Genomic DNA, 115,343 nt, shown 5'->3' with positions numbered 1-115,343 from the left:
CAGCCGCGGCGCCGCCGCATCCGGAAGCTGTGCGAGCACCTGGCGGACGGCGCGGCGGATTGAGAGGTAGCCGGTGCAGCGGCAGATGTTGCCAGCGATGCTGAGGAGGGCCTCCTCTTCATCCCACTGCGCGGCCGTGAGCAGCCAGCCGGTAAGGGCGACGACCAGCCCGGGCGTGCAAAAACCGCACTGGATGGCGCCCTGGTCGAGAAAAGCCTGCTGCAAGGGATTAAGGGGGTGACGCTCAAGAACGGGACCGGCATCGACCGGCGCGGGGGAGAGGCCTTCAATAGTGACAAGGTGGGTGCCGGCGCAATCGCCGAGCGGGAGCAGACAGGAGACGACGGCGTGGTAAAGGACGCGCCCCTCCTGCAGACGGCCGTGGAGGATGGTACAGGCGCCGCAATCGCCCTCGCGGCATGCATCCTTGACGCCGGTGAGGCCGAGACGACCGCGCAGGAGGTCAAGGGCGATGCCGCCGGGATTCGCTTCCACTTCAACGGGATTTTGATTGATCACCAGTTGCATGGACAGCCCAACCTCCGCATCCCGACACCGGCCGGAAGCCGCCGGCCGGTTCATCGCAGGGAACAGGATAAAAACAGGCGCCATCACCAGAAGGGTGAAGGCGCCCGATAACAGAATGGTCTTACTTCATCAGCACCATACGTTTCGTAGCGGAGAACCCGGCGCTGCGGATGGCGTAGAGATAAATCCCGCTCGCCAGGCCATTGGCGTTGAAGGTGAGCTGATGCATGCCCGCAGCCATGCGGCCGTTGGCAAGTTCCGCCACCCTCTGTCCGGCGAGGTTATAGACGGCCACCTGCACCTCGGCCGCTTGCGGCAGAGTGAACTCGATGGTGGTGGAGGGATTGAACGGATTCGGGTAATTCTGGCTCAGGCTGTAGCCTTCGACCACCTTGGGATCGACCGCCACGCCGGAGCCGCCGCCGTTAGTCGCGCCCCTGGTGATGACCGGAGAAAGCTGCCAGACGCCGGCATCGGGGATGCGGCTGTAGGATTCGGTCGTTTGCATCGCCAGGAAGGCCACCGAATCAACCACCACACCGCTGCTGTCCTCGAGCCACACCTTTTCGCCGCCGCTCGAGAGGCCGAAGGCCGCGGGAGAGCCATCATCGGTGACGATAACGAACCAGCTTTTGGGGGCCATTTTGGTAGCAGGCGCGACGACCATCTTCGGCTTGGAACCGCTCTGACCGCCGGTGTCATAGATCTTGTAGCCGCTGATGTCGATGGTATCGGCCGAGCTGTTGTAGAGCTCGATCCAGTCCGGGTCCGCGGTGGTGCCGCGCGAATAGATTTCGTTCATTTTGACGGGAGCATTGGTCTTGCCCTTGCTCAGCGGTGACCAGAGTTTCCAGGCGCCGCCGTCCGGGATGCGCTGGTAGGACTGACCCACCTTCATGGCCGGGAAGACGCAGCTGTCGATGACCGCGCCGGCAGGATTGGCGAACCAGACGGTTTCACCGCCGCTGCTGAGTCCGAAATCGCTCGCCGTATCGGTGGTGTAATCGGTGTTGAACGCCAGAACGCCCCAGGCAGGAATGGTGGTGCCGGCGGGAATGGCCTTCTTTGGCTTGCTGCCGGCTTGGCCGCCGTTGTCATAGAGCAGATACCCGCTGAGGTCGACCTGAAAATCGGAGCCGTTGTAGATTTCGATGAAATCCGGGGCGGTGGCATCCTTGGTGCCCTGACTGTAGATCTCGTTCATCATCAGCACCACGGGTCCAGCGGCGCCGACGGTGACCTTGTGATTCATCGAGGTGTCGGCCCAGGCATTGTCGTTATCGGTATCGCTCGGATTGATGCTGTTGAGCATGTCAACGGTGTTCTTGGTCACCAGATAGCCGATCTGGAAATCGCCGGTCTTGGTCCCGGCTTTCAGCTTTACGCTCGCCTCATGGACAACATCGGCGCCGTTGGCATAGGCGGCGTCGGAGAGCAGTTTGATCCATTTCATGCCTGCCGGCGGGGGAAGTTTGGCATCGATATCGCCATAGGTTGGCGGGGTGGTGGGATCGAGCGCGAAAGCGCCGCTGCCAACCTGGGAGTTATAGGTGCCGGAGATGAATTCCCAGTCATCCGGCACCAGGATGGCCAGGGCGCCCTTGTAGGCATTGACATCCGCGGTCTTGTCGGTGATCGTGATCTTGGCTTCAAAGGTGCCACCGGGGGCCACGGTCAAGGACTGAATCACTTCGGTAATCAGGCAGCCGCTGATAAGGAAAGCGGTCAGCGCAACGGTCAATAAAAGGACTGCAACGCGTGTAGCATTTTTCATAGAGTCCTCCTTCATGGTATTTTTTTAATTTACAAAACCCGGGAGTGAAGCACAAGCATAATCGGTATCAGATGGGTTTGGAAAAGATGTAGAGTTTTGCATCCTGGTCGTTGACGATATACATTTTGGCCCCGGCCAAGGCGATTCCTTCGCCCTTGTCAAAGGGGAGGTTCCACTCCCCGAGCAGTTCGCCGGTCCGGGAGATCCGGATGACCTTGCGTGATTCATCGCTGATGATCCAGAAGCCCTGGCCTCCCGGGTCGCAGCAAATGTCCGAGAGGTCATCGACGAAGGCGATTTCCCTGCGGCTGATTTCCTGCGTCCCGGCGAATTCGAGCAGCAGGCGCGGCATTTTTTCATTGATAATCCAGAGATGTCCCTGGGCATCGACCGTGACTCCTTCCAGGGCATTATTGGCCAGAGTAGCCACTTTCACAGGGAGGACGGACAGCAGTCTACCTGCGCGGGTATAAGTATCGATGGCCTGGTTTCGTTCTTCGGCCAGAAAGAGAGAGTCCCCGCCTGCCGAGAGCGCGATGCCCTCGAGATCGGAGCCGTTGGTGGGAAGCGTCCGCTGAACGACGCCGGCCGCCGAGATCTCGAAGACCTCGGGACGTGAATCGGAGACGACGAAAAAGGTGTTGCTCCCCGGGCTATAGACTATGCCCGAGGGTTCCGTTATGGCCGGTGCGAGACTGATGACCTCGACGGGTTTCAATGCGTTGTTGACGGGTTCTACGGGCGAAGAGGCGGGGCCGCTGCGGGAGCAGCCGGCCAGGCCGAGCGCCATCAGGAGGATCAGGAGAGTCGAGTTCTTCATAGTGCCTGCGTAGTGAAGTGGGTCCGCTGGCGTCAGCGGACCCGGTCAGGATGCAAAAATCGTCACGGCTGGTTCGGCTTGCCGCGTGTGATGGTATTGGAGATCTGCCAGTTGTCCGCGCCATCCGGGATACGGCAGTAGGAGGTGGTCGTCGAGACCAAAGCCGGGATTTTGACGTAATCGATCTGGGTGCCGCTGGCGTCTTCCAACCAGATCTCATCGCCGCCGCTGGAAAGGCCGAAACCGGCTGCGGAGGTGTCATCGACCACGATCACGAAGAAGCCCTTGGCGGGCACAGAAGAGCCGGCCGGGAACTCCATCTTGGGTTTGACGTTCTGATGCCCACCCGGGTCGTAGATCTTGTAGCCGTTCAGCGATACCGCGACATTCGAGGGATTATAGATCTCCACCCAATCCGGATCGGTTCCCGGAATGCCGCGCGACTCGGCTTCATTCAACTTGAGCGGCAGGATGACGACATCGCTGCCATTGTTGAAGAGGCCGCGTGTCACCTGGTCCCAGATCTTCCACTCCTTGCTGCCCTCGACTGTTTTGCCATAGGACTGGGTCTCACTCAGCGCTGGGAAGGTTACTGTATCGATAACCTTGCCCTTGCTATCCTCAAGCCAGATCTGCTCGCCGCTGCTGGAGAGGCCGAAGCCGCTCGCGGTCGTGTCATCGGTCACGATGATCAGCAAACCCAGAGCGGGGATGGTGCTCCCCGCCGGCAGCACTTTCTTCGGTTTGGCGCCAGACTGGCCAGCGCTGTCATAGATCTTGTAGCCGCTGATATCCAGGGTATCGGTCGAGCTGTTGTAGAGTTCGATCCAGTCCGGATCGGCGGCAGTCCCTTGCGAGAACACCTCGTTGAGCGAAATGTAAATAACCGGCTCCGGTGCGATGATCGGCGGAGCGTCGCGGTCGCAGGCGACCAGAAGCGCCGCACCGGCAAGCAGGACCGAAAAAAGGATACGTCTGTCCATGATTGATTTCTCCTCTGCTTACAATGAAGCCTGGATTCTTCCCTGGATGAACGAGTGGTCATCATTCCCGAACATATTGCCATTACGGGTGGCATATTGGTCCAGGTTGACACGGGAGTAATTGAACTGCAGCTTGATCGCGGGATTGGGATAGTAGTTGATTCCCAGCATGAGCTGCCGCGATTCGCCGCCGTGGATGCCGGCTTCCAGATCGTTGAGATCGGTATAGCTGAAGCGGGCGCACAGCTCGACGGCGCCCCAACTGCGCTTCGCTTTTTCGACCGGACCGACCTCGCCCTCATCGACGTAGTAGAAGCGGGTCTCGCCAGTTGGCGTCCAGGTAAAGGTCGCATAGGCGCCCCAGAGGTTGACGTCCGATTTTCCGTACCAGCGTTTCATGGTTTGCGAAAAGACCTCGGATTGGAAGTAGAAGGGTCCCTTGATGCCCATCAATTCGCCGCCGAGGCGATCGTAATAGTTGACATCGGTGATGGTGCCGGTGTGCAGCGGTTTGGGATCGGAGACATAGTTTTCCGTGCGCGCCTTGACCTCCACGCCGTTGGGTGCCACATCGCCTAGGGTTTCGGGATTTTTCCGCGAAAAGGCGAAGCCGATGTGCAGGTTTTTGCCGTGAAGGTTGATGGGCGCGGCGGAGATGCGCAGGTTGCCTGAGAAGGCCTCATCGCGCTGTCCCTTGTCGATGCGGGTGCCGGTTTCATGGCCGAAGGCGCCGAGGCAGACCTGGCCGTATTTATTGTAATAGCGGCCGGCGATGCCGACACGGCGGCCCATGGCGAAGGCATTGGTGGGTGCCGATCGTTCCAGGAAGGTGAGCAGACGCGAGCTGTTGAGGCGCTCCATACCGAAGGGTTCCTTGAAATTGCCGGCCTGGATGGCAAAATTGGTATTGGGGACGTCGAAACGCACCCAGACGTCGCGCATGTCGAGGACACCATCGCCGAAATCAAGATCGATCTCGGCTTGCCAGTCCTTGTAGAGCACCGATTTCATGGCGAAGGTGCTGCGGCGTAGCACCGTGCCGCTGCTCAGCTCGTTTTTGTTTTCAAAAAAGTAGGCGCCGTCATACTGGATGCGGGCATCAAACCACCAGCGGAATGAGCCGTCTTCGGCTTCGAAGACCAGCTTGCCGTTGCGGACCTCGGATGCGAGTGGGGCAACATAGTTGCCGCCGGGGACTTTGGAATCCTGGGCCGGCAGGATCGCCGCCGTGCCCAGCAGCAGGGCGGCGGCGAAGAAGAGGACCAGGGTGGAATGCAGATGCAGTTTTTTGGTTTTCATTGCAGCTCCTCCGGTTAATGGATTACTGGAATGGTGGTTAAGGTATCAGGAATCGAAAGAGTATCCGGCCGGGTCGGCACCGCAACGGGGGGTGCGACCGCTTGCGGGACCGCGGTACGGTGGATGACCTCCTGCTCGAAGACGTTCTGGACAAAGAAAAGAGCGCTGAATGAGATGAGTGCGGCAAATACCGGGGTGATGATCCAGCCGGCGGCAATTCTTCCCAGCAACCTGAAATTGAGCCCCTTCATCCCCTTGACCATGCCGATGCCGAAGATGGCGCCGACGATGGCCTGCGAGCTTGAAACTGGCACCAGGGGGATCGTCGGGAGACCGAGAGCGAGCAGCGCGCGTTTCAAGCCGGTGGAGGCGAAGATGAAGAGTACGATGGTATGGGCCAGAACCACGATCAGGGCGAGTATCGGTGTGAGTTTAAAGATTTCATTGCCCACAGCCTGCATCATGCGCTGGGAATAGGTATAGATCCCTGTCGCGATCGCCAGGGCCCCAAGGAGAAAAAGCTGCTGGGTGCCGTGCAGGCTGGCACCGACGAACAGGGGGATGTCGTGAAAGGGTGAGGCGGGTACGAAGACACCCATGACATTGGCAATATTATTAGCGCCCAGGGTATAGGATCCGAGTGCGCCGACGATGATCAATCCCGCTCGGGTATAAGCATCCAGCCGCAGTATGTGAATACGCGCCCGGCCGAGGATACGTTTGAACAAGAGATAGATCAGGACAGCGAAAAGCGACGCCAGCAAGGGGGAGAGAAACCAGGTCGCGACGATTTTGGAGAGGACCGCCACATCGGTCGGTGACTTGGTGAACCAGTTCCAGCCAAGGATGGCGCCGACGATCGCCTGGGAGGTCGCGACAGGCAGCTTGGCGCGCGTCATCCAGGACAGAGTCAGGCCGGCGGCCAGGGCGACTGTAAAAGAGCCCGCCATGGCGTTGACTGCACCAAGGTGCCCAAGCGTCTCCGTGGTGCCGGAGCCTTCCACCATAGCCCCGAGAATCACGAACAGGCTCGCAATGCTGGCGGCCACCTTGAACCGCACCATCCCCGATCCCACCGCGGTGCCGAAGACATTGGCGGCGTCCTTGGCACCAAGAGACCATCCCAGGAAGAGACCGCTTGTCAGGAAGAACCAGATCATCTAGCCCGTCTCTCAAATAGAACGCTTGATGGTGGCAATGGACAGGCGGTCGCAGACATCTTCCGCCTCCTCTGCAATCAACTCGATATGATAGGCAAAATAGCGCAAATGGATTTTATGACTCAGGCGCAGTTCGCGGCTGAAGACAGCGCGTTTGAATTTTTCCGCGCTCTTATTGGTCTCCTTTCGATAGAACAAGACCTGATTGACATGGTCGCGGACCGACGCCAGGTCGCGAAAATAAGCGCGAATCGCCTTGCCCATCCCTTCACAGGCATGGACCGCATAATCCGCAATATCAAGAACGATCGGGTGAAGATCCTCCGGAATGACCGGGGATTCGACCGAAAACTGCAGCAGAGTCTCGGTGGTCTGGTTGAGCACCTTGTCGGAACTCTCCATCAGTCCGAGCACATCGCCGCGGGACTCGGGAATCAGGGTGCGCAGGTAAAGTTTGCTTTCGATCTCGCGGCGAAGGTCATCCCCCTTTTCCTCGGTATCATTGAGTTCCTTCAGATGGTTCTCGAATTCCTCGAGCCGGCCCTGGAGATAATAGCGGACGGCCTGTTTGAAAATGAGACCGCCCTTGATGACCAGGTCGAGAAACTCGTCAATCTGAACCTCGATCTGTTTGCTTTTTTTGAACAGCAACGCCATAGCTCTGCCTCGTGATCTGTTTAGAATAGGCCGAAGACGCCTTTGGGAGTGATGCCCAGGAAACGGAACCAGGTCTCCCCGGCGACAATGAACACCAGCCAGGTAATCAGCATCATGACCAGTCCGAACTTGATGGCATCGCCCAGGGAATAGCGGTCCGTTTCGTAGAGCAGGGCCGCCGGTTTGCTGTTGAACGGCAGCACATCGACGTGCTCGATCAAAAAGACCACCGGCAGCGCCAGGCTGGCAATGTTGAGGCCGAAACGGTTGGCCGTCCCGATGGCAATCGGTACAAAGATCATACAGCGCATGGTCTTGGACTCGAACGCAATCGCACTGAAGATCATGACCCCGGTCAACAGCAGATAAAGCACCCAGAAGGGCGTCTGATCCCCGATACCGACATGATTAAAAAAGGCATTGACGCTGAGAAAGGAGAGATCGGTCACATCGAGACCGGCGCCGAGTGCGTAGGCCCCGGCTGAGAAAAGCATGAGATGCCAGGGGATGTCGACGTCATTCCACTTGATGATGCCGATACCCGGCAGTAGCGCGATGATCGCCCCGACAAAAGCCACAGCGGTCGCGCTGACATGATGCATGCGCTCGGTCGCCCAAAAGCCGAGAATCAGGAGAAACAACACGACGGCCTTGATCTCCTGGCGGCTCAGGGGCCCCAGACTGCGGTACTCCTGCCTGAGCCGCTCCATGCCCCCCTGGATCTGCGGCATCCGCTCCTCCGGTTTGAGCGGAAAGAAGAGACGCGCCGCCACCAGATAGGAGAGCAGCATCATGGTTATCGAGACCGGCATCATCGCCACAATCCAGTCCGAATAATAGACCCGGGTGCCGATGGCGCCGCCGATCAAAGCCGCCCCAAGCAGATTAGCCCCCGAACCGGTCATGAAGGCGCTGGCACCGATGTTGATGCACAGAAGGTTCTGCAGAACAATGCTGCGGCCGAAATTGGTTTTCTCCTCGCCGCCGCGAGCCCCATAAATGGCCGCAATCACCATAAAGATCGGCAGCAGAATGGCGGCCTTGGCGATCGTGGAGGAGATGACAGCAGAAAGGACCAGATTGATAAAAATGAAGCTGAGAAAAACCCGGTTCGCATTTTTGCCGAAACGCAACAGAAAGCCCAGCGCGAGGCGCTTGGCGACACCGGTGGTCACCAGCATACTCGCCAGGACGAAGGACATGATATTGAGCCACATCACCGGGTGGCCCAGTTGAGCATAGGCCTCTTTCTCCGGCAGCACGCCGGTGAGCACGAGCGCGATGAGCACGATCAGCCCGGTCAGATAATTGGGCAGGGCTTCGGTTCCCCAGAGAATAAAACTCACGACGAAGATCGCCAGCATCATTTCGTTGCTGCGCGTGAACGCCGCCGCACCCAGCTTGGCATACGCCGCTTTGGCGGAGGAGGAGGAAAGCGTCGCCGCATCGATGTTCTGAAGAAAAGGGATTTCGAATCCAAAAGCGAAAAGCAGAAACGCCGCCACCGCAAGAAAAGGGCCCGCCGCTGCAACCCTGCTGGCGAATTTGCCCTTCTCCCGTTTGGGCAGCTGCTCCATGCGGTAATTCCGCATATCCAGGGGATCAAAAGGCGTCATGGCATCCCGTCTGCAGAAGTCCGGTCCGAGAGAAAATCGAATGGAAGTTTTACTTCTCCACTCACCATTTGGTATAGGGCGTTTTCATCAGCATCGAATTGTAATAACGGACATCGCCGGTGACCTCTTCGCCGAGCCATTCAGGCTTTTCGAAGGCGTCCTCCTCCGCCCCCAGCTCGACCTCAGCCAGGACCAGACCCTGATTCTCGCCATAGAACTCGTCCACCTCGAAGGTGTGGGCGCCGGCTGTGACCTGATAACGGCATTTGTCGATGACCCCGGGCTCGCAGATCTTGAGCAACTCTTCGGCCTCATTGAGCGGGATCTCCTTCTCCCATTCATAGCGGCTGGCGCCGGAGGCGTTGCCGATCCCCTTGATGGTCAGATAACCCTGGTCGCCCTTGACGCGGACGCGCACCGTACGCTCGGGCACAGAACAGAGGTACCCCTGAATGATGCGGGTCTTTTTATGGGCAAAACGGGCGAATTCGCCCTTTACCAGAAACTTGCGTTCAATCTCTTTAGCCATGGAAACTCCGGAGTAAGGTAATTGCCGGGCAACGGGAGACGGTCTCCTCGCTTTCTGCCGGGATGATGGTTTCAGTACTTTGTTTTGAACATGGAAGAGTCGGGAAGCGGCTCCATGCCGATGATGCGCTTGATCGCCAGCAAATAGTTGACATTCTCATAATCCGTGAGGCCGATCATATCCTTCGCCTTGAGGATGTCCGCCACCTCGGTCGATTCGAGGCTGGCGGTCATAATCCGGGCCCCATTGACCCAGACCTCAGCCAGCTCGGAAATGCAGTTGTTGATGGTAAACCCCATGCGGCGTTTGAAAACATTGACGGCAACGAGGCCGGGATGCGGCTTGATGATCTCATCGAGATACTGCGCCAGGGTGTAGGCCTCACGCTTGAATGCCGGCATGGGCACACCGAAGGCGGGAAAAACCTCGTTCTTTATCTGCTCGGCAGCCATGGGGAACTGCCCCTTCATGCGGGGATTCCACTGCTCCAGCCCCTGCTGCACCTGCACCAGGACCTTGATGTCCATCAGATCGTTGCGGATCTTGGTGTTGTTCTCGTTGTTGCCCGCCGACACGATATAGATCTCGGCGCTCTCGCGGATCTGATCGACAGGACTCAATGCGCGCATTTTCTCTTCGACGATGCCAAAAGTCTGGGAAAACGTGCGGAATTCAAAACGGGGTTTGATCTCAGGCATAATGGCTCCTCATGTTCGTCCTGTAAAAAAAGCTTGCAGCTCTTGCTGCTTCTTTCTATCTTTCACAGAGACCAGGCAAGAGATTCATCTGGCACAGGCATCCGGTGTAAAGGAGAATATATGAAAGAATTTGCAAAAATCACCGAACTTTTTAATGAAACAGAAGCAAATTATCTCAGTGCGTTGCTTACCGAGAAAGGCATCCCCCATCTGGTGCGCTCCTACCACGACTCGGCCTATGACGGGCTTTTCCAGCTGCAGAAGGGCTGGGGTTCCCTGCTGGCGCCGGAATCATTCCGGGAGGCCATCCTCGAGCTGAAGCAAGCGATCAACGCGCCCAAGCCGGAGAGCAGGAAGCGCCGGGATTAGGCTGCCATCACGACCTTCCTCATTTTTTGATTTGAGAGATGAACTCTTCCACCTCGGGAATCCCCCCCTGGAAGATCAGATAGCCGTTGGAGGGCTCCCGTTCGGTGATCTCGCCGTTGACGGGGGCATACATGATCTCGCGCACCCGCATGAGATCGCTGCTCTGCCCCAGCGCCCACCCCAGCTTGACATAAGCCACCTCCGGCAGCATATTGGCCATGGGAGTCACCCCGAGTTCCATCATATCCCGCCCGGTGTCGTAGACGTACATCTGCACATAGCCCCAGAGGGTTTGCACGGTCATGTAGACGGCGATGTTCTTCTCGCGGGCCCGCTGCAAGGCCGGATAGAGCGGCTTGTTGACATGGCCGAGGCCGGTGCCGGCGATGACGATGCCGCGGTAACCGTTATCAATGAGGGCGTCGATGATGTCGGGCTTCATGTTGGGATAATAATAGACGATGCTTACCTTCTCCTCAAAGGCGGTGTTGATAGTGACCTCGCGGTCGTGGCGGCGGCGCCGGTAGTCCTGGCGCAGCGGGGTGATCTTGTCGCGGCTAACCATGGCCAGTGGGATGTCGCCAATGGTGCGGAAGGTCGAGCGATAGCTGGAGTGCATCTTGCGCACCCGCGTGCCGCGATGCAGCAGGCCGTAGACGTCGGAGGTCGGGCCGAACATGCAGACCATCACCTCAGCAATGTCCGATTCAGCAGCGGTCTTGACGCTGTGCATCAGGTTGAGGGCGGCGTCCGAGGAGGGGCGGTCGGAGGAACGCTGCGATCCGACCATGACGATCGGCACCGGCGAATTCTGGACCATGAAGGAGAGGATGGCGGCGGTGTGGTGCATGGTGTCGGTGCCGTGTCCGATGACGATCCCCTGCACGCCCTTTTCGATCTCGCGCCCGATCGCCTGCGCCGTGCCGATCCATTGCTCGGGGCCCATGTTTTCAGAAAAGACCCCGTAGAGTTTCTCGGTCTCGAGGTTGCAGATATCGGCGAGCTCGGGTACCGAGCCGTAGAGCTCGCCGGGCGAGAAGGCAGGGATGACGGCGCCGGTACGATAGTCGAGGCGGCTGGCGATGGTGCCCCCCGTGCCCAGTAGTTTGACGCGCGGCTTTTTGGGGTCGTAGGGGAACTCTTTTTCGGGGATCTTGTAGTGGGCCTCCTTGCGGCCGAGGATCTCGATGGCCTGAATGCGAGCGGCGGCGATGCCGATATTGTAGCCCGAACGCAGCTTGAGCACGATATGTTTGGGATCGGCGGTTTCCGAGCGCGGCAGGACGATGCCGCTGTAGCTGCCCTGGCTGGTGAGGACCTTGACGTCGCTCCAGACCGGGGCTGAGAAATTCTCCAGTGCGGCCAGGGCCTCGCCGCGATAGCCTTTGTATTCGCTCGACATGGTTCTGCTCCGCTAGGATTGGATTGGTCTCTCGTGGCCGGCGCCGGGGGCGCGGCCGGTCACGGGGGCCTCTGCCGGCAGGAGGCCTGCCTCCTGAATAATACGCGGCGTTATGCTCTCCCACAACACCGGCATCAGGTGGATGCCGGACACCCCCGCCATGCGCCGCAGGGCCTGGATCAACTCGAGGGCGATCTTCACCCCTTCCTCCTGCGGCTCGGCGGCGGCGCGCATCCGTTCGAGATAGGAAGGATCGATGCGCATCCCGGGCACTTCGCGGGCCATGTATTCGAGGGCGCGGGCCGATTTGACCGGCAGCACGCCGGCCAGCAAAGCCGTCTGCTCGTGCAGGCCGCGCCGTCGCGCCAACTCGAGCCAGCGGCCGAACCGCTCGAGATCAAAGACCGGCTGTGTCTGAATGAAATCGGCCCCGCTGCGGATCTTTTTCTCGAGGCGAATCAGGCGAATCTCGAGGGGCTCGGCGAAGGGATTGGCCGCCGCACCGATGCAAAAACGGGGAGCCTTTTTGAGTGTCTGGCCGGAGAGCAAACTCCCCGCGTTCATCTGCCGCACTGTCGCAATGAGCTGGATTGAGTCCAGATCGAAGACCCCCTTCGCCTCGGGATGGTCGCCGAAACGCTGGTGATCGCCGGTGAGGCAGAGCAGGTTCTCGATGCCCATCGCCGCGGCGCCGAGCAGGTCGCTTTGAATGGCGATGCGGTTGCGGTCGCGGCAGGTCATCTGGACGATCGGCTCGACCCCCTCCTCGAGCAGGATCTTGCCCGCGGCGATACTCGAGAGGCGGACGATCGCGGTCTGATTGTCAGTTATGTTGACGGCATCGACGATGCCGCGGAAGCAGCCTGCCTTTTTCCGGATCACCGCATCATCGCAGCTCTGCGGCGGGCCGAGTTCGGCGCAGACAATGAATTCCTTCCGGGCGATTTTTTCGCACAGCCGCATCGCTATCTAACCTCTTCCTCTCCCCGGCCGGCTTCCGGCTTCTCCGCGATCACGGATCCGCTTTTTGCAGCAGGCGCGGACAGCGCCTCCCCCTTCGGCACCCGCCAGGACGGCGGCTCGATGCGCCGGGTGAAAACGTTCAACCAGGCCGAGGTTTTCTCCAGGTTCCAGTCGTGAATCTTTTCGACGCGGTAAAGCAATTTGACCCGGCCCAGCAGCGAAGCGCGGCGCCAGGCGAGCACCCAAACGCACATACGCTCGGGATAGACTTCGCAGCGGCCGCCCTCGCCGGTCCCGCCGCAGGGGCCGTTGCGGAGGCGCTTGGGGCAGCGCTGGGAACAGACAAATCCGGTATGGCTGAGAATGCATTCGCCACACCGCTGGCAGTGAAAGAGCGGCACCTTGAAGCAATCCTCGAAGAAGAGCATCACTTTGGACAGCCAGCGTTCGCGCCGCGAAAAGGGGCCGGCAGACCGGGTGGCCAGCAGTGCCGGTTTGCCCGCTGCCGGATCGGGGATCAGGCTCGAACTCATCGCCCATCCTCCTGGCGGCGCAGCCGTTCGGCCAATTCCGCACCCTTGACCCGTCCGGCGGCCTGCGCCATGACGCGTCCCATCAGCAGACGAAGCCGCGCCGCCGGGTCGGTCGAGCGGCAGGTGCCGATCCGTGCTTCCGCGATCCAGCTGATCAGCTCGGTCTCGGTGGCCGGGCCTTCCCAACGTTCCCACAGCTTTTCACCGGTAGCGAGCACATGCCGCATCGCCGGCAGGATGCCCTCCCGCTGCAGGCGGCCGGCGCCGAGTGCCTTGAGCAGGTCCGCCATAAAGTCGTCAGAAAGCGCGCCCGCCGAGCGCTTACGCAGGCGTTTGGGATACTGGATCAGGAGGACGGCGGCCAGCTTCGGAGGAACGCCCCAGTTCCCGATGGCCTGCTCAAAGAGCGGTGCCCAGCGTGAAGCGGAGAGCGGGGCGATGGTATCGGCAGGGAGGCCGAGCTTGCGATAGCGCGCCTCGCGCTCCCAGACCGGGGCGGGCAGGCCAGCCCGGATGCGTTCAAGCCGCGCCGGCGGGATGGCCTTGGGCGGCAAGTCGGTGTCGGGATACATACGGTCGGGTCCGGGAAGAATACGCTCAAATCCGTTGGTGCCATCTTCAAGGGCTTGACGGGTCTCGGAGGGGACGCCCACGGTCGCCTCGCGGGCACGGATGAGGATTTCGCAGGCGCCGGTCTCAGCATCGGCCGGCGGCCCCCACACCAGGACAAGGGTGTCCTCCTCGGTGGCGCCCAGCAGCTTGCGCAGATTGAGCCACTCGGAGCTGGCCAGGGTTTCGCCGGGAGAATCGGAGTGGATGATGTTGGGCAGCGTGGTCAGGCAAGCGACGACGCGAACGCGATCGGAGATTTCGCGGGCGAAAAAGGTATCGGTCTGGGTCGGCCAGCGCAGGAGATCGCGGAATCCCTGCAGCACCACGCCGTTGACCGTCATGCCGGCCGCGATGGCTTGGGCGATGGGCTGAAAACGGGTTTTACGCAGCAGCTTGTTGACGTTCTCAAAGCGGCCCTTGAAGCGCTCCGGGGTGATGCCGCGGCGGCCGAGTTCGTCGCGCAGGCGCAGCAGGTTCCACTGGCGCATCGCCTCGTTGTAGGTCAGAAGCGGTATCTGGGGAATGCGCGCGACCCCCTTGATCTCGATGCGGGTGCCGCCGGTGACGCTGACATTGACATCCTCGCGCGCGGCGCCGATGCCGGTGCGGACACGGCCGGTCGAGCGGACCATGCGGCGCAGCAGCTGTGCCACCTCCGCCACCTCCTGCGGCGTGCGCAGGTCCGGCCCGGTGACGGTCTCGATCAGGGGCATGCCGAGGCGGTCGGTGAGGTAGACGCGGCGGTGGCCGATATCGCTCACCTCGCGGCAGGCGTCCTCCTCGAGGCCGAGCTGGATGATGCGGATGGAACGATCCTTGTAGGGAATCGCCCCGTCGACGCCGACAATGGTGGTGCGCTGGAAACCGGTGGGAATGGAGCCATCGAGGTACTGCTTGCGAGCGATGTGCAGCTCGTCGACCATGACGCAGTTGTAGAGCATGGCGATGCCGAGGGCGATGTCAAGGGCCTCTTCATTGAGCTCGAAGGGCGGGGTATCGTCCATCTCATAAGTGCAGACGGTCTCGCGGTTGATCTGGTAGATGATCTCTTTTTTCGTCTTGAATTCCATCAGCGCGGTCCCGTCGTACTCGCCCAGCTCCGAAAGCGTCGGCCGCATGTGGCGGAGAATCTCCGCGTCATAATCCGGGCTATAGCGGCCTGCGGGACAGCGGCAGAAGAGCTTCTTGGTGGTCAGGAGCTGTTGATGGATTTCGAGACCGGATTTGAAGCCGATAGCGGCGTAATCGTCGGGCTGCATCTCTTCAAAGGATTTGAAGGAAGGCATAGAGCAAGGCTCGGGAATTAGGGGTTAGCACATCGTTGGCGGCATGGACCGTAAAACATATTAAATTCCGGACTCATTCGCAAGATAAAAGCGCGCCACCAGCAGGCCGGCCTGCCGCGGGAATCCCCCCTCTCTCGCACCCACCCCACACTTTTTGCTTTGGTCCACCCCATGTAATCCGTATATTTACGTACAACCAGTACCTTGAATCCAATGAGAGAATGCCATGCGCAAAATCCTCTTGCTTTTTTTGCTGATCTCCGGGATTGCAGGCGCGTCCGAACTGACCGTCAAATGTGTCGATCTGCTGCGGCCTCTCAATCTCCAGGTCAATGCCGCCGGGCCGGTTCTGATTCAGGTCGATACCCTGCGTCACTGCCTGATCGCTGCCAACACCCTCACCTCATCCCTCACCGTCAACGATCTGCACACCTGGCAGGTCGTCAACATCCCGCTGGCAGGGCGTGCACTGCAGCACCTCAAGTCGGAGGCGATGACTTTGAATGGGCGCACCGGGGCTGTCGCCCTTATCGGCGACCACGCTTTTCATCTGGTCAATCCCGCCACCCGCAGTGCGAAAAGCTATACGACGGATGTTCAGTTCGAAAGCATCGCCTGGGACGAGGCCACGGGGAATTGCTTCCTTGCCGGGCGAGAGAGCCCGGTTCTCTTGCTACAGGAGGGCAAATCCGGTCTGCAAAAGCGCATCCTCTGGCAGGAACACGCGGAGAAGCTGATCAATCTCAATCAGACCCCGCCGCCGCCGATCCGCAAGGTCATCGCCGATCCGGACGCCGGCCGGATCATCGCCGTGGACGGCTATTCCGCGAGCATCACCCTGGTGCGCGGCCGGGATGGCAAAATACTGAATCATTTTGAAGTGCCGCTGCAGCACGGCGGCCGCTGGCATCTGGCGGGATTCGATCGCGCGCGCCATATTCTCTACCTGGTCATCGAGACCGCAGCGCGCCAGGTCGTGCAGGCCGCCCGGATCGAGGTGCAGACAGGCGCCTGCCAGGTGATCACCCTGCCGCAGTATACCGAGGGCGCTGGAATCACCAGCCTGCCCATCCGGGAGCAAATCTATATCCCTTACGACAACCATCCCAGTGTGCATATCGCCGATTTTTCCGATGGAACCGTGAAAGAGATCAAGGTTCCCAACTTCGGCAATGATGCAACCGCGCTCGACCCGGGGCGAGGCCTCCTCTATGTGGCCAGCTGGGCCAAGGGCGAGGTGGATGTCATCGACCTGCAGCAGCCGGCGATGATCAAGCGGATCACCGATCTCGGCATCCTGCCGCACATGTTCTCCATGGCCTTCGATCCCCACGAACGCATCCTCTATTACAGCAAGGGCGCCACGGCGGTCAACGGGACCTATGGCGCAGCGATCACCCTGCTCGATCCGGTGGGTGGTCATACCGCCCGGCTGACTACGGGATGGGCTCCGATCGCCATGACCGAGTGGCCCGGTGGCGAGGGCTTTGCTCTTTTCAACAATGAGGCGGGCTATGTCCATCTCCGCCCGGATGGCTCCTTTACCACCCATTCTCTGGCTTATGACTATCCCATCAGCGCGGTGACGTCGCCCGAAGGCAAAATCTACCTCTCCTACGGCCCGCATCAATCCTATTGGCCGACGGTCTATATCTGGGGGGCGAAGAACGGCCTGCTCACCATCGATCCGCGCACGGCGGAGCTCAATGACCGCCGCATTCCGCGCCAGGCGCATCGGCTAGCCATGGACCGGGCGGGCGCGCTCTACCTGACCCAGAACGCCTGGGGAAAGGAGGAAGAATTCATCGGGGTCCTGAACGATCCGGTGCGCGACTGGGAGATCGGCACCCGTTTGCTCACCGGCGATTCCATCGAACGCGAGAACACCCCTCGGCTGCTGGTCTACGATCCGGACAGGAACTGGCTCTACAGCGTCAAGGTGGGAGAGAAGGACACGGATCCGGGGCTGCTGCGAATCTTCGATCTGGAAACCCGTCAGCGCATCGGCTGCATCGAGGTGGGTTCTTCGCCGGTCGACCTGGCCTTTGATGATTCCCTCATTTATGTCGCCAATTTCGGCAGCACCAGCATCAGCATCGTCAACAAGAACAGCCTGACGAGCCGCACGCTCACTACGGCGGCACAACCGCTGCGGTTCGGCCGCCTCGCAGGCCGCCTCTATCTGCTTTGCCAAAGCGGCCGGCGCCTGCAGGAGATCACGCCGCACGGGATCAAGGATCTTTTACGGCTGGAAGAGTTGCCCAGCCAGCTGATGGTGTGGAAGGAAAAGCTGGTGATCGCCACCTGCGACGCTTCCACACTCTATCTCTATCAGTATCAACCGGATTCCCTGCGCTTCGGACTGCTGCATATGGTGAAATACCCCTACGGTGAAACCCGATTCGATAGCGGCAACACCGCGTTCTACCTCCAGGGGCAGTATGGCGACGCGGTGTTTGACCTTTTCTGCGGAAAAACCGACCGCGACGGCCGCCTCTGGATCAGCGATTTTCTCGCCGGCCGGGTCTATATTCTGGAGGAGCGATGATCCGCTTCCCGGAGGGATTTACCTGGGGCGCTGCGACCTCGAGCTATCAAATCGAAGGGGGCTGGCTGGAGGGCGGCCGCGGGCTTTCGATCTGGGATGCCTTCACCCATACCCCGGGCCGCATTGACGGCGGGGCAACCGGGGATATCGCCTGCGACCACTTTCACCGCTGGCGCGAGGATGTCGGCCTGATGGCACAGTTGGGGATCAAGGCTTACCGCTTTTCAATCGCCTGGCCACGGATTCAGCCCGCCGGCCGCGGACCGGCCAACGAAGCTGGGATCCGTTTTTATTCGGAACTCATCGACGCCCTCCTCGACCACGGCATCGAACCCTGGGTGACACTCTACCACTGGGATCTGCCCCTGGCGCTGCAGCTCGAACTCGACGGGTGGCTCAATCCTGTTCTGGCTGACCTTTTCCGCGAGTATGCCGGCCTCTGCTTCGATCGATTCGGTGATCGTGTCAAGCACTGGATCACCCTTAACGAGCCCTGGGTGGCCGCCGTCCTCGGCTACGGGCAGGGGCTGTTCGCTCCAGGGCGCCGATCGGACGCCGAACCCTATCTGGCGGCCCATCATATGCTGCGGGCGCACGGGCTGGCCGCGGAACTGTACCACAGCCGGTACGCGCATCAGCAGGGGCGCATCGGCCTGGCCCCCAACTGCGACTGGCGCGAACCGCTCACGCCGAGTCCGGAAGACCGGGAGGCCGCCCAGCGGGCGATCGAATTCATCCTCGGCTGGTTCGGCGATCCCTTGTACTTCGGCGCCTATCCGGAGAGCATGCAGGCACGCCTGCAGGACCGGCTGCCGAACTTGAGCGCCGGCGACCGGGCTCTCCTCAAGGGGAGCAGCGATTTCTTCGGGATCAACCATTACACGACCCACCAGACGGCGGCTGCGGCCGGAGCGCCCGGCGCCAGCGCCGCCTGGTCCCCCGAGCAGGATATGGAGGCGGCGTTCACCTTCGATCCGGATTGGGAGCGGACCGGCATGGGCTGGGCGATTGTCCCGGTGGGCCTCAACCGGTTGCTGCACTGGATCGACCAGCGGTACGGCCGGCCGGAAATCGTCATTACAGAAAACGGCTGCGCTATCGAGGAACAACTCATCGATGGCGCAGTGAAGGATTCCGCGAGGATCGCCTATTTCCAGAGCTATCTCGCCGAGTGCCACCGGGCGATTGCCGCGGGGGTCCGCCTGACCGGCTACTTCGCATGGTCCCTGATGGACAACCTGGAGTGGACCTCAGGGTACGGCAAACGGTTCGGGCTCCATTATGTGGATTTCGCCAGCCGCGAACGCATTCCCAAAGCGTCAGCGGCATGGTTCCGGCGCGTTGTGCAGCAGAACGGATTCTGACTCGACGGCAAGGCCCACTCTTCGCGCAGCACCTCCCCCCCGCACACTCACCATGATCCGCTTGAGGGGTGCCTCGCAGCTGGACTGCGCCGTAGCGGCCTGGACCAGCCGCGGCAGGCCGGCGAAGTGGCGGCGACGGGCGAAATGAGGTGGAGCTGTAAGGGCCCGTGGCAGCTCAGCCACGGGCGGCGGCTGAATGCCACGCACCCGCCCCATAAGGGTTGAGAGCGGAAGGGCGAAAGTTAAGGGGCGAAAACGAGATCGTAGGACTGAAGGGGTGAGAGTGAGAGGCTGGATACCGGGCGGGTGACCGCGTGACGAGCACGCTGCCACCCGCATCAGAGTCACGCCTACCGGCCGCTGCCCCGGCCGGAGCCGGAATCACCCTGGCGATCACGATCGCGGTTCCGATCCTTGTCACGGCTGCCATCGCGATTCCGGTCGCGATCATAGTCCTGGTCGCGCTGGCCATCCCTGCCGGCACGGGCGTAGCCGTCCCGGTCGCGAAACCGCTCAGGCATCCGCACCTTATGCCAGTGGCCGGGGATCCAGTCCCATCCCTGACGGGTGCGGACCCAGCGGCCCGCCACCCACTCATGTCCGGATCTCGGCTCGATCCAGCGCCCATCGATCCAGACATAATGCCCGTGGTTCCAGTCCCAGTACCCCTCCACCCAAATACCGAAGCGGAAGGGGCTGGCAGGGCGGACGGCAATCACCCGGGGTGCAGGCGGTGCGATCCGGATATGGCGATGATAACGGCCATGGGCTTGCGCGCTGTCGACGGCGCCGGCCAGCAGAAAAATCGTCAGAGCCGAAATGATCATGAAAGTGAAGCGTTTCATACGAACCTCCTGTTCGGTTAAGCAGGGCCGGCCTTGAGGGCTGGTCCATCACCTTCTCTGACCCGGTTTTTGCAAGCGGGATGCCAAATTTCAGAAACAGCAGGCCGTTTATTTTAATCTATTTATTAATAATATATTATGTATTTTTTGTCATGAAGGAGCAGCTGCAAGAGTGTACCCTGAGGTACATCCGTTGTACCTCCGGGTGCACCGGCGAGGGCCCTGTTGACGATTTCGCAGGAAGGGAGAGACGATGACCATACCGGCCCTAGACGATCGGGAAGCGTTGCAGGAGCATTTTCCCTACTGGGAACTGCTGCGGGAGATGGTGGATCAGTGCATCGATTTCAGTCTCAACCTGCGCCAGAGCGGCCACCCGGGAGGCTCCCGCTCCAAGGCCCACATCCTGCTCGCCCTGATGCTTGGCGGGATAATGCGCTGGGATATCCGCAGGCCGCTGCAACCGCTGGCGGACCGCTTCATCCTCGCGGCCGGACACGCCAATCCCCTGGTCTACTCCGCCCTGGCCGTGTTGAATGAAGCGCTGCGCCGGCGTGAGCGCCGCGGCGGCGGGGGAAAATACTGGCGGCCGGAGGATACGGCACGGCAGTTGATCTTGGAAGACCTGCTCCTGCTGCGACGGCGCAGCGGACTGCCCGGCCATGCCGAGATGGCGGGCAAGACTTTGTTTTTAAAGCACAATACTGGACCCTCCGGCCATGGCGCTGCTGCCGCAGCGGGCCAGGCCCTCGCCCTGAAACTGGCCGGCTGCAGCGGCGTGAAGGTTTTCGTCCTCGACGGCGAGGGCGGACTCACCCCTGGTATAGTCCATGAAACGATGAATTCGGCTTACGGACTGGGTCTGGACAATCTGTACTTTCTCATCGACTGGAACGATTTCGGCATCGATGCTTTTCCGGTCAGCCGGGTCGTGCACGGCGGGCCGGCGGAGTGGTTCGCCGCCCATGGCTGGCGGGTTCTCGGTACCGGGGAGGGGATGAACTGGGAGACGGTCAGCAGCACCCTGCAGGATCTGGCCGCGGACCGGTCGCCCTTGCGCCCCAAGGCAGCCTGGTTCAGGACTCGCAAGGGGCGCGGGTACGGGATTTACGATGCGGCCTCGCACGGCACGCCGCATCCGATGAACAGCCCGGCCTTCTGGGAGGGCAGGCGGGCCTTCATGGAAAAGTACGGGATCTCTTTCATCGGATTCGAAGCGCCCGCGCCCACCGATGCCGTCGAGCAGCGCGAGCAGACGCGGCAGAACCTGGAGAAGGTGCTGTCGCTCTTCGATTTGCAGCCGGAATTGGTTGACTATACGGCGGAGCGGCTGTGTGAGATAGCCGCGAGGGTGCCGGAACGCGCCGCTGGGGTGGGCGGGGGCGAGAGGGGGGGAGTCCGGTCGAAGCGCGCGGTCGGGGCGGACGGGAGCGAGAGGGGGGGTGGCAGGGATCCCGGCAGCGATCCCGATCTGATCGACTTTACCCGTTATCCCGCCGCGCTTTTTCTGCCGCCCGGCACCCGCGCCGCCAACCGTCAGGGGCTGGCGGCTTTTGGCGCCTATGTCAACGCGCTGTGCCAATCCCGTTATGGCCGTCCACTCTTCATCGCCCTTTCAGCCGACCTGGCCGAGTCGACCAACATCGCCGGCTTCGCCCGGGACTGGCAGGATTTGCCGGGCTGCGGGCTCTATGACCGCGAAACCAATCCCCGAGGCGCCCTCCTGCCCCAGGAGATCACCGAACTGGCCAACGCCGGCATCTGCACCGGCCTCGCGGCGGTCAACCTGTCAAGCGATCCCACCGCCCGTTTTGAGGGCTTTTACGCGGCCTGCTCCACATACGGCGCCTTCAGCTATCTCAAATATGGCCCCCTCCGCCTTTTCAGCCAGATGGTCCAGGACGCCCCGGTGCGGATGGGCAAAATCCTCTGGATCGCCGGCCATTCCGGCCCGGAGACGGCCGACGATTCGCGCACCCATTTCGGCATCTTTGCACCGGGGGTCACGCAGCTCTTCCCGTCCGGTCAGATCATCAACCTGCACCCCTGGGAGCACAATGAAGTCCCGGTCCTGCTTTCGGCCGCCCTGATGAGCGATGTCCCGATTATCGCCCTGCACCTGACGCGCCCGGCCATCGACATTCCGGATCGCGAGGCCCTGGGGTTGCCCGTAGCCGCCGCAGCAGCCCGCGGCGCCTATCTGCTGCGGCCTTACGATCCCGGTCTGCCGAAGATGGGAACGATTTTTGTTCAAGGCACGATGACCACGGTGAACCTGCTCGAACTCCTGCCCGATCTGCAGAGGCGCCGGCTCAACATCCAGCTGGTGGCAGCGGTCAGCCATGAGCTGTTCATGCGTCAGGATGAGGCCTTCCGGAGAGAGATGGTGAGCGAAGAGGAGTGGGAACGATCGACGGTGATCAGCGACGGGGCGCGCGTTACCATGCAGCCGTGGCTGGCGAACCGGCGCGCAGCGCGCTTGGCGATGACCCCGGATTGGGATGACCGCTGGCGAACCGGCGGCACCATCGCGGAAATCATGGAGGAGGCCCATTTGTCGCCGGAGTGGCTGCTGCACGGGATCGAGCGATTCATCGAGGCCGTGCGGGGGTGATATGGAGCCTCTCCCCATAGGAGCGCACCGGCACATCGGCCTCCGGCGGTGAGAGCCGCCTGCACTTCGGCCGGCTATTTCCTGGACTGCCCGTAATAGGCTTGCGGCCCGTGCTTGCGCTGATAATGTTTGTCGATCAAGGCTTGCGGTAGACGCGGGGTTTGTGGATTGATCTGCAGGGTGAGATAGGCCATTCGGGCCAACTCCTCGAGGATGACGCTGTTCTGCACCGCCTTTTCCGGTGTCGCCCCCCAGGTAAAGGGGCCATGGCCAGCCACCAGCACCATCTCGATTTCCTGAGGTGAAAGGGCTGCAAAGGCAGCGGTGATCTGATGCCCGGTCGCGGTTTCATAATCGCCGGCGATCGCCGCGGCACTCATGAATTCCGTGCATGGAATGTCGAGGTGGAGCGAGTCGGCATGGGTGGTGCCGAGCAGGGGAATCGGCTGCGCCGCCTGCGCCCAAGCGACAGCGAAGGTGGAATGGGTATGGGCGATACCGCCGATCCCGGGAAAAGCCTCGTAGAGGACGAGATGAGTTCTGGTATCTGAGGATGGGCGCAGCCGCCCGTCAACCACTTTACCCTGCAGATCGACCACCACGATATCCGTCGGCTTCAAAGCCTCGTACGGGACGCCGCTCGGCTTGATCGCCACGACACCCGCCTCACGGTCGATGGCGCTGACGTTGCCAAAGGTAAAAATGACGATGCCGTGACGGGGCAGCTCCATATTGGCCGCAAAGACCCGCTCCTTAAGCTGTTCATAGTCGCTCATACGCCACTCCCATTCACAGATCCGTTCACGTCATGCCTGAATCGCCGACATCCAGCCGGCACTTTTTTTCTGCAATACCAGATACAGTCCGATATCGACCAAGGTGAGCAGCGCCGCGAGACCCGCAACCAGGCTCCAGCCGAGCCCACCGTGCTTCAGAGCCATCCAGATGCAGGCGGCACCGAGCAAGCCGCTGAAGAGCATGAGCAGCATGATGTTCATATTCTGTTTGACCGCGCGATATTCATTGTCCCAGACCAGTTTGGGAAAATGAATATCCAGGATCAGCCCTGCAAGCACGGGCAGGGCGAGGGCCGGCAGCGCAATCAACAGCCCGGCGCCAAGGAGCGGCAGTGAAAGATGGTAACGGATGGCCAGCACCCCCAGCAGCACCGTCAGGCCGGCGAAGGGGAGCACGAAGGCGATCGCCAGCTTGGCCTGGACCTGGACTCTGAAGGGAACCGGCAGGTATTTGCTGACGAAGAACTGGCTGCCCTCCCGCGAGATGCCGGAAGCGCTGGCACCGCTCGAGCCAGCAATGAACAGGCTCGCGCCGAGCAGGAGCAGGAGCAGCGTGCTGGCCGGCAAGCCGCCGCCGAGCATCTGGCCCATCTTTTCGATTTCCTGTGAATCGCCGCTGCCTCCGATGAAGAGCAGCATCACCGGCCAAAGGAAATTGATGAGCACGCAGTTCATGAAGAAAGCCGGCGTGCGCACCAGCAGCCGCAACTCCTTGAGGATCAGGGCTTTGACCGGCTGGCTGGACCGGGTGGCCTTGGCCAGTTCCCCTCCGGTCAAAGCACGGCGTGCGGCAAAGCTCTCTGAGCCGCCGACCGCGCCGCGGAAGTACAGCACACCGCCCGCAGCCAGCATCAGCAAAGCAAAGAGAGCCGAGAGCAGCAGAAAAGCGAGCAAATAGAGCCATCCCGCGGCCGGCCCGCTTTGCATCAAGCCGTAGACAGCGAATTTAACCCCGGGGAAAAGCCACAAGCCCAGATCGATCAGGCTATTCCGGCCCTCCTGAAGCATCCGGACGATATCTTCCGGTTTGGTATGGATCATTGCTTTTTGCATGAGAAACTGCAGACCGAGAGCGGCTATCAAGCCCAATCCGCCGGCCCAGATGCGGAAGCGGTCCTTGTGCCGGGCAACCGAAGAGTAGCTCATCAGCAGCATGGCTAGAAGGGAAGCCAACACCAGCGGGATGACCGGCAGGGTCAAGAAAACGACCAGGGCGATCAGATAATAGCCGGCTCCGGCGCCGCTCTTGATCCCGAACACCACCAGCAGCGGGGCGAGGATGAGCAGCTGCGTCAGATATTCATAAAGGAGCGTGACGGTGAATTTGGCTCCGAGGATTTGTCCGGGTTTGAGGGGCAGCGGCAGGAGGAACTCGACATCCTGCGCAAAGTAATAGGTCGTGATGACATAAAAAATGCCGAAAAAAAAGATCAGCAGGCCGGTCAGGGCGCAGCCGAATGCGAGGATCATGCCCTGCTGGCCGATCCCGGCCAATGGCGCATAAAGCTGACCAACGAGCATGACGATCGCGGCGATCAGCGGCATCAGCCCGGCCGCAATCAGCACCACCAGCGCCGCTGTCTTGCTGCGGGAAAACCGGCCGCTGGCCAATGGCGCATAGCTGCTTTTCAGCAGGATCCGCGTCAGCGAGAGGAATCTATTCATCGTCGGTCATCTCCAGAAACATCTTTTCGAGCGATTCGTTCGCCTTGAAGTGGTCGCGCATCCCGGCAATCGTCCCGTCGAAAAGCAATTTGCCCTTGTGGATGATGGCCACCCGATCGCAGAGCCGCTCGGCGACATCCAGCACATGGGTGGAGAAAAAAACCGTCTTGCCCTGGCCCGCTTCCTGGCGCAGGATCTCTTTGAGGAGAAAGGAAGATTTGGGATCGAGACCGGTGAGCGGCTCATCGAGCACCCAGACCGCCGGATCGTGCAACAGCGCCCCGATGAGGACGATTTTTTGGCGCATGCCGTGGGAATAGCTCTGGATCTTGTTGCCGAGTACCTCCCCCATCTCGAATTGGCCGACATAGGTCGCAATACGCTGCTTGCGCTCTGCGGCAGCGACATGATAGAGATCGGCCATGAAGCGGAGATACTCGAGGCCGGTGAGGCGGAGAAACATATCCGGGCTGTCGGGGATGAAGCCGATCTGCTCCTTGACCCGGATGGTCTCACGGCGCAGGTCGAGGTCATTGACCCGGATCTCCCCGCTGTCGGGATTGAGGATGCCGGTGAGCATTTTAAGCGTGGTGGTCTTGCCGGCGCCGTTGGGGCCGAGAAAACCGACGATCTGGCCGGGCGGAATGGTGAGGGTGAGGTCATCGACCGCCTTGACCCGGCCGTTGTAGGATTTGTGGAGATGGACCAGTTCGATCATGGGAGTGCTCCTTGGGATAGCATGCGGACACAATATATTAAAAATCCGGATCAAACGCACGAAGAATCCGCTCCCGGCTGCATCGCACTTTCCATCTGCCGCAGCCCGATCGCGGGACTTGATTCCGTCCGCAGGTTTGGTTATATTGGGCAGAACCAGGCCAGGGGCATAAAAGATGAAAACACGAACCCTCTTAGAACTGACCCGCTATTTACAGCAGCTGCTCGGCGACGATTATGCCGCCTTTGCCGAGGCGCCGATGGAGCCCCCCGCCCTGCGCATCAACACCCTTAAAAGCGAGCGGACGACACTGCTCCGCCACTTCGAGCGCTGGGGGGTGAGCGCCCGGCCGCATCCGGTCAATCCCGACGGCCTGGTTCTCGAGGAGGATCGGCTGCCGCTCAGCCACACCCTTGCCTTTTTCGCGGGGGCCTTTGCCTATCAGGGGCTCTCCTCGCAACTGCCGGTCCTGGCCCTCGATCCCCGGCCAGGGGAGCGTGTTCTGGATCTCTGCGCAGCGCCGGGCTCGAAATCGACCCAGATCGCCGCCCTGATGCAAAACCGCGGCCAACTCCTCCTCAACGACAGCTCCGGTCGCCGCCTGCAACCGCTCATGGCCAACCTCTTCAGCGCGGGTGTCCTCAATAGCTGCCTGCTCAATCTGCCGGGGCAGAGCCTGGGCCGCCATTTTCCCGAACAATTCGACCGCGTCCTCGTCGACGCCCCCTGCTCCGCCCTCTCCAACCTGCCTACTCGGGCTTTCCAGTCACAGTGGTCTCCGACCTTTCTCGAAAAGATCTCGGGGATTCAGGAACAGCTGCTGATTTCCGGGATCAAAACGGCCCGAATCGGCGGCGTCATCGTCTACTCCACCTGTTCGATCTGCCCCGAGGAGGATGAGCGGGTCCTGGAGCGTATTCTCTCCCGCTATCCGGTCGAGCTCGAAACCATCCCTTTCTCCAGCGCTCCCTGCTGCCGGCCGCCACTCACGGCCTATCAGGGTCACACCTTCCCTGCCGCGCTGCAGCGTGCCGTGCGCATCCATCCCTGGCCTCTCCCCTTCGAGGGCTTCTTCATCGCCCGGCTGCGCAAAACCGGCCCCCTCCCTATCCGACCGGTGACCGAAACCATGCCCTGGGTGGATTCACTCACGGCGGGCGATCCCGCGATCGCGCCGCTGCTCGATCATCTCGAAACCCTGTGGGGCCTGCCTGTGGAGGCCCTGCACGCCGGCCGCTTCCTGCGCACGCAGCACCGACTCTGGATCCTGGCGCCGGAATGGGAGCGCTTGCCGCAGCGCACCCTGATGATGGCCGGTTTGCCGCTCGCTCATCAGAAGACCAACTTCTGGCGGCTGACCACGCCGGCCATCCAGCGGTTCAGCGACCAGGCACTGCAGCCCGTCATCGAATTCAGCGATACGGAGCTCAAAGAACTCTTCCGCGAAGGGCGCCTACCGGCGCCAGCCGGTCCGCTGCGGTACCACATTTTGCAGGTGGGGGGGCGCAACCTGGCGGCTGTCGCCCAATCGGAGGGATTTTACCGGATCCATCTGCCGCACCGCTTCACCCTGGTGCTGTAGACTCGGGCCGAGGATGGATGGTTTATTGGAGACGCAGCAGGAGATCGTCCCAGCTGCTGCGCCCCTGCAGTTTTCCGCCGGCGCTGCTGAGGACAACCGCCAGCGTTTCGGCGGCAACCGGAGCCTGAGCAACGGTCCGGACCAGCTGCCAGCCGTTTTTCTTTCCCGGCCCGAGGCTCTCCTTTTCGAGCAAAAGTTTGCCAGCGCCGTCATAAAACTGCAACCTCAACCGCTGCGGATTGCCGGATTCGAAACGGCACCACGCCTGCAACTCGTAGGTCTCACCGCCAGCGCAGGGGATGCTCTGACGGAGTGCCGCGGTCTGGTCTCTGCCCGCAGCGTGATCCTCCAACTGGAGGCAATAGTCTCCGAGCTTCGCCCCGGTCGAAGAGCGGATCACAGAGGTTCCTTCGGGGAGCACCGCTGTCCATTGCGACGGCAACTGCGCCGCCGCCGATCCCTGCCAGACCTCGAACGAGAGGTTAGCGAGCGGGGCGAGCTGCCGTATCGCGGCGCCGGTGTTCAACCAGACGCCGCATTCGTTTTCCCCAAGACCGAGCTGCGCTCCGTTGGGCAACTGCAGACTCTGGTCATCGGTGGAGGTATTGACCACGAAGTAATAGAGGGATCCGCCATGCTTCGGGTTGCGGCTGAAGCAACGCCACTGGACGGCGCCCGCATACCGGCTGCTCACGGCGGTAAAATTCTCGAGAACATCGCGATAGAGGACCACCTCCTTGACCAGATCAAACATCCGGTCCCAATAGATCTGCGCCTGGCTGCTCCGGGCCACGACACTCTGATCGTTGTAAAAAAGGATGCCGGTGGCGCCATGGACAAGGGCTGAAAAGATTTGGGCCCGGACGGTGGTGTACATGCTCGCCGGGCTGCTGTAGCGATACGGCTCGGCGGAAACCCAGGGCCAGACGGGCTTGTAACCTGCAGCCTCCTGAATGGCCGTAACCGCCTCCCCGAGCAGAGAGGGCCTGCGGTTGGTGGCATCGTAGGAATTGATGCCAAGGATATCTGCGACCGGTGCATAGGTGCGCGCCGTGACGCGAACATTTTCGTCCACGCTGGCATAGCTGTACTTGAGGCTGGCAAAGTAGGCCGCCGATCCCTTATCGGGTGCGCGCAGGGGATATTTTTTTTCATAAAGCAATTTGCTGCCGGTGACCGGTCCGAGATCGATATAGGCCAGGGTACCCTTGCGGCGCTGATCGTAAAACCGCTTGAGCAGCGAATCGGTGAAGGCCCAGTGATGGTCGGTGGCATAGCCGGCATCGGGTTCATCCATCAGATAATAGATCATGCTGCGTTTGGGTCCGCCGGGCGGATTGACCTCACGGTAGATGGTCTCCATCGCCCGCCGGGCTGCAGCGGGGGCAACCCGTTTGTGCGCGACGCGCTGTTCGCTGGGCTGAAAGATCCCGTCCCGGTTGACGTCGATGATGCATCCGGGTTCGGTCTGCAAGCGCCAGGGCAGATCGCCGGCGAGGAAGAGGCCGTTGTCATGCCGCACGTAATCGAGCCGCGTAAAGATGCCGTCGGGATAGAGGTGTTTCGGATCGTCGATATCGCGGATCGTGATCCAGAGGGTGTTAAAGATCTCGCGCAGACTGGAGAAGGTCGATTCATCGACGGGCTTGACCTTGATCCCGTCCACCCGGGTGCCGATGGCGAAGAATCGCCGGCCGTCGCGCAGGAGATAGCCGGCAGGGGCTCCGGAGTGGACGGTGAGGGTCTGCGCCCCGCCGGCAGTGGTCAGGCTCCAGACCAGACCGGAGAGCGCAAGGCTGAAACATCTCTTCTTGATGAAGTGCATCGCGATGCTCCATTTCACGCTGGGACGCGTAGCGGCGTCGCAGCAGCCCTTGTTTTTATCCCAAGAAATGGTTAAGTTTCACCCAGTAAAACACGCCCCTGTCAGGCGATGTTCCTGTAAATCCGGTCTTCCTGGTTGGAGAGGTCTGATGATGAATGCTTCACCTGAATTCGAACACCTGTATGCCAAACTGAAAAATGTCATCCCCGTTGCCGAGATCCGCTACAAGGCGGAGCTGGCGGAGGAGATCAACCGGCTCAAGAGGGAGCGCCATGCGGTTATCCTCGGGCATAACTATATGGAACCCGCCCTTTATCATTCCGTGCCGGATTTTCGCGGGGACTCCCTGGAACTGAGCCGCCGGGCTGCCGAAGTCGAGGCCGACATCATCATTTTTTGCGGCGTCCGTTTCATGGCGGAGACGGCCAAGATCCTCAATCCCGGAAAGACGGTGCTCATCCCTTCACCCAAAGCGGGCTGCTCCCTGGCCGAAAGCATTACAGCCGAGGATGTCCGCCAACTGCGGCAACTCTACCCTGGGGTGCCGGTGGTCACCTATATCAACACCTATGCCGACGTCAAGGCTGAAACCGATATCTGCTGCACCTCGGGCAATGCGGTCAAGGTGGTGGAGTCGCTCAAGTCGGATAAGGTGATCTTTCTGCCCGATCAGTATCTGGCCGGCAATGTCGCTCGCGAGACCGGCAAGACGATCGTCTTCCCGGTCAAGAGTCCAGCCGGCCTGGTCCGGCCCGAGCCCGGTCTTGAATATGCAATGATCGGCTGGGAGGGCCGCTGTGAGGTTCACGACAAATTCACCGTCGAGGATATCGAAAACATTCGCGCCCAGTTCCCCGACGTGGTCATCCTGGCTCATCCGGAATGCCGGCCCGAGGTGACCGCGGCTGCCGACTTTTCCGGCAGCACCTCTGCGATGATCCGCTATGTGCGCGAGACCAAGGCGCCGCGCTATCTGCTGTTGACCGAGTGCAGCATGGGCGACAACATTGCGGCCGAAAATCCCGACCGTGAGCTGCTAAGGCTCTGCAGCGTGCGCTGTCCGCACATGGCCGAAATCACTCTTGAGGATACCCTGGAATCCCTGCGGCAGACGCGCTATGTGGTCGAAGTGCCCGAGGAGATCCGTATGCGCGCCTTGCAGGCGGTGACCCGCATGCTGGAAATCGGCTGAGGCCGATGGCAACGCAAAGCCATATCCTGATCCTCGGCGCCGGCGGCTTTATCGGCAGCGCCTGCGCCCGTGCGGTTCTGGAATCGGGTGATCGCCTCACGTGCCTGGCACATCGCACACCCCTCGCCAGCGAGCTCTCCGGCGCCCGCACAGTTCCCGGCAGCTTGCCGACCTTTCCCTGGCGCAGCCTCGAAGCGGATCCTCCGACCATCATCCTTCATCTGGCCCGTCTCTCCGCGCCGGGGAGGTCCGGCCGCCGCATCGCGGCATGGCGCAGCGCACGGGCCAACCGGCGGCTTCTCAGCTGGCTGGAAGGTCAGGCGCATCCCCCGCTGCTGGTGCTGGTGGCCGGTACCCTCGCCTATGGGCCCTCCGCCGATGCCGAGGTATATGAAGAGCACCCGCTGAATCCCGTGGGATTTGCCCGCCAGTATGCGCGGGGCGAGGCGCCGGTGCTCGCAGCACTGCAGGCGGGTCGGCTTCCGGTTCAGATCATGCGGCCGGCCTGGGTTTACGGCCCGCGCTCCTGGCTGAAAAGCTTTTATCTAGATCCCATGCGGCGGGAGGGTTTCGTCCCGCTCTACGGCTCCGGCGAGAACTGGATGTCGCTGATCCATGTGGAGGATGCCGCAAGATGGATCCTGCGGCTGGCACAAACGGCGCCAACCGGGACGACCTTCAACCTGGTCAGCGGTGCGCCGATGCGCCAGACGGAACTGGCGGAACGGCTCAGCCGGATCAGCGGTCTGCCGGTGCGGCGGCGTACCCCCGCTGATCTTGCCATTCGGGATTCAGCCCTCTGGGAATCACTCACCTTCTCACAACGCACCGCCACCCGTCACGCCGCGCGCTACCACGAGATCGGTTGCGATCACCCGGACCCCGGCCTCGCTCTGGAATCACTCTGGCGCGCCCTGCGCACGGCCTGACTTGCGCAGGGTGCAGATGCTGTCCGGCAGCCCCGTATGGTAAATATAGGTCGGAAAATCGACCCGCTCGATGGTATACCGCTCGCTAAGACGCGCGATCAGCTCCGATTCAGCCGAATAGTCCTGAAGTCGGAAACCGCCGCTCTCGAGAAAAAGGCGCTTGCGCCCGAAAAGCGTCGACCCGATGATGCATTGGGAGAGATGGATCAATGCACCGGGATGGAAGGCATCCTCCACCCAATGGCTCTCTTCGGGGCCGCACAACTCCACCCCGCCGTGCACCAGATCCACTTCAGGGCGGGCGCGCACATACTCGATACGCAGCCGGAGATGATCCGGCCGATATTCATCATCGGCGTCCAGAAAGGTCACCCACTCGCTGAGGGCGGCATGGATGCCGATATTGCGCGTGGCGGAAAGCCTGCGGTTGCGGTGTCTGAGGTAGCGCCAATTCGGGTGCATCTCCTGGAGGGCCGGCATCCACGCCTCGAGCCCGTCGCTGCTGCCGTCATCGACGATCAGCAGCTCATAATCCGTAAAGGTCTGCGCCTCGACCGAGGCGAGCGCGCGTTCCAGAAGATGCCGGCGATTATTAACGGGCAGGATGATAGAAACCGCTGGGTGCATCAGGATTTCAAGATCGGGCTGTATGGCGCCGCCCGGGTCATGGTTTTCGCCAGCCATGAGGGACTCCGTTTGGGTTCCCTCCAATTTAGGCAATTTGCGCACAATTGCAAGCGGAAAGCGCCAGGCCGGGCGGGAGCCGCCTTGCCCGTCAAATGGCGTGAGGCATCAGGTGAGAGCCGGATCTTGCGGCGTATCCTGGCCCTTTCGCACCTTGACTGGAATCATGAAATTGCGTACATTGAACGAACTTCATCGGGATCCAGCAGCAGGAGAAGAGATGAAACCTAAAATACTCATCGGCGTTAGCGTGATTATCGCGGCGTTGATCTATCTCATGGTCACCAGCTTCAAGGAGAGTTCGGTCTACTACCTGACCGTCTCCGAAATCCGGGAAAAAGCCGCAACCATCAAGGGCGAGGGTTTACGGGTGAGCGGCTATGTGGATCCCGCCTCCATCCGTTGGGATGCTCAAAAAATCGAGGTCCGCTTTACGATGATCGAGGGGCCGGACAGCCTGCACGTCTATTACAAGGGGGTGATGCCGGACCAGCTGGCGGATGCGCAGGGGGTGCTGGCCGAGGGCAAGATGCTCGCGGACGGCACGTTCGCCGCGACCCGGCTCATGCTCAAATGCCCCTCCAAATATGAAGCCCGCCTCGAGGAAGATAAAACGGCGCGCACCCGGTAGCGCGTCCTCGATAAACTGAAAAAGCCGGTGCAGGATACCTGCACCGGCTTTTTTAAAACCGGAATCGGGCGGCCTTGCGGCGCCGGCGCATTATTTCTTGAGGCCGCTGAAATCAACGGTCGGCGCTGTCTTGGCCTCGACCGGAGCCTCGAAGTAAGGTTTTTGTGGGAAGCCGAGGAGATTTGCGATGAGAACCGTCGGGAATTTGCGCACAGACTGATTGTAAACGCGCACTTCATCGTTGTAGCGCTTGCGCTCGACCGCGATGCGGTTTTCGGTTCCCGCCAGTTCATCCTGGAGGCGGATGAAATTCTCATTGGCCTTCAGTTCGGGGTATCTTTCGACGACGACCATAAGGCGGCCAAGGGCGCTGGTCAGGCCGTTCTGGGCTTCCATGTACTGCTGGAGCTGCGCCGGATTCATGTCCCCGGCATTGATCTGGGTGCTGGTCGCCTTGGCGCGGGCATTGATCACCGCCTCGAGGGTCGAACGTTCAAAATTGGCATAACCCTCGACGGTCTTGACGAGATTGGGGATCAGGTCCATTCGACGCTGCAGCTGGTTCTGGACCTGCGCCCAGGCGTTTTTAACCCCCTCGTCGAGGCCGACAAGCCGGTTATACGGGGTGAAGATCAGGAAGCCGATGACGGCCAGGATCGCGACGACGATCAGGATGGTTTTTAATGCTTTCGACATGTGCTCCTCCCTTTACTATTCCATTTGGTCTATAATCCGTGCCAACTTGTTGATTTCTTCAACATAAGCTGCTGCAATATGGTTCAATTCGACATGGGATAACTTGCTCTTCCTGTCGCCGGCCTGAAGCAACTGCTGAAAGAGGTCCACATCCAGTCCGTAGACTTCGGCGGTTCGCAGGATGGTCGCACCCGCCTCCGCTGGAATTTCAGCCCCCTTGAGGACGAGCAACGCCTTGAAGAGAACGGCAAAGGCAGCCAGGGTCAAGTTGAAGAACTGCTGGATCCGGTGCCTTTTGCCCAGCGTGGCGAGATACTCTGCGCGGAGGTGCAGCAGTTTGCCCTTGATCTGCTCTTCGCATTGCAGCCGCAAATGGGCGTGTGCAATCTGCAGGGGTTCGAGCACATCTTCACCATAGAGGGTGGTGTGGCGGCGCTGCATGTGGAGAAATTCGATGGGAAAGCTGTCCAGTGAAGCCTCGATGTACTGCCGCGTCATGAAAACCGGCAGGGTACGGAGGCGCTTGTGCCATTTTTCGACCAAGGGAAAGGCCGCATTCAGTCCGGTGATAGCCACCTCGGAGAGGACAATGAGGAAATTGATGTCCGATTTTTTCGGCTGCCATGCGCCGCCGGCCGCGCTGCCATAGAGGATTACGGCGACGAGTTCCTCGCCAAAGATCGTTTTAACCTCTTCAGTGAATTCTCCGGCGATCACCATGGGTGATTCGGGATGCTTCGCCATCTTCTTCTCCTATGCTCCTGGATAACGGGCAGGTTCGTGTGCCTGCCGGAATAGCCCCAGCTAATAGCCGCCACCGGCGCCACCACCGCCGCTCGAGCCGCCGCCAAAGCCCCCGAAACCGCCGCCGCCACCACCGCCAAAACCGCCGCCCCAGCCTCCTCCGCCCCAGCCACCGCTGCCCCAATCGCTGCCCCAGCCGCCGCGCCGGCTCGAACCCCAGCCGCCGCCTGATCCCCAGCCCGTGCCGCGGGAAGTCCCCATCAGGATCATGGCAATGATGAAAAGGACAAAAAGGGCGACAATCCAGTCCTCCCCGTCCAGGGATGATCCGGACACACGCTGCGGCATGATGGTCTGATTATCGAAGGTCAGGCCATACTCCTCACCGACCATGCCGGCGAAAGCTTGGGTTGCTTCGAGGAACCCCTCGCCAAAATTCCCTTGCTGGAAATTGGGCACCATATAGCGGCGGTAGACATCGCCGGCGCGGGCGTCGTTGATGAACCCCTCCACCCCATAGCCGGTTTCGATCCAGATCTTGCGAATATCCGTGACATTGAAAATCAGAAGTCCCTTGTCTTCGCCCTTTTTACCGATGCCCCACGCCGAGTAGAGTTCGTTGGCATAGGTCTGATAATCGGCTTCCCCGATGGTGGGCATGGTGCAGATCACGATAGCCACCCCGGCTTTATTCCAGACCTCTATAGCCAGCGCTTCGATCTGCGCTTCCACCGCGTCGGGGATGACCTCGGCGAAATCATTGACCGCACCCCGCCGCGGAGGAAAAGTGTCCGTTGCAGGCAGCAAGGCCGGTAACAGCGTCATCAGTATAAGTAGAGCAATCTTGCGCATGGGGGACGATTCCGGGACGATTCGATTTTGATTAAAGTACATCATTTCTAAGGGAAATGCAAGGAAATTGCGAGGTGGCGGCGGGGATCTCCATCTGCCGAAACGGAAGGAATTGGACGAAACTTTTCGCAAAAAATCCCGATTGCGCGTACATAACAGCAGATCAGATACCGTACGGTTTTCACAGGCAGCACCCGGATCGACTTCGTAGAGAGGCCGTTCACGATCAGCAGAGGAGGTAGAAGGGAGATGAGATATCCGGCCTTTGATTTCGCAGCAGTTGTGCTATGGATCGCCACAGGTTTGGGGGCAGCAGGCGGCTCTGCTTGGGCGCAACCGGCCGTTCTCCAGCCCCTCTCCAAGGTCTTGCGCGCAGATGGGACGATCGATCTCAGCAGCACTCCTTCAGGCGTCCTGGATCCCTCCGGCTTTACCATGTCGGTCGATAGCCAGGGGCGGCCCCGCTTCACCCCGGCACGCACCGTGCAACCCTCCACCCCCGAAGCGATCGAGAAATGGAGCTCCGAGTACGCCTTCTCCGGCGCCGACAACATCGTCACCGCGCTGGCCGTTCGCGACGGCGTGCTCTATGTCGGCGGCTATTTCAGCGCCATTGGCCCCATCATGGCCAACCGCATTGCCAAATGGGACGGCGCCTCCTGGTCCGCGCTCGGATCGGGTGTTGATGGCAACGTGCACGCCATCCTGGTAACGGAGACCGGGGTTTTCATCGGCGGCGATTTTATCTACGCCGGCAATATCTTTTGCCAGCGTATCGCCCAATGGGACGGAGCGCGCTGGAACCCCCTCGGGGAAGGCTTTAACGGCAAGGTGCGCGCCCTGAGCTATTTCAACGGCGCCCTCTACGCCGGCGGCGAATTCACCGCAAGCGGTCCTATCGCCCTCAACCGCATCGCCCAGTGGAACGGCAGCAGCTGGAGCGCCGTCGGCGCCGGCTGCAACGGTCCGGTCCTCGCCTTCGCCGCCAGCAGCACCGATCTCTATGTCGGTGGTGATTTCACCTTCATCGGCAGCACCCCGGTCAACCGCGTCGGCCGCTGGACCGGCGCCGCCTGGTTCACCCTGGCTGCCGGGACCGATGCCACCGTCCGCGCCCTCGCCTGGCATAACGGCGCTCTCTACGCCGGCGGCGACTTTACGACCGCCGGGACCGTCTCCGCCAATTATATTGCGCGCTGGAACGGCGCTGCCTGGATCGCCCTCGGCAGCGGAGCTGACCAGCGCGTCACCGCCCTCGCCACCGACGGCCTCTCCCTCTACGCCGGCGGCCACTTTTACACGATAGGCGGCATCGCCGCCCTGCGTCTGGCCAAATGGGACGGCAGCACCTGGCGCGCTCTTGGCAACGGCGTCAACAGCTTTGTCTACGCCCTCGCCTGCAGCGGCAGCCGTCTGCACGTGGGCGGAGACTTTAGCACAGCAGGGATGGTCACCGCCAACCACATCGCCACCTGGGATGGCGAATTTTTCAGGTCGCTCTACTCCGGAAAGGGTTTTAACGGCCCGGTCTACGCCATCCTGAGAGATGGAGCAATGACCTATATCGCCGGCTCGTTCACACAAGGCGGCGGCATCAGCGCCAGCAGTATTATTTGTTACAACGGCACCACCTGGAGCCCGCTCGGGAAAGGCATCAACGGCACCGTCTATGCCCTGGCCAAGCAGGGGAGCGATCTTTTCGCCGGCGGCCGTTTCAACAGCGCCAGCGGAATCGCTGCCAGCAATATCGCCCGCTGGAGCGGGACGGCCTGGTCCGCTGTCGGCACAGGTCTTTCGAACGGCTCACCCGGGACCGGCACCGTCTATGCACTTGCAAGCAACGGCATCGACTCGTTAGTGGCCGGCGGCGAATTCAACACCGCGGGTGGCGTGCCCGCCTATCGCGTTGCTCTTTGGAACGGCGGATCCTGGAAGCCGATCGGACTCGGCATGGACAACACGGTCTATGCCCTGACCTATGAGAGTTTCATGTTCTACGCCGGCGGGAAATTCCGCAACACCCAGGGCGGCGGCTACTATCTCAACTACGCGGCCATGTGGTCCGGCGACCGCCAGGCCTGGTTCCCCATGGTCACCGGCCTCGACAGCACCGTCTACGTCATGCGGCCGGGCCTGGCCGGAGTGGTCTACGTCGGCGGCAATTTCACTAAGGCGGGTACCCTGCCCGCGCGGCGCCTCGCCCGCTGGGCGGGTTCGATCTGGGACCCCGTCAGCAGCGGTGCCAATGGCCCGGTCCGGGCCATCGATGTGATCGGCGATAACATCTACATCGGCGGCGATTTCATGGAGGCGGGGGGGCTACCGGCACGACGGTTTGCCATCTTTCACGCTGGCACCAACAGCTGGAGCGCTCCCGGCAACGGCCTCGACAGCACCGTTTACGCTCTCGGCGGCGGTGACCTCTTCCTCGGCGGGGCGTTCACCAAGGCGGGCAGCAAACCCTCCTTCCGCTTCGCCCAGTGGCTCGAGAACAGCTACGTCTATCTCCAGGCGAAGATCTTCCTCCAGGGCCCCTATGATCCCGTCAGCGGCCTGATGTCGACAGCCCTGAACACCGCGAATCAGATTCCGCTGGTCTCCCCCTATCCCGACCATCGCATGCTCACCTCCATACCGGCCAATATCACCGACTGGGTGCAGGTCGAGCTACGCGATGCCGGTTTCGGATTCGTAACCGCCAAAAGCGTGCTGCTGAACAAGAATGGTGCCCTGGTCGATGACGACGGCATCAACACCCAAATCATCATGGAGGGGGTACCGGACGGCAATTATCATATCGTCATCCGCCATCGTAATCATATCGCCGTCATGAGTGCCACCCCGATAGCCCTGAGCTCCGGCCCGGCGGCCATGTACGATTTCACGACCGCCGAGAGCCAATCCTGGACCTTAGGACCGGGCGGCCGCGCCTGCGTAGAGCTCAAGCCCAACATCTGGGGCCTCTGGGCCGGCGACATCAACCAGGACGGCATCATCACCACGCGCGATTATGTGATCTGGCACAGCGCCAACCTGAACAGCGAATCGGGATACCGCGTCAGCGACATCGATCTCAACGGTTCGGTGGCCGCCAGCGATTATACCCTATGGGACAACAACGCCCGGCTCGATCCGCACCGCCAGACGCCGTGATCGGCCCCTCGGCCGAGCACCAGGAATTCCCCTTGCGGCGTCCCTCCGGCAGCACCGTTGGGACGCCGCTTATTCTTTCTACTCGACCCCGCAATGCACATGATCCATCGCAGCCAAGTATCTCGCCTAAGGGAATCCGCCGAGAGCGGCAGCCCGATACGCCGCAGCGGCCTCGATTATGGTGAACGCATGCGAACCCCATCTGCAACCCGACCGCTTATGACCGTACCCCCTTCCCCTGTCTAAAATCCGCTACCGTCTCTTTTCCTGCAAATAGTTCTTGCATTTTGCTCTACAAGTGAGTAAATTATGACTTATTATTCACCAAATGACCAAGCAGTCATATAACTAACCAACGGGTTCTGTATAATGTCCCATCCCCCCCTTTGCCGCAAGGCACGGGAAAAACTGGCGCGGCAGCAGGATATTTTCGCCGCCGCCCGTGAGCTTTTCCTCCGTCAGGGCTATCACGAGACCACCCTGGAGGAGATTGCACGCCACGCCGAGTTCGGCAAGGGCACGATCTACAATTACTTTTCCTCCAAGGAGGATCTCTTCCTCGCCATCTGTGATCAGCTGGTCGGCGAGCTGGAAGCCATCGCCCGCAGAACCCTCATCGAGAGCGAGGGTGAGGGCCGCCGGCGCCTGACGACCTATGCCGGCGCGATGATCCGCTATTCGCGCGACAACGCCGAGCTGATCGCCCTGGTCATGCACCGGATCCATCAGATCAGCCAGGAAAAGAGAAAACCCTATCTGGCCCGTTACACTTCGGTCATGAAGAGAATCTGGCAAGCCATCAGCCACAGTTTCCAGGAGGAGCAGCAACAATGCGGTGCCTGCCGCTATGATCCGCTGGCGCTGGCCATCCTGTTTGAGGGGATGGTGCGCACCTATACCATGACTCGCTTCGGCCCGCTGCATTCCATGCCCAGGGATGAGGTTGAGGAGGCGGCCGATATGATTACCACGATTTTTTTTGACGGAATCGGAAAACCCAACCAAGGATAAATCGAGCAATGTCCAGATTTCGCGTAACATCCCTTCTCGTTCTCGCTGTTTTCTTGTGGCGCGGTCAATCCGTTCAGGCCGAGTCCCTGTCGGCCACCCGGGACACGCTAGCGCTGAGCATGGAGCAAGCGATTGCCATGGCCCTGCATCAGAACCGCGATCTGATGATCGCCGGCGAGGAGCGCGTCAAGGCCAACGCCCAAGTGGGCGAGGCCAGGTCGGGGGCCTTTCCCCAGCTCACTGCGTCCGGGCAGTATATGCGGTATATCAAAAAGCAGGTGATGTTTCTGCCGCCCGGCAACGCCATCAATCCGACCAACAAGACCCTGCTCTTCGAAATCGGCTCCAACAACGCCTACTCCGGCGCGGTGCAGCTCTCCCAGGCCCTCTTCAGCCGCAAGGTGGGGGTTGCCCTGCAGATCGCTAAAACCTACCGCGAACTGGCGAAGGAATCATACAGTGCCGCCCAGCAGGCGGTCATCCGCGACACCCGCAAAGCCTGGTATCAGATCCTGCTGGCCAAAAAGCTGGTGGAGGCCAATCGTCAAGGACTGGAGGTCATCCAGGCCAACTACAATAATGTGCAGGCGCAGTATCGCGTCGGCGCCGCGGCCGAGTACGACCTGTTGCGTGCCGAGGTACAGCTGGCCAACACCGAGCCGTTGGTGATTTCCGCGGAAAATAGCTATCAGCTGGCGGTCAATGCGCTTAAGAATCTCCTGGCAATCCCCCTCGACCAGCCTGTGGCCATCGAAGGCGATCTGACCTATGAAGAGCTGCCCGAGGATGTTGCACAACAGGCCGAAGCGCAGGCCCTGGCGGTCAATCCGGCCATCAAGCAACTGGCCTTGCAGGAGCAGATGCTTGATAAAAACATCTCCATAGAGAAGGCGGGCAATTTCCCCACCCTCTATGCCGTCGGCAGCTATGTCTGGCAGTCGCAGGATAATACCTTCAAGTTTGGCAATTACAACTGGGCCAACACGGTTAATGCCGGGGTTTCGCTCTCCTATCCCCTCTTCGACGGTTTCCGCACACGGAATCGGGTGCAACAGGCCAAAGTGGACCGCAACAAGGTGCGCTACACCCGCCTCAAGATGGAGGAGGGGCTCAAGGTACAGATCCAGGCCAGCGCGTTGCGCATGACCGAAGCCCGCAAGCGTATGAGCGGTCAGGAGAAGAACATCGAGCAGGCGCAGAAAGCGGTGCGCATCGCCCAGACCCGCTTCAAGAGCGGTGTCGGCACACAGCTGGAGCTGCTCGACGCCCAGGTGGCGATGACCCGTAGTCAAACCAATTACGCCCAGGCGCTTTATGATTATCTGGTCAGCAAGACCGAGTGGGAGTTTGCAACCGGGACCAGCCGTTGATCCCTTCATTCACAGGATATCAAGTGGAGTATAAACGATGAAAAGCACATTTGTTTTAAAACGTGGATGGATCCTTGTTTCGGCCTTTTCGGCTCTGGCGCTCCTGGGGGGGTGCAGCAAGACGGAACAGCAGGCTACAGCGAAGCCCGCGAACAGCAGCGCCGAGATCGTTCCGGTGGAGACCGTCCGGGTCAAACGCGAGGCGTTGGCAGTGAACAAGAGCTATACGGGCACGCTCGAAGGCGAGGCCCAGGCCAATATCGTCGCCAAGATTTCGGAGCGAGTCACGGCCGTCTACAGCAGCGTCGGGCAGTCGGTGCAAAAGGGCCAGACCGTCATCGTGCTCGATAAAAGCGGCACCACATCCCAGTATTTTCAGGCCGAGGCGAACTATAAAAATGCCGAGAAGAACCTGGAGCGGATGAAGGTGCTGCTGGCGGAGGGGGCGATTTCGCAGCAGCTGCTCGACGGCACCCAGACCGCCTTTGATGTCGCCAAAGCCAATTTCGAGGCGGCGCGCAGCGCGGTCGAGTTGGTCTCCCCCATCTCCGGGGTGATCACCGCCCTCAATGTCAACCTCGGCGATCTCTCGCAGCCGGGTGCGGTGCTGGCGACCGTCGCCGATATCCGCCGCATGAAGGTCATCTTCAACATCAATGAGGCGGATGTCATGCAGATCGCTCCGGGCCAGAGCGTCGAAATCTGGTCCGAGGGTGGGTTGGAGGGACGAGTCCAGGGCAAGATCGTGCAGATTTCGCGCTCGGCCGATGTGCGCTCGCGCTCCTTCGAGGTCAAGGCGCTATTCCCCAACACCGCGAATCAGTGGTACCGCCCCGGGATGTTTTGCAAGGTGGCGGTGACGATCTCGCCGCGCAGCAACGCCCTGGTCGTCCCTGCCACCGCGATTCTCAGCGATGGTCTGACCAGCAAGGTATACAAGGTGGTCGGCGGCCGCGCCATTCCGCAGCCCGTCCTCACCGGCATTTCGGATGGATTTTGGGTGGAGATCCTTCAAGGCTTGCAGGATCAGGAAATGGTAGTGACCACCGGAGCCACCAATCTGCGTGACAGCAGCCTGGTGAGCATCGCCCCTGCAGCCAACTGACATCATCGCCGCTGCTGAATAATAGGAGTATACCTTTTCATGAAATTAGCCGATGTTTCGATAGATCGCCCGGTTTTTGCAACGATGATGATCCTTGCGCTACTGGTGCTGGGCCTCTTTTCGTATATGAAATTGAATATCGATCAGTTCCCGGATGTCGATTTTCCCTATGTTACCGCCACCACCGTCCTGGCGGGAGCGGGGCCGGAACAGATTGAAACCGATGTCACAAAAAAAATCGAGGACGCCGTCAACACCATCGGCGGGCTCGAGCATATCCAGTCGATCTCCCAGGAGAATGTCTCGATCGTCATCATCCAGTTCAAGCTGGAAGTAGATGGCAAGCAGGCAGCCCAGGAGGTGCGGGAAAAGATCGCGGCCATCCGCGCCGATCTGCCCGACGATATTGAAGATCCGGTGATCCAGCGCCTCGATCCGGCGAGCACGCCGATCTACACCCTGGCCCTGTCGGGGAGCATGGGCGATAAGGAGCTCACCACCTTTGCCAAGGATGTCGTCAAGAAACGTCTCGAAAACGTGCCCGGAGTCGGCCGCGTCGATTTGGTCGGCGGGGCTGAGCGTGAGATCGAAATCCAGGTGGATGCCGCCCGGCTGCAGGCTTATAACCTCTCGATTCAGGAGGTGGTGCAGGCCATCGCCGCGGCCAATGTCGAGGTGCCCGCAGGCAATCTGATCCAGGGCGAACGTCAGATCCTGCTGCGTACGATGGGCAAGTACACCGCGGTCGCCGATTTTGACAAGGTCATCGTCGCCTCGCCCAACGGCAAGCCGGTGTACCTCTCTGAGATTGCCACGGTAGTCGATGGCGTCAAGGAGCGCACCAGCCTCTCGCGCGTCGACGGCAAGCCCGCAGTGGTCCTCAGCATCCTCAAGCAGTCGGGGAGCAATACTGTACGGGTAGCGGACAGCATCACCCGCCAAGTTACGGAGATCAGGAAAGAGCTGCCGCCCCAGGTGCAGCTCGTCACCGTGCGCGACAACAGCACCTTCATCCGCGATTCGGTGCGTGATGTGCTCTTTGACATCCTCTATGGCGGTCTATTGGCCGTGATCGTGGTTTATCTCTTTCTGGCCAATCATCGGCCGACCCTGATCAGCGCCATCGCGCTGCCGACCTCGATCGTCGCCAGCTTTATCATCATGTACGCGCTTGATTTCACCCTCAATACGCTGACTCTGCTCGCCCTGTCTTTGGCGGTAGGTTTGCTAATCGATGATGCCATCGTCGTCATCGAGAATATCTACCGTCACCTGATGAAAGGCGAGAAGCCCATGGAGGCGGCGCGCAAGGCCACCGGCGAAATCGGCCTAGCGGTCATGGCCACCACCTTCACCATCGTGGCGGTCTTTATCCCGGTGGCCTTTATGCCCGGTATCGCCGGCCGCTTCTTCTACCAGTTCGGAATCACGGTCTCGGCGGCCGTGCTGGTCTCGCTCTTTGTCGCTTTCACGCTGACACCGATGCTCTCCTCGCGCTGGCTGCGGGAGGAGGATGAGGAGCTGACCAACGAGGGCTCGCTGCTGCGCCGGGGCCTCTACTGGTTCAACCACTTCTTCGAGATCCTGAGCATACAATACAAAAAGGCGATCGAATGGTCCCTGCATCACCGCAAGACCCTGGTCTTCGGCGCCATGGCGACCTTTTTCGTCAGCCTCTTTCTCATCCGCTTCCTCGCCACGGCCTTCATGCCCAGCTTCGACATGAGTCAGCTGACCGTCACTGTCGATGCGGCGCCTGGCAGTTCGCTGGAGCAGACCGGCCGGATTTGCACCAGGATCGAGGAGACCCTACACCAGCGTCCCGAGGTGACGATGGTGCTGACCACCATCGGCTCGGGCAACGATCCAGTGACCAAGGGGACAGTATTTGCCAAGCTGGTCAGCAAGAAGGAACGTGAAAAGGGCGTTGAAGCCATCCTCGGCGAACTGCGCAGTGAGCTTCAGTCCATCCCCGGCGCCAACATCGGTTTTACCATCCAGCAGGGCATGGGCGGCTCGCAAAAACCGATGATCATGAGCGTGCGCGGAGATGATCTGAATGTCCTGAAAAAACTGGCCGACCGAGTCGAGGGGATCGTACGCGCGACGCCCGGCGCGGTTGACGTGCAAAACAGCCTCGAGACCTTCAAGCCGGAAGTGCGCATCCGTATTGACCGCGAGCGGGCCTCGGATCTCGGGGCCAATGCCGCCCTGATCGCCACCACGGCACGCGCCATGGTCGACGGCTATGTCGCCAGCACCTTCCAGGAGGGGGACGAGCAGTTCGATGTGCGTGTCCGTCTCAAAAAGGAGGACCGTTCTTCACTGGAGGACGTAGGAGATCTATTGGTCAAGAGCGGCAAGGATATAGGCAACGGCCAGCGGCTGATGGTGCCGATCCGCGATGTCGCCAGGATCCAGCAGGGCTCGGGTCCCTCCAAGATCAACCGCTTCGACCGGCAGCGTGAGATCCGCGTTGAGGCGAATACCTATGACAAAACCCTAGGGCAGGTCATGGGGGGCATCCTGCAGCAAACCCGCAAGATGGAGGTGCCGCCCGGGTATGCCATCGGCGTGGTCGGCATGGGGCAGATGCAGACCGAGACCTTTGCTAACATGCTCATGGCTCTGGCCCTGGCGATCATCTTTGTCTACATCGTTCTGGCGGCACAGTTCGAGAGCTTTATTCATCCCTTCTCGATCATGCTAGCGTTGCCGATGTCGTTGATCGGTGCGGTCTTGGCCCTGCTGGCCTGGGGCAGTTCGATGTCGATGATGTCGATGATCGGTATCATCATGCTCATGGGGCTGGTGACCAAAAACGGCATTTTGCTGGTGGACTATGCCAATCAGCTGCGCCGTCAGGGCGTGGCGCGCACTCAGGCACTCATTCAGGCGGGCGCCATCCGGCTGCGACCGATCCTAATGACCACCTTCGCCATGATCTTCGGCATGATCCCAGTGGCCTTCGCCCTCGGCGAGGGCAGCGAGTTCCGCGCGCCCATGGGACAGGCGGTGATCGGCGGCTTGATCACCTCCACTCTACTCACTCTTTTCATCGTGCCGGTGGTTTATTCGATTCTGGACGACCTCGGCACCCGGAAGCAGCGCAAAGAAAAGTAGCCCGCCCATTTCCTGTAAAAAAAGGCAGCCCGCCCGGAGCGCGGCTGCCTTTTTTTATTCCTGCCGCGATCCGCGCAGGTTTTTGGCGTGTTCGACGAGGAGGGCGTGATACTCCTGGAAAAGGGCCAGATCACGCGGCAGCTGGTTTTCGAACATGCTTTTTATTGCATCATAGGATTCAGTTCCGCCGATCCATCCGGCAGCGATCAGCACCCGCCGGGTATAGGCATCGACGACAAAGGTGGGCACCTTGAAGGCGTAGAGCAGCATCGAGTCGGCGGTCTCGGGGCCGATGCCCCAGAGGGCGAGAAGTTCCTCCCGGGAGGGGGTGCGCTCCTCCAGGGCGAGGAAAAACCTGGCAAACGTCCGGATCTTTTTCGCCTTCTGATTGAAATACCCGGAAGGCCGGATGGCCTCCTTAAGCAGCGATTCGTCAATGGCCTCCAGCCCTTCCGGGCGGAGGGCCTTCATCTGCTGCAGGTTGATCAATGCTTTTTCGACGGAGCGCCAAGCGGTATTCTGAGTCAGGATGGCACCAAGGCAGATCTCGAACCGTTGTCCAGGGGTGGCAGGCAGGTCATAGTTGCCGGGGTGGTAGACGCCCCGGCTGCCGCTTTGGCTGGGGGATTCGCCTGGAGGGTCGAGCAGCGGCCACCAGCCCTGGGGGCCATAGCAGGCGAGAAGCTGATGATAAAAAGCGAGCAGGGTATTCATCTCCTGGCACCGGGAAAAGGATGCTGCATGGCCGCGGGCGGGGCGCCGTGGACCATGCAGCGGTTGATTATTATGCCATCCCCCGGCTCATTTGAACCGGAGGGCCTTTTCCGGGCACGCCTCGATGCAGGCGCCGCAGGCGTGGCAGTCGGGCCGGCTGCGTTTTTCCGCAAGGATCGCCGGCACCGCCGGGCAGGGACTCTTTTTAACGCAGATCATGCAATCGGTGCAGGCCTTTTTGTCGAGGCGCACGCGCAGGATAGAGAAATGCTCGACCAGCCAGGTCAACAGTCCGACCGGGCAGACCAGATAGCAGAAGGGGCGGTAGAAAAAGAGCGCCCCGATGAAGGTGACGGCGAAGGCCGGGACAATCGCCCATTCAAGGCGCCAGTGGAGAAACTCGAAGGGATTGAGCCAGCCGTAAAGGCTGAAGCCCAGGCCGAAGAGAAGTCCGGCGAAGAGAATAAAGAGGGCGATGCGGATCGCGTTGGTGATACGGAAGGGCAGTTTGCCTTTCCAGCCGCGCGGCAGCGGGATCCGGTGCAAGAGTTCCTGCAGGGCGCCGATGGGGCAGTTCCAGCCGCAGAAGAGTTTATTGGCGGCGAGCGTCATCAGCAGGATAAAGCCGAGTATGGAGAAAAAGACGATGGGGACGGTCCGCCCCATTTGTACGAACATCAGCGACTTTTCAATGGTACACATCGGGCTCGGATGGAGCCCCATGCCCTCGGCGAAGCGTCCCCAGGGCAGGATGGAAACGATGCTGAAGGCGAAAAAGATCACCAGGAGAGCGGCGAAGCGTATCCAGGTTGTGGCCTGACGGGTCATCAGCAGGACGACACCGAGAAAGCCAAGGATCGCCCCCACCCAGACACGCGGCAGCGCCCAGACCGAGAAGAAGGTCACCTGTCGGCGGGCCTCGCCGGCCGTTTCGGCGCCGAAGAGCAGAGCAAAGGCGCCCGAGGAGAGCAGGAGGAGCGTAAAAAGAAGCAGGGTATGGAGGGAAAGCAGCAGCGCTGGACGTTTCATGTTGGTTCCTTTCGATTGCGCAGAGTCAGGGTTTACTGGAGGAGGCGACGCGAAAGCCGATCCAAGGGAAAGAGAAAGCCGGGTCCTGGCCAGCACGTTCGCTGCAGCGGCTGTAGTTGGGGTCATCCGCCCAGGAGCCGCCGCGCAGCACCCGCGAGCGTTCCATCGGCATAGCGTTGAACTCGCGGTTCGGCGGCATCGGACCGATATACTCTTCATAGGCGTCGAAACACCACTCGAGGACATTCCCGGTCATATCCACCAGTCCGAGCCCATTGGGAGCGAATTGACCCACCGGCGCGGTGAAAACAAAGCCGTCTGAATAGCCCTTGAACCAGCTTTTCAGAGGATAGCCGGCGGCCCCGGTTTCATCGGCGACATTGCCGCCCCGGAGGCCCTGGGGCGTCTCATTGCCCCAGCTGAAGCGGATCTTTTCCCCGCGGTTGCGCGCAGCATACTCCCACTCCACCTCGGTGGGCAGGCGGCAGCCGGCCCATTCGCAAAAGGCCTGGGCATCGCTCCAGCTGACATTGACCACCGGATGGGTGTCGTTCTGTTCAAAGCCGGGATGGCGCCAGCTGGCCCCGGCGATCCGGTCGATCTTGCGACCATCCCAGGCCCAGCCGCTTCCCTCCTTTTCCGCAACCGTCTGATAGCCGGTGGCTTCGACAAAGCGGCGGAACTGGGCTACGGTCACCTCGCTTTTGCCGAGGTAAAAGGTTTTCACCTTGGCGAGATAAACCGGCTGCTCATCGCTGTCGCCGTCGCCAAAGGTATCGCCCATGGAGTATGCACCGCCGGGGATTCTAACGAACTCGATGCCGGTGTCTATGGACTTGCGGACCCGGCAGGCGATGAGCAATCCAATCACCAGGAGTGCAATCAGGGAAAAGCGTCGCAGGAACATGAGACTACCTCATATTGAGAGAAGGACACGTTCGGACATGGTTAATCATCGGTTTAATGTAAAGCTTTCAGAACTTATTTTCAACCCTTTTGCATCCGAATGGAATAAGATAAGGGCCTCTCCTGTTTGTTAGATTGCGAAATTCTCCGCCCTTCCTTCGAGGTTGACATGAAACGCTCTCTTGTTCTCTGGCTGCTGGCCATCGTCATAACGCTTTTCTCTGCCATCTATCAGCGGCTGACCGGTCCGACTCATCCGTTTCGCGGGTCCTTTCTTCTCGATGGCCGGACCATCTCCTACAAATTGCCATGCGCCCATATCATCGGCGAAAATCACCAGGTGACCCTTCCTGCGGGGAGCGATTCCGGGGAGGCGACGATCTTTTTTCGGCGGCTCAATTCCAATGACGAATGGAGCGCACAGCCGATGGTGAGCAAGCAAGGCCGATTCGTGGCCGAATTGCCGGAGCAGCCCACCGGCGGCAAAGTGCAGTATTATATCGAGTATACCCAGAATGGACAGACCCAGCGCCTCCCGGCGCAGGGCGTGGTCGTCAGCCGGTTCCGCTATCCGGTTCCGGCTGCGGTGCTCATTCCGCACATTCTGGTCATGTTCATGGCGATGCTGCTCTCGACCAGGACCGGGCTGGAAGCGCTGAAAAGGGGAGCCCGCTTGGACAGGCTGGTTCTATGGACGCTCGGGCTCCTTTTTGTTGGTGGCATGGTGCTTGGCCCGCTGGTACAGCACGCTGCTTTTGGCGCCTACTGGACCGGCCTGCCCTTTGGCACCGATCTTACGGACAACAAGACCCTGATTGCCCTGGTGGTCTGGCTGATCGCCGCGCTGCATTTACGCCGTCCGGAGCGGGTGCGCGCTTGGGTGCTGGGCGCAGCCATCATCACCCTGATCGCCTTCGCCATCCCGCACAGTGTGATGGGTACGGAGGTCAACCATCTCAAGGAGGCTGCACCGTTTCAGAAGTAGCCGGAGCCGGTCACGGAATGCGATGTTAAAGGGGGGAGGGCGGCACGCGTCACGCAAAAGGGACACCTGTCATGCACCTAGTACAGCGGCTCCCGAATGCAGCGGAAGGATGGTGGGATAAAAATTTAACCTATTGTTTTTGCTGAGTCATTTTTTCGGCAAACTACGCATTCCTGGCTTGTCTCTTGCAGTGCAATACCGCCAGGATCCAACAAGGAAAACGTATGTTTGCCGAATTTGCCGCCATCGATCTCGATATGCTGCTCGCCAGCGCGGGCCCCGCAGCGGTTCGGGGCCCGCGTATTTTTGCCCTCGGCTCTGGACATCGCGGCAGCGGCGTGACTACCCTGAGTTGGCTGCTCGCCATGGCTTTGGCGGATCTGGGCCGCAGCACCATTCTTCTCGACAGCGATCTGGCCGCATCCGGCCTGTATGGACGCAGCGACCCGGCAGGGAACGAGACACGTCTGCGGCGTTTCCTGCAGGAGCGGGGAGAAGACATCAACCGTCTGCCGCAGCCGGCCGGCTTGAAAAATCTCGCCTTCATCACCGGTACTTCTGCGATGGCTGACCATCCCCGCCTCTCCCTGGCCGCCAAGCAAAAGCTGCTCCTGCACCTGCGCAAACTGCAGGCGGACGAGTTGATCATCGATTGCGGCCAGGGTGCCAGTTATCGCCACCTCGACCTCTTTCTCGCTGCCGATCACTCCCTTGTGATCGCGCGCATCCCCAATTCGTCGCTGCTCGAAAGCTACCAGTTCATTCGCTACGGTTTTCTGCGCAAGATTCAGCATCAATCCCGTCATTGGCCGGAACTCTTCGCCCGGATCAGCCGTCTCGGTGATCTAACGCACCCGGACCGTGTTGAGACCCTGCCGGCCTTCACCGACCGGCTGCAGCAGGCCAATCCGCACCTGACCGCCGTGATCGCCGAGGGCTGGGCGTCGTTCCAGCCGCGGCTGATCGTCAACCGCGTGCAGCCGGATGTAGAGCGGCGGCGGGTGCAGGCCATGGTCGAAGTGGTGAAAGCGGTTCTGGGGATCACACTGAAGGATTGGGGAGATGTGCCGGAGGACGAACGCCTGAGGAAAACGCAGGCCTCCGGCAAGCTGGAGGGAATGCAGCACAGCCGCGCCGCCGCAGAGATGGCCAGGATCGTCCGGCAGCGGCTGCTGGTCAATCAGTAGGCGCCGCCCTCGTAACCATATAAAGGCACCCAGACATCGGTCACGCCCTCGCCGGTCGCCAGTACCAGGGCCTCGCCATACCATTTCATCACACCGTCCTTGATGCCGGATACCACCACGGCATTCATTCCTTCCACACCTCGCACCGTTCCCGTCGCAAAGGCTCCATCCACCATCAGGTTCTGTTCGGAGATGATCTTGAAATAGGTCTGCCAGAGCTTGGCGTATTGGTCCCAGGTCGGCACGAAGGCCGTATCGGCAGTCATCGCATTCAGGGCCTGGGCATAGTGTTCCCACGCCTCCGAGCGATAGAATGCCTCCTCGCTGGCATATTCAGAAAAATCAAAGATGGCCAGCTGGACCCGGTCCAGATCCTCATACTCAACCTTGGTCTTGAGCGAGATTTCGTCCAGGCGTCCTTTGAAATAATAGCCGATCACATCGCCGTTCCAGCCGGCCCCGATAACCGTGGCGCGATTTGAGGGCGAGACCGCGCCCGCCGCACTGCGTGAGGTATCGGTTTTATCGTCGATTAGGAGCGTCATTTGGCTGAGGTCATAGCGGGCGGTGACCTTGTACCAGCGGTCCAACTCCAGATTGGATTTGCCAACCAGGGTCGTCTCGGTGCCGTCCTGTTTGAAGCGGAGGTAGAGGTGCTGGCCGTATCCTACGGTACCGGCGGGAATGATGGTCCCGACGGTGAAGCCGCCGGTGGGATCGTGACGGTCGAAGATGCGTTGCTCGCGGGAGGTAGCCGGGCCGGTCAGCCGCATGCGGAAAGAGAGTTCGAAGCCCCGGGTGCCATCGAGCTCAGCGGCTTCGGCGCCATAAGTGTTGGAGAGGCCATATCCGCTGGCGCCGTCGAGGATCAGGGCTTTTTTGAGGGCGGGCGTGACGGAGGAATCCCGCTTGATGTTATAGAGGGAGAAATCGTTGTGGTAATCGGTCGCATCCGCCGCACCTGAGGGGGTGGCGTCATCGCAATGCAGCAGCAGGACCTGATCCTCTACCAGGCGAGCCAGTTTGCCCAAGGCGGCCGGCGCTTCTCCCCGGGAGGCGACAAAGGAGGGCGAACCGGGCTGCGAGACATAGCGTAAATGCAGACGCAGGGTAGGCCAGCCATCGGGCTGATTGCTCTGCCGGCCGCAACCGCCAAGGGTGAGAAGCACCGCGGCTGCGATGAGCACGGCAGCTGATTTATTGTTGAGCATCAAACGCATGGGTTATCACTCCTCGACAGGATCAAAGCCGGAATTTTAGACCGCCTGTGGTTTTCAGGCCGGTGAGATGGACCGAATTGATCTCGGTCTTGAGCGATCCGACATAGAGTCGGGCATCCAGCTCAAACGAAACGTGCGGCGAGAAGGTCTTGCTCAGACCGGCGCCGAAACCGCCGATGGTGGCGCCGCCGATTTCATAGGCATTGTTGCTATAGACCTTGCCCTCGACCACGCCGCGTAAGGTGGTATAGGCGCCGCGCGGTACGGTGACGGTAGCGGAGAGCTCGAGCTCGTTGCCGTTGCTGTTCTGGCGCTCGGGGATGAGAGCTTCGCCGCTGCTGAACTTGTTTTTGGCGCGGATACGGTCACGGATCAGCAGGAGCAGTCCGGCACGCGAGCCGGGAAACCAGGCCATCGCCTGGAGGGTGAGGCGGTTGCCGGCCTGGAATACCTTGGCACTACCCACCTTGTCGGCGGTATACAGGGTATATCCCGCATCCAGCATCAGCTTTTGCCGGTGGCTTAACGGATAGTCCACCGAGGCGGAAAGGGTGATCTCCTCGCCGGGATTGTAGCTACCCCCGCCATTCTCGTAGGGTTCAAAGCCTCCGCGCAGCAAAAAGCCGGCGCCCAATCCAGCGACCATTCCGGCGAGGGGGAACGCACTGACCATGCCCGCACTGACGTCCAGACCCTGCCCGAGGATCGGCGAGGTAAAATCAAAGGCGTGCAGGGCGAGGATGTTGGCCACTGCCAGCTCTTCCGTATTGAGAGCGGACTTGCCGCTGGGGAGATTGAGGCCGAAGGTGGCAAGGAGTTTCTCGTTTTTAAAGAGATAGCTGCCGCTGAAGCGCGTGTCCGAAAAACCGTTGAGGGCGGCGCTGCCCGTGCTTTCCACCGTGCTGAAAGCCGGGCCCATGGCCATGGAGAGCTGGGTTTGCTCGTTGACCGGGTAGAGAAAAGTCACCGGGAAGGCGATCTGCCGCGCCTGATCGTCCTCCACCTTCCACAGCTGGAACACGGCGCCAGCGGATGCGGCACCCTCTCTGGAGCGCTGCAGCATGGCTGGTTGGGCTGCCATCCGGGAGACCACAGAGAAGAGCAGGATGAAAAGAAGGAACGGCAGAGATGCACGTCGTTGCGGGATCATAGGGCTTTCCTTGCTGCAAACAGGGGTGCAATTCAGTGTTTGACGGGCAACTGGATATGGACTTCGATCGGGAAACCGGTGCCGAGACCGATCGAACCGGTTTCGGTTGTCGGTTTGCGCGATTCAAGACCCGGAATAAAGCCGGGTGTGACCTGGGCGGCGGCGCGCGTCAGCAGGTCGACCGTTGGCAGGATGGCCGGCGTTGCCGGCGGCGTCTCAACCGGCTGGAGGCTTTGCCGCCGGCTCTCGGGCTTCTCCTCTGCTTTCCGCGTCGTCGCCGCTGCGAGCAGCGAGGGGGCGGCCATGACCGGCCGCGGTGTGTAGGCGGCAAACGCCTCGGTGCGCTCTACCGCTTGCCGGGCCGCCGTGAATCCGGGATCGGCCTCGAGCGCGCGCTGGTACTCCTCCCCCGCCCTCTGCCACTGTCCCTGATCCTCTTCATCCAGGCCCCGGCACCAGGCCATAAAAGCGGTGAGATTCTTGGTGGGGATGCGCTGGATGGCCTCCCGTTCATCGCGCGAGAGTTTTAATCCCATGACATCGATCAGGTTAAAGACCAGATCCTTCTGCAGCTGATAAAAGTCGTCGAGTGGGCCGGAGATCTTTTCAGCCGGTGCTGCGGCCGCTACCCCCAGCGTCGCCAGCGCGGCATCGATCTGGAGCTGATTCTGTTCGGTCCCAGCAAAGGCGCCCTGGACCACCCGGCGCACGCTGAGCAGCTTGCCCATCCGCGGCGCGGTCTCCTCCTTGACCAGGCCGGACTGGCCCAGTCCCATCTCGTCCATGAGCATTTGGATGCGCGCCCGTTCGACCACCTGGAGGCTCCGGACCTGGGCGAGATCGGTGATGATCATCTCGGCCAGGCCCTTCTGCAGGGGGATATACTCGGGATTGCTGGAGAGGTTGGTGAAATAGAGCACTGCGATGGAATTCTCGGGGGCGGGCGTGGCCTCCATCGCGTTCTCCTGGGCCAGCAGGGTCTTGATCTGATCGGCCATCTGCTGGCGGAGCAGCACCTGCAGCCGACCGCGGACGATGCGGCTCACCGGGCCCGAGGGATTGAGCTGGGTGTAAAGGCTATACTGCTGCATGGCCGGGCCGATCTCGCCGCTTGCTTCATAGACCAGGCCGAGGTAGTAGAGGGCGGCGAGATCCCGGGGTGAGCGGCTGAGGGCCAGGCGGAGAAAGCCGCGGGCGAGCTTCTGCTTGCCGGCGTGGTACATGGCGATGCCCATGTCGCGGATCGATTCGATGTCGGTATAGTTTTCGGCGATCGCCATCTTGAGGGGCCGCACGGCTTGCGCGTATTCGCCGCGCTCGATCAGCTCGTGCCCGAGGTTTTGCCGTGAAGGGGCGCACCCCTGGTGCATGAGGGCAAAGAGCAGGACCAGGATGCAGCCTGCCAGAATACGATGTCGAACCATAGAGGCCTCTCTGATTGTTTTGATGCAGCAGGCGGTCTAGTTCCCCTTGCGCAAGGCGAGCAAACGGGCGCGAGCGCGGCGAAATTTGGGATTGAGCTTGAGCGCCTGGAGATAGCACCGGCGCGCCTCGGCCAGGTTACCCTTCTCTTCAAAATCGATGCCACGCGCAAAGAGTAGCGCCGCATCAAACGATTTGTTGTCCGTTTCCCGCAGGGCCTTGCTCTCCTCGCCGGAGAGCCGGATGTTCATGCGGCGGATGTTCTTGCCCACCAGATTGGTCACCATTTTCGAGAGATCGTTAGGGGATCCGGTCTCCTCCTCCGCCATGAGCGTCTTGCCGCTCTCGACCTCGACCAGGCGGGCGTCGATCCGCATCTTGCCGTCGAGCATCATCATAAAGGAGCCGAGGATGAGATTTTGCGCCCCGAGCATTTTGCCCACCTCCTGGGCGGCGGAGGATTCGATCATGCCCGACTGACCCAGCTTCATCTCCTCAAGGATCTGCTGTAAATTGGCGCGCTCGACGATTTGAAACTCCTGCACCTTGCTCAACTCGGTGATGAACATGTCGGAGAGCCCCTTGCAGAGGGGTTCGAGTTCCTCCTTGTTCTTGAGGCTGTTGTTCTCAAAATCGAGCACCGCCAGCGTTCGCCTGGCTGGGGTCTCCTGGAGCGCCCAGGCACTCGCACAAAGCCCCAACAGCACGATCACCATAATTCGCTGCACACCGCCCATAGCCTTCTCCTCCTCATGAGATGATTCGCTGCGAATTTTAGATATATTTCCGGTCATGCGCAAGACTTTTTTCGCCGTCCTGTGCCGGCCGGCACAGCTAATGGAGGTATTCGCGCCAGCTCTTGATCTGCAGTTCCTTGATCGTCTTGCGGCTCAAGGCTTCGACGAAACGCCGCGCCAGCTGCATGTTGGTGAAGAGCGGAATCGCGAAATCGACTGCCGCCCGGCGGATCATATAATCGTTGGTCAGTTCCTCTTCCTGGAAATTTTTCGGGATATTGATGACCAGATCGATCTTGCGCTCGCTGATATAGTCGAGGACACCTGGTTTCTTCTCCGAGAGCGGCCAGTGCAGGGTCATCGCCGGGATGCCGTTCTCCTGCATAAACCGCGCCGTTCCGCCGGTGGCATAGAATTGGATCCCCATCTCATGCAGTTTGCGGGTGGCGCCGAGGAACTCCACCTTGCTCTCGATCGGACCGGTGGAAAGCAACACAGTGCGGATAGGCAGGCGGTAGCCCACCGAGAGCAGCGCGAGCAGAAAGGCCTCGTCAAAATCATCGCCCAGGCAGGCCACTTCACCGGTGGAGGCCATTTCGACGCCGACGGTCGGATCGGCGCCGCTGAGACGGGTGAACGAAAACTGCGGCGCCTTGACCCCGACATATTCGAGATCGAAGGCGGAGCGGTCGATCCGCGGCGGATGATGCCCCATGATCACCCGCGTCGCGACATCAATGAAATTGATATCGAAGATCTTGGAGACGAAGGGAAAACTGCGCGAGGCGCGCAGGTTGCATTCGATCACCTTGACCTCATTGTCCTTGGCGACGAACTGGATGTTGAAGGGGCCGTTGATCTTGAGCGCCGCCGCAATCTCGCGGGCGATCTTTTTGATGCGGCGTGTCGTCTCCAGAAAGGTGCGCTGCGGCGGCAGGACGATGGTGGCATCGCCGGAATGGACGCCGGCATTCTCGACATGTTCGCTGATGGCGTAGACCAGCAGCTCCCCCTCTTGCCCCACCGCATCGATCTCGATCTCCTTGGCGTTCTCGATGAACTTGGAGATGACCACCGGATGGTCAGCGGAGATATCCGCCGCCTTGTTGAGAAAGCGCTCGAGTTCGGCGTCCGTGGAGGCGACGCTCATCGCCGCGCCGCTGAGCACGTAGGAGGGCCGCACGAGCACCGGATAGCCCACCTCGGCGGCGAAGGTGATCGCCCGTTCGATCGAGGTCAATTCCGCCCAGGCGGGCTGATCAATGTGGAGCTCGTCGAGCAGTTTCGAGAACTTGTGGCGGTCCTCGGCGCTGTCAATGCTCATCGCCGAGGTGCCGAGCACCCGGACTCCGGCCCGGTGCAGGCGCAGCGCCAGGTTGTTGGGGATCTGCCCGCCCATCGAAATGATGACCCCCAGCGGTTTTTCCTTCTCGTAGATATCACTGACCGCTTCAAAACTGAGCTCGTCGAAATAGAGCTTGTCGCAAACATCATAGTCGGTGCTGACCGTCTCGGGATTGTAGTTGACCATAATGGTCTGATAGTTCAACTGCTTTAGAGTCATGACCGAATTAACGCAGCACCAGTCAAACTCGACGGAACTGCCGATGCGGTAGGCGCCGCTCCCGAGGACCATCACCGCGTTGCGGGCATTGAAGGTGACATCATCCTCCTGGCCGTTGTAGGTCAGGTAAAGATAGTTGGTCTGCGCCGGATACTCGGCGGCGAGGGTATCGATCTGCTTGACGCAGGGGGCCAGGCCGTAAGCCTTGCGCAGCGTCCGGGTCGCCTCCTCGCTCTGGCCGAGAGCGCAGCCGATCTGGGCGTCGGAAAACCCGAGCTGCTTGGCCTCGAGCAGGATATCGCGCGGACACCGCTGCTCGCCGACCTCGGTGAGACGTTTTTTCATCGCGACGATGTTGGCAATCTTGTAGAGAAACCAGCGGTCGATGTGGGTGAGGGTGTGGATCTCGTCGATGCTCATGCCCTCTTCCATGGCCTGGGGGATGGCGAAGATGCGGAGATCGGTCGGCGCGGCCAGTTCCTCGCGCAGGTCACCGATCTCGAAGGGGCGGTTGAGGACCACGCCGTCGAAGCCGATCTCGAGCATGCGCAGCCCCTTCTGCAGGGCCTCTTCGAACTTGCGGCCGATGGCCATGATTTCGCCCACCGATTTCATCGCCGAACCAAGCTTCTTGGAGACCTGGCGGAACTTTTTCAGATCCCAGCGTGGGATCTTGACCACCACATAGTCGAGGGCGGGCTCGAAGCTCGCTTTGGTGACCCGGGTGACCGAGTTGGGGAGATCGATGAGGCTGTGGCCGAGAGCCAGTTTGGCCGCGACCGCAGCCAGAGGGTAACCGGTCGCCTTGGAGGCGAGGGCGGAGCTGCGCGACAAACGCGCGTTGATCTCGATGACCCGATAGTCCTCGGAGTCGGGCTCGAGTGCGTACTGGATGTTGCACTCGCCGATGATGCCGAGATGACGCACCGTGCGGATGGCGATCTCGCGTAGCAGGTGATACTCGCGACTGGTCAGGGTCTGGCTCGGGGCGACGACGATGCTCTCGCCGGTATGGATGCCCATGGGATCGAAATTTTCCATATTGCAGACCGAGAGGCAATTGTCGAACTGGTCGCGGACGATCTCGTACTCGATCTCCTTCCAGCCGAGAAGGTACTCCTCGACCAGGATTTGCCGGGTGTAGGAGAAGGCCTTCTGTGCCCGCTCACGCACCTCCTCGACGCTTCGGCAGATGCCGGAGCCGAGGCCGCCGAGCGCGTAGGCTATTCGGATCATCACCGGGTAGCCGATTTCGGCCGCCACCCGCACCGCCTCATCGACCGAGGTGACCGCCTGGCTGCGTGGCGTTTTGACGTCGATCTGGCGCAGCTTAGCGGTAAAAAGATCGCGGTCCTCGGTGTTCATGATCGCTTCGACCGGCGTGCCCAGCACGGCGACACCGTAGCGGCGCAGCACCCCCTCCCGCTCCAGGGCTACGCCACAGTTGAGAGCCGTCTGGCCGCCGAAGCTGAGGAGGATCCCGTCGGGTTTTTCCTTCTTGATCACCTGTTCGACAAAATAGGGCGTCACCGGCAGGAAATAGACCTCGTCGGCCAGATGCTCGGAGGTTTGGATGGTGGCGATATTGGGATTGACCAGAATGGTGCGGATCCCTTCCTCTTTGAGCGCTTTGATCGCCTGGCTGCCGGAATAGTCGAACTCGCCCGCCTCGCCGATCTTGAGAGCGGAACTTCCCAATATGATCACTTTCTCAGTCATTATAGCATCCTGCTAAAATCTTCGAACAGCAGCATCGTATCGACCGGCCCGGGCGCTGCCTCGGGATGGAATTGCACGCTCATGAACGGTTTGGAGGTGTGGCGAATCCCTTCGTTGGTGCCGTCATTGGCATTCGTAAACCAGGGTTCCCAACCGGGCGGCAGGGTGCGGCCGTCCACGGCGAAACCGTGGTTCTGCGAGGTAATGTAGCAACGTTTTGTGCCCACCTCGACGCAAGGCTGGTTCTGACTGCGGTGGCCGAACTTGAGCTTGTAGGTGTCGGCCCCGGCGGCGAGGGCGAGGATCTGGTTGCCCATGCAAATGCCGAAAATGGGATGGTTCTGCGCCATCACCTTGCGGATGATCTGGACGGTCTCGCTGCAGGTCTTGGGATCACCGGGGCCGTTGGAGATCATCACACCATCAAAGGGTTCTTCGCTGAAATCATAATTCCAGGGCACCACGCGCACCTTGAGACCGAGGCGCGTCAGGCTGCGGATGATGTTGTACTTGGCACCGCAGTCGACGAGGATCACGATCTTGCTGCCTTCGCCATACTCCACCACGCTGTCCGTGCTCACCTCGGCGACCAGGTTGGTCTTGTTGGGATCGTAAAAGTTCTGCTCCTCGGCGAAGAAAACGATACGGCCGAGCATGGTCCCCTCATCGCGCAGCCGTTTGGTGAGGGCGCGCGTGTCGATCCCGTAGAGCGCCGGAACCTGGCTCGCGCTCAGCCACTCACCCAGACTGCAGCGGGCATTCCAGTGGCTGTGATCGAAGGAGTATTCGGAGACAATCAGTCCCTGAATATGAATGCGGTCCGATTCGAAATTCTGTTCAAGGCCATCGATGATGGCGCTTCCGGGCACGCCATAATTCCCGATCAGGGGATAGGTCAGTACCAGGATCTGGCCGTGATAGGAAGGGTCGGTAAGGCTCTCGGGATAGCCAACCATGCTGGTATTAAAGACCACCTCGCCGGCGACGGAGCGTTGCGCGGCGAAGGAAAAGCCGTGAAAAACCGAGCCGTCTTCGAGTTCCAGTCTTGCCTTGAGTTTTTTGGGTTCCATCATTGCAATCCAGGTCATGTCTTGATAAGGGAATGGCAAAAGCCGCATCGGGAGGGCGGCACGGAGCGGAAGGTCTATTGCCCGGGATCCGGGGCATCGAGCGCCAGGTTGGCCAGCTGATCGGCGCGGCGATTTTGGCTGCGCGGCACATGCAGGATTTCAACGGCGTCAAAACCACGGCACAGTTCGCGCGCCTGCAGGAAGAGCGGCAGCAGCTGCTCGTGCTTGACGCGGTAGAGGCCGTTCATCTGCCGGACCAGCAGTTCGCTGTCGCTGCGGATCTGCAGCGAGCGGGCACCGAGGGTTCGGGCGATCTCCATGGCCCGGATCAGGGCGCGGTATTCTGCGACATTATTGGTGGTCTGGCCGATCCGGCTTCCTTCCTCGTGCAGAGTAAGGCCGGCGTTGTCGGCCACGATGACGCCGTAGGCTGCAGGGCCGGGATTGCCGCGTGCGGCCCCATCGATGTTGATCGTCAGGGCGCCCGCCTCCCCCGCTGCCGGCGCCAGTGCCCGCTCGAGGCGGATGCAAAAGGCGCGCCACTCAGGCTCCTCGAGCCCCAGCTGTGCGGCGTCCACCAGGGTGGCAAGGCGACGGCAGATCTCGATGTCGGTTATTTTTTTCGCCGCCGCCAGATCAGGCCCCCACCCAGACGTTTTCCCGGCCGACGCGCGCCCGCAGGCGGTCGAGCAGCGTCAGACTTGGGGTGACGGCGATCGAACGCGAGCGCAGGAAATAGTCCCGTGTATCAACGCCGTGCAACCGCAGGAAGAGCGGCACAGTGCCGCGGAACTCCTCCAGGGTCTGTTTCAGCTCGTTGAGCAAGGCCGGATCGGACGAACGGGCATCGAGGGAGAGGAAAAGACTTTTGGTATAGCGGGTGCGCGCCTCCTCGAGCGGGATGACTTCCTCGACAATGAGCTTGGGGGCCTCCCCTTCGTGCGTGCTGATCTTGCCGAGGGCCATGACGATCCGGTCCACCGCAATGGCATTGCGGCACCGGTCGAAGACATCCGCAAAGGTCAGGCCTTCGACTGTGCCGGTAAAGTCCTCGAGCTTGAAAAAGGCCATGGGGCGTTTCTGGCGGTCCACCAGAGTCTTGACCTCGCTAATGAGGCCGCAGAGGCGCACTTTGCTGTTATCGCGGCACTCGCCGGCGTCAGCGAGCGGGACGCTGGCGAGCGCGCCGATGTCTTCGCGAAAGCGGTCAAGGGGATGGCCCGAGAGATAAAAGCCGAGCATCGCCTTTTCGCGGTTGAGGGCGTCGCTCTCGGACCACGCTTCGACCCGTGGAAGGCTGGGACGGAGCTGATCCTGTTCCTCGGCGGTATTGTCGGCGCCGTCGAACATCGAGAACTGTCCGGTGGCCGCGCGCTGCTTAAGACCCTGGGCATAGAGGATCGCCTCCTCGAGGCCGGCCATCTTCTGGGCGCGGGTGCCCTCGAGGCTGTCCATCGCCCCGGCTTGAATCAGGCTCTCAAAGACCTTTTTATTCACCGCCTGAAGATCGATAGCGCAGGCGAGATCGATCAGGGTTCGGAAACGGCCCTTCTGCTTCCGTCCCGCAACGATGGCCTCGATGGCGCCGCGGCCGACATTCTTGACCGCCCCGAGGCCGAAGCGGATGCGGCCCTCGACGACGACGAAATCCGCGAGACTTTCGTTGACGTCGGGCGGCAGCACCTCAAGGCCCATGCGGCGGCACTCTTCCAGCAGCACGACGACCCGCGCCGTGCTGCTCATTTCGCTGCTGAGGTTCGCAGCCATGAATTCGGCCGGGTAATAAACCTTTAGATAGCCGGTCTGGTACGCCACCAGTGAATAACAGGCGGCGTGAGATTTGTTGAAACCATAACCGGCGAATTTGGCCATCATGTCATAGATCTCGTCGGCGACCTTGTCCTCGACGCCGTGCTGTTTCGCCCCCTCGATGAAATGGATGCGTTCCCGGGCCATGATCTCGAGATCCTTTTTACCCATGGCACGGCGGAGCAAATCGGCATTGCCGAGCGAAAAGCCGCCGACCTCGGTCGCCATCTTGATCACCTGTTCCTGGTAGATCGCAATGCCGTTGGTCTCCTCCAGCAACGGCCGCAACAAGGGATGCAGATAACTGACTGAAGCAGCATCGCGCTTGCCGCGGATAAAATCATCGATATAATCCATCGGCCCCGGCCGGTAGAGGGCGTTCATGGCGATGAGATCCTCGAGGCAGGTCGGCTTGAGTTTTTTCAGGTACTCCTGCATGCCGGAGCTTTCAAACTGGAAGAGGCCGATGGTCTCGCCGCGGGCGAAGACCTCATAGACCTTGGGATCATCGAGCGGCAGGGTGTCGATGTCGAGCGAGATGCCGCGCGCCGCCACCGCATCGACCGTCTTTTGAATGACCGTCAGAGTGCGCAGGCCGAGAAAATCCATCTTGAGCAGCCCCACCTCCTCCAGCGACTTCATGTCGTACTGGGTGGTGATGTCACCCTCCTTGGTCTTGTAGAGGGGGACATAGTTGGTGAGCTCCTCGGGGGTGATGACCACGCCGGCGGCATGGGTCGAGGCGTGCCGCGCCAACCCCTCGAGCACCAGGGCGTGTTCGATCAGACGGCGGCCGGTCTCATCTTTTTCCGCAATCTGCCGCAGTTCGGCGACATTCTTGATCGCCTCCTCAAGTTTGATCTTGAGCTGTTCCGGCACCAGCTTGGCGATGCGGTCCACCTCCGAATAGTTCATCTTGAGAACGCGGCCGACATCGCGGATCACCGCGCGCGCAGCCATGGTACCGAAGGTGATGATCTGACAGACGTTGTTGTAGCCGTATTTTTCCTTGACGTACCGGATCACCTCCTCGCGGCGCTCGTAGCAAAAATCGATGTCGATATCGGGCATCGAGATGCGCTCGGGATTGAGGAAGCGCTCGAAGATCAGGTCATAGCGGATCGGATCGAGGCTGGTAATTTTGAGAACGTAGGCTACCAGGCTGCCGGCGGCCGAGCCGCGGCCGGGTCCGACGGGGATCCGCTGGCTGCGGGCATAGTTGATAAAGTCGGCGGTGATCAGAAAGTAGCCGGCGTAGCCCATCTGCCGGATCATGTCGAGCTCATATTGGAGACGTTGTTCCAACTCCGGGGTGACCGTGGCGTAGCGCTCGCGCAGGCCGGCCCAGGCCACCTCGGCAAGATAGGCATCCAGATCCTTGCCGGCATGTTCCGGCGGCAGCTGGAAGACCGGCAGATGGAAGGTCCGGGAGTCGAGATGAAGATCGCATTTCTCAGCGACTTCCAGGGTGTTGAGCAGGACCTCGGGATGGCCGGGGAAGGCTTCGGCCATCTCCTCCTCGCTCTTGAAAAAGAGCTCCCGCGTGTTGTAGCGCATGCGGGTGGTATCTTCGAGATCCTTGCCGGTTTGCAGGCAGAGAAGGATATCGTGGGCTTCGGCGTGCTCCCGCTTGAGATAATGAATATCGTTGGTGGCGACCACCTTGATATTCAAGTCACGCGCCATGGTATAGATGGCGTTGCGGGCAGTCTCCTCCTCGGGGATGCCGTGATTCTGAACCTCGAGGTAGAAATCATCGCCGAAGAGTTCGCGATACTCGGCGGCTGTTTCACGGCTGCGCTCTTCGCTCTCGCGCAGCAGCCGCTGGCTGACCTCCCCCTTGAGACAGGCGCTGAGGGCAATCAGCCCCTCATGGTGCTGACGCAGCAGGGCGCGATCGATGCGCGGCTTGTAATAGAATCCGTCGAGGTACCCTGCGGAAACCAGCTTCATCAGGTTGCGGTAGCCGGTCATATCCTTGCAGATCAGCACCAGATGAAAGGCGGTTCCGCCGGTGCCGGGATCCGGTTGTTTCTCCATCCGGCTCCCCGGCGCGACGTAAACCTCGGAACCGATCAGCGGTTTGATACCGGCCTTGCTGCATTTTTTATAAAAGCTGATCACCCCGTGCATGCAGCCGTGGTCGGTCAGCGCGATAGCCGGCATGCCGAATTGGCCTGCACGCTCCACAAGATCTTCGATGCGGCATGCCCCGTCGAGGAGGCTGTAATGGGAATGGTTGTGGAGATGGACAAACCGGCTCACGCAGGGACTCTTGGTTAAATGGAACGGTAATAGCGTCTCGCGACCGAAGTATACTCGCTTCCGGAATAGGTGTCGAGGAAAGTGCCGAAGGCCTTCTGGGCTAAATCCGCCTGGTTGCTGCGCACGTAGGAGAGGCCGATCATCAGCTGGGCGTCATCATGCTTATCCGTCTCAGAGAAGGCGAAAACCTTCTGGAATTCGACGATGGCCTTCTGGTACTCCCGCATGCCAAAGTAGCACTCCCCGATCCAGTACTGGCAGTTATCCGCCATGGTGTGGTCGGGATAATCAGCCAGCAGCCGCGAAAAGGCATCGATCGCTGCCTGATATTTGTGGGCTTCGAAGAGGCTGCGGGCGTCTTCATAGGCGGTGTCGAAAGCGCTGCTGCTGGCGGCGGCACGAGCGGTTTTTTTGATGGTTTTGGCCGTCACCACCGGCGTCACCGCGGCGCGTTTGCTCCTCTGGGCCTCGAGTTCCTGCAGCCGGGCATTGCGGTTAGTGATGATGTTTTGCAGACTGTCGACCGTGGCGCTCCGCTGTTCGAGAGCGGCCTCAAGGCGGCTGATGTCGGAGCGTATCTTGATGAACATCTCGGGTGTCAAGCCCATTGTGCCCGGGGTAGTCGACGGCTTGGTCTCGAGGAGGCCCTCGCCTCTGGAAGCGGTTTTACCACCTGCAGCGGATTCTTTCTTTGGCGTGGCGCTCTCCCTGTTGGCCGCGGCCGCTTCGTTGCCGGTTTCGTTCTCGGCGCCGAGAAGAGCCAGCATCTCATCATCGGAGAGGGCGAGGTTGCTGGCATCCGCCGTACTGTCGGTATTGCCCGACGCTAGAGCGTCGCTGGTCGAATTGTTGCCCCCTTCGCCCTCGGTCAGGTCGAGTAACTGCAGCAGTTCCTGACGGAACTGGTCGTCGTTGTTGGCCATGTCTTCACCGCCGGCCACCGTACCACGGCGCTGGGCACACACCAGAAAAAGGCCAACGAAAATGATCACCAGGGCGATGACCACCGCCCAGACAGAACGGGAATAGCTTTTCATGAGAACCTCGCTGCTTGGATGCCTGTCAGTTAAGGTAGATCGGCTGCCTGATCTCTTCACTCCTTGCGTTGCGAACCGTGGATGCTCCGAATCCCCACCTCAACCCACTTGCCTACACCACCGCGCCCCTGCAGGTGGTCACACTCCGGCGCTGCCGGCCGCGATGAGTTCGCTGGCGCTTTGCAGATGCGCCGCGGTCACCACATCGCCGCCAATCAGGGCTGCGACCTGGGCGATGCGCTCCTCCTCTGAAAGCGGCCGGATCGTCGTGCGCGTCGAACGGTCGTCACCCTGCTTTTCGACCAGCAGATGCCAATCGGCCATGCTGGCAATCTGCGGCAGATGGGTGATACACAGGACCTGGTGGCTCGCCGCCAGTTCTTTGAGACTGCGGCCGACCGCTTGGGCGATACGCCCGCTGATGCCGATATCGATTTCGTCAAAGATCAGCACCGGGATGCGATCGTTTTCAGCCAGCAGGCTCTTGAGGGCGAGCATCACGCGCGAGATCTCTCCTCCGGAAGCGACGGCAGCCAAAGGCTTGGCCTCCTCGCCCGCGTTGGCGGAGAGGAGGAACTCGATGTGATCGCTACCGCGCGGCCCGATGCGCATCTTTTCGCCCGCTAAAAGGACCCAGGGTTCATCGGCGGCGGGCGTACTGTATTGGGCCACCGAGAACTGCGCCCGCGGCATGCCCAGCTGCGCCAGGGCCGCAGCGACCCTCGTGGAAAAATCCTGTGCGGCCTCCTGGCGCCGGACCGAGAGCGCCGCATTGAGGGCGGCGAGCCGGGCGCGCACCTCCTCGCGCTGCCGTGTCAGTTGCGCCAACGTCGCATCGAGGTTGTCGACCAGCGCCAGTTCCTCCTCCAGCTTTTGGCCCAGGGCGATCACCTCCTCGAGGGTGCCGCCATGCTTGCGCTTGAGCGCGGTCAGCAGGGCGAGGCGCTGCCGCACCTTTTCGAGCCGCTCGGGATCGAAGGAGATGGCTTGATTGTAATGCTGAACGCCCTTGGCCAGCTCTTCGATGAGGATGAGCGCGCTCTGGCTGTCGGTGCGCATCGAGTCGAAGAGCGGATCGATGGCCGCGAGTTGCCCGAGATCAGCGACCGCCGCGGTGAGAATCTCCGCCGCTGAGCCTTCCGATTCATAGAGCCGGGTGAAGAGACGGGCGGTGCGCTCAAATAAAAGTTCGGCGTTCTTGAGGATCTGCTCATCGGCAAGCAGCTGCTCCTCTTCGCCCGCCGCCGGGGCCACGGCCTTAATCTCCTGGAGCTGAAAGGCCTTGTAATCACGGCTGCGGGCGAGCTCGGCGGCCTGCTCTTCGGCTGAAACCAGGGCCCGGATTGCGGCCATCAGCTCATGGTAACCGCTCCTGAGCGCCTCCAGATCACCGTCCAGTCCGGCAAAGGCGTCGAGATAGGGCCCGTGGTTGGCGACCTTGAGCAGGAGCTGGTGTTCGTGCTGGCCATGCAGATCAACCAGGAGATCCCCGAGTTCCGTCAGCACCGCTAGCGGCACCGGGGTATCGTTGATGAAGCAGCGGCTCCGGCCGTTGTTGTGGACCTCACGCCGCACCAGAAGGCTGCCACCCTGCTCCTCGATTTCCTGCGCGCGCAGGAAATCCCCGATCGCCGGCAGGCGGTCGATGCGGAACTCGCCCTCGATGACCGCTCTCTCCGCGCCGCCGCGGATCGCCTCCTTGCCGAGCCGGTCGCCCAACAGAGCGCCGAGGGCGCCGATGAGGATCGACTTACCCGCGCCGGTCTCGCCGGTGATGATATTGAGACCCGTCTTGAACTCGACCCGGATCTCGTCGATCAAGAGATAGTTTTTCGCGAAGAGAGAAGTGAGCATGGTCCCGCGTCTGGTCTCTGGATGCATTACGCCGGAACTCCGCGCCGGCGGCTTACCTTGCCCTCCCCAACCCGATTGGTGAACGGATAGATTCCCTTAAATTAACGGAATTGGCGAGTCATTTTCAAGCGGATTTTTGGGAAATTGTAATACCAAACAAAATTCCTGGAAATTCATCAGGGATGGATCACCGCCACCTTGCCTGAGCCGGACAAGCCTGCTTCTGTGGTGACCAGATAGAGATAGATCCCGCTGGCGACCAGGTCGCCGCGGTCATTGCGCCCGTTCCAGGTTGTGCGCGAGCCATAGATCTGGCTGGCTGGCAGATGCCGGACCAGACGCCCGTCGGGCGTAAAGATGCGCACCGTGGCCTTGTCCGCCAGGTTCTCGATATAAAAAAGCGCGCTGCCGTTGCCGAGTACAAAGGGGTTCGGGTATCCCGAGAGGCGGCTCAGGTTGGCCGCCGGCCGGGTGAAGGGGGTTTGCAGCCGGGAGAGGCCGTTGGTCGTGCCGATATAAACCTGTCCCGTCTTCTCGTTGAAGGCGAAGCAGGTGACATTGTCGCTTACCAGAGCGCTGGTGGAGGTGGAAAAATGGCGCCAGGTGTAGCCGTCCGCTTCGAACATGCTCATGCCGCCGCTGGTGCCGATCCATTTGTTATTGCGGACATCGACCGAGATGACGTTGATGTCATCATTGATCACCTGGTAGCGCTGATTGACGGTCCCTTCGTACCAGTAATTGAGCCCCTCAGGTGTGCCGATCCACATCACACCATCGGCATCCTGGGCGAGGGAGCGGATGGTGAGGCTGGTGAGGCCGTCCTCGGTGCCCAACCCCTGGCTGAGGTCGTCATCGGATTTGTCGAAGGGGGTGCCGTTATGATCGAGGACGCTGATGCCGCGATCCTGGGTGCCGACCCAGATGCGGCCGTGCTGGTCCGCCGCCAGGGCTGTCGTCAGCTTCGACTTGATGCCGTCGCGGGTGGTGAAGTACTGCCAGTTGCCGAGGGAATCGGCGACATCGAGGATCTGGAGATTGTCCGCCTGGTAGTTGAGCAGCCAGAGATTGCCCTTGCCATCATTCATCAGGCTGGTGATGACCACATAGTCGGGGTTGACCGAGATGCCGGCCAGGCCGTCCTTGGAGCCGAGGGTGGTGATGGCGATACTGTCGCCGCGGGTGGTGAAAATGGCGATACCGCCGCCCCAGCTCCCGGCCCAGACCCGATTGCGGGCATCGACGGCGAGGGTGCGAAAGTCGTTGCTGGGCAAGGTGCCGTTATTCTTGTTGAAAATGCGCCAGGACGTACCATCGTATCGGGAGATGCCGCTGCTGGAGGAGGCGGTCCAGAGGTTGCCGCTGCGGTCAAAGACCAGGGCGGTGAACTTGTTGTCAGCGGGCCCGTCGGGGATCTCGGAGATCCAGCGAAGGTGCGCTGGATCGTACCAAGCGAGGCCACCGCTGGAGATGCCGGCCCAAAGGCGTCCGCTGCTGTCCACGCCGAGCGAGGTGGCGCGGGAGAGGGCATTGCCAAGGGTTGTGAACGAGTTGGCGCCGTTGCGCTGTACGATGGCCCATCCAGCGTCGACCGCAAGCTTCCCTTCCCAGACCGCCAGGTCGGCGATGCTGTTGTCCTTGAGTTCGCCGGGGAGCCAGGCGGTCCCGTTAAAGATGCCCAGGCCCTTGGCGGTCCCGACGAAAAGCTGGCCGCCGAAGGAGGCCAGGGAGAGCGCCTGATTGTGGGGCAGGCCGTCGGTCATGGTGTAGCGGGTCCAGGCGCTCGGGGCCATCAAATTGGGGAGATCAAGATGGGAGGTGCGCACGCCGTCCGGACAGGCCGTCCAAATGCGGCGGCCGTCGAGAAGCGTCCGGGTGACCTCGCCGATCTTGTAGGTCTCCTTGACCTCCCAGCGGCGGATATCAAAGAGGCTGACGCCGATGCCCAGGGAAACAAAGATCGAGTCGCCATAGGCGGTCAGGTCATTGATGCTCTGGCCCTGGTAATCGGTGATCGTCTGCATGCGACGGGACGATGGCGTATAGACGTTGACGACGCCGTTGGCGCCAGCGATCCAGATGCGGCCGCTTTGGTCGCGTTCGACCGCCTTGATGTCGTTGCTGGCCAGGCCGTCGGTGTTCACAAAGGGCGTGAAGCGGCCGGTGGCGGGGCTGAAGCGGAGTAGGCCGCCGTTGGTGGCGGCCCAGACGAGCGAATCGGCGGCGAGGATCTGGCGGACGTCGGTGGCATTGGTGAAGGTCTGCCATTCCCACTCCGCCGCGAGTGCGACGCTCCAGGCACCGGGCAGCAGAAATACCGAAACGCGCAGAGCGCGGGAGAATCGATTCATGCCTTATCCTTTGAGATGCGCAAAGAGGTCGGCCATCTCGATCGCGCTCATGGCGGCATCCCAGCCCTTGTTGCCGGCCTTGGTGCCGGCGCGCTCGAGGGCCTGCTCGAGGTTGTCCGGGGTGATAACACCGTAGCTGATCGGCACCTCCAGCTCCATGCCGGCTTGGGCGATGCCCTTGGTGACCTCGGCGGCGATGTATTCAAAGTGCGGCGTGGCGCCGCGGATGACCGCACCGAGGCAGATCACTGCAGCGTACTGTTTGCTGCGGGCGAGGCGCTTGGCCGCGATCGGGATCTCGAACGCCCCGGGCACCCAGACGATGGTGACCTGGTCGAGGTCACCGCCGTGGCGCTTGAGGCAGTCGAGCGCGCCCTCGAGGAGCTTTTTACAGATCAGTTCGTTAAAGCGGCTGACGACGATGGCGAACGATTTGCCGCTCGCCGAGAGTTGGCCTTCGATCACTTGTGGCATGGGATTCACCTAAAAAAAGGATTATTTTTCTTCTTCACCGTCCATCATGATGAGATGGCCGAGCTTGTCGCGCTTGGTCTCGAGATAAAAACCGTTGACAGCGTTGGGCTGGACTTCGATCGGGACGCGCTCGACCACTTCAAGGCCATAGCCCTTGAGGCCGATGATCTTTTTCGGATTGTTGGTCAGCAGCGCGATCTTGCGCACCCCGAGGTCCCAGAGGATCTGGGCGCCGATGCCGTAATCGCGCAGGTCGGCCTTGTAGCCGAGGGCCTCATTGGCCTCGACAGTATCCTTGCCCTGGTCCTGTAGGGCATAGGCCATGATCTTTTTGGCGAGGCCGATGCCGCGGCCCTCCTGACGCATATAGAGCAGGACACCGCGGCCCTTCTTCTCAATTTCACGCAGGGCATATTCGAGTTGTTCCCCGCAATCGCAGCGCATCGAGCCAAAAACATCGCCGGTAAGGCATTGGGAGTGGACGCGGACCAGCACAGGACTTTCGCCCGCCACCTCTCCTTTGACGAGGGCGAGGTGGTGATGATCATCGACTTTGCTCTCGTAGACGTGGAGGGTAAAGTGCCCGAATCGGGTGGGAAAGTCGGTGCTGGCGATGCGGTTGATGAGGATCTCGTTACGGCGGCGGTATTCGATCATGGCACGGACAGTGATGATGCGCAGGTGGAACTGGCGCGCCAGTTTGAAGAGCGCGGGCAGGCGCGCCATGGTGCCGTCCTCATCCATGATCTCGCAGAGGACACCGGCCGGGTAGGCCCCGGCGGCGCGGGCGAGGTCGACGACCGCCTCGGTATGGCCGGCGCGGCGCAGGACACCGCCGCTGACCGCAGCGATGGGAAAGATGTGCCCCGGTTTGGCCAGGTCCTCCGGCTTGACCGCCGGATCGGTGAGGGCCAGGATAGTGGCGGCGCGGTCGGCGGCGGAGATGCCTGTGGTGACGCCGCCATGGCGGTAATCCACCGAGACCGTGAATGCGGTGCCGAGCAGCGCGGTATTGTTGCGCACCATGTAGGAAATGTCGAGTTCCTGCAGCCGCTCGGGGGTCATGGGCACGCAGATCAGGCCGCGCCCGTGTTTGGCCATGAAATTGACCGCTTCGGGCGTCGCCTTTTCGGCAAGCATGATGAAATCGCCCTCGTTCTCGCGGTCCTCGTCATCCACCACGATGATGATCTTGCCCTGGCGGAGATCCTCGATGGCCTCCGGGATAGTGTCAAAAACGAAATGATCCTTCATAGTCCTGATATCGTCCGCCTAATAACCCCAGTCCTGTAACCTTTCGCCTGTCAACGAGCCCGGCGCTGTCCCGCGCCCCGCCAGCAGGCGCTGTACATATTTACCGATGATATCCGCTTCGAGATTCACCCGGCTGCCGCTGCGCTTGTACCCGAGCGTCGTCCGCTGCGCTGAATGGGGGATCAGGGCAATGCTGATGAGCTCGCCCTCGACCGCTGCAATCGTCAGGCTGACCCCATCGATGGTGATGGAGCCCTTTTCGACCATCAGCGGCGCCAGTTCACGCGGCACACGGATCCGCAGCCAGAAGCCGGGGTTGCGCGGCTCGAGCGCGATCACCTCTCCCTCACCGTCGACATGGCCCTGAACAAAGTGGCCGCCAAGGCGGCCGGTGGCGAGCAAAGCGCGCTCGAGATTGACCTCTTCCCCGATCATCAAGTTTTTCAGCGTGGTGCGCGTCAGCGATTCAGCCACCGCCTCCACCGCGAAGGTCCGCTCCCCTTGTCCAATGACAGTCAGGCAGACGCCGTTTACGGCGACGCTATCGCCGGCCGCCAAACCCTCCAGCACCCGAGCAGCGGTAATTTCGATGCGCCGGCCTTCTCCCAGCGGCGAGATGGCCGCAACACGGCCGATTTCTTCGATCAATCCGGTGAACACGGTGTACCTCAATCCAGATAGCGCACTTGACCCTGCACGAGAATATCCACGGGCAGGATATCGACCTTCATCTCCTCGATCTGGATCGCGGTGTTGAGGGCGCGGATACCGAGGTCGCCGATGGCATCGATGCCGCTGCCGATTATCTTGGGGGCGATGAAGAGGGCGATCCGGTCGACGGCATGGGTCTTAAGGCAGGCGGTGGCAACCGCACTGCCGCCCTCGATCAGGACCGAAGTGTAGCCGGTCTCGGCCAGCTTACGCCAGAGGGCCTGCTGGTCCACCCAGCCGCGTTCATCCTCGGGCAGCACCAGGACTGTTGCGCCCTTCTCCTGAATGCGGCTGATTTTTTCTTTTGACGCCGCCGGGGTGGTGACGATGGTAGTCCGGTGCGGCATCGAATCGGCGATAATCCGTGCGTCCAGAGGTACGCGCAGGTGGCTGTCCAGGACCAGGCGATGCGGGGAAACCGCCTCGACCAGGCGCACCGTCAGCTGGGGGTCGTCTGCAAGGACCGTGTTGATGCCGATGAGCAAAGCGTCATGGCGGGAACGCAAGCGATGGGCTTCGGTGCGGCTCTCCTTCGAAGAGATCCATTTGGAATGCCCGGTGCTGGTGGCGATGCGGCCATCGAGGCTCTGCGCGACCTTGAGGGTCACCAGGGGACGGCCGAGAGTGATCCAGGTGCAGTAGCCGGCATTGAGCGCGGCGGCTTCCGCTTCCATCACGCCGGTGGTCAGCTCGATCCCCCGGGTGCGCAGCCAGGCGAATCCCTTGCCGTTGACCAGGGGATTGGGGTCTTTCATCGCCGCGACCACCCGCACGATGCCGGCGCTGAAGATCCGCTCGACACAGGGGCCGGTCCGCCCCTGGTGGCAACAGGGCTCCAGGGTGACATAGAGCGTGGCTTCCTCGGCGGCCTCGCCAGCCTGCTCGATCGCGTTGATCTCGGCGTGCGCTCCGCCCAGGTGCTGATGCCAGCCCTCCGCGATGATCCGCCCCTCCTTGACCAGGATGGCGCCCACCATGGGATTGGGGCTCACCTTCCCCCGCCCCTTCTCCGCCAAAGCCAGGGCGCGGGCCATATAGTGCTGGTCGATCGCGCTCGAACCGTTTTGCAACACTGCCGTGCTCTTCTCCGAGGAAATCCTAATTGAAACAAAATTTACGGATTACTTGCCGCGAAAGCAAGCTATTTCCGCCCACACGGCTAAACAGTCCGGCAGATTGGAATATTCCCTGCAACTCCAATGGCTACTACAACTTGACGTCTCGCACAAAATTACTACAAAATATTGATATTTTCACTTGACAATGGCCCGCCGATTTTCTAAATTGACACTGCAGCAAGCAATTGAGCGACTTCGATGTGCAGCCGAGTCTTTGCCCCCCTTGCTTCAGCAACCGAACCGTGGGATCGGGGGCCTCTGCCGAATCAATCCTCTAATCCAAAAAAATCAATACGACTCACACAGCGCTGAACTTGGCGTGCGGGGATTGTTGTCTTTATTCTCGAGGAGTGTCTATGAAGGAGTATGTCAAGTCGGACCAGATGGCGCTGATCGATGAAGAACCGACCCTCTTCCCGGAAGGGCCCAAGGAACGGGAGCGGTTGAGTATTCCGCGCTTTTTCACCCGGCCCGGGATCCATCCCTATGACGAACTGACGTGGGAATTGCGGAGCGCATCGATCACTAACGACAAAGGCGAGGTTATCTTCGAACGTGAAGACATCGAAGCGCCCGTGACCTGGAGCCAGACTGCCCTCAACATCGTCACTTCCAAGTACTTCCATTCCCATAAAAACGCCAGCGCCCCGGAAAGCAGCATTAAGACCATGATCGACCGGGTGGTGCAGACCATCGCGCGCTGGGGCGAAGAGCAGGGCTATTTTGAGACACCTCAGGACGCCCGGACTTTCGAGTGGGAACTTACCCACCTGCTGGTCAATCAAAAGGCCTCCTTCAACAGCCCGGTCTGGTTCAATATGGGGGTGGAGGAGCATCCGCAGTGTTCCGCCTGCTTTATCAATTCGGTGGAAGACACTATGGAGTCGATCCTCGATCTAGCCAAGACCGAGGGGATGCTCTTCAAGTTCGGCTCAGGCACGGGTACCAACCTCTCGCCGTTGCGCTCTTCCAAGGAAAAGCTCTCAGCCGGCGGCAGCGCCTCCGGCCCGGTCTCCTTCATGCGCGGCTACGATGCCTTTGCCGGGGTGATCAAGTCCGGCGGCAAAACCCGGCGCGCGGCCAAGATGGTCATCCTCAACGTCGACCATCCCGATATCGTCGAGTACATCAATTGCAAAGCGAACGAGGAAAAGAAGGCCTGGGCCCTGATCGAGCAGGGCTATGATGGCACCTTTGGCGGCGAGGCCTACCAGTCGGTCTTTTTCCAGAATTCTAACAACAGCGTCCGCGTCACCGAAGAATTCATGCAGGCGGTCAAGATGGACGGGCTTTGGCAGACGCACGCGGTGACCGACGGCAAGGTGGTCGAAAGCTTCCGTGCGGCCGATCTCTTCAAGATGATGGCGGAAGCGGCCTATATCTGCGGAGACCCCGGCATTCAGTTCCATTCCACGATCAACGACTGGCACACCTGCCCCAATTCGGCGCCAATCAACGCCTCGAATCCCTGCAGCGAGTATATGTTCATCGACAACTCCTCCTGCAATCTCGCCTCGTTGAACCTGCTGAAATTCGTCAAGGAGAGCGGTGAATTCGACATCGAGGCTTTCCGGCGCGCGGTGCATATCTTCATCATTGCACAGGAGATCATCGTCGGCCCGGCCAGTTACCCCAACGAGCAGATCACCCGCAACAGCCATCTCTTCCGTCCCCTCGGGCTTGGCTATGCCAATCTGGGCGCCCTGCTGATGTACTACGGTTTGCCCTATGACAGCGCGCAGGGACGAGCCCTTGCGGCCGCGGTCACCGCCCTGATGACCGGCCAGGCCTATCTCAGTTCGGCGATCATCGCGAGCGCGATGGGACCCTTCGCGGAGTATGAGAAGAACCGCGAGCCGATGCTGCGCGTCATCCGCAAGCACTGCGCCGCTCTCGAGGAGATCGATCCGGACCTGACCCCCGCCGCTCTGCTCGATGCCGCCAATGAGGTCTGGAACGACGCCCATGAAATGGGTGAACGCTACGGCTACCGCAACGCCCAGGTTACCGTGCTGGCGCCAACCGGTACCATCGGCTTCATGATGGACTGCGACACCACCGGCATCGAGCCCGATATCGCTCTAATTAAATACAAACGCCTCGTCGGCGGCGGCAAGCTCAAACTGGTCAACAAAACCATCGCCCCCGCCCTGCACCGCCTCGGTTATCCTGACGCCCAGGTCAATGAGATCATCGCCTATCTCGAACGCGAGGATACGATCGAGGGAGCGCCTTACCTCAGCCCGGAACACCTGCCGGTTTTCGACTGCGCGTTTATGCCGCTCAACGGCAACCGCTTCATCCACTATATGGGACATGTGCGGATGATGGCTGCAGTGCAGCCCTTCCTCTCGGGCGCCATCTCCAAAACCGTGAACATGCCGACGGACTGCACGGTGGACGATATCTCCTCGGTCTACATGGAGGCCTGGAAGCTGGGGCTCAAGTCCATCGCCATCTACCGCGACGGCTCGAAGCATTCTCAGCCCATGTCCACCAAGAGCGGCGAGGATCAGGAGAAAAAGGAGGCCGCCTTCACGGGGCAGCGCCGTCGCCTCCCGGATGAACGGCGTTCCTGCACCCACAAGTTCTCCATCGCCGGACACGAGGGTTATATCACGGTGGGCGAATACAACGATGGCAAGCCGGGCGAGATCTTTGTCACCATGGCCAAAACCGGCTCGGCGATCTCCGGGCTGGTCGATGCCTTTGCCACCTCGATTTCGATCAGCCTGCAGTACGGCGTGCCCCTGGAGGTGCTGGTGCGCAAGTTCAGCTATACTCATTTCGAGCCCTATGGCTGGACGCCCAATCCCTCGATTCATTTCGCCAAATCGATCGCCGATTATATCTTCCGCTGGCTGGAGCAGAAATACCTGACCAAACGCGTCTCGGATGATGAAAAGCCGGCTGAGATCGACGGCTTCAAATCCTCCACCCCACAGAGCCAGAGGGACAGCGAAGACAAGGTCTTTGTCGAGCAGAGCGACGCCCCCCCTTGCCATAACTGTGGTTCGATCATGGTGCGCAATGGAGCCTGCCACAAATGCCTGGTTTGCGGTAGCACCGACGGTTGCTCCTGATCGACGGTCCGATTAAAAAAGAAAAGCCCACTCTTCCGCTGGAAGGGTGGGCTTTTTTGTCTGGAATCCGAAACGGGCGGCTACGCCCCCTCAGCCATCCCGGCCAGCGCCTCCGCCTCATCGTTATAGCTGGTCAGGACGTTGCCGACCTGAGCGATGTGGATCAGCTTGCTCACCCGCTTTTGCGTCCCGAGCAGTGCAAACTGGCGTTCGTTGGCGCGGGCCTGCCGTAAACCCAGCAGCAGCGCCCCCAAGCCGGAGGAATCGACGAACTTGACCTTGGTCAAATCGAGTAGGATGTTGTTGCCGGTCTCATCGCTGATGAGCAGCAGGAGCTGGGCTTTGAGATCTGGAGCGATCCGGGCGTTTAGACGCTCTTCCCTGAGCCGGAAAATATAGGTATGGTTACGGGTATCCACTGTGAAATTCATGGCGGAAAGCCTCCGTGGCAAACGCTGCACTGAGATCCACAAAAAGCGCTTGGGTTGATATGATGTAATGTAATTGATTTGCGGCAAAGGTTCAAGTGATAATTTTCACCGGTTGCAGATCGGCTGGGCCCGCCGCCGCTCAGGCTCTGCCGCGCTGCAGTTCAAGGAGCTTGGCGTACTTGGCAGCAACATAGTTGGCCGAAAGCAGGCAAAGGACCAACCCGTGGCGGCCGTCGCGGAAGCCGCCCTTGAGCACGTACATCTTGATGAACGCGTGCAAAGGCCGGAGGAAGAGGCTCATCATCCCGAAACGCTGCCTGCCCGCATCGAGTTCCCCGGCCGCGAGCGAGGTATAAGTGTTGAATTTTCGGAAATAGTGTTCCAGGGAATCATCGGTATAGTGTTCGAGATCACCACGCAGACGGCCGCGCTCCCCAGCGAGCAATAGGGTCTCGTGGACCGTGCGGTCATCGAAACGCCCCTGGTCGCGGCGGAAGAGGCGGAGCACATATCCCGGATACCAGCCGCAGTGGCGGATCCAGCGGCCGAGAAAATAGGCCTTGCGCGGCATCTCGAAACCCGCCACCGCCGTCGGCGCGGCAAGGGTGCGACGGATCTCAGCAGCCAGCTCCGGCGTCACCCGCTCGTCGGCGTCGAGCCAAAGCACCCACTCGCCACGGGCGCGTTCCACGGCGAAGTTCTTCTGGCCGCTGTAACCGCGGAACTTTTCGACATAAACATGGTCCGTGTAGCGTCGCGCGATGGCGGCGGTATCGTCGCTGCTTTCCGAATCGACGACGACGATCTCGTCAGCCCAGGCAACACTCTCCAGGCAGGCGGCGATATGCCGCGATTCATTCAGCGTGATGACGATGACTGAAAGAGTGCTCATGGCCGCACCTGCTCTCCCCAGCGCTCGCGCTCCTCGTGATGCTGCTGAAGGTGCCAGATCTTCATATTGAGCAGCATCAGCTGCAGAGCGGCGATCCAGGCGGCGCGGAATCCATCGAATCCTTGCAGAAGCCTGCCCTCGAGCAGCCCGATCCGCAGAAACCGTCCCAGCGGGTGCAGAACCAGGTCGGTGAAGCCGATCTCCGGACCTTCCGCAAGCTCCAGGGCCTGGCGCGAAGTGCGTTCGTTCATCAACGCGAGCCATTCGTGCAGCGAGGGAACACTTTCCGCCGATTCGCCGGCCAGGATCGCTTTTCTTGATTCACTCATTTCAAACCTGCCGCCATTCCGGCAAAGAGGCCACAGCGCGCGCTACGCCCGCCTGTACATCGGCAACGGTCAGGGTGGTCATACAGCGGATGTGGTCGCACGCGGTACGGTTGCATCCGAGGCAATCGAGTCCGCTGGCGGTCACGATCTGATGACCCGCCCCATAGGGCCCTTGCAGTTGCGGATTGGTCGGCCCGAAGAGCGCGACGCATCGGGTGCACACCGATGCCGCGATGTGCATCGGCCCCGAGTCGGTGCTGATCATGAGGTCAGCCCGCTGCAGCAGCGCTGCCAGTTCCTTGAGATCGGTCGGGGGGATGAGCGTGACCGGGACCGGGGCGAGGGCCGCGAGCTGCCGCGCTTGTTCGTATTCGCCGGGACCCCAGATGACCAGGATCCGCGCCCGATAATGCTGCACCAGCCGGCCGGCGAGCTCGGCGAAGCGCGCGAGGGGCCAGCGTTTGGCGGCCCAGCCGCCCGAAAAGTTGAGCGCTATAACCCGTTCGCCTTCGAGCCCGGCCTCGCGCCAAAAAGCCGCCGCCTTGCCCGCCGCGGCGGCGCTCAGGGCAAAAGAGAGGTGCCTTGAGGGCACGGGGATGCCCAGAAAGTTCAGGGCATCGAGATGCCACTCCGCCTCATGAACGCTTGCGGCTCGCGAAGGGACGATCACAGTATAGGCATTGCGGCGGAGGCGGTAATTATAGCCGACCCGCCAGGCGGCGCCGCTCCACCAGGTCAACAGGGCGCTGCGCGGATTGCCAAAAAAATCGAAGACCAGATCGTAGCCCGCGGAGCGGATGCGGCTCAGGAAAGCGAAATGAGCGCGGAGCTGTTCGCCGGCGCGTAGCCGGGCGATGGCCTTGCGTTCCAGGACCACCACGGCATCGAGCTGCGGATGGCCTGAGACAACCTGCTGCGAGACCTCCTCCGTGAGAAAATCGATGGCGGCAGCGGGGAAAGCCCGGCGCAGGTTGTCGATGACGATCGTCGAGAGCACGACATCGCCGACCGCGCGCAGTTTGATGACCAGGATCCGGCGGATCGATCCGGGCTCCGGTCTCTTTTCTCCGGCCGGCAGGGATGCGGATGGAATCAAAGCGATTTTCTCTCTCCTGCCCCCATTGCAGCTTGGGGACGAAAAAGCCCGGGCCAGCGGCTTCCGGGCTTGCAACCGGGGTGCAGCCGAACGCTGCACCCTCTGACTGTTCAAAAAGGCCTGATCTCGACTGGCCTATAAGGCCTGGCAGAGGTCTCCGGCCGGCAAGGATTCTACGAATGAAATATGACTGCCGTCAAGGGCATTATTCCCAATCATCATCACCTTCCCATTCCGGGGTGCCGTCAAGCCAATCTTCCTCGTCCTCTTCATCCCACTCCTCATCATCCTCCCAATCCTCATCGTCATCATCCCAAAACTCGTCGTCCCATTCCTCCTCCTCCTCGACCTCCACTTCTTCATCGGGGATATCTTCGAGTTCATCGGCATCGGGATCCTGATCGGCGATATCTTCTTCCTCTTCTTCTTCGTCTTCAGGGACGATATCATCGTTCAGTTCGTCGTCGTCGACAATTTTTTTTGCAGCCATTTTTACCTCAGTGTTAATCCATGGTTACCCGGTTAAAATCGCCCAAAAATATGGAATGGAAATCAGAAATGCAATCCTTTTTTTTCACAAAGCCGGCGTTATCGAGGATTGTCCTTGTCATCCATCCTTTTATTATACAATCATTTATCGATTCCAGACCTCAATAAGGCCCGCGCCGGCTCCAGCAGCTGTTCCAGGGTGACCGAAGTGCAGATATGGTCTGCGGCGCGCACAGCGACGAACGCTTCCCCCCAGGGTTTCCACTGGGTGGGATCGGTTGGGCCGAAGACGGCGACCAACGGGGTATCCACCGCCGCGCCGACGTGCATGACGCCGGTATCGTTGCAGAGGAACAAGTCCGCGGCGGCGAGAAGGGCCGCCATCTTGCGGATCTCCGCATGGCGGGAGTGCAGCGGCGGCCGATCAAGAGCGGCGAGCAATTCCTCACCTAGGTCATCTTCGCGTCCGCCCCAGGTCACATAGATCTGGGCGCCGATTTCGCTGGCGAGCTGGTTGGCCGCCGCGGCGAATCGGGCCGCAGGCCAGCGGTTGCCGAGTTTGCCGGCGCCGGGATGCAGCGCGATCAGCGGCCGTTCCGCCTCCCGCCCGAGCTGACGGAGGTGCTCCGCCGCCCAGGCCTGCTCCTCGGGCCGGAGGCGCATGTGCTCGCGGAGATCTTCCCCGCGGATACCGAGCGGGCTGAGGATGTCGAGGTTGCGCTGACTCTGATGCCGCACCCCTTCGATCCAGGGCGCATTGATATGATAAAAAAAGTTCCGCGATGTGCCGCTGAAACGCAGATGCCCGGAGCCGAGGATGGTCCCGCGCGTGGCGAAGCGGGCGATCAGATCACTGGTGAGGGAATGGCTGACGGTATTGAGCACGATCGTCAGGTCGGCCCTGCTCCACAACAAACGCAGCACCGCCGCCGCGCGTGCCCACGTCCAGTCCCCGCCGTGCTCATAGATGGGGACCACTGCATCGATATATTCATTGGCCTCCGCCACATGCGCCGTATAGCTGCGCGTCACCGCTGTGATGTGCGCTGCAGGATAGCGCTGCCGCACCGCCTTGAATACCGGGGTAGCCAGGAGGAAATCCCCGAGTTGATCGTGCTGGCGGACAATCAGAATGCGCCGGATGGCTCCATGATCGATCTCCGCAGGCGTCTTCTCCCGGACACCGAGTAGCCGCCCGAGAAATTTCAGCTGGTTGTGCTTGAAAAACTGCTCAAATCGGTTCCAGGGCTTCACCGCTCAACCTGCCTGTCTTGTCGAGGAGAACAGCGTTTCGAGGCGGTCGATCATCTGGTCGAGAGTGAAGTGGGTCTCCACCCGGCGGCGGCCGGCCTCACCCCAGGCGGCCGCGCGCGCCGCATCGCCCGCGATCTCGATCAGGGCAGCGGCCAGCGCCTCACTCTTGCCAACAGGCACCACGCGGCCGGTCTCGCCGTCGAGGACGATCTCCGGCATCGAGCTGATTCGCGTCGTGACACAGGGTTTGCCGGCGGCCATGGCCTCGATCAGCACGATGCCAAAGCCCTCCCACAGCGAGGGCAGGACCAGCAGGTCGATATCGCGCATCACCTCCTCGATCCGGTCATTGAAACCGGTTAAAAGGACGGCGTCCGTGAGGCCGTGCTGCTGACGCCATGCTTCGATCCAGCCCCGCAAGGGCCCTTCGCCGACCAGCACCAGGCGGCAGGCCGGCAGGCAGCTGTGCACCTGAAGAAAAGCGGGCAGCAGGGTCTGCAACCCCTTGCGCTCATCCAGCTGGCCGATGAATCCGATCAGGGGAACGCCCGATTCTACGCCGATACGGCGGCGAAAGTTCCCGTCGCCCGGAGCCTGGAACGGCAGGGGATCGATGCCGTTGTAGATGACATGGACCCGCTGCGGATCGAGCCAGGGGGCATTGCGCAGCAGCGCCCGCTTGGTGGCCTCGGAGTTGGCGATGACCGCCGCGGCCAGGACATTATAGCTGAAGCGGTAGCGCAGACGGTTTTTTAGGGGATAGTCGATGCCGCGGCGGGCAATAACCCGGCATCCGCCGGCCAGTTTGGCAGCGAGCCCCATGAAGCGCAGTTCCTTGTCCATGTTGGTCAGGACGATCTCGTAGCCGCCGCGACGTAACAGGCGCGCGGCCCGCAGGATCGTGACCGGACCCAGGTCGCCGCGGACGGCAAGGTAATGGACCGTGAGTCCGAGCGCCTCGGCCCGCTCGCCGACCAGGGTACCTGGCCGGCAGAGCAGAGCCACCGTATGTCCGCGTCGGTGCAGGGCCTCGAGGGCGCGCAGCATCCAGACCTCACCCCCGCCGAACATCTGGATGGTATTGACAAAAAGGATTTTCATCCTTCGGCGTTCCTGTTGTTATACGTCTGGCAGACGACCCCGCCATGAGTTGACCCAGCCAGGGGTGGGCGCAAGCGCTAGAGCAGTCCTGCCAGCTGATGAATGCGCCGCACCACAGCGCGGCTGTCATGATAGGCCTCGACCCATGCGCGTCCCTGCCGTCCCAACCGCCGCCGCAGCGCGCGGTCCTCGATGAGCCGGATCAGTGCTTCCCGCAGCGTCCCGGCCTGGACCTCGATGAAGGGATGGTCCGGATAGGCCGCCGCAAAACCGGCGGCCAGACAGCTCGCCACCGGGATCCCCATGGCCAGGGCTTCAAGGGCGTTGATGCCATAGCCGAGGTCGCCGATCTGATCGACGAAAATATCGCAGCTTCCCTTGAGGGCGATGGCGCTCTCCCAGGGCATGTTCTGGATCAGGGCCACCTCAAGATCCCGCTCCCGTGAGAGCTTCTGCAAGACAGGCACGATCACGTCGCTGCCCTTGGCGGCCCAGCTGGTGGGGGCATGGCCGATGCGCAGCGTCCGGCCAGTCAGGGGCTCGGGCTGCAAGCGGAAGCGGCGACTGTCGAAGGGGAAAAAGACATGGGAGAGGTGCGGATGCAGGGCCTGGTGATCGAACTCCACCGAGACATTGAGGTCGCTCAGGGCGTCGATCTCGGGGATGACGCCGCGCGTGCGCAGGTCGCTGCCCGTATAACAGCAGATGATCTTGCGGCCGCGCCGGTGCATCTCGGGAATAAAGTGCGGCTGCCGGGTGAAATCGAGGCCGCCGTCCAGCTGATAGACATCAAAAGTGTCGAGGCCGTACCGGGCGATCGCCGCGGCGATTTTGGGCTGCCACATCCGGTCGCGCAGCCGCACCAGCAGCCGTTCCGAGGCGGTATGCGGCCGCCACACCGGCGGGATCTTGTCGGGGAGGCGCAAGCGGTTATCGACCTGCAGCCGCTCCGGAGCAGAGACCCGGCGCTTGACCCAAAAGGTGCCGACGAAATCGATGAAGGCGAGATCGAGACAGATATCCTCAAAATAGCCGCGGCGGTCGTGAAAGAGGGTCACCAGCCGACTCTCGTGGCCGAGGGCCCGTTCCGCGCGCACCAGTTCGCCCGGCACACCGGAGGTGTTCATGGGCGCGATATGGAGGATCTTCAATCTGGCCATGGAGAGTCGCCGTTTCGGTGAGCCGTTCGTCGGATCAGCGGAAAACCAGTCTCAGACTGTCACGGAACACCCCCTGCGCACCAAAGCTCTCCTTGAAGTGGGCCAGTCCCCAGTTGGGATCCTCGTTGACCGTAAAAATGCCGAAATCAAGAAAAGCGTAACCGCCGGCCAGCCCCCAGTCGATGATATCGTGGAAGAGGGCATTGACACCCCGGTACTGCTGGTAGGCATCGTTGTGGCTGATGTAAAAGGCCAGCACCACCCGGGGATTGCAAATGAACATCACCACGCCGGCCACCATGGTCTTCCCGTGATAAGCGGCGAAGAGCTTGATGCGCTCGGGGAAGAGATCCCGCACCCGCAGCAGTTCCTCAAGCGTATGGGTCGGGTGGACATTGTGGCGCAGACGCAGGTTGTTCTTGAGGATGTCGTAAAAGGCGGCATAGTCCTCCGACTCACGCACGATCACCCCCTGCTTCTGCGCCCGCCGCACCGCGCGCCGCGAGCTTTCGCTGAAGGTGGAGAGGATCGCCTCACGCGGGAAATCGAGGGGAATGACGCTCGAAATCTCCCGTTTGCGGTAGGTAAAGCCGTTCTGCACCAAGGCAAAATCGATATAGTTGCTCGGGCGGCGGAAGTAGATTTGCGGCGGCGGCGTCAAGTCGATCGCGTCGAAGCCCTCGGCCCGGGCCCAGGCGATGGCGGCCTCGACCAGGTCGAAGCTTTCGCGGATGCCGAGGGTGTCGCGGACCATAAAGCCGCCATAGGAGGCGCCGCGGTGCGAGAGCAGGATGCGCCGCTCACCGTCATGGAAATCGACGGCCGGAAGCACGGCTATACGCCGGCCGCCCTGGTAAAACGAAAGGGAGTGGTCGGTGAAACGCCCCTCCGGATGGTATGAAAGAAACCGGCGTGTTTGAAAAAGGGTGCCGTTGTTGGCCGACCAGACAAATTCATCCCAGGCTGCAGCATCTTCTGCGGTATACCGGACCAGTTCGTACTTCAAAACGTGCTCCTTCTGCTTTCAGGCCATCAATTTGACCAGGATCGCCTTCTGGATGTGGAGGCGGTTCTCGGCCTCATCGAAGACGACGGAATGGGGGCCGTCCATCACCTCATCGGTCACCTCCTCGCCGCGGTGCGCGGGCAGGCAGTGCATGAAAATACAGTCTTTGGCGGCCTGCTTGAGCAGTTTGGCATTGACCTGATACAGCTTGAACACTTTACGCCGCGCGGCGGCCTCGGCTTCCTGACCCATACTGGCCCAAGTATCGGTATAGATCACTTCGGCGCCCTTGACCGCCTCGACCGGATCTTCGACGACCAGGATCCGGCTGACGCCCTTGTCGCGCGCCTTTTTGAGGATGCCGGCGTTGGGTTCGTACCCCTTGGGACAGGCGATGCGCAGGTCGAGGGGCAGGATGCCGGCGACGTTGATGAAGGAGTTGACGATGTTGTTGCCGTCCCCGACATAGGCCAGCTTGACGCCCTCATAATCCCCCTTATGCTCGATGATGGTGAGGAGATCCCCAAGGATCTGGCAGGGGTGGAGCAGATCGGAAAGGCCATTGATGACCGGAACCGACGCCCATTGGGCGAGCCCCTCGACCAGGTCATGTCCGAAAACCCGCGCCATGATGCCGTCGGCGAAGCGGGAGAGGACGCGCGCGACATCGGGGACCGATTCGCGCGTGCCGAGGCCGATTTCGGCGGGCCCAAGGTAGATGGCATGACCGCCGAGCTGGTACATACCGGTCTCGAAGGAGACGCGGGTGCGGTTGGAAGGTTTTTGAAAGACCATCACCAGCACCTTGCCCTTGAGCAGTTGGTGCTTTTCCCCCTTTTTGACTTTTTTCTTCAGTTTGCGGGCCAGTTTGAAGGTTTCAAGGATCTCAGCTTTGCTGAAATCGGTTTCAGCCAAAAAATCGCGTTTCACAAGAACCTCCCTCAGTTTGGATGAATGCCGGCCGATCCGCCCGATCGGCAGGTTCCGGTCGGCATGAATGTTCGGGGGATTACAGCACGTACCGGCTCAAGTCCTCGTCGGCGATCACTTCCCTCAGTTTGTCCTGCACCATTTTTTTGTCGATGCGCAGGGATTTGAGCGTCTCGTCCGGCAGCTGGAAGAGAATGTCCTCCAGCAGAATGGAGAGAACGGTGTGGAGGCGGCGGGCGCCGATGTTCTCGGCCCGCTCATTGGCTTCCGAGGCGATCCGGGCGATCTCGCTGACCGCTCCGCGTGTGAAGGCCAGATCGACCCCTTCGGTTCGCAGCAGTGCGATGTACTGCCGGATCAGGGCGTTTTTGGGTTCCACCAGGATGCGCTCGAAATCCTGCGCCGTAAGGCTGTGCAGCTCGACTCGGATCGGAAACCGGCCCTGGATCTCCGGGATGAGATCGGAGGGTTTTGCCAGATGAAAAGCGCCTGAGGCGATGAAGAGGATATGGTCGGTGCACACCATGCCGTATTTGGTGATCACGTTGGTGCCCTCGATGACCGGCAGGAGATCGCGCTGCACCCCGCTGCGCGAGACGTCGGGGCCCATCCCGTCGCCTTCGCCGATGATCTTGTCGATCTCATCGAGGAAGACGATGCCGGTCTCCTCGACGCGGTAGATCGCCTCACGCACCACCTCGTCGATATCGATCAGCTTTTGGGTCTCCTCCTGGGTCTGCAGCATCAGGGCTTCGGCGATGCTGATCTTGCGTCGTTTGGTCTTTTTGGGGATCATCGGGCCGAAGAGTTCCTGGATGCTGAGCCCCATCTCCTCGATGCCGATCGGAGAAATCACCTGCATCATCGGCGGCAGATCGCTGGAAACCTCCATCTCGATCAGCCGGTTATCGAGTTGGCCCTTGAGCAATTGCCGGCGCAGTTTGGCGCGGGTGCGGGCCAGCCGGGCCGTTTCTTCCGGGTCCGGTTTCTCTTTGCGGCTGGCATGCGCCTCCTCCTCACCGCTGTGCCTGGATTGCGGCAGCAAGAGGTCAAGGATCCGCTCGTAGGCCTGCTCCCGCGCCAGTTTCTGAACCTGCTCGACGCGCTCGCTACGCACCATATTGACCGCCAGATCGACCAGATCGCGGACGATCGATTCGACGTCACGGCCGACATAGCCCACTTCGGTGAACTTGGAGGCCTCTACCTTGATAAAGGGGGCGCTGTCCAGCCGCGCCAGCCGCCTTGCCAGCTCGGTCTTGCCGACGCCGGTGGGGCCGATGAGGATGATATTGTTGGGCATGATCTCTTCGCGGAGGTCATCAGCGACGAGCTGCCGGCGCCAGCGGTTGCGCAGGGCGATGGCCACGGCGCGCTTGGCTTCATCCTGGCCGATGATATATTTGTCCAGCTCGTGGACGATTTGCTGCGGGGTCATTTCCATGGGCTATTCCAGATACTCCAGGGTCAATTTGTCGTTGGTGAAAATGCAAATCCCCGCAGCGATCTTCATCGATTCCCTGGCGATTTCTTCGGCGGAGAGGCTGGTATGACTGATGAGCGCCCGCGCCGCGGCAAGCGCAAAAGGGCCGCCCGAGCCGATTGCGATGACGGTGTCGTCGGGTTCGATCAGATCCCCGGTGCCCGAAAGAAGAAAGATCTTTTCGCGGTTCAGGACGACCAGCTGCGCATCGAGGCGGCGCAGGTAGCGGTCCATACGCCAGTCCTTGGCCAGCTCGACGACCGAACGCGGCAGATGGCCGTTGAACTCCTCCAGCTTGGCCTCGAAACGTTCAAACAGGGTAAAGGCATCGGCGGCGCCGCCGGCGAATCCCGCCAGCACCTCGTCGTGATAGAGCTTGCGCACCTTACGGGCCCTGGTCTTGAGCACCATATCACCATAGGTGACCTGCCCATCGCCCGCAAGGACGGCTGTACCCTTGTGGCGCAGCCCGAGGATGGTGGTGGCATGAATGGAGGTGTTCAGGGACATTTGGATAACCTTTCGTGGTAACACCGAGTCCGCGCGCTGGCTGCGGATGGAGGCCGGCAGCCTCCTCCTGCCGGCGGCCCGGAGATGGACGATCAGATCTTGCGCCGCAGCCGCGAAACCGGCAGCCCCATTTGCTCTCGGTACTTGGCCACGGTACGTCGTGCCACATTGTAGCCCTTCTTCTTGAGCATTTCGGCGATCTTTTGGTCGTTATAGGGTTTCTTCGGGGGTTCGGCGGTAATGATATCTTTGATCAGGTTCTTGATGATCTTGTTGGAGACATCCTCCCCCTCGTCGCTGCGGATCTTTTCGCTGAAGAAATACTTGAGCTCAAAGAGCCCCCATTCGGTCTGGACATACTTGCCGTTGGTGACACGGCTAACGGTGGAGATGTCCATGCCGATCTCGTCGGCGATATCCTTGAGGATCAGGGGTTTCAGTTTTTCGGGGCCGAAGGCGAAAAAGTCATGCTGCTTTTCGACGATGGTCTCCATGACCCGCAAAATCGTCGCCCGCCGCTGATGGATCGAGTTGATCAGCCAGCGCGCAGACTCGAGGCGGTTCTTGATATAGTCCCGGGTCTCCTTGCTGGTGTGCTTGCGGTCGAGCATCATCTTGCGGTACTCGTTGTTGATCCGCAGCTGAGGGACATTCCAGTCGTGCATGTAGACGCGGAATTCGCCCTCCTCCTCGCGCACCTCGAGATCGGGGACAATATAGTTATCGACCAGCGAGGTGTAGCCTTCTCCCGGCTTGGGATTCAGCCGCGTGATGTGCGCAAAGGTCTCCTTGATGGTCTCGAGATCAATGCCGAGGTCCTTGGCCAGTTTTTCGAAACGCTTGTTCTTGAAATCCTCGAAATGATCGCGAAGGATGGTGATCGCCGTCTCGTTATGCGGTTTCTCTTCCAGCAACTGTACCAGAAGGCACTCCTGCAGATTGCGCGCACCGATGCCGACGGGATCAAATCGCTGGATGACGCCAAGGATGCGTTCGATGGTCGCGACATCCAACTGAAGATTTTCGGCGATCGCTTCGATGGGGGTGCCGAGATAGCCGACGGGATTGATGTTCCAGATGATGTACTCCCCGATCACCTGTTCCTCGGGTGAAAGGGGCGAAAGGTTGAGTTGGGTGAGGAGGTGATCGGTCAGGTTCTCCTGATAGACCTCCGGTCGCTCATAGGTGTCGACATTTTTTTCACGGGGGACGCGCACCTCATAGCTCTCTTCGTCGTTGAGGATCTCCTCCCAGTCGATTTCCTCCTTCTCGGCCTGCTCCTTTTTCTCGGCCGGATCGACCTCCTCGTCGGGCTCTTCCTGCTCGAGCGTCTGCTCCTGATTTTCGTCGGTCTCCTGAATCAGATCCTCCTCGGTTTCGAGTTCGAGGAGGGGGTTGGTCTCCAACTCCAAGCGGATGCGCTGCTCGAGACTAAGGACGGGCAACTGCAGCAGCGAAGAGAGCAGCACCTGTTGCGGAGACTGCTTGAGCTGCATGACCAGTTTTTGCGATAATTGTACCATGGTTAAAAAAACTCCAGACCCATATGTATGTGCACCCACACCCATTCGGCTGGTGGATAGCCGGGCGTCACCCCCGTTTGCCATGCCGCCCGGCGGCTACCGATCCAGCTTGAATTTATCCCCAAAATAGAGTTTGCGCGCTTCTTCATCGCTGGCCAGATACTCGGCCGTACCCTCCTTGAGCACCCGGCCCTCGTAAAGCAGATAGGCACGGTCGGTGATGGAAAGGGTTTCATGAACATTGTGATCGGTAATCAGCACACCAATACCGCGCTTCTTGAGATCCGCGACAATGTGCTGGATGTCCTCCACCGCGAGGGGATCGACTCCGGCGAAGGGCTCGTCGAGAAGCATAAAACCGGGATTGGTCACCAGAGCCCGGCAGATCTCCACCCGGCGCCGCTCACCACCCGAGAGGGTGAAGGCCTTGCTCCTGGCCACACGCGTCACCCCGAGATCCTCCAGCAGCTGGTCACACCGCTCGCGCCGCTGTTTGCGGTTCAGGGGCAGGGTTTCCAGGATCGCCAGGATGTTCTCCTCGACGCTCAGCCGGCGGAAGACCGAGGCCTCCTGCGGCAGATAGCCGATGCCCATGCGGGCGCGGCGATACATCGGCAGCCCGGTGATCTCCTGATCGTCAATATAGATCCGGCCTGAATCGGGACGAATCATCCCGACGATCATGTAAAATGTGGTGGTCTTGCCGGCGCCGTTCGGGCCGAGCAGGCCGACCGTCTCGCCCTTGCGGATTTCGATGCTGACCTGGTCTACAACCTTGCGCTTGCCGTAAATTTTGACGAGCTCGGTGCAGTGCAGCCTCGGTTCAGCGGCCATCGTTCGGACTCTCGTCGGTTTGGAGATGGAAAGGTTGCAGCAGGGGCTCCAATTCTTTCAACAGCGGGCCCTGCCGGCCGTCGGGATAAAAGATGCCGTTGGAGGCGGCCGGACTGCTCTTCACGCCGACCCGACTCACCTTGCCCTCCCGGAAGCTCATCATCAATTCATCTCCCAGCACCTTGTTGATCCCCTGATATTTCTTCTCGTCGTAAAGGTGATAATAGCTCGTCGCCCGGCCCTGGACATGAACCGAATCGACCTTGTGGTTGGCGAGGCCGACATAGACCTCTTCGCCGCTGAGGTAATCGTACTGCCGCTTCGTACTCACCAGGGTGTCCACCCGGGTCAGGACGATCGCGTGGCCGCGGATGGTCAGGCCGGTCAGCTGGCGCTGCCGCAGGTGCAGATCGATTTCCGTCCCGCGCAAAAAGTCGAACGAGCGCTGCGCTTCGGGCTGCAGCTTCAAGGTGAGCTTGTCGCTCTTGCGCTCGAAGAGCAGCTCACCGCACGTCGCGGAAACTTCGCCCTGTCGCAGGGTCACCTCATCCCTGGCCGAGATGCGCGCGCCATCCTCAAACATCTCCATGGTGCGGCTGCGCACGGCCAGGCTGTCGCCGCCGGTCGAGTCGTGGCGGACGAAGAGCGGTGCGCCCTCGACGCGGGCGTACCCCTTGAGGCGGAGGTACTCGATGCGCTGGCCCGCCAGATAGACCCGTTCGCTCGAATCGGCGATCACCGCCCGGCCTTCGGCCAGCGCCCGCTCCTCCTTCTCAAAATAATGTAGGGCGTCGGCGGTCAAGTGCTGACGGGGTGTGATCAGCTGCGCGCGGCCGCTGGCGATCTGCTCGCGCCGGATCTCCCAATGCTGGATCTGATCAGCGCGCAGTTCGCGCGGCGGGGTGACGATGCGCACCCGGCCTGAAAAGCGCGCGAAATGCTCCTCAGGGTACTGGACGGCGCGGTCACAGTACATGCGGCTTGAATCCTGCATGAACTCGACCTGGCCCATCAGCTCACGCACGAGACGGCCATTCTCGAGATAGCCCCGGGCAGAGTCCGCATGCACCAGCTGCAACGTGCCGCCCCAGGCCTGATAACCGGTGCAGCCCAGACACAGAACGATCACTCCTCCCAGCCGGAGGCGCCTCATCGCGGTTCACCCTGGTTACCAGCCGGGACCGCCGGGTCCGAATCGGGGTGGGCAGCGGGCGCCTTGCCTTCACGGGCTGGCGCCGTTGAATCGGAGGGGAAGGGCGGCCGTTTTTTAAAGCGGTCTCCGGAAAGGTCGATGCTCGTGTGGCTCGCCCCTGAGAGCTGCTTGATACGCCAGTTGTGCATCTGGGTATCCGATTCAAAACCCCGGCCGTAGAGCGTATCGCCCCTGTTGCTGATAAGGACCACATCAAGATCCGAATAAATCTTGCCCGTCGCCTGGCGATACCCCAGGCTTTCGGTGAACACCGTGACCCCGGTATCCGAGACCACAACCACATGCCCCGTGGCGGTGATATCGTTGGTGGACTCGTTCATCTCGCCCCGCTCGGCGTCAAGCCGGGTGCGCTTACGGCCGTTGAGGTCATAAAAATCAACCCCCACCCCCTCGTCAAAATAGACCTTTTTCCGGTTGCTGAAGCGGCGCATATGGCCATAGGTGACGATGGCTTCGGGTCGTCCCTTGCGGGTGGCATGTACCGTGGAATTCCATCCCTCCTGATCCGGGATTTCCCCGTTCTGATCCTCCAGGGGGCCGGCAGCCTTATCCTTGCGGCAACCGGAAGCCAGTGCCAGAGCGAGGATGGCCGCAAGCAAGGCCGCGTAGTACAGGTGGCTCCGCAGCGCGCTGCGGCGCGATCGCAGCCGGGCAGGGTGTCCACGTCGGCTCATGTCAGTCCTCGCCCAACAAAGCCGGTTCGCCGGGCTGCTTTTTCCAGCGCTCATGCATCCAGACCCATTGCTCCGGGTGACGCCGGATCGCGCGTTCATAGGCATCCGAGATGGATTGGGTATTGACCTGAAGGTCATTGGTCGCGTCGCCTGTATTGATCAGGGCGATCTCCTCATCGAATTCGATGGTATAGGTGCCGTCCGGCTCGAGATGAATAAATGCGGGCAGTAAGGCACACCCCAGTTTCTGCGCCAGAGTGACCGGGCCCGTCGCCGTGTGGGCCGGACGCCCGAAAAAATTGACAAAAACCCCTTCGACGCGCGTATCCTGGTCGACGAGCATGCCCAAAACCTCATTGCCGCGCAGGGCGCGGATGATCTCGCGCGTCCCCTTGCCGCGCGCGATGTTGGTATAGCCGGCGCTGTTGCGCAGATCGACGATGAGCCGGTCGAGACGCGGGTCATAGGATGAGGTGCCAACCACTTTGACCGGGAAACCATTCTGCGCTACCCAGGCGCCGAAGAGCTCCCAGTTGCCGAAATGGCCGGTAAGGACAATCACGCCCTTGCCGCGCGCATAGGCCGCCTTGAGACGCTCGAGGCCCCGCTCCCGGACCAGCGTATCGAGGCCGCCGGCGACCAGGCGCGGGATGCAAATGGCATCAGCAGCCATCGCCCCGAGATGACGCCAGACCGCCCGCGCCAGTTCGGCGATCTCCGCCGTGCTTTTCTCTCCGGTATAGGCCAGGGTGAGGTGGCGGAGCGTTTTCTCCCGCTCCTTACGCGCCAGACGAAACCCGGCGCCTGCCAGAGCGCGCATCAGCCCCATAGCCGTGCGGCGCGGCAGCCGGCGCAGCAGGCCGATGAGCAGGACCACCAGCCCGTAGATCAGATCGTTCTTGAGCCGCTTCTTCATGGGCGCTTTCACGACCCTATCCCCGCTTCGAGCAGGTCATGAAGGTGGAGCATGCCCACGGGATGACGCGTTTCATCGACCACCACGATCTGCAGGATGTTATACTGTTTCATCACCTCCAGCGCCTGGCTGGCCCTGCTGGCCGGGCTGATGGTTTTCGGCGCGGGATTCATAAAGTCGCCGGCTCGAAGTGAACGCAGATCCTCGCGATCCTGCATCGTGCGCCGCAGATCGCCGTCCGTGATCAGACCGGCCAGTTTGCCCGCCTCATCGACGACGCAGGTGCAGCCGAAGCGCTTGCGGGTGATCTCAAAAATCACCTCGCGTAGAGTCGCTCCCGGCCGTACTGCCGGGATGTGCTCGCCGGTGAACATCAACTCGGAAATCCGCAGCAGCTTTTTACCGAGCGTGCCTCCGGGATGAAGAAAGGCGAACTCTTCGCGGCCGAAATCCCGTTTCTTCAGCAGCGCGACCGCCAGGGCATCTCCCATGGCCATAGTCGCGGTGGTGCTCGCCGTCGGCGCCAGATCAAGCGGGCAGGCCTCCTCGGCGACGCTGACATCCAGTACCACATCGCTGCGTTGCGCCAGGGCCGAGCGCATATTGCCCGTCAGGGTGATGACCGGAACCCCGATCTCCTTGAGCATCGGGAAAAGGTTGGTGATCTCGTCGGTGTTGCCGCTCTTGGAGATGCAGATCACTACATCGTTCTTGAGCACCATGCCCAGGTCGCCGTGCACCGCCTCGACCGGGTGGAGAAAATAGGCGGAAGTGCCGGTGCTGGTCAGGGTGGCGGCGATCTTTTTGCCGACGATCCCCGATTTGCCAAGGCCGGTGATGATCACCCTTCCCTTGCAGTTCAGGATCAGCTCGACTGCACGGGTGAATCCCTCACCCACCTTGGGGATCAGGCCGGCAATCGCTTCACTCTCGATTCGCAGCACCTCCAGGGCGCTCGCGATCGGGTCGCTGTCGTCACGGTCAGGCAGGATACTTCGCCTCCAGTTCGCGGCGCAGGTCGTCGATGCGTTTTGCCTGAATCAGCAGATGCTCGAGACGATCGAGCGGCCACATGCTCGCTGCATCGCAGAGGGCTTCGGAGCAGTTGGGATGGGTCTCGACAAAGAGGACTTCGCAGCCGGCCGCCAAAGCCGCCCGCGTCAACGCCGGCACGAAGTGGGGATTGCCCCCCGCCGGATCGCTGGAAGAGATCCCGTAGACGCGGATGGCATGAGTCGGATCGATCACTACCGGATAACCCAAACTCCGCATGATCGGCAGACTGCGGTAATCGATGACCAGATTGTGATAGCCGAAAAAAGTGCCCCGCTCGGTGAGCAGGATGTTCTCGTTGCCTTCCTCCTCGATCTTTTTGATGACATTCTTCATGTCCATGGGATCGAGAAATTGGCCCTTTTTAATGTTGATCGCCTTGCCGGTGCGCGCCGCCGCCAGCGACAGAGAGGTCTGCATCGAAAGATAGGCCGGGATCTGGATGACATCGAGCACCTCACCCGCCACGGTGGCCTCCTGCTCATTATGCACATCCGAAAGGACCGGCACCCCCAGGATGCTGCGCACCTTGTCGAGGATGCGCAACCCCTCGTGCAGCCCAAAGCCCTGAAAGGATTTGGCAGAGGAGCGGTTGTCCTTGGTGTAGGAGGATTTGAGAATGTAGGGCATGCCGAGTTTCCGGGCGATATTTTGCACCCGCTCGGCGGTGCGCAGCACCAGTTCTTCGCTCTCGATGACGCAGGGTCCGGCGATCAGGGCGAGGGGTTCCTCCGGACCAATGCGGATAGCACCGATTTTAATCGTCTTCATGCACAAATTCCTTGTTATCGATGGTGAGCATCCTGAGCTTGTAGTCAAGTGCGGCCGCAACGAACTCCCGGAAAAGGGGATGGGCCGCGAGCACCCGACTCTTGAGCTCGGGGTGGAACTGCACCCCCACAAACCAGGGATGGCGTTGCAGTTCGATCACCTCCACCAGACCGGTCTCCGGATTGCGGCCGGCTACCGTCAGTCCCTGCTGGGTCATTTGTTCCACATAGCTGTTGTTGACCTCGAAGCGGTGGCGATGGCGCTCCGTGATCTCGCCGTTCCGGTAGGCTTTGTGCGCCAGGGTGCCGGGTTCGAGCAGGCAGCGGTAGGCCCCCAGCCGCATCGTGCCTCCCTTCTCCTCCACCTTGACCTGAGTCGCCATCAGATCGATGACCGGATGGGGCGTGGCCGGGTCGAACTCGGTGCTGTTGGCACCCTCGAGTCCGCAGATGCTGCGGCTGAATTCGATCACCGCGCACTGCAACCCCAGGCAAATCCCGAAAAAGGGAATCTGGTGTTCGCGGGCGAAGCGGATGGCTGCAATCTTGCCCTCGATGCCGCGCTCGCCGAAGCCGCCGGGGATGAGCAGACCGGAGATATCCTGGAGGAAGCGTTCAGCGCCCTTGGCCTCGATCTCCTCGGAATCGAGCCACTTGAGCTCGACCTTGGCGTCATTCTCGACACCGGCGTGGATGAAAGCCTCGATGATGCTCTTGTAGGAATCCTTGAGATTGGTGTATTTACCGCAGATGGCGATACGCACGAATCCGGCAGGATCCTTCGCTTTACGGACGAAGGTCTTCCATCCCGCCAGATCCGGTTCGCAGGGCTCGAGGCCCAAACGCGCCACCACACGGTCGCCCACGCCGTCCTCCTCGAAGAGCAGCGGCAGCTCATAGATGGTATCACAATCGCGCGCCTCAAAGACCATCTCGGCCGGCAGCGAACAGAAGAGGGCGATCTTTTCTCGGGCCTCCTTGGGGATGGGCACCTCGGTGCGGCAGAGAAGCATGTCGGGCTGAAGTCCGATTTCACGCAGCTTCATCACCGAATGCTGGGTCGGTTTGGTCTTGATCTCCCCCGAGGCGCGGATGTAGGGCACCAGGGTGAGATGGACATTCATCACATTCTGATGGCCCTGCTCAAGGGTGAACTGGCGGATAGCCTCAAGGAAGGGCTGCCCCTCGATATCGCCGACCGTCCCGCCCACTTCGATGAGGACCACATCGTAAGGAACCTCGCCCTCGCCGACGGCGAGGATGCGGCGCTTGATCTCATCGGTGATGTGAGGAATCACCTGAACGGTCTTGCCGAGATAATCGCCGCGGCGCTCACGGGTGATGACGGTGTAATAGATCTGGCCCGTAGTGGTATTGTTGCGGCGGCTCATATTGGTGTGAATGAAGCGCTCATAGTGCCCGAGATCCAGATCGGTCTCCGCGCCGTCATCGGTCACATAGACCTCGCCGTGCTGAAAGGGCGAGAGGGTTCCGGGATCGACATTGATATAGGGATCGAGCTTGATGATCGTGACGCTGTAGCCGCGCGCCTTGAGCAGCCGGCCGATCGAGGCGGCGGAGATGCCCTTGCCGAGGCTTGAAACCACACCGCCGGTAAAAAAGATGTATTTGGTGTGTCCCTTATTGAGCATCTTCCATCTCCTTGATCCGGCGTTCGACCGCTGTGATGTGTTCCGGCAGGTCGACGCAGACCGGCCGGAAATCGCACAATCCGACCTTGATGATATACCCGTTTTCGAGCGCGCGCAGCTGCTCGAGTTTTTCGGCCTGCTCCAGCTGCGAGGCCGGCAGCGAGGCATAACCCAGCAAAAAAGGCTTGCGATAGGCATAAATGCCGATCTGGTCGTAAAAGGGATGCAGACTGGCCCACTCCCGTACCTCCCGGACATCGCGCACAAAGGGAATGGCGGCGCGGCTGAAATAGAGGGCGCGTTGCGTGCGATCGATGACCACCCGCGCCGTGTCGTGGCCGAGAAGCTCCGCGCCATCATCAACGCGCCGCGCCAGGGTGGCCATTACCGCCGCATCATCGGAGAGCAGGGTCGCCGCGACCAGCTCGAGGGCGGCGGGATCGATGAGGGGTTCATCCCCCTGGAGGTTGACCACGACCTCGACATCGAGATCGCGCGCGACCCAGGCGACGCGATCGGTGCCGGAGGCGAGGTCGCCAGGGGTCATGACCACGCGACCGCCAAAAGCAGCGACGGCATCGAAGATGCGCGCGTCATCGGTGGCGACGCACAGGTGGTCAAAGCCCTTCGCCATCGCCGCCCGCTCGTAGACACGCTGAATCATCGGTTTGCCGGCGATCAGGGCCAGGGGTTTGCCAGGGAAGCGCGAGGAAGCATAGCGCACCGGAATGATGACCGCCTTGCGCAAACTCACCGGGACCTCCAAACGCAGGTGCTATGCTTCTTCATTCTGCCCTCCAATCACCTTGGGCACGCTGAAAAAGCCGTCATGACTGGCCGGAGCATTGCGCAAGGCCGCCTCACGCGGCAGCGAGGGTACGGTCTCGTCGGCCCGCAGCGGTGCGCCGGAGTCCAGGGGATGCGTTGCGGGCTCCACGCCGGAAAGATCCAGTTCGTCAAGCTTGCTGACATAGGCGATCATCTGATTGAATCCGGCGATGACCCGGTCCCTTTCCTCTGCCGAAAAGCTGAGTTTGGCGAGGGCGGCAATGCGCTCGACTTCTTCCGGGGTGAACTGCATGCTCTGCTCCTGATTTATCCCCGCTCTGCAAAAAAATGCCCTTTTACGACGCCCCTGCGTGAATCCGCCGCCGGAAATGGCAGGACAGCGCGTCGAAAGGGAAAAGTAGCTTGGACGCCTCCACCACCCGGCCCCTTGCGGAAGCACGCGCCACGCCGTCCGGGCTCCCGGCCGGCCCAGCCCGGGTTCTCGCGCCCACCGAGGCCCCACCCGCGCTCCGGATGCTCTCGTGCCCACTCGGCTGTGGCGGCGACCTCCAATTAATATAGGACAATACCCCTAAAGAGTCAAGTCCTATTTCGAAAGCATGGCATGCTTTTTGTAGTATTTTCTATTATGCGACCGACCGCAGAACCCTATTTCGCCACCACCATCTTCCGCACCTGCCGCTCTTCCCCCGCCTGCAGGGTAATGAAATAAGTCCCGTTCGCCAGATGAGCCGCGTTGAATGCGACGCGGTGATCTCCCGCCGCGAGTTCTTGCCGGAGCAATACCGCCTGTTCGGCACCCAGCAGGTCGTAAACTATCAGGGTTACGGTTTCAGAACGCTCCAGCCGGAAGCGGATTGTGGTCGCCGGATTGCAGGGATTGGGGTAATTCTGCATCAGGGTGAAGCCGGCCGCCACAGCCGGCTTGCGGCCGACGCCGACTGCCTCAGGGGAGAAGATGGCGCGCAATTTGCCGGGCATGTTCAGGGTGATCTGGATGGTATCCTCTGTCGTCTGGGAAAGGCCATGCCAGCCGGCGAAACGATACCCCTTGGCCGGCAGCGCCGCACAGGTAAGTGGAATGCCGGTAAAATAGGAAATCGTCTGGCTGTCGGCCAGGGTTACACCCTCGATGCTCACCCGGCCCATCCTGAAATCATTGGCTTCGACGCCCAACGCTGCGGTGCCTGCGAGCATGAATTTATCCTTGAGGTGGGCCATCATATGCTGCGGCCGCTTGCGCGCAAATTCGCGCGTGATCTCGATCTGCGCCTCCCAGGTGGCGCCGAAAGAGAGCGAAGCCGGCCAGCGCTGCTTGTGCCGGGGGATCTCGGGAGCGATCAGGGCGGTGAGGCTGTCGATCCGCGCGATCGCGCGCGCCGGCGCAAAGGTGGTCTGGATGTGGCCCGCAAAACGCTGGATAAAATGATTGCGAAACTCTTGATTTTCTAAAAGCTTTCGTATCAGCAGCGTCGACCAGGGCGGATTGGCGTAATAGGTCTCCACGGGAGAGGTGACATTGGCCAGGGTATTGCTGTCATATTGTCCCTGTGGATGCGCCCCGAAGCCGAGATCGGTATCGAAAAGGATCCAACGCCATTTATGACCCGCTCCCCACTCCCTCCAGAATTTAATATTCCCGCCGGGCCAGTCGATATTGGCGAAATAGATCTCGGCGATGAGGTAATTGAGGTACTCATCGATATCGATCTGCGACCGGACCTGGTCATAGTTGGCCTTCTCCGCCAGGTTATGAGCGCTCACAAAATTGATCAGCTCCTTGTACAGGGTCGCGGAGCCCTCGTGAACTTCGCCGTTATCCGAGACGATGTCGACGCGATCGGGATCGATCCCGTAATTGGCTTCGAGATAATGCTCATTGTGTTTCTCCCGGAGATCCTGGATGCCCCAATAGACGCCATTGATGAAGAGCACCGCAGGCTGGTAAGCCTGCCAGTCGATATCCATGCGGTCCTTGACCAGCAGCTGCATCATGCCGTCGCGGAAGAGGGTCCGGTACCAGTCCTGGCCGCTATTGCGCAGGACGAGGTTGTTGTAACTCTCGCTTTTCTTGTCCGGAAAAAGCGGATAATTGATCTTGCTGCTGCCATAGATACTGCGGGCGTAGACCGCCAGGGATTTTTGCGGGTACTTGCGCGTGCAGCCGCCGCCGATCTTGATCCCCGCATCCAGCTGGAAGCGGAGCTGCCCCACGGCGTCGTAATACTCGAGGGTGGCCGGCCGCTCCCAATCCTGGTTCCAGTTGCAGGGGGTATTCATGCAATAGCCGGTTACGCCGTTGGTGCCGACCACATAGATGCCGGTCCGGTCATCCCAAAGGTTCTCCGGAGCGGTGGAGAGCGATACCACCGGCAGGGTGCTGGAGTCGTCAATGAAGAAGGTGCGCGTGATGACGCGGCTGGGCAGGCTGCCGCTGCGGAAGGCCTGGGCCCGCAGGACGGTGGTCCGGGAAATCCGGATGGGGGCGGTGTAGAGCGCTGCCGTATCGGAAGGTGCGGCGCCGCTGGTGGTATAGCGGATGGACTCGGCCGTGCCGTCGTGGGAAAGGGTGATGCTCTGCTCCCCGCGGTAAAAGCCCCCGGGCTGCGAAAAAACCGGATCAGAGACAATCCCTTCGAAGGGCTGGACGAGGTTGGCCGCCCCCGGCGTCGGCGTGCTGAAGTAACGCCAGCTTCCCTGACCGTCAGGATAGCGGCCATAAGAGACATTGGTGGTCTGCTGGCCGTAGGAGAGCGAATCAATCAGCTTTTGGGTATAGTCGAAAAGCCCTATCTGTTCACCCTCGGCGGCGAGTTTGTAATTGGTATGCAGGCCGGTATTCCGGTCATCGGCCCAGATCACCAGAAAGGATTTGGCGGCAATCGAGGTATTGGCCGGGAACGTCCACTTGGCGGGTTGGGAGAGGTTGTCCGTCAGGCTGTAGCCGGCGAGCTGCAGCCGGGTCTCTCCGGCGTTGTAGAGCTCGATCCAATCCGCGTAGGCTTTGTAGTCCGGATCAAGATTCAGCTTAGAATTGGAGGCAAGGAATTCATTGATATAGAGTTGGGGCGTCTGCGCATGGAGCATTGCGCCCCACGATAGCATCCCCGCTACCAGCAGCCCGATCCCCAGGTTGGTCTTTGTTCTCATGGTACTCCCTTGATTGTTCGAACGAGCAAGCCCAACGCTGGCGAATCAGATACTGGTAGGCGCAGGTCAAGCAAGCAGCTTTGTCAACTGGTAAAAGGCTCCAGGAAGGTCCGGTCGAAGGCGTGAGTCAGATGCCGCCAGCGAGGCCAATCGGCGATCTCAGCCAGCTGCCACAGGAGCCCATCGCGATTCTCCAATTCCCTGAGGGTGGCCTGGCACAGGTCGCAGGGCTTGCGTTCCTCCGGGTGCAGAAACAGGATCACGCTCTGCAGCAATCCCTTCTGAAAGGAGTGGGAGACGACCTCGATGGCGTGCCCGCGTGACTTGCGTTTCAATTCAGCATCGCTGTTGTTGACCAGAAAGCCCTGACTGGTCACACGGAGCATGGGAAAATCCGATTCCGTATCGCCGACCGAGCCCGTACGGCCGTTGGTAAAGCCTTTGAGTGCCATCAGCTTCAGGAGCGCTTGCCCCTTGTCCACCGATTTATCCAGTACGCACAAGTCGAGATGGGAGATCTTAACCTTGAGTTCGTCGAGATTCAACCTGGAGAAGAGTTCACCGATCATGGCCGTGGGCAGGGGAAGCGTACGCGACTTTCCATAGCTGAAGGCCTTGATCGAATAGTGATGATTCGAGTTGAGATAGATCCCGGGGATCGCTTTCAAGGCCGCCCGAAGCCGCTCCAGCTGGTCCAGCGCCGCTTCCGAGGCCAGTGCGATCGCTTTTTGCTCAAGGTCATCCCAGATCACACTGCCGTATTCGCCGATGCCGCCGGGGAAGCCGTAGATCCGGCAATATTCCTGCACATCAACCAGGCTGCGCGCTGTATTGACTATGGCGCAGACGCCATGAGTCCGCAACAGGGAGAGCGCCTTGACTCCGGCCGCCGTAGTGGAGGGAAAGCCGAAGATGCCTTTGTCCATGACATCGTCGCAGTCCATGACGAAGAGCGGAAGCCGCCACTCCTTGACCGGTGTCCCATGGCAGAGGTTCGAAAAAGTGTGACTGGTGTCGGAGACCAGCCCCGAGAACATCTGCAGGTGACGGTTGTTCAGTTCCGGGTACTGTGCGGCATATTCCATCCTGCTCAGCTGTCCTGAGGCTATCTCCATCCCCTCACTGCCGCAATAAATCTGGTAATAGATCAGACGGCGGCGGATCTCGCGGTCACCGGATTTATCGATATAATTGTTGATGAACGCCTCCTGTCGATCCCCGCTGATCCCGAATTCGACGATGGCGCTGGCGAGGTCATAGGCTGGATCAGCGATGTTGTGGGAGGCGGTTTTGCTGAAACCGTGATGCTCAAAGTCGGCTTTGCGGCGCTCGCGGGGATCGCCCACCCACTCGCTGCGGCCCATCCGGCCATCGATCAGCGCCGGAACCGGACACTCCAGCTGTTCCAGTTTCCTCCGTACCCAGCCGCGTTTCAGAATGGATATCTGTGGACCGAAGACCCGGCTCAGCACGATCGCGACGGACTGCAGGCCGCTCTCACGGTAGCTGCTGATGAAACGGGCGGGATCCTCCTCCAGGCGCAGCCTCGTCGCTCGGGCAGCGATATAGTCGGAGATCCGCTGCACGAACGCCTCTTTTTCCTCAGGGGAGTCCTTCGTTCCAGGACCGGTCTCCAGCCAGCGGCAATACATCAGGCCATCGCGTACACCAAAGACTTCCGGCACAAATTCTTGCAGACGCGCCCCAGCCAATGCGGCATGGTAGCTGTACCAGCCCCAGCCGACGCTTTTAATCAGCAGCCGGAGGGTTGTTCTGTTCCCTCCCCCCGGCCTTTCCAGGTCCACGTCGACCACCTTCTTCAGGCGGACATGAAAAGCTCCTTCCGGATTGAGGCTCAGGGCCTGGTTGATCCGACCGGTTTCCTCACTCTCTCTGACGCGAACCGTCACAAGGGCGGGAGCCTGGAAATAGGGGGCGATGGCGCGCTCAATTTCCGGCAGGGCGAGGCGTTTCCGCTTGAACCATTCCGGCGGCTCGAGGGTGAGCGCTTGTACCTCACCGAGCTGGATCCGCATGGTCTCATCCAGCCACTGGCCGTTGGCCGGATGGCTCGGAATCAGGATGACCATCTGGCCGGGTTTGACTCCGAATCCGGCCAGCATCGCGATCGCCTTGAGGACGGTTTTTCCGGTGCCAACCGGCTCATCGACGAAAAGGATCCGGTCCTTGCCCCTGGTGTTCACGGTAAACAGCTTTCTATCCCGAGGATGGATGTAGGATTTGGGGCGCATGGTGACATAGGAGGTCTGCAAGCCGCGGCTCCGCAAATAGCCGGCGAGCATCGGGGCAAAATAGGAGCCGGCCGTACGTAAGCCGACCACAAGACAAGCCCCCCCTGCCGGGGGCAGGGATTCGAGATATTTTTCCCCAAGGGCGATGATATCATGATGCGTCAAATCCTGGGAGCGGTAGGCCGCCGGTATGCGCAGCCGCATCCGCTGCAGCCTGGCGGGAAACGGCTGCCGTGACAGGGTGTGCAAGCGGCTCTGCACCTCTGCAGCGAGATCAGCACCCGGGACAGGGTGATCGACCAGCGATTGCGCCAGAAAGATCAGAAATTCGCCCCACGCATGCCGCCACCGGCTCAAGGGGCGGTCCCGCCACTGTTTGATCGTGCTGCAGTAGAGTTCAGAACTTCGGCGGATCAGCCGTACTACCCCTCCCAGGGCGGCAACATAGTCCTCAACCTTGGACCAGTCCCGGACGCCGGAGGTCAGGTAATCATCCAGAATATCAGCAGAAGCACAACCCAGCAGATGGAGATTGAGGATCCATTCCTGTTTTTGCCAATCCGGCTGGTCGCCGGTGTAGTCAGCAGCCAGTTTTTGCATTTTCTGCAGCAAGGCTGCAAACGATTGGAAGGGCTGGAGCGCCCATTGATGGCGTTCATAGAAGTCCAATTCTTGCTGCAGCATGCGTGCCTCCATCGCTCGAGGTTAGCGAAACTCGGGCTGAGCTAAAAAATATGGCGAATAATAACAAGATAGCAAGTTTACGAGCGATTGTCAACAGAATTACGGCATCATTACGCCCGCTTGCTGATGGTATACAGAAACGCGCCGGCCGAGTAAAAAAAAAGCGCGATGGTCATCGCGCTTGAAGAGATAAGTCGGGTCCTAAAGAATGATATTGACCCGCTTTTTGTTTTTGCCGTGCGTGGTGAATTTCACGGTGCCGGTTTTGAGGGCGAACAGGGTATCATCGGAGCCCTTGCCGACATTCAGGCCGGGGTGGATGCGGGTGCCGCGCTGGCGCACGATGATGCTGCCAGCCGTGACGACCTGGCCATCGTACCGCTTGACGCCGAGCATTTGCGGGTTGCTGTCGCGACCGTTGCGCGAAGAGCCCACGCCTTTTTTATGCGCCATTTCTTCCTCCTAGAATCGAACGGGCAGCGGCCCGATCTTATCCAATGATTGCTTCAATTTTCAGAGTGGTGTGCTGCTGACGGTGTCCCTTGAACAGGGTGTACCCTTCCCGGCGGATCTTTTTGAAGATCTGGACCTTTTTATCCTGGCCATGGCCGAGGATGGTCGCCTGAACCTTGGCGCCGTCAACGTAGGGTTTGCCGACTTTGACCTCGCCATTCTCACCGGACAGCAGGATGACTTTTTCGAGTTCGATGGTCGAACCCACCTCGCCGGCCAGCTTCGGGGCGTTGATCTTGTCGTCCTGGGCTACGTGGAACTGGGCGCCGGCGATATCGATAATCGCGTACATGCAGAATTCTCCGTGCTGTAAATAGTTTTCAAATCCAAAAAGGCATTAAATATAATAATTCTTTTGCTTTTTGTCAAGCGGATTGTGCAAATTCAGCCTGCGTAAGGGTGCCAAGGCCAGGTCGGCGCCTTCGGATGGGCGCCAGAGCCAGGGCCGGGCCAAAGCCGGGCGTCTCAGCTGAAATACTTGTTGGTCAGATCCTCCTGGCCATCCTTGCTGAGAAAGCGGAACTCGTCCATCGCCACATTCTCGTCCCCGATCAACTTGATGCGGGTCCAGTACTTCCAGCTCAGCCGCAGGATCTGGCTGCGGTAACCGGAGCTCAGGTAAGCCGCCAGCTCGGGATTGACCACCAGCTGCAGGCTGCGATCGCCCTTCTCGGCGCGGTAACGCATAAGCCAGCGTTCGATGCGCGCCATGGTGGTGGTCTTGGAGAGGACGCGCCCGGTACCAAGGCAGGCGGGGCAGGGATCGCTCAGGGTGAAGAGCAGGGCCGGGCGGATGCGTTCGCGCGTCATCTCGATGATGCCAAACTGTGAGATCGGCGCTACATTGACCTGGGCGCGATCCAGCTCCAGTTCGCGCAGAAATTCCTCCTGCAACCGCTTGCGGTTCTTCTCCTCGACCATGTCGATGAAATCGATGATGATGATGCCGCCGATATCGCGCAGGCGCAGTTGCCGGGCGATCTCCCGCGCCGCCTCGAGGTTGATGCGCAGACTGTTGGCATCGTGGTCCTTTTTGCCGATGAAGCGGCCGCTGTTGACATCGATGGCCGCCAGCGCCTCGGTGTGGTCGAAAAAGATATAGCCGCCGCTCTTGAGCCAGACCTTGCGCGACAGGCTGCGGGTGATCTCGGTCTCGATCCCGTACTTGTCGAAGATGGGGACGCGCCCGGTATAGAGCTCGGTGCGATCGACCAGAGCGGGCGCCACATCGCGCACATACTTGACGATTTGCTTGTGCATCTTTTTGTTGTCGACGGCGAGCAGCGAGACGTCGTTGGTGAAGAGATCGCGGATGACGCTGGAGAGGACGTCCATATCCTTGTGAACGAGCAGCGGCGGGGTGTTCTTCCTGACCTTGTCCGTCAGCGTTTCCCACATCCGGACAAGATCCTCGAGGTCAGCGCGCAACGCGGCTTCGTCCCGGTTCTCGGAGACGGTGCGGATCACCAGCCCGAAGCCTTCGGGCTTGATGGCGCGGCCGATCTGTTTGAGGCGCGCGCGTTCGCGGCGGTTGGTGATCTTGCGCGACACGCCGATCATGTCGTTATAGGGGATCAGGACGAGAAAGCGGCCGGGCAGGGAGATCTCGGTGGTGACGCGCGCGCCCTTGCTGGAGATCGGCTCTTTGGTCACTTGAACCAGAATCGGCTGGCCCTGGCGCAGCTGCGGCTCGTTGAAATCGCGGCTGCGGTGGCGCTGGCGCTGGCTGGTTTGGCCGCCGCGATTGCGGGCCTCCTCCTGCGGGAAGAGCTGGTTGAAGGCCGTAAGATTGTCGCTGACATCCGAAAAATGGAGAAAAGCATCCTGGTTGAGACCGATATTGACGAAAGCCGCCTGCATCCCCTTGATCACCTTGGCGACCTTGCCGTAGTAGATGTCCCCCACCATGCGTTCATTTTCAGGTTTTTCGAGATAGAGCTCCGCCAGGTGGCCGTCTTCCAGGATCGCGACGCGCGATTCGCCGATGCCGATGTTGATGATGATGTCCTTTTTCATGGTTCCTCATTTCTTTACACTCTGATGCCGCTCTCCACTACCGCGAGGGGGGAGATGAATTCGCCTTCCCTCTCCATCCACAGGTGCACCCGTTCGATGGAAGCCAGCCGCGCGCGGTTGGGCTCGTCAGGGAAGAGCAGGCTGATAATTTCCTCCATGCGCACGGTTTTGCCGTGATCGACATGGCTTACGATCTGCAAAGCCCCCTCCTGCCAGGCTAATTCCAGAAGAAAGGGCCGGATGTCCAGGATGCGGGGGGCTTCTTTTTCCTTATACCGCGTCACCAGGAGTTCCTTCTGCTCCAGAAGGGCGCTGATGCGTGCGGTCAAATCCAAGGGTCCAGCCAGTGTAGGCCAGGTCACCCGGCAAACGGCGCGAACAATTTCGTCCGCCAGAGCGCGGGGTTTGGCCGGCAGGAGCAGGGCTTCATGGATGCGGATTCCGGCGGGCAGCTGCGCCGCCAGGGCGGCGACGCAGGAACCAATCTCCTCCGCAGCGGCCATGAGGTCGATGTATTCGGCCCGGCTGATATGTCCGGTGGGCAGCGGCGGCCCGTAAGAGATACGCGGATGAGGATTGAATCCCTCGCTGTAGACCAACGGCCATTCCGCGCGGCGCAGCGCCCGTTCAAGAACATGGATAAAATCGAGATGCGAAATCCAGCGCACCTCTTCACCCCGATGGTAGTGCAAACGCACCCAGCGGCCTTCGGGCTGAGGAGCCGGATGCGGCAGCGGCGCGGTTTCGGAGGCCTGCGCCTGCGGCGTCGGCAGCAGGGTGCCGCTGCGAAAGGCTTTTTCCCCCTTGAGGATCTGCTGGCAAACCGGCTGTCCCATCAGTCCGCAGCGGTTGCACTGGCCGTCGCGGCAGTCGGGCGTCACCTCCTGCCCAAGGGCCCGCCGGTACTCATCCTGTAAAAACCTGGTTGTCACCCCCTTGTCGAGATGAGCCCATGGCAGCGGCGCATCCAGGGGGTACCCCCCTGTGAACACTTCCGGCTGCAGTCCTTCCGTGGCAAGGGCTTGCAGCCAGATTTCGTAATGAAAATTCTCGGACCATCCTTCGAGGGTCGTCCCCGCCTGCCAGACGCGTTCGATAACCCGCCCCAGCCGCCGGTCGCCGCGGGCCAGGACTCCTTCGATCTGCGCCACCTCAGCATCGCGCCAGCTGAGCTTGATCCGCTTGTCGCAGAGGCGTTCCCGCAGAAAAGCGAGCTTGCGCCGGGTCTCCCCGGGGCTGTCCTGTGCGGCCCACTGGAACGGTGTGCCCGGTTTGGGCACAAAGGGCGATACCGAGATATTGATCCGGGTGCCCTTCCAGCGCCGCGCCAGAGCGACGACCTGGTCGATGAGATCGACCATCCCCTGCAAATCCGCATCGGTCTCGGTCGGCTGACCGATCATGAAATAGAGTTTGACCACCTGCCAGCCCTCCTGGAAGGCCAGCTCGACGGCGCGGAGCAGATCCGCCGCGGTGGTGGTCTTGTTGATGACCTCTCGCAAACGCTGCGATCCCGCTTCGGGCGCCAGCGTCAGTCCCGATTTGCGCACCCCTTTGGCAAAACGCGCGACTTCAGGGGTGAACTTCTCCGGGCGCAGCGAGGGGAAAGAGATGTTTACCATCTTACGCCCCAGCTCCGCCTGCAGCCGTTGCATCAGCGGCCCGAGTTCCTCATAGTCGGAGGTCGAGAGCGAAACCAGCGAGACCTCATCGTAGCCCGTGTTGCGAATGCCCGCCACCGCCTGCCTGGTGAGATCCTCGACGGGGCGCTGGCGCACCGGGCGGTACATCATCCCGGCGTTGCAGAAGCGGCAGCCGCGCGAGCAGCCCCGGGCGATCTCGAGTGAGACGCGATCGTGTGTCGTGGTGATGACGGGGACGAGCGGGCGGTCGCTGTAATTGCCGGGCGGCAGGCTGGAGACGATGCGGCTGCGGATACGGCGCGGCGCCTCCGCATGCAGCGGCTCCAGACCGGCGAAGGCGCCGGCCTCGTTCGAAATCGGTTGATAATACTGCGGAATGTATACCCCGGGTATCTGCACACAGTGGCGCAGCGTTTCCCCCCGCGCCCAGCCGTTCTGTTTGGCCTGCGCGATCGTGGCTGCCAGTTCGAGCGCCGCCTCCTCGCCATCGCCGATGACGAAGAGATCGAAAAAATCGGCCACCGGCTCGGGATTGAAAACCGAAGGACCGCCGCCGACCACCAGGGGGCCGTCCTGGCGCTCCGCCGCCCGCAGCGGCAACCCGGCCAAATCGATCAGCTCGAGGATGGTGGTATAGTTCAGCTCGTACTGCAGCGTGAAGCCGATGAGATCGAAATCCCGCAGCGGTGAAAAGGTCTCGAGCGAAAAAAGCGGCACGCCCTTTTCCCGCATCTGCGCCGCCATGTCCATCCAGGGCGCGAAAGCGCGCTCGGCATAGAAATGCGGCTGCTGATTGAGAAGATGATAGAGGATCGGATAGCCCAGATAGGACATGCCGACCTCATAAACATCCGGAAAGACCAGGGCGATACGTACCGCCACCGCAGCCGGATCTTTACGGATCATATTGAATTCATTGCCGATATAGCGGCCTGGCTTGGCCACGAATGGCAAGAGGTCATGAAACAGGCGCTGCTTCAAGGAACTGGACGTACGCTGCGAATCGGTCACGCGCTTGTCTTAACCCCGCAAATTACGAACAAATTCCATTCCCTTCTCGACCGCCAGCTTGTTGAGCGGTATCAGGTTTTGCCGTTTGATCAGCGTCGGCATCGCAGCGAAGATGGCCTCCTTGGGCAGGATGCCGGAGAGGGCGATGTAGGCTCCAAGGATGACCATATTGGCCCCGCGGGTGTTGCCCAGTTCATCGGCGATCGTCGAAGCCGGAATGCCCACCGCCTTGACATCGGTGCGCTGCGGCGGCCGGCTGATCATGGCCGTATCGTAGAGGATCAGTCCGCCGGGCACGACCTCATTCTCGAACTTTTCGAGGGAGGGCAGGTTCATCGCCACCAGGAGGGTCGGCCGTGAAACCGTCGGCGAGCCGATGCGGCGATGCGACAGATTGACATGGCAGTTGGCCGTACCGCCGCGCATCTCCGGGCCATACGAGGGGATCCAGGAGACATTGTAACCGGCATGCATCCCCGCTTCGGCCAGCATCAGCCCGAGCATCAGCACCCCCTGACCGCCAAAACCGGCCAGCTTGATCCGCGGATCCCGGAATTCGGCCGCGGGCGGTTCGGTCTTGATCGTGGTATCGTGGGTGACGGGCAGATCGAGGGCCTCGCGGATGCCGTCGACATGAAACACATGGCGCGTCACTTCCCGCGACGGCACCTCTTCGGTACGGTCGCGGTAGACCCCGAGCGGGAATTGCTTGATCATATAATCGCTGAGCCACTGTTTGGCCTGCACCGGGGTCATCTTCCACCCCGAGGGGCAGACCGAAAGCACCTCGATCAGCGAAAATCCCCGGTTGTCCATCTGATTCTGCAGCCCCTTGCGCACCGCGCGGCGCACCCGGGCGGTATTCTTGGCATCGGTAATCGCCACCCGCTCGACATAGACCGGTGCCTCGAGCGTCGAGATCATCTCGGCCACCTTGATCGGATATCCCTCGTTGCCGGGATTGCGGCCGTAGGGCGAAGTGGTCGTCTTCTGGCCCACCAGCGTGGTCGGGGCGAGCTGACCTCCGGTCATGCCATAGATGGCGTTGTTGACGAAAAAAACCGTGATATTTTCGCCGCGGTTGGCCGCCTGGACGATCTCGGCGGTGCCGATGGCCGCCAGATCGCCATCCCCCTGATAGCTGATGACGATGCACTCCGGGTGGGTCCGCTTGACACCCGTCGCCGCCGCTGGAGCGCGACCGTGGGCGCACTGGATGTTGCCGGTCCGGAAATAATAATAGGCGAAGACACTGCAGCCCACCGGACTGCAAAAAATGGTGCGCTCACGGATATTGAAATCATCGATCGCTTCGGCGATCAGCTTGTGCAAAACCCCGTGCCCGCAGCCTGGACAGTAATGGGTTACCTCCTTGTTCGGGCTGGGATTGCGATCGTAGGTATCAAAAAAACTTGCCGATTTTTTGAGAACTTTTTCAGCCATCGCTCATGCCTCCAGTAGGTTCAACACCCGGGCCTGGACCTCCTCGGGGGAGGGAACCATGCCGCCCATCCGGTTGTGGAGGTGGACCGGCCGCTTGCCATTCAGCGCCAGGCGCACATCATCCACCATCTGTCCGTTCGAAAGCTCGACGACCAGGAACTGTTTCGTCCGGTCGCCGAGGTCGGCGATGTGGACGCTCGGGAAGGGCCAAAGGCTGACAGGACGCATCATGCCCACCTTTTTGCCCGCCGCCCGCAGATCGTCGACCGCGGTCTGGACGATGCGCGAGACTACGCCGTAGGCGATGATGATGAGTTCGGCGTCCTCGGTGTGGTAATCCTCGTAGCGGGTTTCATTGCGGGCGATTTCGGCGTACTTATTCTGGAGATGGATGTTGTGCTGCTCGAGCAACTCCGGCTCGAGGTTGATGGAGGTGATGAGACGATTTTCATCGGCCGCCTCGCCATGAAGAGCCCAGGGCTTCTCCGGCAAGGCGGTCCGCGCTTCGGGAAACTCGACCGGCTCTTCCATCTGACCGATAAAACCGTCGGCCAGAAGCACGGCGGGAATCCGGTAACGGTCGGCCAGGTCGAAGGCGAGTATGGTGAGATCGCACATCTCCTGGGCGCTGTTGGGCGCCAGGGCGATCACCTTGTAATTGCCGTGGCCACCGCCCTTGATGATCTGGTTGTAATCGCCCTGCTCCGGGGCGATATTGCCAAGCCCGGGGCCGGCGCGCATGACATCGACCAGGACGAAAGGCAGTTCCGCCCCGGCGCAATAGGAGAGGCCCTCCATCTTCAGGCTGATGCCGGGCGAGGAAGAGGCCGTCATGACCCGGACATTGGCCGAGGCCGCGCCGTAGACCATGTTGATCGCCGCCACTTCGCTCTCGGCCTGAATGAAGGTGCCGCCCACCTTGGGCATGTAGTAGGCCGCCGCCTCGGCTACCTCGGAGGCGGGGGTGATGGGATAGCCAAAATAAAAGCGGCAGCCGGCCAGAATGGCCCCTTTGACCACCGCTTCGTTCCCCTTGATCAGTTGTTTGGCCATATCACCGCACCTCCTCGCCGACATACCCCTTCTTGTAGATGGTGATGGCGCCCGGCTCGGGGCATTGATAGAAACAGATGCTGCAGCCGGTGCATCCCTCACCCTTGTATGCGGTGGGATGGTAACCCAGGTGATTCAGGTGTTTTTCTTCAAACAAGACTCCCTCGGGACAGGCTTCGATGCAGAGGCCGCAGCCCTTGCACTCATCTTCACGAACCACGACGACCGCGTGTTCGAGTCCGATGGGTTCCGCCATAGTACCTCCATGTTTTAATCCGCGCCGCAGCAGGAGCAGTCCACCACGGCGCCCATTTTCGCGCTTCAGTTTAACCATTTTTGGGCTAACTTGCAAGGAGATTTTCCCGTGCGGCCGCGGCGCACCGCAGGCCGCCCCACGCGGCCAGGCTTTCGCGCCGACCCGATAAAACACTCGCGTCAACCCGGTTGAGCTCTCGCACCCAGCCGGGCGCAGACCCAATTACTGGCGTATAAAGGGATTGGATTGTTTCTCTAGGGCAAGGGTAGTCGACTCCCCATGCCCCGGGTGGACCACCGTCTCATCCGGAAGGAGGAAAAGGAGGGTGTGGATGGAATGCAGCAGCTGCGCGGCGTCACCGCCGGGCAGATCGCTGCGGCCGATGGATTGGCGGAAGAGCACATCCCCTGAGAAGAGCTGGCTGGCGCTGTAAAAACAGCAGCCGCCGGGCGAATGCCCCGGTGTGAAGAGCACCTGCAGCCGCTGCGTGCCGATGGCCATGACCTCCCCCCCCTCCAGCCAGGTGTCGACGGCGAAGGGCTCCGGCGGCGGAAAGCCGAAGAAAGCGGACTGGAGCGCGGCCCGCTCGAGGTTGGGCGCTTCCGCCCGGTGCAGCAAGACCTTCGCCCCCGTGGCCGTCTGCACCGCCGCAACCGCGCCAATATGGTCGAAATGGGCATGAGTCAGCAGGATATGCCGGACGATCACCCCCCTTGACTCGACCGCTGCAAGAATCTCTGTGGCATTCTCTCCGGGATCGATGATAGCAGCCTCCCGGCTATCCGGTTCGATGGCGATGTGGCAATTTTCCTCGAGGGGCCCGGTAATAAGGGTTTCGACCAGCATGCAAGCTCCGTTCATCGGACCAGGGTCACCTTGACGACCTGGCGGCGGCCGCCGGCTGTAAAATGGACGAAGTAGAGACCGCTCGGCAGCGGATGCCCCGCCGCGTCGTTCCCGGTCCAACTCAGACGGTAGAGACCGGCGGGTTGGCGGCCGGCGTAGAGCAGCGCCACCTCCTCTCCCCGCAAGGAGTAGAGCGTAATGCGGACCTCAGCAGCCACCGGCAGCTGCCAGCTCAGGGTGGTCGACTGGTTGAATGGATTGGGATAGTTCTGGGCCAGCGCAAAGGAGGCGGGCACCGGACCCGGCGGAAGCGCGACAGCGGTCACGGGGCCCACGCTGAATCCCGGACTCTCCATGCCGCTGAAGGTCGGCCGCCCCGCGGCGGTGACTGCAGCATAGCGGGTAGAGGCCACCCGTCCGCCGGCACTGACAAAGCCGTCGCGTTTCAGGGTATAGGGACCGGCCTGCAGCAGCAGCGGCGCGGCCATCAGAATGATCAGGCAGATCGGGTGTTTCATATCACTCCTTCAACAAAGCAGTCGAGCCCAGCAGCCGGCGGGAGCCGGAGCTGCGCGCCGGGCGGGAGCCAGAGCCCAGACAAGCTCGCGTTCATTTCCCTTCCGGCTTATTGCAGCGTCGCCAGGACCTGGATGACTCCGGTGCCCGAAGCCAGCCCCTCCAGCGCCTTGCCCACGATCGTTCCCGGGCGGATCTCGGCGGCCTTCATCGCATGGCCGGCCAGATCCGAGGTGGTCAGCAGGTCGCCGGGACGGATGGCGCCGTTGGCGGCAGACACCTTGCACGGCACGACACCGCTCAGGGCCAGAGGATAGCCGCCGCTGTTCACCAGGGTGCCGACGACCAGGGTCGGATTGGTCGAGATGATCCCCGCTGCCCGGGTATCGTACGCGGTACGGCAGCGCATCAGCTGATGGGTGCCGGAGGGATCGATGACCACGACGTCGCCCGCCGTGAGGGATTCGCGGCTTTTGAGGTTCTCCGCCACGTCGCCCCAGCCGCCGTTGGTGCAGAACGCGCGCCCTTCGACGAAAAGGGCATAACTGTTGGCGGTTGTTGGTCCTTCGAGCCGGGCATGTACGCCGTAGAGCGCACCGACGCCCAGAACGCCGGTCCCGGTCGCGCTGGCGCCGCGCACCCCGCCAGTGAGGCCGCTCCCCTCCAGGCCCCAGCTGTTGACGGAGGCCAAATTGGCGACGCTGAAGACCGGCCCGCCCGTGTAGGTCTTGCTCATGGTGAAGGTATTGCCGAAATGACGCGGCTGTATGATGTTGTCCGCCAGGTCGCCGGGCTGGACACCGAGGTCGGCGATCATTTGGCTGGTGACGCCGCCGATGAGGTTTTTGTTGAGGAAACGGCCGTCATAAGCCGCCCCGGAGATGTAATTGTCATCCAGGCGCAAGACGACATCGCCGCTCAGGCCGGATGTGGTTGTAGTGATCCCGCTCATACCGGTGACACTGGTGATGTCGCCCGCCGCGAAAGCGAGATCGCGCGGTTCGATGGTCCCGTCAAGGATCATGCCGCCGGTGATCGCGCCGAGCTGGCCCTTCTGCACAAATCGGCTGTCGTAGGCGGAGCCGTCGCGGTAGGCCGGCTCGAGTTGCAGGGTCACATCGCCGACCAGGCCGCCGCCGGTGAGGCCGTTAGCGGCCTGGACGGCGGTGATATCGCCGATATTGAAGGCGAGATCCTCCTGGGTGAGCGAGTTATTCTTGACGTCGGCGCCGGTGATCTCGCCGTCCTTGATCATGGCGCTGGTGATCACGGCCTCCTCGCCCTTGCGCACGAAGCGGCTGTCGAAGGCGGTGCCGCTCTGATAGTTGCTGTTCAGGCCCAGGGTGACCGGACCGCTGGTGCCGCCGCCGCTGAGGCCCGCGCCCGCCACGACAGCGGTAACGGTGCCGACGGGGAAGCCCAGATCCGCCGCCTGGATCGAATTGTCAGCGATCTTGGCGGAGGTAACGCTGCCGTCACGCAGCATCGCATTGCCCACCGAAGCGGCTTCGTCGCGGCGGACGAAGCGGGCGTCATAGGCCTGGCCACTCATGTACTCCGGCGCCAGGGCGAGTGCGACACTGCCGCTGGTGCCGCCGCCGCTCAGGCCGCTGCCGGGGGCGACCGCGGTGATGGTACCGCTCCCGAGTGCAAAACCGATGTCCGCACGCTGGATCGAGCCGTCGACGATCATCTCGCCGGTGACGCTGTTGACGCCGCCGCGCGGCACGTAGCCGGCGTCGAGCTGATAGCGGTCGTAAAAGTCGGCGGCTTTTTTGCCGCCGAGTTTGGCGGCATCGATCTGGTTGCTGGCGGCTTCATTGGCCTGCCCCTTGGTGTAGAACTGATCGGCTGGGATCTGGCCGAGGGCGCCGGCATTAGCGGCATAGAGGCTGAAGGGGACGTTGAGCAGCTCCTTGCGCGGGGTCAGGGTTTCGCCGCTGATGCTCAGTTGGATCCAGCGCGCGGCGCCTTCAAAGACTGTGCGCGGCAGCTCGATGGTGCGTCCCAGCTCGGCGGTGAAATAACCCTGATAGACATCGAGATTGTGATCCTCCTGCCAGAGCTTGGTCCCGAGGAGCGGCTCAGACCAGATGCTGATCTGAGCCGGAAGTGTTCCGGTCACCGGATTACCGTTATTGTCGGTGAGAAAACCCTGGTAGGCGACAACCGGCGCGGTCGTGGCGGCGCCCTTCTGCAGGGCGAAGGCGGCGGAATCGGCGGCCGCGGCAAGAGGCGCCTCCTGGGCGTGGAGGGCCAGGGGACTTGTCAGGATCGACAGGGCATAAAGGGTAAGGGCTGCACAGCGCTTCATGGTGCCACTACCTCCAAAGGATGGCTTCAAGGGATGCCAGGAAAGGGATTTACTTGTATAAGAATAGAGGATTTGCAGCGAAAATGCAGAATTATTTCCCCGATCTGGCAATAAAAACACCCCGGCGGCCAGGCCGCCGGGGTGTTTCTGCAGAAGGGCAAGCCCCTTCATCATCAAGGTATGGGGTCCGCCACCGCCCGCAGCGGCGCAACGTACGCTAAACCACCCAGAGTGCGGTCTGCGGCGTGGAGAGAAATTCGCAGCCGCTCCCCGACACTACTACCATCTCCTCGATGGTCACCACACCATGGCCCGGCACCGTCAGCCGTGGCTCGAGGGTGTAAACCTGTCCAGCCTCCACCTTGAGAAAGGGAAGCTTCTTGTAACGGTCCCAAACGGGACAGAGCAGTCCGGCGCCGTCGTGGGCGCTGCGGCCGACCTGATGGCCGAGGGCGTGCGGAAACTCCTCATAACCGGCGTTGACAATATATTGCCGCGCCGCCTGGTCGACCGTCCATCCTTCCACACCCGGCTTGAGCGCCGCGGCCGCGGCCTGAATGGCGCCATAGATGGTGTCGAAACCCTTCTGTACCTCCGGCGGCGCCTGATGCTCGCCCGGCCGCAGGAAATACCAGGTGCGCTGCAGGTCGGAGACATACCCCTCATAACGCACGCCGAAATCGGTGTTCATAATGTGGCCGGGCGCGATCCGGCGCGCCGTCGGACCGGCGTGGGCCCCGGCGGTATCGGGACCGGTGAAGACCGAGGGGCAATGGTCGGCCTCCCAGGCGGGTGTGAGCCCCCTTCCCTCCATCCTGTCGGTGATGAAAGCAGCCACCTCCTGCTCGCTCATGCCCACCCGCACATGGGCGGTCACCCGCTCATAGATGTCGAGGGTCTCGCGGATCGCCGACTTGATGCGGCTGAGTTCGGAGGGAGATTTCCGTCCGCGCAGCGCGGCCACCAGCCCCTCGCTCGAAATCAGCCGCTTCGCCCAGGGCGTCCCCTTGATATAATCGGTCAGGATCAGATAGAGGCCATGCGACAGTCCGTCGGCCATGATGTCGTTGGTGGAGTAGTTGATGGCGATGCGGCCGGGCTGCAATTCGTCGAGCACCTTCAGGAGCGGCTCGGCAATCGAATCGCGGTATCCGATGACCTCATAGCGCGGGGCAGCATCCTGTACCCCGTGCACGTCGAGGCTGCCGACGATGGCCAGGGCCTTGCCGGAGGCGGTGAGGATGAAGGCGGAGGGCCAGACGACATGAACCCCGGCGAGGAGGTCGAGCACTGGATCGGGAGCGGTGCCGGTCTCGTGGACGAAGGTGAGCCAGAGATCCACCCCCTGCTCCTGCATAATGCCGAACGCCTGTTCGATCTTTTCATTGACCATGACAATACCTCGAATGAAGAGTGCACGAGTTACGGTTTGGCGCCAAAGCCCTGCATGTTGAGCATCGGCACCGCGCCCTGCGGGAGGATGCCCCACTGAATGTTCGGCGCCAGTTTCTGGACGAACTCCCACTGGATGATGGTCGGATTCTTGGTCAGCGCGGCCTGGCGGATCTCGATGCTGCGGGCATCCCCCTCGGCGGCGATGATCTTTTGCTCCTTGCGCATCTTTTCCTGCTCCATCTTGTTGCGCTCGGTGGAGATATTCTCCAGGGCGATCTGCTTCTCCTCGAGGGTGCGGGCGTACTCATCGGTGAAGGTAATGTTGCGCAGCACCAGTTCGTCGAGGATGAGGCCATTGGCCTGGAACTTGGGAGCGATCTCGTCGAAAAGGGCTTGCTGGGCTTCGTAGCTTTTTTTGGTGTAGAGGTCATAGGCGGCGAAGCGGGTGGGCACGCGCCGGCCCGAGCCGCGGATTTCCGTCTTGACGACCTTTTCGACATAGTCGCGCTCGGTGCCGAGATTCTGCAGAATCCAGGCGGCCTTGCCCGGCTGAATCATGAACCGGGCGGTAATCCCCACCTTGATCTGCTGACCGTCGGAGGTCAGGGCCGAGATGATGATGTCGGGATAATCGGCCTGGCTCTGTTCCGGAATATCCGAAGCCTCATAGGTCTTTTTGATCGTCGGAAAGACCACGACATGATCGATCAGAGGGAGGATGAAATGGAGCCCGGGCCCCATCTCCCCCTCGACGGCGCCGAAGCGCTTGACCACTCCCGCAGTGCCCGCCTGGATCACCACCACCGACTGCGAGACCAGCAGCAGAGCGATGAGCAGCACGACAGCCGGGACGCCCAATCGTTTGGCCTTGCCGACGGCGGCGTTGGCCGCGCCCGCCGTTGCAGGATTCCTGCGCAGGATCATCAGTGCGATAAAGGCCATGAAAAGGAGCATGATCACGAAGCCGGCCATGGGAACCTCCTTGAATGATTTCGGTTAGTGAACCGCCTCGTCAGCCGGGGGAAGCGCCGGACTGGGTTACTTTTCTAAACGTGAGTACGCGGATCCAGAGGAAAAAAACGATCGGAAGAATGAGCCATTTGAGATCGATCACCAGCACCGTCAGCGAGAAATTGAAAAGGCCATGCACCAGCACCGGGATGATAAAAGCGAGGCACAGCCACTGCAGCCGGTCCGGTCCCTGGGTGAATCGGGATTTACCGACGAAATAGCCCATGGTGCCGCCTAACAAAGCATGCAGGGGCATCGAAAAGATCGTCCGGCCGACGATCACGTACCAGCCGTTATCATCATAGAACCGGTAAAAGTATTTGATGTTCTCGATGAAGGCGAAGCCCAGGCCGACGAGCACACCGTAGAGGATGCCGTCGTACCATTCATCGAAATGGCGTGCACGGTAGGTGCAGAGCATCAGCAAGGCGAACTTGGCCAGTTCCTCCTTGAAGGCGGCATTGTAAAAAGAATCGATGAGGGCGTTGCGGTCCGGCCCGTGGATCAGTTCGATCCGGGGAAGAATCATATAGAGCAGAACCACCAGCAGGATGGAGAACATGCCCGCGGCGAATGCGCGCACCACGTAATAGAGCGGCTCCTTGTGCTTGTCCATGGCATAGAAAAAGACGGCGATGAAGAGGGCCGGGATGAAGGAGCTGGCGATCAGGAGCATGGACGGCTTCCTTGTTTGGGCACGCGGCGGGATATTTAACATAAATAAGCAAAGCGGGGAGTGAAAAGCAAGGGAAATCTTTGCGGGAAATGGTACGGCACGGAGCGCGCCGCCTGACGCTCA

The 115,343-nt window shown here is 60.9% G+C and carries 94 protein-coding genes (1 of these 94 only partly in view); 16 read left to right on the top strand and 78 right to left on the bottom strand.

Going from position 1 to position 115,343, the window contains the following annotated elements; genetic code table 11:
• The 10 genes from PLH32_11495 to PLH32_11450 all read right to left on the bottom strand — a co-directional run.
• Positions 1–528: the 5' end (the start) of an FAD binding domain-containing protein gene (locus PLH32_11495; protein HQJ65227.1), read on the bottom strand. Its footprint begins 900 nt before the window's first position; 528 of the gene's 1,428 nt are visible here — the first part of the coding sequence; the start codon lies at positions 526–528; its stop codon lies beyond the left edge, outside the window.
• Positions 529–649: 121 nt separating this feature from the next.
• Positions 650–2,302 (bottom strand): lamin tail domain-containing protein, encoded by a 1,653-nt coding sequence (locus tag PLH32_11490; GenBank protein ID HQJ65226.1) that lies wholly within the window; start codon positions 2,300–2,302, stop codon positions 650–652.
• A 67-nt stretch (positions 2,303–2,369) separates the two neighbouring features.
• Positions 2,370–3,122, bottom strand: coding sequence for an SdiA-regulated domain-containing protein (locus PLH32_11485; protein ID HQJ65225.1), 753 nt, complete (start codon positions 3,120–3,122; stop codon positions 2,370–2,372).
• Between the two features lie 62 nt (positions 3,123–3,184).
• A complete protein-coding gene (locus PLH32_11480) occupies positions 3,185–4,105 on the bottom strand; it encodes a lamin tail domain-containing protein (GenBank protein HQJ65224.1) in 921 nt (306 codons plus the stop codon).
• An 18-nt stretch (positions 4,106–4,123) separates the two neighbouring features.
• Positions 4,124–5,404 (bottom strand): porin, encoded by a 1,281-nt coding sequence (locus PLH32_11475; protein ID HQJ65223.1) that lies wholly within the window; start codon positions 5,402–5,404, stop codon positions 4,124–4,126.
• Between the two features lie 14 nt (positions 5,405–5,418).
• Positions 5,419–6,564, bottom strand: a complete 1,146-nt coding sequence (locus PLH32_11470) for an inorganic phosphate transporter (GenBank protein HQJ65222.1) — start codon at positions 6,562–6,564, stop codon at positions 5,419–5,421.
• A gap of 12 nt (positions 6,565–6,576) precedes the next feature.
• Positions 6,577–7,221, bottom strand: coding sequence for a DUF47 family protein (locus PLH32_11465; protein HQJ65221.1), 645 nt, complete (start codon positions 7,219–7,221; stop codon positions 6,577–6,579).
• A gap of 20 nt (positions 7,222–7,241) precedes the next feature.
• A complete protein-coding gene (locus PLH32_11460) occupies positions 7,242–8,837 on the bottom strand; it encodes an SLC13 family permease (protein ID HQJ65220.1) in 1,596 nt (531 codons plus the stop codon).
• Between the two features lie 61 nt (positions 8,838–8,898).
• Complete coding sequence (locus PLH32_11455) at positions 8,899–9,366, bottom strand: CYTH domain-containing protein (protein HQJ65219.1); 468 nt, start codon at positions 9,364–9,366, stop codon at positions 8,899–8,901.
• Between the two features lie 71 nt (positions 9,367–9,437).
• Complete coding sequence (locus PLH32_11450) at positions 9,438–10,064, bottom strand: hypothetical protein (protein ID HQJ65218.1); 627 nt, start codon at positions 10,062–10,064, stop codon at positions 9,438–9,440.
• A 120-nt stretch (positions 10,065–10,184) separates the two neighbouring features.
• Between PLH32_11450 and PLH32_11445 the strand changes: the two genes are divergently transcribed.
• A complete protein-coding gene (locus PLH32_11445; protein HQJ65217.1) occupies positions 10,185–10,433 on the top strand; it encodes a hypothetical protein in 249 nt (82 codons plus the stop codon).
• A 19-nt stretch (positions 10,434–10,452) separates the two neighbouring features.
• On the opposite strand, the gene gatD is transcribed toward PLH32_11445, so the two are convergent.
• The 4 genes from gatD to gatE are packed head-to-tail and all read right to left on the bottom strand — an operon-like array spanning position 10,453 to position 15,229.
• Positions 10,453–11,835 (bottom strand): Glu-tRNA(Gln) amidotransferase subunit GatD, encoded by a 1,383-nt coding sequence (gene gatD / locus PLH32_11440; protein ID HQJ65216.1) that lies wholly within the window; start codon positions 11,833–11,835, stop codon positions 10,453–10,455.
• Between the two features lie 12 nt (positions 11,836–11,847).
• A complete protein-coding gene (locus tag PLH32_11435) occupies positions 11,848–12,798 on the bottom strand; it encodes a methylenetetrahydrofolate reductase (GenBank protein HQJ65215.1) in 951 nt (316 codons plus the stop codon).
• Positions 12,799–12,800: 2 nt separating this feature from the next.
• Positions 12,801–13,331, bottom strand: a complete 531-nt coding sequence (locus PLH32_11430) for a methylenetetrahydrofolate reductase C-terminal domain-containing protein (protein HQJ65214.1) — start codon at positions 13,329–13,331, stop codon at positions 12,801–12,803.
• The gene (gatE, locus tag PLH32_11425) at positions 13,328–15,229 is read right to left on the bottom strand and encodes a Glu-tRNA(Gln) amidotransferase subunit GatE (protein ID HQJ65213.1); all 1,902 of its coding nucleotides are present in this window, start codon (positions 15,227–15,229) and stop codon (positions 13,328–13,330) included. Before gatE ends, PLH32_11430 begins: the two co-directional genes overlap by 4 nt.
• Before the next feature lie 226 nt (positions 15,230–15,455).
• On the opposite strand from gatE, the gene PLH32_11420 reads away from it, so the two are divergent.
• Together PLH32_11420 and PLH32_11415 are read left to right on the top strand one after the other, a co-directional pair.
• A complete protein-coding gene (locus PLH32_11420) occupies positions 15,456–17,777 on the top strand; it encodes a hypothetical protein (protein ID HQJ65212.1) in 2,322 nt (773 codons plus the stop codon).
• Positions 17,774–19,141: a GH1 family beta-glucosidase gene (locus PLH32_11415; protein ID HQJ65211.1), complete on the top strand. Its 1,368-nt coding sequence runs from the start codon at positions 17,774–17,776 to the stop codon at positions 19,139–19,141. The genes PLH32_11420 and PLH32_11415 overlap by 4 nt, the downstream gene beginning before the upstream one ends.
• Positions 19,142–19,491: 350 nt before the next feature.
• Here PLH32_11415 and PLH32_11410 read toward each other — a convergent pair whose 3' ends face one another.
• A complete protein-coding gene (locus tag PLH32_11410; protein ID HQJ65210.1) occupies positions 19,492–19,986 on the bottom strand; it encodes a hypothetical protein in 495 nt (164 codons plus the stop codon).
• 253 nt (positions 19,987–20,239) lie between these two features.
• Here PLH32_11410 and PLH32_11405 point away from each other — a divergent pair, with 253 nt between their 5' ends.
• Positions 20,240–22,600 (top strand): transketolase, encoded by a 2,361-nt coding sequence (locus PLH32_11405; protein HQJ65209.1) that lies wholly within the window; start codon positions 20,240–20,242, stop codon positions 22,598–22,600.
• Positions 22,601–22,674: 74 nt separating this feature from the next.
• On the opposite strand, the gene PLH32_11400 is transcribed toward PLH32_11405, so the two are convergent.
• From PLH32_11400 to PLH32_11390, 3 genes are read right to left on the bottom strand one after another with little or no spacing between them, the layout of a single operon-like run.
• Positions 22,675–23,376, bottom strand: coding sequence for an L-ribulose-5-phosphate 4-epimerase (locus tag PLH32_11400; GenBank protein HQJ65208.1), 702 nt, complete (start codon positions 23,374–23,376; stop codon positions 22,675–22,677).
• Between the two features lie 30 nt (positions 23,377–23,406).
• Positions 23,407–25,062 carry a hypothetical protein gene (locus PLH32_11395; protein HQJ65207.1) on the bottom strand — a complete coding sequence of 552 codons (1,656 nt, stop codon included), beginning with the start codon at positions 25,060–25,062 and terminating at the stop codon, positions 23,407–23,409.
• Entirely contained in the window at positions 25,055–25,780 is a 726-nt protein-coding gene (locus PLH32_11390) for an ABC transporter ATP-binding protein (GenBank protein ID HQJ65206.1), read from the bottom strand. The genes PLH32_11395 and PLH32_11390 overlap by 8 nt, the downstream gene beginning before the upstream one ends.
• A gap of 175 nt (positions 25,781–25,955) precedes the next feature.
• Here PLH32_11390 and PLH32_11385 point away from each other — a divergent pair, with 175 nt between their 5' ends.
• Complete coding sequence (locus tag PLH32_11385) at positions 25,956–27,362, top strand: RsmB/NOP family class I SAM-dependent RNA methyltransferase (GenBank protein HQJ65205.1); 1,407 nt, start codon at positions 25,956–25,958, stop codon at positions 27,360–27,362.
• A 22-nt stretch (positions 27,363–27,384) separates the two neighbouring features.
• Here the strand turns inward: PLH32_11385 and PLH32_11380 are convergent, their stop codons facing one another.
• Complete coding sequence (locus PLH32_11380; GenBank protein ID HQJ65204.1) at positions 27,385–29,187, bottom strand: hypothetical protein; 1,803 nt, start codon at positions 29,185–29,187, stop codon at positions 27,385–27,387.
• Positions 29,188–29,335: 148 nt separating this feature from the next.
• On the opposite strand from PLH32_11380, the gene nadA reads away from it, so the two are divergent.
• On the top strand, positions 29,336–30,379 hold the full coding sequence (gene nadA, locus PLH32_11375) for a quinolinate synthase NadA (protein ID HQJ65203.1): 1,044 nt from the start codon (positions 29,336–29,338) through the stop codon (positions 30,377–30,379).
• Positions 30,380–30,384: 5 nt separating this feature from the next.
• Positions 30,385–31,308 (top strand): NAD(P)-dependent oxidoreductase, encoded by a 924-nt coding sequence (locus tag PLH32_11370; GenBank protein ID HQJ65202.1) that lies wholly within the window; start codon positions 30,385–30,387, stop codon positions 31,306–31,308.
• Here the strand turns inward: PLH32_11370 and PLH32_11365 are convergent.
• Positions 31,279–31,992 (bottom strand): glycosyltransferase family 2 protein, encoded by a 714-nt coding sequence (locus PLH32_11365; GenBank protein HQJ65201.1) that lies wholly within the window; start codon positions 31,990–31,992, stop codon positions 31,279–31,281. The genes PLH32_11370 and PLH32_11365 overlap by 30 nt on opposite strands.
• A gap of 220 nt (positions 31,993–32,212) precedes the next feature.
• Here PLH32_11365 and PLH32_11360 point away from each other — a divergent pair, with 220 nt between their 5' ends.
• Positions 32,213–32,623, top strand: coding sequence for a cytochrome c maturation protein CcmE (locus PLH32_11360; GenBank protein ID HQJ65200.1), 411 nt, complete (start codon positions 32,213–32,215; stop codon positions 32,621–32,623).
• A 90-nt stretch (positions 32,624–32,713) separates the two neighbouring features.
• Here the strand turns inward: PLH32_11360 and PLH32_11355 are convergent, their stop codons facing one another.
• Genes PLH32_11355 through PLH32_11345 form a run of 3 tightly spaced genes read right to left on the bottom strand, consistent with a single transcriptional unit; the run spans position 32,714 to position 34,915 of the window.
• Positions 32,714–33,319: a LemA family protein gene (locus PLH32_11355; protein HQJ65199.1), complete on the bottom strand. Its 606-nt coding sequence runs from the start codon at positions 33,317–33,319 to the stop codon at positions 32,714–32,716.
• A 15-nt stretch (positions 33,320–33,334) separates the two neighbouring features.
• The gene (locus PLH32_11350; GenBank protein ID HQJ65198.1) at positions 33,335–34,063 is read right to left on the bottom strand and encodes a hypothetical protein; all 729 of its coding nucleotides are present in this window, start codon (positions 34,061–34,063) and stop codon (positions 33,335–33,337) included.
• A 60-nt stretch (positions 34,064–34,123) separates the two neighbouring features.
• Positions 34,124–34,915, bottom strand: coding sequence for a TPM domain-containing protein (locus PLH32_11345; GenBank protein HQJ65197.1), 792 nt, complete (start codon positions 34,913–34,915; stop codon positions 34,124–34,126).
• Between the two features lie 249 nt (positions 34,916–35,164).
• Between PLH32_11345 and PLH32_11340 the strand changes: the two genes are divergently transcribed.
• The 5 genes from PLH32_11340 to PLH32_11320 all read left to right on the top strand — a co-directional run bounded on the left by PLH32_11340 (position 35,165) and on the right by PLH32_11320 (position 44,677).
• Positions 35,165–38,068: a hypothetical protein gene (locus tag PLH32_11340; GenBank protein ID HQJ65196.1), complete on the top strand. Its 2,904-nt coding sequence runs from the start codon at positions 35,165–35,167 to the stop codon at positions 38,066–38,068.
• A 369-nt stretch (positions 38,069–38,437) separates the two neighbouring features.
• Positions 38,438–39,079 carry a TetR/AcrR family transcriptional regulator gene (locus PLH32_11335; protein ID HQJ65195.1) on the top strand — a complete coding sequence of 214 codons (642 nt, stop codon included), beginning with the start codon at positions 38,438–38,440 and terminating at the stop codon, positions 39,077–39,079.
• A gap of 8 nt (positions 39,080–39,087) precedes the next feature.
• On the top strand, positions 39,088–40,449 hold the full coding sequence (locus tag PLH32_11330; protein ID HQJ65194.1) for a TolC family protein: 1,362 nt from the start codon (positions 39,088–39,090) through the stop codon (positions 40,447–40,449).
• A gap of 37 nt (positions 40,450–40,486) precedes the next feature.
• Positions 40,487–41,554 carry an efflux RND transporter periplasmic adaptor subunit gene (locus PLH32_11325; protein HQJ65193.1) on the top strand — a complete coding sequence of 356 codons (1,068 nt, stop codon included), beginning with the start codon at positions 40,487–40,489 and terminating at the stop codon, positions 41,552–41,554.
• A 39-nt stretch (positions 41,555–41,593) separates the two neighbouring features.
• On the top strand, positions 41,594–44,677 hold the full coding sequence (locus PLH32_11320) for an efflux RND transporter permease subunit (protein ID HQJ65192.1): 3,084 nt from the start codon (positions 41,594–41,596) through the stop codon (positions 44,675–44,677).
• 54 nt (positions 44,678–44,731) lie between these two features.
• On the opposite strand, the gene PLH32_11315 is transcribed toward PLH32_11320, so the two are convergent.
• The 3 genes from PLH32_11315 to PLH32_11305 all read right to left on the bottom strand — a co-directional run bounded on the left by PLH32_11315 (position 44,732) and on the right by PLH32_11305 (position 47,327).
• Positions 44,732–45,391 (bottom strand): endonuclease III domain-containing protein, encoded by a 660-nt coding sequence (locus PLH32_11315; protein HQJ65191.1) that lies wholly within the window; start codon positions 45,389–45,391, stop codon positions 44,732–44,734.
• 87 nt (positions 45,392–45,478) lie between these two features.
• Positions 45,479–46,420 carry a 4Fe-4S binding protein gene (locus tag PLH32_11310; GenBank protein HQJ65190.1) on the bottom strand — a complete coding sequence of 314 codons (942 nt, stop codon included), beginning with the start codon at positions 46,418–46,420 and terminating at the stop codon, positions 45,479–45,481.
• A 25-nt stretch (positions 46,421–46,445) separates the two neighbouring features.
• A complete protein-coding gene (locus PLH32_11305) occupies positions 46,446–47,327 on the bottom strand; it encodes a formylglycine-generating enzyme family protein (GenBank protein HQJ65189.1) in 882 nt (293 codons plus the stop codon).
• A gap of 168 nt (positions 47,328–47,495) precedes the next feature.
• Between PLH32_11305 and PLH32_11300 the strand changes: the two genes are divergently transcribed.
• A complete protein-coding gene (locus PLH32_11300) occupies positions 47,496–48,311 on the top strand; it encodes a hypothetical protein (protein HQJ65188.1) in 816 nt (271 codons plus the stop codon).
• 224 nt (positions 48,312–48,535) lie between these two features.
• Positions 48,536–49,498: a hypothetical protein gene (locus tag PLH32_11295; GenBank protein ID HQJ65187.1), complete on the top strand. Its 963-nt coding sequence runs from the start codon at positions 48,536–48,538 to the stop codon at positions 49,496–49,498.
• Here the strand turns inward: PLH32_11295 and PLH32_11290 are convergent.
• The 15 genes from PLH32_11290 to ribD form a co-directional block, all read right to left on the bottom strand.
• Entirely contained in the window at positions 49,492–50,718 is a 1,227-nt protein-coding gene (locus tag PLH32_11290) for a LamG domain-containing protein (GenBank protein HQJ65186.1), read from the bottom strand. The genes PLH32_11295 and PLH32_11290 overlap by 7 nt on opposite strands.
• 22 nt (positions 50,719–50,740) lie before the next feature.
• Positions 50,741–51,868 (bottom strand): hypothetical protein, encoded by a 1,128-nt coding sequence (locus PLH32_11285; protein ID HQJ65185.1) that lies wholly within the window; start codon positions 51,866–51,868, stop codon positions 50,741–50,743.
• A gap of 32 nt (positions 51,869–51,900) precedes the next feature.
• Positions 51,901–53,292, bottom strand: coding sequence for a CsgG/HfaB family protein (locus PLH32_11280; protein HQJ65184.1), 1,392 nt, complete (start codon positions 53,290–53,292; stop codon positions 51,901–51,903).
• 36 nt (positions 53,293–53,328) lie between these two features.
• Positions 53,329–54,027 (bottom strand): CsgG/HfaB family protein, encoded by a 699-nt coding sequence (locus PLH32_11275; GenBank protein ID HQJ65183.1) that lies wholly within the window; start codon positions 54,025–54,027, stop codon positions 53,329–53,331.
• A gap of 97 nt (positions 54,028–54,124) precedes the next feature.
• Positions 54,125–57,310: a carbamoyl-phosphate synthase (glutamine-hydrolyzing) large subunit gene (gene carB / locus PLH32_11270; GenBank protein HQJ65182.1), complete on the bottom strand. Its 3,186-nt coding sequence runs from the start codon at positions 57,308–57,310 to the stop codon at positions 54,125–54,127.
• Positions 57,310–58,380, bottom strand: coding sequence for a glutamine-hydrolyzing carbamoyl-phosphate synthase small subunit (carA, locus tag PLH32_11265; protein HQJ65181.1), 1,071 nt, complete (start codon positions 58,378–58,380; stop codon positions 57,310–57,312). The genes carB and carA overlap by 1 nt, the downstream gene beginning before the upstream one ends.
• 74 nt (positions 58,381–58,454) lie before the next feature.
• The gene (locus tag PLH32_11260) at positions 58,455–58,958 is read right to left on the bottom strand and encodes a ribonuclease HI family protein (protein ID HQJ65180.1); all 504 of its coding nucleotides are present in this window, start codon (positions 58,956–58,958) and stop codon (positions 58,455–58,457) included.
• 58 nt (positions 58,959–59,016) lie between these two features.
• The gene (locus PLH32_11255; GenBank protein HQJ65179.1) at positions 59,017–62,454 is read right to left on the bottom strand and encodes a DNA polymerase III subunit alpha; all 3,438 of its coding nucleotides are present in this window, start codon (positions 62,452–62,454) and stop codon (positions 59,017–59,019) included.
• A 14-nt stretch (positions 62,455–62,468) separates the two neighbouring features.
• Complete coding sequence (locus PLH32_11250) at positions 62,469–63,491, bottom strand: tetratricopeptide repeat protein (GenBank protein ID HQJ65178.1); 1,023 nt, start codon at positions 63,489–63,491, stop codon at positions 62,469–62,471.
• A 138-nt stretch (positions 63,492–63,629) separates the two neighbouring features.
• Entirely contained in the window at positions 63,630–65,372 is a 1,743-nt protein-coding gene (gene recN, locus PLH32_11245) for a DNA repair protein RecN (protein HQJ65177.1), read from the bottom strand.
• Positions 65,373–65,521: 149 nt separating this feature from the next.
• On the bottom strand, positions 65,522–67,696 hold the full coding sequence (locus tag PLH32_11240) for a two-component regulator propeller domain-containing protein (protein HQJ65176.1): 2,175 nt from the start codon (positions 67,694–67,696) through the stop codon (positions 65,522–65,524).
• Positions 67,697–67,699: 3 nt separating this feature from the next.
• Entirely contained in the window at positions 67,700–68,170 is a 471-nt protein-coding gene (ribE, locus tag PLH32_11235; GenBank protein ID HQJ65175.1) for a 6,7-dimethyl-8-ribityllumazine synthase, read from the bottom strand.
• Between the two features lie 21 nt (positions 68,171–68,191).
• Positions 68,192–69,424 (bottom strand): bifunctional 3,4-dihydroxy-2-butanone-4-phosphate synthase/GTP cyclohydrolase II, encoded by a 1,233-nt coding sequence (locus PLH32_11230; protein ID HQJ65174.1) that lies wholly within the window; start codon positions 69,422–69,424, stop codon positions 68,192–68,194.
• A gap of 18 nt (positions 69,425–69,442) precedes the next feature.
• Positions 69,443–70,084 carry a riboflavin synthase gene (locus tag PLH32_11225; protein ID HQJ65173.1) on the bottom strand — a complete coding sequence of 214 codons (642 nt, stop codon included), beginning with the start codon at positions 70,082–70,084 and terminating at the stop codon, positions 69,443–69,445.
• 8 nt (positions 70,085–70,092) lie between these two features.
• Positions 70,093–71,208, bottom strand: a complete 1,116-nt coding sequence (gene ribD, locus PLH32_11220; GenBank protein ID HQJ65172.1) for a bifunctional diaminohydroxyphosphoribosylaminopyrimidine deaminase/5-amino-6-(5-phosphoribosylamino)uracil reductase RibD — start codon at positions 71,206–71,208, stop codon at positions 70,093–70,095.
• A 428-nt stretch (positions 71,209–71,636) separates the two neighbouring features.
• Here ribD and PLH32_11215 point away from each other — a divergent pair, with 428 nt between their 5' ends.
• The gene (locus PLH32_11215) at positions 71,637–74,336 is read left to right on the top strand and encodes a vitamin B12-dependent ribonucleotide reductase (protein ID HQJ65171.1); all 2,700 of its coding nucleotides are present in this window, start codon (positions 71,637–71,639) and stop codon (positions 74,334–74,336) included.
• A gap of 80 nt (positions 74,337–74,416) precedes the next feature.
• On the opposite strand, the gene PLH32_11210 is transcribed toward PLH32_11215, so the two are convergent.
• From PLH32_11210 to PLH32_11030, 37 genes are all read right to left on the bottom strand, one after another.
• On the bottom strand, positions 74,417–74,767 hold the full coding sequence (locus PLH32_11210) for an STAS domain-containing protein (GenBank protein HQJ65170.1): 351 nt from the start codon (positions 74,765–74,767) through the stop codon (positions 74,417–74,419).
• A 139-nt stretch (positions 74,768–74,906) separates the two neighbouring features.
• Positions 74,907–75,659 (bottom strand): glycosyltransferase family 2 protein, encoded by a 753-nt coding sequence (locus PLH32_11205; GenBank protein HQJ65169.1) that lies wholly within the window; start codon positions 75,657–75,659, stop codon positions 74,907–74,909.
• Positions 75,656–75,988: a hypothetical protein gene (locus PLH32_11200; GenBank protein ID HQJ65168.1), complete on the bottom strand. Its 333-nt coding sequence runs from the start codon at positions 75,986–75,988 to the stop codon at positions 75,656–75,658. Before PLH32_11200 ends, PLH32_11205 begins: the two co-directional genes overlap by 4 nt.
• A gap of 1 nt (position 75,989) precedes the next feature.
• Positions 75,990–77,084, bottom strand: a complete 1,095-nt coding sequence (locus PLH32_11195; GenBank protein ID HQJ65167.1) for a glycosyltransferase family 9 protein — start codon at positions 77,082–77,084, stop codon at positions 75,990–75,992.
• A 205-nt stretch (positions 77,085–77,289) separates the two neighbouring features.
• Positions 77,290–77,574 carry a hypothetical protein gene (locus PLH32_11190; GenBank protein ID HQJ65166.1) on the bottom strand — a complete coding sequence of 95 codons (285 nt, stop codon included), beginning with the start codon at positions 77,572–77,574 and terminating at the stop codon, positions 77,290–77,292.
• A gap of 140 nt (positions 77,575–77,714) precedes the next feature.
• Positions 77,715–78,827, bottom strand: a complete 1,113-nt coding sequence (locus PLH32_11185) for a glycosyltransferase family 9 protein (GenBank protein HQJ65165.1) — start codon at positions 78,825–78,827, stop codon at positions 77,715–77,717.
• A gap of 3 nt (positions 78,828–78,830) precedes the next feature.
• Entirely contained in the window at positions 78,831–79,928 is a 1,098-nt protein-coding gene (locus PLH32_11180) for a glycosyltransferase (protein HQJ65164.1), read from the bottom strand.
• Positions 79,929–80,005: 77 nt separating this feature from the next.
• Positions 80,006–81,088 (bottom strand): glycosyltransferase, encoded by a 1,083-nt coding sequence (locus PLH32_11175; protein ID HQJ65163.1) that lies wholly within the window; start codon positions 81,086–81,088, stop codon positions 80,006–80,008.
• A gap of 34 nt (positions 81,089–81,122) precedes the next feature.
• On the bottom strand, positions 81,123–82,094 hold the full coding sequence (locus PLH32_11170) for a GNAT family N-acetyltransferase (GenBank protein ID HQJ65162.1): 972 nt from the start codon (positions 82,092–82,094) through the stop codon (positions 81,123–81,125).
• A gap of 18 nt (positions 82,095–82,112) precedes the next feature.
• Positions 82,113–83,024 (bottom strand): ornithine carbamoyltransferase, encoded by a 912-nt coding sequence (argF, locus tag PLH32_11165; GenBank protein ID HQJ65161.1) that lies wholly within the window; start codon positions 83,022–83,024, stop codon positions 82,113–82,115.
• A gap of 79 nt (positions 83,025–83,103) precedes the next feature.
• Positions 83,104–84,468, bottom strand: a complete 1,365-nt coding sequence (gene hslU, locus PLH32_11160) for an ATP-dependent protease ATPase subunit HslU (GenBank protein HQJ65160.1) — start codon at positions 84,466–84,468, stop codon at positions 83,104–83,106.
• A 3-nt stretch (positions 84,469–84,471) separates the two neighbouring features.
• Positions 84,472–85,017: an ATP-dependent protease subunit HslV gene (gene hslV / locus PLH32_11155; protein HQJ65159.1), complete on the bottom strand. Its 546-nt coding sequence runs from the start codon at positions 85,015–85,017 to the stop codon at positions 84,472–84,474.
• 92 nt (positions 85,018–85,109) lie between these two features.
• On the bottom strand, positions 85,110–86,540 hold the full coding sequence (gene rpoN, locus PLH32_11150) for an RNA polymerase factor sigma-54 (GenBank protein ID HQJ65158.1): 1,431 nt from the start codon (positions 86,538–86,540) through the stop codon (positions 85,110–85,112).
• Positions 86,541–86,636: 96 nt separating this feature from the next.
• Positions 86,637–87,374 (bottom strand): LPS export ABC transporter ATP-binding protein, encoded by a 738-nt coding sequence (gene lptB, locus PLH32_11145; protein HQJ65157.1) that lies wholly within the window; start codon positions 87,372–87,374, stop codon positions 86,637–86,639.
• Entirely contained in the window at positions 87,364–88,527 is a 1,164-nt protein-coding gene (locus PLH32_11140) for an OstA-like protein (protein ID HQJ65156.1), read from the bottom strand. Before PLH32_11140 ends, lptB begins: the two co-directional genes overlap by 11 nt.
• Positions 88,524–89,261 carry an LPS export ABC transporter periplasmic protein LptC gene (gene lptC / locus PLH32_11135; protein ID HQJ65155.1) on the bottom strand — a complete coding sequence of 246 codons (738 nt, stop codon included), beginning with the start codon at positions 89,259–89,261 and terminating at the stop codon, positions 88,524–88,526. Before lptC ends, PLH32_11140 begins: the two co-directional genes overlap by 4 nt.
• 1 nt (position 89,262) lies before the next feature.
• Complete coding sequence (locus PLH32_11130) at positions 89,263–90,189, bottom strand: lysophospholipid acyltransferase family protein (protein HQJ65154.1); 927 nt, start codon at positions 90,187–90,189, stop codon at positions 89,263–89,265.
• Positions 90,186–91,121: a KpsF/GutQ family sugar-phosphate isomerase gene (locus PLH32_11125; protein ID HQJ65153.1), complete on the bottom strand. Its 936-nt coding sequence runs from the start codon at positions 91,119–91,121 to the stop codon at positions 90,186–90,188. Before PLH32_11125 ends, PLH32_11130 begins: the two co-directional genes overlap by 4 nt.
• Before the next feature lie 37 nt (positions 91,122–91,158).
• Positions 91,159–92,001 (bottom strand): 3-deoxy-8-phosphooctulonate synthase, encoded by an 843-nt coding sequence (gene kdsA / locus PLH32_11120; GenBank protein ID HQJ65152.1) that lies wholly within the window; start codon positions 91,999–92,001, stop codon positions 91,159–91,161.
• Positions 91,988–93,652 (bottom strand): CTP synthase, encoded by a 1,665-nt coding sequence (locus tag PLH32_11115; protein HQJ65151.1) that lies wholly within the window; start codon positions 93,650–93,652, stop codon positions 91,988–91,990. Before PLH32_11115 ends, kdsA begins: the two co-directional genes overlap by 14 nt.
• Positions 93,642–94,406 (bottom strand): 3-deoxy-manno-octulosonate cytidylyltransferase, encoded by a 765-nt coding sequence (gene kdsB / locus PLH32_11110; protein HQJ65150.1) that lies wholly within the window; start codon positions 94,404–94,406, stop codon positions 93,642–93,644. Before kdsB ends, PLH32_11115 begins: the two co-directional genes overlap by 11 nt.
• 21 nt (positions 94,407–94,427) lie before the next feature.
• Entirely contained in the window at positions 94,428–94,733 is a 306-nt protein-coding gene (gene gatC / locus PLH32_11105; protein ID HQJ65149.1) for an Asp-tRNA(Asn)/Glu-tRNA(Gln) amidotransferase subunit GatC, read from the bottom strand.
• Between the two features lie 356 nt (positions 94,734–95,089).
• Positions 95,090–97,591 carry a CotH kinase family protein gene (locus PLH32_11100; GenBank protein HQJ65148.1) on the bottom strand — a complete coding sequence of 834 codons (2,502 nt, stop codon included), beginning with the start codon at positions 97,589–97,591 and terminating at the stop codon, positions 95,090–95,092.
• Between the two features lie 83 nt (positions 97,592–97,674).
• Positions 97,675–100,527 carry an HAD hydrolase family protein gene (locus tag PLH32_11095; GenBank protein ID HQJ65147.1) on the bottom strand — a complete coding sequence of 951 codons (2,853 nt, stop codon included), beginning with the start codon at positions 100,525–100,527 and terminating at the stop codon, positions 97,675–97,677.
• A gap of 201 nt (positions 100,528–100,728) precedes the next feature.
• Complete coding sequence (gene rpmA / locus PLH32_11090) at positions 100,729–100,980, bottom strand: 50S ribosomal protein L27 (GenBank protein ID HQJ65146.1); 252 nt, start codon at positions 100,978–100,980, stop codon at positions 100,729–100,731.
• Between the two features lie 37 nt (positions 100,981–101,017).
• Positions 101,018–101,332, bottom strand: a complete 315-nt coding sequence (gene rplU, locus PLH32_11085; protein ID HQJ65145.1) for a 50S ribosomal protein L21 — start codon at positions 101,330–101,332, stop codon at positions 101,018–101,020.
• A 173-nt stretch (positions 101,333–101,505) separates the two neighbouring features.
• Positions 101,506–103,056, bottom strand: a complete 1,551-nt coding sequence (locus PLH32_11080; protein ID HQJ65144.1) for an Rne/Rng family ribonuclease — start codon at positions 103,054–103,056, stop codon at positions 101,506–101,508.
• Between the two features lie 14 nt (positions 103,057–103,070).
• A complete protein-coding gene (locus PLH32_11075; GenBank protein ID HQJ65143.1) occupies positions 103,071–105,710 on the bottom strand; it encodes a TIGR03960 family B12-binding radical SAM protein in 2,640 nt (879 codons plus the stop codon).
• 9 nt (positions 105,711–105,719) lie between these two features.
• On the bottom strand, positions 105,720–107,153 hold the full coding sequence (locus PLH32_11070; GenBank protein ID HQJ65142.1) for a 2-oxoacid:acceptor oxidoreductase family protein: 1,434 nt from the start codon (positions 107,151–107,153) through the stop codon (positions 105,720–105,722).
• Between the two features lie 3 nt (positions 107,154–107,156).
• On the bottom strand, positions 107,157–108,206 hold the full coding sequence (locus tag PLH32_11065; GenBank protein ID HQJ65141.1) for a 3-methyl-2-oxobutanoate dehydrogenase subunit VorB: 1,050 nt from the start codon (positions 108,204–108,206) through the stop codon (positions 107,157–107,159).
• A gap of 1 nt (position 108,207) precedes the next feature.
• Positions 108,208–108,462 (bottom strand): 4Fe-4S binding protein, encoded by a 255-nt coding sequence (locus tag PLH32_11060; protein HQJ65140.1) that lies wholly within the window; start codon positions 108,460–108,462, stop codon positions 108,208–108,210.
• A gap of 222 nt (positions 108,463–108,684) precedes the next feature.
• Complete coding sequence (locus PLH32_11055) at positions 108,685–109,308, bottom strand: MBL fold metallo-hydrolase (GenBank protein ID HQJ65139.1); 624 nt, start codon at positions 109,306–109,308, stop codon at positions 108,685–108,687.
• A gap of 11 nt (positions 109,309–109,319) precedes the next feature.
• Positions 109,320–109,826, bottom strand: coding sequence for a FlgD immunoglobulin-like domain containing protein (locus tag PLH32_11050; GenBank protein ID HQJ65138.1), 507 nt, complete (start codon positions 109,824–109,826; stop codon positions 109,320–109,322).
• Between the two features lie 107 nt (positions 109,827–109,933).
• Complete coding sequence (locus PLH32_11045) at positions 109,934–112,138, bottom strand: hypothetical protein (protein HQJ65137.1); 2,205 nt, start codon at positions 112,136–112,138, stop codon at positions 109,934–109,936.
• Between the two features lie 217 nt (positions 112,139–112,355).
• Entirely contained in the window at positions 112,356–113,531 is a 1,176-nt protein-coding gene (locus tag PLH32_11040) for a M24 family metallopeptidase (GenBank protein HQJ65136.1), read from the bottom strand.
• A 29-nt stretch (positions 113,532–113,560) separates the two neighbouring features.
• Positions 113,561–114,505 (bottom strand): prohibitin family protein, encoded by a 945-nt coding sequence (locus PLH32_11035; GenBank protein HQJ65135.1) that lies wholly within the window; start codon positions 114,503–114,505, stop codon positions 113,561–113,563.
• Positions 114,506–114,545: 40 nt separating this feature from the next.
• Complete coding sequence (locus PLH32_11030) at positions 114,546–115,220, bottom strand: PrsW family glutamic-type intramembrane protease (GenBank protein ID HQJ65134.1); 675 nt, start codon at positions 115,218–115,220, stop codon at positions 114,546–114,548.
• Positions 115,221–115,343 lie beyond the last annotated feature (123 nt).

It is taken from the genome of bacterium (assembly GCA_035419245.1).
GTDB lineage: Bacteria > Zhuqueibacterota > Zhuqueibacteria > Residuimicrobiales > Residuimicrobiaceae > JAKPUX01.
The sequence above is the reverse complement of the archived record's forward strand: the minus strand, read 5'-3'. Positions and strand labels throughout refer to the sequence as shown.

Coding starts and splice junctions, on each gene's coding strand:
- PLH32_11295 (HQJ65187.1), top strand. CDS start 48,536: ATGTTTGCCGAATTTGCCGCCATCGATCTCGATATGCTGCTCGCCAGC.
- lptC (HQJ65155.1), bottom strand. CDS start 89,261: ATGAGCCGACGTGGACACCCTGCCCGGCTGCGATCGCGCCGCAGCGCG.
- PLH32_11450 (HQJ65218.1), bottom strand. CDS start 10,064: ATGCCTGAGATCAAACCCCGTTTTGAATTCCGCACGTTTTCCCAGACT.
- PLH32_11365 (HQJ65201.1), bottom strand. CDS start 31,992: ATGGCTGGCGAAAACCATGACCCGGGCGGCGCCATACAGCCCGATCTT.
- hslV (HQJ65159.1), bottom strand. CDS start 85,017: ATGTCCCTGAACACCTCCATTCATGCCACCACCATCCTCGGGCTGCGC.
- PLH32_11355 (HQJ65199.1), bottom strand. CDS start 33,319: ATGTCGAAAGCATTAAAAACCATCCTGATCGTCGTCGCGATCCTGGCC.
- PLH32_11115 (HQJ65151.1), bottom strand. CDS start 93,652: ATGCTCAATAAGGGACACACCAAATACATCTTTTTTACCGGCGGTGTG.
- PLH32_11435 (HQJ65215.1), bottom strand. CDS start 12,798: ATGCGGCTGTGCGAAAAAATCGCCCGGAAGGAATTCATTGTCTGCGCC.
- PLH32_11285 (HQJ65185.1), bottom strand. CDS start 51,868: ATGATCCCGCAACGACGTGCATCTCTGCCGTTCCTTCTTTTCATCCTG.
- PLH32_11410 (HQJ65210.1), bottom strand. CDS start 19,986: ATGAAACGCTTCACTTTCATGATCATTTCGGCTCTGACGATTTTTCTG.
- PLH32_11480 (HQJ65224.1), bottom strand. CDS start 4,105: ATGGACAGACGTATCCTTTTTTCGGTCCTGCTTGCCGGTGCGGCGCTT.
- rpmA (HQJ65146.1), bottom strand. CDS start 100,980: ATGGCGCATAAAAAAGGCGTGGGCTCTTCGCGCAACGGTCGCGACAGC.
- PLH32_11345 (HQJ65197.1), bottom strand. CDS start 34,915: ATGCGCAAGATTGCTCTACTTATACTGATGACGCTGTTACCGGCCTTG.
- PLH32_11460 (HQJ65220.1), bottom strand. CDS start 8,837: ATGACGCCTTTTGATCCCCTGGATATGCGGAATTACCGCATGGAGCAG.
- PLH32_11320 (HQJ65192.1), top strand. CDS start 41,594: ATGAAATTAGCCGATGTTTCGATAGATCGCCCGGTTTTTGCAACGATG.
- PLH32_11350 (HQJ65198.1), bottom strand. CDS start 34,063: ATGGCGAAGCATCCCGAATCACCCATGGTGATCGCCGGAGAATTCACT.
- PLH32_11280 (HQJ65184.1), bottom strand. CDS start 53,292: ATGGTTCGACATCGTATTCTGGCAGGCTGCATCCTGGTCCTGCTCTTT.
- PLH32_11415 (HQJ65211.1), top strand. CDS start 17,774: ATGATCCGCTTCCCGGAGGGATTTACCTGGGGCGCTGCGACCTCGAGC.
- hslU (HQJ65160.1), bottom strand. CDS start 84,468: ATGGAAATGACCCCGCAGCAAATCGTCCACGAGCTGGACAAATATATC.
- PLH32_11305 (HQJ65189.1), bottom strand. CDS start 47,327: ATGTTCCTGCGACGCTTTTCCCTGATTGCACTCCTGGTGATTGGATTG.
- PLH32_11490 (HQJ65226.1), bottom strand. CDS start 2,302: ATGAAAAATGCTACACGCGTTGCAGTCCTTTTATTGACCGTTGCGCTG.
- PLH32_11030 (HQJ65134.1), bottom strand. CDS start 115,220: ATGCTCCTGATCGCCAGCTCCTTCATCCCGGCCCTCTTCATCGCCGTC.
- PLH32_11045 (HQJ65137.1), bottom strand. CDS start 112,138: ATGAAGCGCTGTGCAGCCCTTACCCTTTATGCCCTGTCGATCCTGACA.
- PLH32_11055 (HQJ65139.1), bottom strand. CDS start 109,308: ATGCTGGTCGAAACCCTTATTACCGGGCCCCTCGAGGAAAATTGCCAC.
- lptB (HQJ65157.1), bottom strand. CDS start 87,374: ATGGCCGCTGAACCGAGGCTGCACTGCACCGAGCTCGTCAAAATTTAC.
- PLH32_11455 (HQJ65219.1), bottom strand. CDS start 9,366: ATGGCTAAAGAGATTGAACGCAAGTTTCTGGTAAAGGGCGAATTCGCC.
- carA (HQJ65181.1), bottom strand. CDS start 58,380: ATGGAACCCAAAAAACTCAAGGCAAGACTGGAACTCGAAGACGGCTCG.
- PLH32_11210 (HQJ65170.1), bottom strand. CDS start 74,767: ATGAATTTCACAGTGGATACCCGTAACCATACCTATATTTTCCGGCTC.
- PLH32_11250 (HQJ65178.1), bottom strand. CDS start 63,491: ATGAAAAGCTATTCCCGTTCTGTCTGGGCGGTGGTCATCGCCCTGGTG.
- PLH32_11060 (HQJ65140.1), bottom strand. CDS start 108,462: ATGGCGGAACCCATCGGACTCGAACACGCGGTCGTCGTGGTTCGTGAA.
- PLH32_11200 (HQJ65168.1), bottom strand. CDS start 75,988: ATGAGTGAATCAAGAAAAGCGATCCTGGCCGGCGAATCGGCGGAAAGT.
- PLH32_11215 (HQJ65171.1), top strand. CDS start 71,637: ATGGCGCTGATCGATGAAGAACCGACCCTCTTCCCGGAAGGGCCCAAG.
- PLH32_11180 (HQJ65164.1), bottom strand. CDS start 79,928: ATGAAAATCCTTTTTGTCAATACCATCCAGATGTTCGGCGGGGGTGAG.
- PLH32_11445 (HQJ65217.1), top strand. CDS start 10,185: ATGAAAGAATTTGCAAAAATCACCGAACTTTTTAATGAAACAGAAGCA.
- kdsA (HQJ65152.1), bottom strand. CDS start 92,001: ATGAAGACGATTAAAATCGGTGCTATCCGCATTGGTCCGGAGGAACCC.
- PLH32_11370 (HQJ65202.1), top strand. CDS start 30,385: ATGGCAACGCAAAGCCATATCCTGATCCTCGGCGCCGGCGGCTTTATC.
- PLH32_11470 (HQJ65222.1), bottom strand. CDS start 6,564: ATGATCTGGTTCTTCCTGACAAGCGGTCTCTTCCTGGGATGGTCTCTT.
- PLH32_11315 (HQJ65191.1), bottom strand. CDS start 45,391: ATGAATACCCTGCTCGCTTTTTATCATCAGCTTCTCGCCTGCTATGGC.
- PLH32_11340 (HQJ65196.1), top strand. CDS start 35,165: ATGAGATATCCGGCCTTTGATTTCGCAGCAGTTGTGCTATGGATCGCC.
- PLH32_11175 (HQJ65163.1), bottom strand. CDS start 81,088: ATGGCCAGATTGAAGATCCTCCATATCGCGCCCATGAACACCTCCGGT.
- gatE (HQJ65213.1), bottom strand. CDS start 15,229: ATGCCTTCCTTCAAATCCTTTGAAGAGATGCAGCCCGACGATTACGCC.
- PLH32_11070 (HQJ65142.1), bottom strand. CDS start 107,153: ATGGCTGAAAAAGTTCTCAAAAAATCGGCAAGTTTTTTTGATACCTAC.
- PLH32_11485 (HQJ65225.1), bottom strand. CDS start 3,122: ATGAAGAACTCGACTCTCCTGATCCTCCTGATGGCGCTCGGCCTGGCC.
- carB (HQJ65182.1), bottom strand. CDS start 57,310: ATGACTGAGAAAGTGATCATATTGGGAAGTTCCGCTCTCAAGATCGGC.
- PLH32_11240 (HQJ65176.1), bottom strand. CDS start 67,696: ATGAATCGATTCTCCCGCGCTCTGCGCGTTTCGGTATTTCTGCTGCCC.
- PLH32_11300 (HQJ65188.1), top strand. CDS start 47,496: ATGAAACGCTCTCTTGTTCTCTGGCTGCTGGCCATCGTCATAACGCTT.
- PLH32_11465 (HQJ65221.1), bottom strand. CDS start 7,221: ATGGCGTTGCTGTTCAAAAAAAGCAAACAGATCGAGGTTCAGATTGAC.
- PLH32_11040 (HQJ65136.1), bottom strand. CDS start 113,531: ATGGTCAATGAAAAGATCGAACAGGCGTTCGGCATTATGCAGGAGCAG.
- PLH32_11475 (HQJ65223.1), bottom strand. CDS start 5,404: ATGAAAACCAAAAAACTGCATCTGCATTCCACCCTGGTCCTCTTCTTC.
- PLH32_11095 (HQJ65147.1), bottom strand. CDS start 100,527: ATGCTGCAGCAAGAATTGGACTTCTATGAACGCCATCAATGGGCGCTC.
- recN (HQJ65177.1), bottom strand. CDS start 65,372: ATGCATCCAGAGACCAGACGCGGGACCATGCTCACTTCTCTCTTCGCG.
- PLH32_11380 (HQJ65204.1), bottom strand. CDS start 29,187: ATGCACTTCATCAAGAAGAGATGTTTCAGCCTTGCGCTCTCCGGTCTG.
- PLH32_11050 (HQJ65138.1), bottom strand. CDS start 109,826: ATGAAACACCCGATCTGCCTGATCATTCTGATGGCCGCGCCGCTGCTG.
- PLH32_11395 (HQJ65207.1), bottom strand. CDS start 25,062: ATGAATAGATTCCTCTCGCTGACGCGGATCCTGCTGAAAAGCAGCTAT.
- PLH32_11325 (HQJ65193.1), top strand. CDS start 40,487: ATGAAAAGCACATTTGTTTTAAAACGTGGATGGATCCTTGTTTCGGCC.
- PLH32_11335 (HQJ65195.1), top strand. CDS start 38,438: ATGTCCCATCCCCCCCTTTGCCGCAAGGCACGGGAAAAACTGGCGCGG.
- PLH32_11310 (HQJ65190.1), bottom strand. CDS start 46,420: ATGAAACGTCCAGCGCTGCTGCTTTCCCTCCATACCCTGCTTCTTTTT.
- gatD (HQJ65216.1), bottom strand. CDS start 11,835: ATGTCGAGCGAATACAAAGGCTATCGCGGCGAGGCCCTGGCCGCACTG.
- PLH32_11330 (HQJ65194.1), top strand. CDS start 39,088: ATGTCCAGATTTCGCGTAACATCCCTTCTCGTTCTCGCTGTTTTCTTG.
- PLH32_11140 (HQJ65156.1), bottom strand. CDS start 88,527: ATGAGGCGCCTCCGGCTGGGAGGAGTGATCGTTCTGTGTCTGGGCTGC.
- rplU (HQJ65145.1), bottom strand. CDS start 101,332: ATGTACGCGATTATCGATATCGCCGGCGCCCAGTTCCACGTAGCCCAG.
- ribE (HQJ65175.1), bottom strand. CDS start 68,170: ATGCCACAAGTGATCGAAGGCCAACTCTCGGCGAGCGGCAAATCGTTC.
- PLH32_11360 (HQJ65200.1), top strand. CDS start 32,213: ATGAAACCTAAAATACTCATCGGCGTTAGCGTGATTATCGCGGCGTTG.
- PLH32_11080 (HQJ65144.1), bottom strand. CDS start 103,056: ATGAAAAAGGACATCATCATCAACATCGGCATCGGCGAATCGCGCGTC.
- PLH32_11230 (HQJ65174.1), bottom strand. CDS start 69,424: ATGAAGGATCATTTCGTTTTTGACACTATCCCGGAGGCCATCGAGGAT.
- gatC (HQJ65149.1), bottom strand. CDS start 94,733: ATGCAGTTCACCCCGGAAGAAGTCGAGCGCATTGCCGCCCTCGCCAAA.
- PLH32_11430 (HQJ65214.1), bottom strand. CDS start 13,331: ATGAGTTCGAGCCTGATCCCCGATCCGGCAGCGGGCAAACCGGCACTG.
- rpoN (HQJ65158.1), bottom strand. CDS start 86,540: ATGGTACAATTATCGCAAAAACTGGTCATGCAGCTCAAGCAGTCTCCG.
- PLH32_11420 (HQJ65212.1), top strand. CDS start 15,456: ATGCGCAAAATCCTCTTGCTTTTTTTGCTGATCTCCGGGATTGCAGGC.
- PLH32_11275 (HQJ65183.1), bottom strand. CDS start 54,027: ATGGGCGGTGTGCAGCGAATTATGGTGATCGTGCTGTTGGGGCTTTGT.
- PLH32_11290 (HQJ65186.1), bottom strand. CDS start 50,718: ATGCGTTTGATGCTCAACAATAAATCAGCTGCCGTGCTCATCGCAGCC.
- PLH32_11190 (HQJ65166.1), bottom strand. CDS start 77,574: ATGGCTGCAAAAAAAATTGTCGACGACGACGAACTGAACGATGATATC.
- nadA (HQJ65203.1), top strand. CDS start 29,336: ATGATGAATGCTTCACCTGAATTCGAACACCTGTATGCCAAACTGAAA.
- PLH32_11065 (HQJ65141.1), bottom strand. CDS start 108,206: ATGGCCAAACAACTGATCAAGGGGAACGAAGCGGTGGTCAAAGGGGCC.
- PLH32_11385 (HQJ65205.1), top strand. CDS start 25,956: ATGAAAACACGAACCCTCTTAGAACTGACCCGCTATTTACAGCAGCTG.
- PLH32_11400 (HQJ65208.1), bottom strand. CDS start 23,376: ATGAGCGACTATGAACAGCTTAAGGAGCGGGTCTTTGCGGCCAATATG.
- PLH32_11390 (HQJ65206.1), bottom strand. CDS start 25,780: ATGATCGAACTGGTCCATCTCCACAAATCCTACAACGGCCGGGTCAAG.
- PLH32_11035 (HQJ65135.1), bottom strand. CDS start 114,505: ATGGCCGGCTTCGTGATCATGCTCCTTTTCATGGCCTTTATCGCACTG.
- PLH32_11205 (HQJ65169.1), bottom strand. CDS start 75,659: ATGAGCACTCTTTCAGTCATCGTCATCACGCTGAATGAATCGCGGCAT.
- PLH32_11100 (HQJ65148.1), bottom strand. CDS start 97,591: ATGAGAACAAAGACCAACCTGGGGATCGGGCTGCTGGTAGCGGGGATG.
- PLH32_11405 (HQJ65209.1), top strand. CDS start 20,240: ATGACCATACCGGCCCTAGACGATCGGGAAGCGTTGCAGGAGCATTTT.